The 110327-nt window shown below is 58.7% G+C and carries 98 protein-coding genes, 4 tRNA genes, 3 pseudogenes and 1 riboswitch; of the genes and pseudogenes, 57 read left to right on the forward strand and 48 right to left on the reverse strand.

Annotation, left to right across the window (positions count from 1 at the left end):
* Window positions 1–131: 131 nt before the first annotated feature.
* From ACQKPC_RS15740 to ACQKPC_RS15755, 4 genes are all read right to left on the reverse strand, one after another.
* Complete coding sequence (locus ACQKPC_RS15740) at window positions 132–509, reverse strand: YgaP family membrane protein (protein ID WP_008073137.1); 378 nt, start codon at window positions 507–509, stop codon at window positions 132–134.
* A 92-nt stretch (window positions 510–601) separates the two neighbouring features.
* On the reverse strand, window positions 602–1072 hold the full coding sequence (locus tag ACQKPC_RS15745; RefSeq protein WP_032830521.1) for an RNA methyltransferase: 471 nt from the start codon (window positions 1070–1072) through the stop codon (window positions 602–604).
* 231 nt (window positions 1073–1303) lie between these two features.
* Complete coding sequence (locus ACQKPC_RS15750; RefSeq protein WP_427625450.1) at window positions 1304–1675, reverse strand: YajD family HNH nuclease; 372 nt, start codon at window positions 1673–1675, stop codon at window positions 1304–1306.
* Window positions 1676–1990: 315 nt separating this feature from the next.
* Window positions 1991–2677, reverse strand: a complete 687-nt coding sequence (locus ACQKPC_RS15755) for a spermidine synthase (RefSeq protein WP_007898703.1) — start codon at window positions 2675–2677, stop codon at window positions 1991–1993.
* A gap of 96 nt (window positions 2678–2773) precedes the next feature.
* Here ACQKPC_RS15755 and ACQKPC_RS15760 point away from each other — a divergent pair, with 96 nt between their 5' ends.
* A complete protein-coding gene (locus ACQKPC_RS15760) occupies window positions 2774–3064 on the forward strand; it encodes a hypothetical protein (protein WP_063342779.1) in 291 nt (96 codons plus the stop codon).
* On the opposite strand, the gene ACQKPC_RS15765 is transcribed toward ACQKPC_RS15760, so the two are convergent.
* Window positions 3061–3534, reverse strand: a complete 474-nt coding sequence (locus tag ACQKPC_RS15765) for a cyclic nucleotide-binding domain-containing protein (RefSeq protein ID WP_008067546.1) — start codon at window positions 3532–3534, stop codon at window positions 3061–3063. The two genes, ACQKPC_RS15760 and ACQKPC_RS15765, sit on opposite strands and share 4 nt — an antisense overlap.
* Window positions 3535–3747: 213 nt before the next feature.
* The gene (locus tag ACQKPC_RS15770) at window positions 3748–5802 is read right to left on the reverse strand and encodes a S9 family peptidase (protein ID WP_427625451.1); all 2055 of its coding nucleotides are present in this window, start codon (window positions 5800–5802) and stop codon (window positions 3748–3750) included.
* Between the two features lie 285 nt (window positions 5803–6087).
* Here ACQKPC_RS15770 and ACQKPC_RS15775 point away from each other — a divergent pair, with 285 nt between their 5' ends.
* The 3 genes from ACQKPC_RS15775 to ACQKPC_RS15785 are packed head-to-tail and all read left to right on the forward strand — an operon-like array spanning window position 6088 to window position 7950.
* Window positions 6088–6585: an MFS transporter gene (locus ACQKPC_RS15775; protein ID WP_427625452.1), complete on the forward strand. Its 498-nt coding sequence runs from the start codon at window positions 6088–6090 to the stop codon at window positions 6583–6585.
* A gap of 32 nt (window positions 6586–6617) precedes the next feature.
* Window positions 6618–7394 carry a class II glutamine amidotransferase gene (locus tag ACQKPC_RS15780; protein WP_007898710.1) on the forward strand — a complete coding sequence of 259 codons (777 nt, stop codon included), beginning with the start codon at window positions 6618–6620 and terminating at the stop codon, window positions 7392–7394.
* A gap of 13 nt (window positions 7395–7407) precedes the next feature.
* On the forward strand, window positions 7408–7950 hold the full coding sequence (locus tag ACQKPC_RS15785) for a DUF2937 family protein (RefSeq protein ID WP_008067554.1): 543 nt from the start codon (window positions 7408–7410) through the stop codon (window positions 7948–7950).
* Window positions 7951–8076: 126 nt separating this feature from the next.
* Here ACQKPC_RS15785 and ACQKPC_RS15790 read toward each other — a convergent pair whose 3' ends face one another.
* From ACQKPC_RS15790 to ACQKPC_RS15805, 4 genes are all read right to left on the reverse strand, one after another.
* Window positions 8077–10188 carry a TonB-dependent receptor gene (locus ACQKPC_RS15790; RefSeq protein WP_427625453.1) on the reverse strand — a complete coding sequence of 704 codons (2112 nt, stop codon included), beginning with the start codon at window positions 10186–10188 and terminating at the stop codon, window positions 8077–8079.
* Window positions 10189–10201: 13 nt separating this feature from the next.
* A complete protein-coding gene (locus tag ACQKPC_RS15795; RefSeq protein ID WP_427625454.1) occupies window positions 10202–11413 on the reverse strand; it encodes an MFS transporter in 1212 nt (403 codons plus the stop codon).
* Entirely contained in the window at window positions 11403–13325 is a 1923-nt protein-coding gene (locus ACQKPC_RS15800; RefSeq protein ID WP_427625455.1) for an IucA/IucC family protein, read from the reverse strand. The genes ACQKPC_RS15795 and ACQKPC_RS15800 overlap by 11 nt, the downstream gene beginning before the upstream one ends.
* A 111-nt stretch (window positions 13326–13436) precedes the next feature.
* On the reverse strand, window positions 13437–14366 hold the full coding sequence (locus tag ACQKPC_RS15805; protein WP_427625456.1) for a LysR family transcriptional regulator: 930 nt from the start codon (window positions 14364–14366) through the stop codon (window positions 13437–13439).
* A gap of 147 nt (window positions 14367–14513) precedes the next feature.
* Here ACQKPC_RS15805 and ACQKPC_RS15810 point away from each other — a divergent pair, with 147 nt between their 5' ends.
* The 4 genes from ACQKPC_RS15810 (at window position 14514) to ACQKPC_RS15825 (ending at window position 18252) form a co-directional block, all read left to right on the forward strand.
* Window positions 14514–15797: an MFS transporter gene (locus tag ACQKPC_RS15810; RefSeq protein WP_427625458.1), complete on the forward strand. Its 1284-nt coding sequence runs from the start codon at window positions 14514–14516 to the stop codon at window positions 15795–15797.
* A 78-nt stretch (window positions 15798–15875) separates the two neighbouring features.
* Window positions 15876–16628, forward strand: coding sequence for a 5-oxoprolinase subunit PxpA (locus ACQKPC_RS15815; RefSeq protein WP_427625460.1), 753 nt, complete (start codon window positions 15876–15878; stop codon window positions 16626–16628).
* Complete coding sequence (gene pxpB / locus ACQKPC_RS15820; RefSeq protein ID WP_427625462.1) at window positions 16625–17329, forward strand: 5-oxoprolinase subunit PxpB; 705 nt, start codon at window positions 16625–16627, stop codon at window positions 17327–17329. The genes ACQKPC_RS15815 and pxpB overlap by 4 nt, the downstream gene beginning before the upstream one ends.
* The gene (locus ACQKPC_RS15825) at window positions 17326–18252 is read left to right on the forward strand and encodes a biotin-dependent carboxyltransferase family protein (RefSeq protein WP_427625464.1); all 927 of its coding nucleotides are present in this window, start codon (window positions 17326–17328) and stop codon (window positions 18250–18252) included. Before pxpB ends, ACQKPC_RS15825 begins: the two co-directional genes overlap by 4 nt.
* Window positions 18253–18384: 132 nt before the next feature.
* On the opposite strand, the gene ACQKPC_RS15830 is transcribed toward ACQKPC_RS15825, so the two are convergent.
* Complete coding sequence (locus tag ACQKPC_RS15830; RefSeq protein WP_427625466.1) at window positions 18385–19563, reverse strand: vWA domain-containing protein; 1179 nt, start codon at window positions 19561–19563, stop codon at window positions 18385–18387.
* Window positions 19564–19574: 11 nt separating this feature from the next.
* The gene (locus ACQKPC_RS15835; protein ID WP_008067574.1) at window positions 19575–20420 is read right to left on the reverse strand and encodes an AAA family ATPase; all 846 of its coding nucleotides are present in this window, start codon (window positions 20418–20420) and stop codon (window positions 19575–19577) included.
* 202 nt (window positions 20421–20622) lie between these two features.
* Here ACQKPC_RS15835 and ACQKPC_RS15840 point away from each other — a divergent pair, with 202 nt between their 5' ends.
* Window positions 20623–20853 carry a DUF4160 domain-containing protein gene (locus tag ACQKPC_RS15840; protein ID WP_063342788.1) on the forward strand — a complete coding sequence of 77 codons (231 nt, stop codon included), beginning with the start codon at window positions 20623–20625 and terminating at the stop codon, window positions 20851–20853.
* On the forward strand, window positions 20841–21344 hold the full coding sequence (locus ACQKPC_RS15845) for a DUF2442 domain-containing protein (RefSeq protein WP_427625468.1): 504 nt from the start codon (window positions 20841–20843) through the stop codon (window positions 21342–21344). Before ACQKPC_RS15840 ends, ACQKPC_RS15845 begins: the two co-directional genes overlap by 13 nt.
* On the opposite strand, the gene ACQKPC_RS15850 is transcribed toward ACQKPC_RS15845, so the two are convergent.
* A complete protein-coding gene (locus ACQKPC_RS15850; protein WP_427625469.1) occupies window positions 21341–22417 on the reverse strand; it encodes a DUF748 domain-containing protein in 1077 nt (358 codons plus the stop codon). The two genes, ACQKPC_RS15845 and ACQKPC_RS15850, sit on opposite strands and share 4 nt — an antisense overlap.
* Before the next feature lie 126 nt (window positions 22418–22543).
* Here ACQKPC_RS15850 and cysK point away from each other — a divergent pair, with 126 nt between their 5' ends.
* From cysK to ACQKPC_RS15865, 3 genes are all read left to right on the forward strand, one after another.
* Window positions 22544–23518 (forward strand): cysteine synthase A, encoded by a 975-nt coding sequence (gene cysK / locus ACQKPC_RS15855; RefSeq protein ID WP_008067581.1) that lies wholly within the window; start codon window positions 22544–22546, stop codon window positions 23516–23518.
* A gap of 249 nt (window positions 23519–23767) precedes the next feature.
* The gene (locus ACQKPC_RS15860) at window positions 23768–24706 is read left to right on the forward strand and encodes an aspartyl/asparaginyl beta-hydroxylase domain-containing protein (protein ID WP_427625471.1); all 939 of its coding nucleotides are present in this window, start codon (window positions 23768–23770) and stop codon (window positions 24704–24706) included.
* Between the two features lie 553 nt (window positions 24707–25259).
* On the forward strand, window positions 25260–26123 hold the full coding sequence (locus ACQKPC_RS15865; RefSeq protein ID WP_427625472.1) for a DMT family transporter: 864 nt from the start codon (window positions 25260–25262) through the stop codon (window positions 26121–26123).
* A 211-nt stretch (window positions 26124–26334) separates the two neighbouring features.
* Here the strand turns inward: ACQKPC_RS15865 and ACQKPC_RS15870 are convergent, their stop codons facing one another.
* Window positions 26335–27243 (reverse strand): DMT family transporter, encoded by a 909-nt coding sequence (locus tag ACQKPC_RS15870; protein WP_427625473.1) that lies wholly within the window; start codon window positions 27241–27243, stop codon window positions 26335–26337.
* Between the two features lie 129 nt (window positions 27244–27372).
* Here ACQKPC_RS15870 and aceK point away from each other — a divergent pair, with 129 nt between their 5' ends.
* The 7 genes from aceK (at window position 27373) to ACQKPC_RS15905 (ending at window position 38606) form a co-directional block, all read left to right on the forward strand.
* Window positions 27373–29094, forward strand: coding sequence for a bifunctional isocitrate dehydrogenase kinase/phosphatase (gene aceK / locus ACQKPC_RS15875; protein ID WP_008071935.1), 1722 nt, complete (start codon window positions 27373–27375; stop codon window positions 29092–29094).
* 185 nt (window positions 29095–29279) lie between these two features.
* Complete coding sequence (hrpA, locus tag ACQKPC_RS15880; protein ID WP_427625474.1) at window positions 29280–33191, forward strand: ATP-dependent RNA helicase HrpA; 3912 nt, start codon at window positions 29280–29282, stop codon at window positions 33189–33191.
* 376 nt (window positions 33192–33567) lie between these two features.
* On the forward strand, window positions 33568–34689 hold the full coding sequence (locus ACQKPC_RS15885) for a beta-ketoacyl-ACP synthase III (protein ID WP_427625475.1): 1122 nt from the start codon (window positions 33568–33570) through the stop codon (window positions 34687–34689).
* A 232-nt stretch (window positions 34690–34921) separates the two neighbouring features.
* Window positions 34922–35536, forward strand: a complete 615-nt coding sequence (locus ACQKPC_RS15890) for an RNA polymerase sigma factor (protein ID WP_007898730.1) — start codon at window positions 34922–34924, stop codon at window positions 35534–35536.
* The gene (locus ACQKPC_RS15895; protein ID WP_427625476.1) at window positions 35530–35766 is read left to right on the forward strand and encodes an anti-sigma factor family protein; all 237 of its coding nucleotides are present in this window, start codon (window positions 35530–35532) and stop codon (window positions 35764–35766) included. Before ACQKPC_RS15890 ends, ACQKPC_RS15895 begins: the two co-directional genes overlap by 7 nt.
* A gap of 222 nt (window positions 35767–35988) precedes the next feature.
* Window positions 35989–37332, forward strand: coding sequence for an OprO/OprP family phosphate-selective porin (locus ACQKPC_RS15900; protein WP_427625477.1), 1344 nt, complete (start codon window positions 35989–35991; stop codon window positions 37330–37332).
* A gap of 149 nt (window positions 37333–37481) precedes the next feature.
* On the forward strand, window positions 37482–38606 hold the full coding sequence (locus ACQKPC_RS15905; protein ID WP_427625478.1) for a GNAT family N-acetyltransferase: 1125 nt from the start codon (window positions 37482–37484) through the stop codon (window positions 38604–38606).
* Window positions 38607–38626: 20 nt separating this feature from the next.
* Here the strand turns inward: ACQKPC_RS15905 and aqpZ are convergent, their stop codons facing one another.
* The 3 genes from aqpZ to ACQKPC_RS15920 all read right to left on the reverse strand — a co-directional run bounded on the left by aqpZ (window position 38627) and on the right by ACQKPC_RS15920 (window position 40773).
* Window positions 38627–39325 (reverse strand): aquaporin Z, encoded by a 699-nt coding sequence (gene aqpZ, locus ACQKPC_RS15910; RefSeq protein WP_008071923.1) that lies wholly within the window; start codon window positions 39323–39325, stop codon window positions 38627–38629.
* A gap of 338 nt (window positions 39326–39663) precedes the next feature.
* A complete protein-coding gene (locus ACQKPC_RS15915; protein WP_427625479.1) occupies window positions 39664–40269 on the reverse strand; it encodes a pyridoxamine 5'-phosphate oxidase family protein in 606 nt (201 codons plus the stop codon).
* 18 nt (window positions 40270–40287) lie between these two features.
* Entirely contained in the window at window positions 40288–40773 is a 486-nt protein-coding gene (locus ACQKPC_RS15920; RefSeq protein WP_427625480.1) for a GNAT family N-acetyltransferase, read from the reverse strand.
* A gap of 140 nt (window positions 40774–40913) precedes the next feature.
* On the opposite strand from ACQKPC_RS15920, the gene ACQKPC_RS15925 reads away from it, so the two are divergent.
* From ACQKPC_RS15925 to ACQKPC_RS15935, 3 genes are all read left to right on the forward strand, one after another.
* The gene (locus ACQKPC_RS15925; protein WP_427625481.1) at window positions 40914–41339 is read left to right on the forward strand and encodes a YybH family protein; all 426 of its coding nucleotides are present in this window, start codon (window positions 40914–40916) and stop codon (window positions 41337–41339) included.
* 100 nt (window positions 41340–41439) lie between these two features.
* Entirely contained in the window at window positions 41440–41784 is a 345-nt protein-coding gene (locus ACQKPC_RS15930) for a YciI family protein (RefSeq protein WP_427625482.1), read from the forward strand.
* A gap of 76 nt (window positions 41785–41860) precedes the next feature.
* Entirely contained in the window at window positions 41861–43096 is a 1236-nt protein-coding gene (locus tag ACQKPC_RS15935) for an RNA polymerase sigma factor (RefSeq protein ID WP_427625483.1), read from the forward strand.
* A gap of 121 nt (window positions 43097–43217) precedes the next feature.
* On the opposite strand, the gene ACQKPC_RS15940 is transcribed toward ACQKPC_RS15935, so the two are convergent.
* Window positions 43218–44072 carry a LysR family transcriptional regulator gene (locus ACQKPC_RS15940; protein WP_427625484.1) on the reverse strand — a complete coding sequence of 285 codons (855 nt, stop codon included), beginning with the start codon at window positions 44070–44072 and terminating at the stop codon, window positions 43218–43220.
* 89 nt (window positions 44073–44161) lie between these two features.
* On the opposite strand from ACQKPC_RS15940, the gene ACQKPC_RS15945 reads away from it, so the two are divergent.
* Entirely contained in the window at window positions 44162–44599 is a 438-nt protein-coding gene (locus ACQKPC_RS15945; RefSeq protein ID WP_427625485.1) for a multidrug/biocide efflux PACE transporter, read from the forward strand.
* A gap of 107 nt (window positions 44600–44706) precedes the next feature.
* On the opposite strand, the gene ACQKPC_RS15950 is transcribed toward ACQKPC_RS15945, so the two are convergent.
* Window positions 44707–45729, reverse strand: a complete 1023-nt coding sequence (locus ACQKPC_RS15950; protein WP_427625486.1) for a transporter — start codon at window positions 45727–45729, stop codon at window positions 44707–44709.
* A gap of 272 nt (window positions 45730–46001) precedes the next feature.
* On the opposite strand from ACQKPC_RS15950, the gene ACQKPC_RS15955 reads away from it, so the two are divergent.
* Complete coding sequence (locus tag ACQKPC_RS15955) at window positions 46002–47627, forward strand: methyl-accepting chemotaxis protein (RefSeq protein WP_427625487.1); 1626 nt, start codon at window positions 46002–46004, stop codon at window positions 47625–47627.
* An 86-nt stretch (window positions 47628–47713) separates the two neighbouring features.
* Here the strand turns inward: ACQKPC_RS15955 and ACQKPC_RS15960 are convergent.
* A pseudogene (locus ACQKPC_RS15960) lies at window positions 47714–48891 on the reverse strand (GAF domain-containing sensor histidine kinase).
* 160 nt (window positions 48892–49051) lie between these two features.
* Window positions 49052–49357 carry a PepSY domain-containing protein gene (locus ACQKPC_RS15965; protein ID WP_427625488.1) on the reverse strand — a complete coding sequence of 102 codons (306 nt, stop codon included), beginning with the start codon at window positions 49355–49357 and terminating at the stop codon, window positions 49052–49054.
* 158 nt (window positions 49358–49515) lie between these two features.
* Here ACQKPC_RS15965 and ACQKPC_RS15970 point away from each other — a divergent pair, with 158 nt between their 5' ends.
* On the forward strand, window positions 49516–50403 hold the full coding sequence (locus ACQKPC_RS15970; protein WP_401174247.1) for a sterol desaturase family protein: 888 nt from the start codon (window positions 49516–49518) through the stop codon (window positions 50401–50403).
* A gap of 1 nt (window position 50404) precedes the next feature.
* Here the strand turns inward: ACQKPC_RS15970 and ACQKPC_RS15975 are convergent, their stop codons facing one another.
* Together ACQKPC_RS15975 and ACQKPC_RS15980 are read right to left on the reverse strand one after the other, a co-directional pair.
* Window positions 50405–51088, reverse strand: a complete 684-nt coding sequence (locus ACQKPC_RS15975) for a helix-turn-helix domain-containing protein (protein WP_427625489.1) — start codon at window positions 51086–51088, stop codon at window positions 50405–50407.
* Window positions 51089–52216 (reverse strand): glycerophosphodiester phosphodiesterase, encoded by a 1128-nt coding sequence (locus ACQKPC_RS15980; RefSeq protein WP_427625490.1) that lies wholly within the window; start codon window positions 52214–52216, stop codon window positions 51089–51091.
* A 235-nt stretch (window positions 52217–52451) separates the two neighbouring features.
* Here ACQKPC_RS15980 and ACQKPC_RS15985 point away from each other — a divergent pair, with 235 nt between their 5' ends.
* Entirely contained in the window at window positions 52452–52778 is a 327-nt protein-coding gene (locus ACQKPC_RS15985) for a DUF2025 family protein (RefSeq protein WP_063342812.1), read from the forward strand.
* A 162-nt stretch (window positions 52779–52940) separates the two neighbouring features.
* Here the strand turns inward: ACQKPC_RS15985 and ACQKPC_RS15990 are convergent, their stop codons facing one another.
* A complete protein-coding gene (locus tag ACQKPC_RS15990; RefSeq protein WP_427625491.1) occupies window positions 52941–53639 on the reverse strand; it encodes a CTP synthase C-terminal region-related (seleno)protein in 699 nt (232 codons plus the stop codon).
* 15 nt (window positions 53640–53654) lie between these two features.
* Between ACQKPC_RS15990 and ACQKPC_RS15995 the strand changes: the two genes are divergently transcribed.
* Window positions 53655–54596, forward strand: coding sequence for a LysR family transcriptional regulator (locus ACQKPC_RS15995; RefSeq protein WP_427625492.1), 942 nt, complete (start codon window positions 53655–53657; stop codon window positions 54594–54596).
* Between the two features lie 6 nt (window positions 54597–54602).
* Here ACQKPC_RS15995 and ACQKPC_RS16000 read toward each other — a convergent pair whose 3' ends face one another.
* Together ACQKPC_RS16000 and ACQKPC_RS16005 are read right to left on the reverse strand one after the other, a co-directional pair.
* The gene (locus tag ACQKPC_RS16000) at window positions 54603–55148 is read right to left on the reverse strand and encodes a DUF1003 domain-containing protein (protein WP_008071886.1); all 546 of its coding nucleotides are present in this window, start codon (window positions 55146–55148) and stop codon (window positions 54603–54605) included.
* Between the two features lie 141 nt (window positions 55149–55289).
* Window positions 55290–55898, reverse strand: coding sequence for a TetR/AcrR family transcriptional regulator (locus tag ACQKPC_RS16005; RefSeq protein ID WP_427625493.1), 609 nt, complete (start codon window positions 55896–55898; stop codon window positions 55290–55292).
* Between the two features lie 215 nt (window positions 55899–56113).
* On the opposite strand from ACQKPC_RS16005, the gene ACQKPC_RS16010 reads away from it, so the two are divergent.
* Complete coding sequence (locus tag ACQKPC_RS16010; protein ID WP_427625494.1) at window positions 56114–57172, forward strand: MBL fold metallo-hydrolase; 1059 nt, start codon at window positions 56114–56116, stop codon at window positions 57170–57172.
* A 93-nt stretch (window positions 57173–57265) separates the two neighbouring features.
* Here the strand turns inward: ACQKPC_RS16010 and ACQKPC_RS16015 are convergent, their stop codons facing one another.
* Together ACQKPC_RS16015 and ACQKPC_RS16020 are read right to left on the reverse strand one after the other, a co-directional pair.
* On the reverse strand, window positions 57266–57520 hold the full coding sequence (locus ACQKPC_RS16015) for an XRE family transcriptional regulator (RefSeq protein ID WP_427625495.1): 255 nt from the start codon (window positions 57518–57520) through the stop codon (window positions 57266–57268).
* 11 nt (window positions 57521–57531) lie between these two features.
* Window positions 57532–57849 carry a helix-turn-helix domain-containing protein gene (locus tag ACQKPC_RS16020; RefSeq protein ID WP_008071877.1) on the reverse strand — a complete coding sequence of 106 codons (318 nt, stop codon included), beginning with the start codon at window positions 57847–57849 and terminating at the stop codon, window positions 57532–57534.
* A gap of 275 nt (window positions 57850–58124) precedes the next feature.
* Between ACQKPC_RS16020 and bglX the strand changes: the two genes are divergently transcribed.
* Window positions 58125–60416: a beta-glucosidase BglX gene (bglX, locus tag ACQKPC_RS16025; RefSeq protein ID WP_427625496.1), complete on the forward strand. Its 2292-nt coding sequence runs from the start codon at window positions 58125–58127 to the stop codon at window positions 60414–60416.
* 201 nt (window positions 60417–60617) lie between these two features.
* Here the strand turns inward: bglX and ACQKPC_RS16030 are convergent, their stop codons facing one another.
* Window positions 60618–61385 carry an AraC family transcriptional regulator gene (locus ACQKPC_RS16030; RefSeq protein ID WP_427625497.1) on the reverse strand — a complete coding sequence of 256 codons (768 nt, stop codon included), beginning with the start codon at window positions 61383–61385 and terminating at the stop codon, window positions 60618–60620.
* Between the two features lie 271 nt (window positions 61386–61656).
* On the opposite strand from ACQKPC_RS16030, the gene ACQKPC_RS16035 reads away from it, so the two are divergent.
* The 3 genes from ACQKPC_RS16035 to ACQKPC_RS16045 all read left to right on the forward strand — a co-directional run bounded on the left by ACQKPC_RS16035 (window position 61657) and on the right by ACQKPC_RS16045 (window position 64218).
* On the forward strand, window positions 61657–62475 hold the full coding sequence (locus ACQKPC_RS16035; RefSeq protein WP_427625498.1) for a sulfite exporter TauE/SafE family protein: 819 nt from the start codon (window positions 61657–61659) through the stop codon (window positions 62473–62475).
* A 71-nt stretch (window positions 62476–62546) separates the two neighbouring features.
* Window positions 62547–62915 carry a hypothetical protein gene (locus ACQKPC_RS16040; protein WP_427625499.1) on the forward strand — a complete coding sequence of 123 codons (369 nt, stop codon included), beginning with the start codon at window positions 62547–62549 and terminating at the stop codon, window positions 62913–62915.
* A gap of 115 nt (window positions 62916–63030) precedes the next feature.
* Entirely contained in the window at window positions 63031–64218 is a 1188-nt protein-coding gene (locus ACQKPC_RS16045; RefSeq protein ID WP_427625500.1) for a hypothetical protein, read from the forward strand.
* 3 nt (window positions 64219–64221) lie between these two features.
* Here the strand turns inward: ACQKPC_RS16045 and ACQKPC_RS16050 are convergent, their stop codons facing one another.
* The 12 genes and pseudogenes from ACQKPC_RS16050 to ACQKPC_RS16105 all read right to left on the reverse strand — a co-directional run bounded on the left by ACQKPC_RS16050 (window position 64222) and on the right by ACQKPC_RS16105 (window position 73023).
* Complete coding sequence (locus ACQKPC_RS16050) at window positions 64222–65211, reverse strand: hypothetical protein (RefSeq protein ID WP_427625501.1); 990 nt, start codon at window positions 65209–65211, stop codon at window positions 64222–64224.
* A 524-nt stretch (window positions 65212–65735) separates the two neighbouring features.
* Window positions 65736–65855 (reverse strand): annotated as a pseudogene (locus tag ACQKPC_RS16055) (HNH endonuclease); the annotation flags it as partial.
* Window positions 65856–65861: 6 nt separating this feature from the next.
* Window positions 65862–66182, reverse strand: a complete 321-nt coding sequence (locus ACQKPC_RS16060; RefSeq protein WP_427625502.1) for a helix-turn-helix domain-containing protein — start codon at window positions 66180–66182, stop codon at window positions 65862–65864.
* Window positions 66160–66531, reverse strand: a complete 372-nt coding sequence (locus ACQKPC_RS16065) for a type II toxin-antitoxin system RelE/ParE family toxin (RefSeq protein ID WP_427625503.1) — start codon at window positions 66529–66531, stop codon at window positions 66160–66162. The genes ACQKPC_RS16060 and ACQKPC_RS16065 overlap by 23 nt, the downstream gene beginning before the upstream one ends.
* Before the next feature lie 84 nt (window positions 66532–66615).
* Window positions 66616–67036, reverse strand: a pseudogene (locus ACQKPC_RS16070) (S-type pyocin domain-containing protein); the annotation flags it as partial.
* A 19-nt stretch (window positions 67037–67055) separates the two neighbouring features.
* Complete coding sequence (locus ACQKPC_RS16075) at window positions 67056–67283, reverse strand: hypothetical protein (protein WP_028939376.1); 228 nt, start codon at window positions 67281–67283, stop codon at window positions 67056–67058.
* Window positions 67280–68458 carry a colicin E3/pyocin S6 family cytotoxin gene (locus ACQKPC_RS16080; RefSeq protein ID WP_427625504.1) on the reverse strand — a complete coding sequence of 393 codons (1179 nt, stop codon included), beginning with the start codon at window positions 68456–68458 and terminating at the stop codon, window positions 67280–67282. Before ACQKPC_RS16080 ends, ACQKPC_RS16075 begins: the two co-directional genes overlap by 4 nt.
* Window positions 68459–68648: 190 nt before the next feature.
* Window positions 68649–69362 carry an HNH endonuclease gene (locus tag ACQKPC_RS16085; protein ID WP_427625505.1) on the reverse strand — a complete coding sequence of 238 codons (714 nt, stop codon included), beginning with the start codon at window positions 69360–69362 and terminating at the stop codon, window positions 68649–68651.
* 116 nt (window positions 69363–69478) lie between these two features.
* Entirely contained in the window at window positions 69479–70012 is a 534-nt protein-coding gene (locus ACQKPC_RS16090) for a BRO-N domain-containing protein (protein WP_427625506.1), read from the reverse strand.
* Between the two features lie 389 nt (window positions 70013–70401).
* Window positions 70402–71652 (reverse strand): ribonucleotide-diphosphate reductase subunit beta, encoded by a 1251-nt coding sequence (locus ACQKPC_RS16095; RefSeq protein WP_007905373.1) that lies wholly within the window; start codon window positions 71650–71652, stop codon window positions 70402–70404.
* 646 nt (window positions 71653–72298) lie between these two features.
* Entirely contained in the window at window positions 72299–72571 is a 273-nt protein-coding gene (locus ACQKPC_RS16100; protein WP_123495811.1) for a hypothetical protein, read from the reverse strand.
* Between the two features lie 188 nt (window positions 72572–72759).
* Window positions 72760–73023, reverse strand: coding sequence for a DUF2790 domain-containing protein (locus tag ACQKPC_RS16105; RefSeq protein ID WP_123495813.1), 264 nt, complete (start codon window positions 73021–73023; stop codon window positions 72760–72762).
* A 468-nt stretch (window positions 73024–73491) separates the two neighbouring features.
* Between ACQKPC_RS16105 and acs the strand changes: the two genes are divergently transcribed.
* From acs to argR, 7 genes are all read left to right on the forward strand, one after another.
* Complete coding sequence (gene acs / locus ACQKPC_RS16110; RefSeq protein ID WP_427625507.1) at window positions 73492–75447, forward strand: acetate--CoA ligase; 1956 nt, start codon at window positions 73492–73494, stop codon at window positions 75445–75447.
* 670 nt (window positions 75448–76117) lie between these two features.
* Window positions 76118–76891, forward strand: coding sequence for an ABC transporter substrate-binding protein (locus ACQKPC_RS16115; RefSeq protein WP_401177250.1), 774 nt, complete (start codon window positions 76118–76120; stop codon window positions 76889–76891).
* Between the two features lie 90 nt (window positions 76892–76981).
* Window positions 76982–77671 carry an ABC transporter permease gene (locus ACQKPC_RS16120; protein WP_007904805.1) on the forward strand — a complete coding sequence of 230 codons (690 nt, stop codon included), beginning with the start codon at window positions 76982–76984 and terminating at the stop codon, window positions 77669–77671.
* Complete coding sequence (locus ACQKPC_RS16125) at window positions 77668–78366, forward strand: ABC transporter permease (protein ID WP_427625508.1); 699 nt, start codon at window positions 77668–77670, stop codon at window positions 78364–78366. The genes ACQKPC_RS16120 and ACQKPC_RS16125 overlap by 4 nt, the downstream gene beginning before the upstream one ends.
* 1 nt (window position 78367) lies before the next feature.
* Window positions 78368–79480, forward strand: a complete 1113-nt coding sequence (locus ACQKPC_RS16130) for a M14 family metallopeptidase (RefSeq protein WP_427625509.1) — start codon at window positions 78368–78370, stop codon at window positions 79478–79480.
* Window positions 79481–79507: 27 nt separating this feature from the next.
* On the forward strand, window positions 79508–80272 hold the full coding sequence (locus tag ACQKPC_RS16135; protein ID WP_007904680.1) for an ABC transporter ATP-binding protein: 765 nt from the start codon (window positions 79508–79510) through the stop codon (window positions 80270–80272).
* A gap of 307 nt (window positions 80273–80579) precedes the next feature.
* Entirely contained in the window at window positions 80580–81560 is a 981-nt protein-coding gene (gene argR / locus ACQKPC_RS16140; RefSeq protein ID WP_008071845.1) for a transcriptional regulator ArgR, read from the forward strand.
* 33 nt (window positions 81561–81593) lie between these two features.
* On the opposite strand, the gene ACQKPC_RS16145 is transcribed toward argR, so the two are convergent.
* The gene (locus ACQKPC_RS16145) at window positions 81594–86627 is read right to left on the reverse strand and encodes a dermonecrotic toxin domain-containing protein (RefSeq protein WP_427625510.1); all 5034 of its coding nucleotides are present in this window, start codon (window positions 86625–86627) and stop codon (window positions 81594–81596) included.
* A 306-nt stretch (window positions 86628–86933) separates the two neighbouring features.
* Here ACQKPC_RS16145 and ACQKPC_RS16150 point away from each other — a divergent pair, with 306 nt between their 5' ends.
* The 7 genes from ACQKPC_RS16150 (at window position 86934) to astE (ending at window position 94822) form a co-directional block, all read left to right on the forward strand.
* Window positions 86934–88154, forward strand: a complete 1221-nt coding sequence (locus tag ACQKPC_RS16150) for an aspartate aminotransferase family protein (RefSeq protein ID WP_007904683.1) — start codon at window positions 86934–86936, stop codon at window positions 88152–88154.
* Between the two features lie 228 nt (window positions 88155–88382).
* Complete coding sequence (gene aruF, locus ACQKPC_RS16155) at window positions 88383–89402, forward strand: arginine/ornithine succinyltransferase subunit alpha (protein WP_427625511.1); 1020 nt, start codon at window positions 88383–88385, stop codon at window positions 89400–89402.
* Between the two features lie 86 nt (window positions 89403–89488).
* The gene (astA, locus tag ACQKPC_RS16160; RefSeq protein WP_008071838.1) at window positions 89489–90514 is read left to right on the forward strand and encodes an arginine N-succinyltransferase; all 1026 of its coding nucleotides are present in this window, start codon (window positions 89489–89491) and stop codon (window positions 90512–90514) included.
* On the forward strand, window positions 90511–91980 hold the full coding sequence (gene astD, locus ACQKPC_RS16165) for a succinylglutamate-semialdehyde dehydrogenase (RefSeq protein WP_427625518.1): 1470 nt from the start codon (window positions 90511–90513) through the stop codon (window positions 91978–91980). Before astA ends, astD begins: the two co-directional genes overlap by 4 nt.
* Before the next feature lie 161 nt (window positions 91981–92141).
* On the forward strand, window positions 92142–93488 hold the full coding sequence (astB, locus tag ACQKPC_RS16170; RefSeq protein ID WP_427625512.1) for an N-succinylarginine dihydrolase: 1347 nt from the start codon (window positions 92142–92144) through the stop codon (window positions 93486–93488).
* Between the two features lie 20 nt (window positions 93489–93508).
* Window positions 93509–93799, forward strand: a complete 291-nt coding sequence (locus tag ACQKPC_RS16175; protein WP_007904718.1) for a hypothetical protein — start codon at window positions 93509–93511, stop codon at window positions 93797–93799.
* A 12-nt stretch (window positions 93800–93811) separates the two neighbouring features.
* Entirely contained in the window at window positions 93812–94822 is a 1011-nt protein-coding gene (astE, locus tag ACQKPC_RS16180) for a succinylglutamate desuccinylase (RefSeq protein WP_427625513.1), read from the forward strand.
* Window positions 94823–94946: 124 nt separating this feature from the next.
* Here the strand turns inward: astE and ACQKPC_RS16185 are convergent, their stop codons facing one another.
* A complete protein-coding gene (locus ACQKPC_RS16185; protein ID WP_008071834.1) occupies window positions 94947–95456 on the reverse strand; it encodes a 6,7-dimethyl-8-ribityllumazine synthase in 510 nt (169 codons plus the stop codon).
* Between the two features lie 103 nt (window positions 95457–95559).
* A riboswitch (FMN riboswitch) is annotated at window positions 95560–95729 on the reverse strand.
* A 298-nt stretch (window positions 95730–96027) separates the two neighbouring features.
* Between ACQKPC_RS16185 and ltaE the strand changes: the two genes are divergently transcribed.
* The 7 genes from ltaE (at window position 96028) to ACQKPC_RS16220 (ending at window position 101992) form a co-directional block, all read left to right on the forward strand.
* Window positions 96028–97032 carry a low-specificity L-threonine aldolase gene (gene ltaE / locus ACQKPC_RS16190; RefSeq protein ID WP_427625514.1) on the forward strand — a complete coding sequence of 335 codons (1005 nt, stop codon included), beginning with the start codon at window positions 96028–96030 and terminating at the stop codon, window positions 97030–97032.
* A gap of 146 nt (window positions 97033–97178) precedes the next feature.
* Window positions 97179–99800 (forward strand): alanine--tRNA ligase, encoded by a 2622-nt coding sequence (alaS, locus tag ACQKPC_RS16195; protein ID WP_063342834.1) that lies wholly within the window; start codon window positions 97179–97181, stop codon window positions 99798–99800.
* Window positions 99801–99890: 90 nt separating this feature from the next.
* Complete coding sequence (locus ACQKPC_RS16200; RefSeq protein WP_038979429.1) at window positions 99891–101132, forward strand: aspartate kinase; 1242 nt, start codon at window positions 99891–99893, stop codon at window positions 101130–101132.
* Between the two features lie 186 nt (window positions 101133–101318).
* Window positions 101319–101507 (forward strand): carbon storage regulator CsrA, encoded by a 189-nt coding sequence (gene csrA / locus ACQKPC_RS16205; protein WP_002554426.1) that lies wholly within the window; start codon window positions 101319–101321, stop codon window positions 101505–101507.
* 62 nt (window positions 101508–101569) lie between these two features.
* Window positions 101570–101660, forward strand: a tRNA-Ser gene (locus tag ACQKPC_RS16210).
* Between the two features lie 107 nt (window positions 101661–101767).
* A tRNA-Arg gene (locus tag ACQKPC_RS16215) sits at window positions 101768–101844 on the forward strand.
* Window positions 101845–101915: 71 nt separating this feature from the next.
* Window positions 101916–101992 (forward strand) — tRNA-Arg (locus tag ACQKPC_RS16220).
* Window positions 101993–102011: 19 nt separating this feature from the next.
* On the opposite strand, the gene ACQKPC_RS16225 is transcribed toward ACQKPC_RS16220, so the two are convergent.
* Entirely contained in the window at window positions 102012–102527 is a 516-nt protein-coding gene (locus ACQKPC_RS16225) for a cell envelope protein SmpA (RefSeq protein WP_427625515.1), read from the reverse strand.
* A 321-nt stretch (window positions 102528–102848) separates the two neighbouring features.
* On the opposite strand from ACQKPC_RS16225, the gene mgtE reads away from it, so the two are divergent.
* Window positions 102849–104291: a magnesium transporter gene (gene mgtE, locus ACQKPC_RS16230; RefSeq protein ID WP_008071822.1), complete on the forward strand. Its 1443-nt coding sequence runs from the start codon at window positions 102849–102851 to the stop codon at window positions 104289–104291.
* A 102-nt stretch (window positions 104292–104393) separates the two neighbouring features.
* On the opposite strand, the gene ACQKPC_RS16235 is transcribed toward mgtE, so the two are convergent.
* Window positions 104394–104720, reverse strand: coding sequence for an Arc family DNA-binding protein (locus tag ACQKPC_RS16235; protein ID WP_003178899.1), 327 nt, complete (start codon window positions 104718–104720; stop codon window positions 104394–104396).
* A gap of 386 nt (window positions 104721–105106) precedes the next feature.
* On the opposite strand from ACQKPC_RS16235, the gene phnN reads away from it, so the two are divergent.
* Complete coding sequence (gene phnN, locus ACQKPC_RS16240; RefSeq protein WP_427625519.1) at window positions 105107–105679, forward strand: phosphonate metabolism protein/1,5-bisphosphokinase (PRPP-forming) PhnN; 573 nt, start codon at window positions 105107–105109, stop codon at window positions 105677–105679.
* Here phnN and ACQKPC_RS16245 read toward each other — a convergent pair.
* Complete coding sequence (locus tag ACQKPC_RS16245) at window positions 105654–105833, reverse strand: PA3371 family protein (protein WP_008071818.1); 180 nt, start codon at window positions 105831–105833, stop codon at window positions 105654–105656. The two genes, phnN and ACQKPC_RS16245, sit on opposite strands and share 26 nt — an antisense overlap.
* Before the next feature lie 23 nt (window positions 105834–105856).
* Window positions 105857–106090, reverse strand: a complete 234-nt coding sequence (locus ACQKPC_RS16250) for a hypothetical protein (RefSeq protein ID WP_427625516.1) — start codon at window positions 106088–106090, stop codon at window positions 105857–105859.
* 292 nt (window positions 106091–106382) lie between these two features.
* Here ACQKPC_RS16250 and ACQKPC_RS16255 point away from each other — a divergent pair.
* Window positions 106383–106459 (forward strand) — tRNA-Arg (locus ACQKPC_RS16255).
* Window positions 106460–106542: 83 nt separating this feature from the next.
* Here the strand turns inward: ACQKPC_RS16255 and ACQKPC_RS16260 are convergent.
* Window positions 106543–110327 (reverse strand): beta strand repeat-containing protein (locus ACQKPC_RS16260; RefSeq protein WP_427625517.1); only part of this gene is annotated, 3785 nt, incomplete at its 5' end.

A 110327-nucleotide genomic window follows, 5' to 3' on the forward strand; every position in this document is an offset into this window, starting at 1 on the left:
GTCGTTTGAAAAGCGGTGAAAACCGCCTTTCAAACCCACAAAAACGTAAAGGATGTCCCCGGTCTCGATTGTAAAGGATGTATCCGTTTCTACATCGCGAAGAGGCCCTGAGCCTCTGCATCGATTCCGGATCAGACCCCAGCCTTCGGCGAGTTCAACGAATCATTTCCCGTCACGGTCGCCGTGCTGGTCGCGGCTTCTGCATTGGCTTTCATGCGGGCCAGCTCATCCCCGGCACGTTCGATCCTCGCGCGTGCGTTTTCCATGTCTTGACGGTTCTTTTCCAACAGTCTTTTCGCCGAGCAATGCCCAGTGATTCCCCGGGCCAGGGCCATGCCGCCAATGGCTATTTCAATCAATCCGAATACGCCGCCGCGTCGCAGACCTTTGCTTAGCATGACCACACCACCCGCCAGGGAGCCGGCGCGTTCCCAACCATGAACGTTCTGTTCGGAAGGGCTCTGGAACGGGGTGGTTTCGATACGTTCTACAGGATTGAACTCGCGCATGATCGGTCTCCAGGCAGGGAAGGGTTGCTTTAGCAATAGATATTTAGCTGACTGCCTGGGCGAGCGGCTTGTTCCATCGAATATGCGGCAATTCAGCGGAATTTCGGCCCGGAGCGGGTGTTGTTGCCTTTGGCCATGCGGTCGTACAGCACAACGTTGACGGTGGCCGCCAGATTCATGCAGCCGGTGGTCGGGATGTAGACCACGTCTTCGCACCAGTCGCGGATTTCTTTATCCAGCGAACCGTCTTCGGGGCCGAAGATGTAGAGGGCGCGATCCGGGTGCGTGTATTCCGGCAGCGAGCGGGCACCGTCGACCAGTTCCACGGCGACCGGGACACAGCCCAAGGGCAGGATTTTCTTCAGGTCGTCGATGCCGATCAGCGGGATGTCGTAGTGGACTCGCTTGGTGTCGGTGACGAAATCGGCGGCGCGTTCATAGCGCTTGCCGGTGTAAAAAACCGACGCCACGCCATAGCAGCCGGCGGCACGCATGACCGAACCGACGTTCTCCGGTGATTTGGGGTTATACAAACCAATGCAGCTGTACCGTTTGTCTGCCACGAGCGGGGTGCCTTCGGGGAAAAAACGGCGATTATACGGGGATTGGGGGAGGGGTGTTCAGTGATCGTTCCCACGCTCTGCGTGGGAATGCCGCCAGGGACGCTCCGCGTTCCGCTTCCGAATGTGACGCAGAGCGTCACGGGATGCATTCCCACGCAGAGCGTGGGAATGATCAATCCCTTGTGGGAGCGAGCCTGCTCGCGATGAGGCCAGTCAGGGCACTGAAGATCTTTAATCTTCTTTCTTCATCAACCCGGCCAACGCCGCAAACGGGTTGTGCGTCGCCTTGGCAATCTTCGGCGTACTCAGCGAGCCTTTGTCGAAATACTGCTGATCGGTATACCGTGAGTGCTCGTTATCGTGGCAATACAGGCACAACAGCTCCCAGTTCGAGCCATCCTGAGGGTTGTTGTCGTGGTTGTGGTCGCGGTGATGCACGGTCAGTTCGCTCAGGCGTTTGCCGGAGAATTCACGGGCGCAGCGGCCGCACACGTGCGGGTACATCTTCAGGGCCTTGTCGCGGTAACCCATTTCCTTGTCGCGCTGGTTATCGGCGAGGATGCGGTCCAGCTTCGATGTGTTGGTTGGGGTGGACGAACTCATGGGTTCACCTTTGTAAAAAGACTAATGACGGTTATGACGTGAGTGTAGGGCCTGTCATCACTTATTTACTAGGCCGCGCCGGGTCTGCTGTGGCGCAGGGCAAGGCGCGAGGAGCGTGGTTTGGTCATTCCAAACGAGCTCCGAGCAACGCAGCCCTGCGCCACAGCAGACCGGCCCTTCGGGTTGTGCCTGAAAACGAGCCAGGCTGCGTTGCAGTCCTTGGCAAGGGAGCGACCATTACCAGCGGACTGCGCCTTGCCTGGCTCGTTTTCAGGTGCAACGCGGCCTAGTAAATAAGTGATGACAGGCCCACGCTCAGCCCTTGAGCTTCTCGGCAATCCAGATGGTGTGGCGGGTGCCCTTGTTACCGTGGGCGAAGACTTGCACTTCCTCGGCCTTGAAGCCGGCCTTTTTCAGCTTGTCGGAAAACTGCCGGTCGGCGCTGGCCGACCACACCGCCAGCACGCCTTTTGGCCGCAAGGCCTTGGCACACGCGCTCAGGCCACCGGCAGAGTAGAGCCAGCTGTTGGCTTTCTGGGTCAGACCTTCGGGGCCGTTGTCGACGTCGAGCATGATCGCATCGAAACCTTGTGGCTCGGCTTGCAGCACCTTGGCCACGTCTTCCATACGGATCACCGTGCGCGGGTCGAGCAGCGGGTTGCCGGCTTTTTCGCCCAGTGGCCCGCGATTCCACTCCACCACGCCGGGCACCAATTCGGCGACCACCACTTCAGCCGTTTTGCCCAAATGCTTGAGCGCCGAGGCGAGGGTGAAGCCCATGCCCAGGCCACCGATCAATACTCGCGAATTCGGCCGGCCGGCGACCTTGCGGCAGGGGATTTCGGCCAGGGCATCTTCGGAGCCGTGCATGCGGGTATTCATCAACTGCCCGCCGTCACCACCCTGAATCTTGATAACGAAGTCCTCGCCGTACTCGAACAGGCACAGGGCACCGCCGTTTTCAGGGATGGGGGTGGTGTCGAGCAGAACGAAACGTTTCATGGGGCGCTCTTGAGGAGAAATTGACAGATGGAGGAAGGCAAACACGCGCAGTTGGGAGTAGCCTGCAAAAAGACCACAAGGCCAACGGAGCCATTGATGAAGCGCACCATTCTAACGGTCATTGCCCTGGCCGCGCTCTCGATAACTGCAGTGCAGGCCCAAGAGCTGCAAACCATCCCCACCAGTCCCGCGCCGATACCCGGTTCACCCGGCACCGCCACTCCGACACCGTATCCGCAGATCACCCCGACCAGCGTGCCCAAGGCCGGTACCGGCAGTGGCGGGCCACCGCTGTTGCCGCCGATCGAAATGCCCAATCCACCCAAGGACCAGACCCTGCCGGGCCTTGAACCGAACACGACGAAAATCAAAACACCGGGAGGCTAGACCTGTTGCGAGAGCAGTTGCCCATCGGCCATACGCAAGCGTTTGGAAAGGGAGACGGCGAGGGCGCGGATGATCTTGGCGGCGATTTTCGGCGCGTCGTTGAGCATCTTTTCCAGGGAGTCCTTGCCCAGGTTGAGCAACTGGCAATTGCTCGCGGCCACGCAACTGGCTGAGCGTCGTTCACCGTCGAGCACAGCCATTTCGCCGAACGCCCGACCGCTGCGCAAGGTGGCCATGGTCACTCGTTGCCCGTCGCTGTTGGTCTTCTGCACCGCGACCTGGCCGGTGTGGATGATGCACATGAAACTGCCGGCATCGCCCTCATGGAAAATCTCTTCACCTTCGGCGATGGTGCTGATGCTGAAGTAACCCGAAGCCGCCACGAAGTCTGCCGGCAACAGTTGATCGAACAGGCCGCAGTCCATCAGCCAGTCGCGAATTTCGTTGTTCAGTAAGGTCGGTTCTGACATGTCGTCACGGTCTTTTTTTGTGTCTGTGTCTGTTCCGGGCCTTCAGTCACCCATCATCCCTGTGGGAGCGAGCCTGCTCGCGATGGCGGAGGCACATTCAACATGGATATTGAAGTGATGCCCTCATCGCGAGCAGGCTCGCTCCCACAGGGGATGTGTGTTGTATCGGCATCCGGTGTCTGGTGTTAAGACCGGTACGCCGGGCCAAGTTCCTCAGGCGATGCCCAAAACCTTGAAAACAAATGCGTATTCGAGGGCTACGTCACGTAATCCCTGATAACGACCGCTCATGCCGCCATGCCCGGCGCCCAGTTCAGTCTTGAGCAGCAGGGGATTGGTGTCAGTTTTGGTCGCGCGCAATTTCGCCACCCACTTGGCCGCTTCCCAGTACTGCACGCGACTGTCGTTGTAACCAGCGATCACCAGTGTTGCCGGATAGGCTTGCGCGGTGACGTTTTCGTACGGGGCGTAGGCCTTGATCCGATCATAGACGTCCGGCTCTTGCGGGTTGCCCCACTCGTCGTATTCCGTGACGGTCAGCGGCAGCTCCGGATCGAGCATGGTGTTGAGCACGTCGACGAACGGCACTTCGGCAATTGCTGCACCGAACAGCTCCGGCCGTTGATTGAGTACCGCGCCGATCAGCAAACCACCGGCGCTGCCACCGCTGATCGCCAGTTGCGATGGGGTGGTGAAACCGTTGGCGATCAGGTGTTCGGCGCAAGCGATGAAATCGCTGAAAGTGTTGTGTTTGTGTTCCTGCTTGCCGGCGCGGTACCAGGCTTCGCCCAGCTCACCGCCACCGCGTACATGGGCGATGGCAAACGCCATGCCGCGATCCAGCAGGCTCAGGCGCGCGTGGGAGAACCACGGGTCGAGGCTTTCGCCGTAGGCGCCGTAGCCGTACAGATAAAGCGGCGTCGGCTTACCGAGGAACTCGCGTTTGACCACAAGGCTGATCGGCACTTGCGTACCGTCCGGTGCCGTCGCCCAAAGCCGCTGGCTGACGTACGCATCGGCGTCGAACGGGCCGAGCACCGGGGTTTCCTTGAGGACTTGCTGCTCGCCGGTGGTCAGAATCAGTTGGCGGATCTGCGCCGGACGGTTCAAGGCTTCGTAGCGCAGACGGATCCGGTCGCTGACAAATTCCAGGCTGTTCTGCACATGCAGGCTGTAGGCCGCGTCCGGCAATTGCACGCGATAGGGCACTAAATCCCGTGGGCGGACTTCGATGATCGGCAGGCCACCTTCGCGCAGGCTCAGGGTCATGGCCTCGGCGTTCAGGCTCATGCCGTCGAGCATCACCGTGTCGCTGTGGGGAATCAGGTTCTGCCAGTCGGCTTCGGTCGGCGCGACGCCAGTATCGGCGGCCTGGTACAGGGCGAAGTTGATGCCGTCGCGGTTGGTGCGGATCAGCCACGTCCACTCGCCATCGAGTTTGCCGTGGTCGACATCGTACTCATGATCTTCGACCCTCGGCGCCAGGCAGGTAAAGGCCTGATGCGGCAGCGAGGCGTCGAGTACCCAGACTTCGCTGGTGGTCTTGCTGCCCAGCGACAACAGCAGTTGCCGTTCAGAGCTTGAGCGATAGCAATGCAGGAAGAATCGGCCATCCGGCTCATGGAACACTTCTTCGGCCGCGGTGCCGTCCAGCCGATAGCGCAACAGTTTGTGCGGGCGATGGGTGTCGTCGAGCTCACCGAAGAACAGCGTCAGGCTGTCGTTAGCCCAGGTCATGCTGCCGTCGCAGTTCTGGAACTCCAGCTCGCTGACACGGCCGCTGGATAATTCCTTCACGAACAGCGTGTAAATCTCTTCGCCGCTGGAGTCGATGCTATAGGCCAGACGCTGGTGGTCCGGGCTGATGCTGAACGCACCCAGGGAAAAGAAGCCACCCTTGGCCAGCACGTTCGGATCAAGCAGCAGTAATTCCTGGCTTTCGTCGATCTGCAGGCTACCATCGGCCGGACGCGGGCAGCGGTAGTGGCGGGCGTATTCGTCGCCAGCGGTGGTGCGGGTGTAATACAGGTAGGGGCCCCAGGGCGAGGGCAGCGACAGGTCGGTTTCGAGAATCCGCCCCTTGATCTCTTCGAACAGGGTTTCACGCAGGCCGGTCTGATCGGCGGTTTGTGCCTCTTGATAGCGGTTTTCAGCTTTCAGGTAATCGAGCACCGCGTCGGTGTCGCGCTCCTGCAGCCAGGCATACGGGTCGCAACCGTCGGCCTTGTGGGCAATTGGAGCGCTGGTGACGTTGGCGGATAGGGGCATGAATGGCTCTCGAACAATGTACGGAATAAGGGCTTCGCAACCTGTGGGAGCGGGCCTGTGGTGAGGGGGCTTTTGTGGCGAGGGAGCTTGCTCCCGTTGGGCTGCGCAGCGGCCCCTAAAAAGGAACTGCTGCGCAGTTCAACGGGAGCAAGCTCCCTCGCCACAGATAAGCCCTCTCACCACACAAGCCCGCTCCCACAGGGTCTGTGTCTTGCCCGACTGGTATTGGGACAAGCCTGACGTGCGAAAAGTCGTTACTATAAGCGCCTCTTTGCCTGCCTTGCCATGGACACCATGACCGAGAACGACTATCTGATCGCTTGGGGCCTCTACGCCTTTGCCGCTTTAGGCTGCCTGTTGGTGTGGATGCGCATCACCCGCTGGATGTGGCGTTGGCTGCGTGAGCCGCTGCGGCTGCTGGTGGCGGTGTTGCTGTTCAGCCCGACCATCATCGACCCGGTGAAAGAAAAGGTCGCCCCGGCCATCGCCATTACGGCCCTCGACTTGCTGTTCAAGGTCGGCAACAACGCCTGGCGGGCGGTTTCTGATCTGTTCATGTACGGCATGATTGCCTTCGGCATTTACCTGGTTTTCGTGGCCATCCGTTTTCCCATCGAGCGCGCCTCCAACGCTCGCAAGGAACAGGCGGCTGCCGCCAAGGCAGCGGCGCGGGCCGACGAGCCTGATGACGAACAGCCTTTCGGCGGTGCCGGCGATGATCGTTACGGCCGGCCACCGGTGCCGAGCAACCCTCAGCGTTCGCGGGTCGAACCGCGCCTGTAACCGCGCCCCTGTACTGAATCGAGAGTCCGAGCATGTGTGAGTTATTGGGCATGAGCGCCAATGTCCCGACCGATATCGTGTTCAGCTTCACCGGGCTGATGCAGCGTGGCGGCCGCACCGGGCCGCACCGTGACGGCTGGGGCATCGCTTTTTATGAAGGCCGTGGCCTGCGGCTGTTCCAGGACCCGGCGGCGAGCAGCGAGTCGGAAGTGGCGAACCTGGTACAGCGCTATCCGATCAAAAGCGAAGTGGTGATCGGGCACATCCGCCAGGCCAATGTCGGCAAGGTCTGCCTGTCCAACACCCACCCGTTCGTGCGCGAGTTGTGGGGGCGCAATTGGTGTTTCGCCCACAACGGCCAATTGGCCGATTTCAACCCGACCGCCAGTTTTTACCGCCCCGTTGGCGACACCGACAGCGAAGCGGCGTTTTGTGATTTGCTCAATCGGGTACGCGCTGCGTTCCCCGAGCCGGTAGAGATCGAAGCACTGTTGCCGGACCTGGTGGCCGCCTGCGCCGAGTACCGCAGCAAAGGCGTGTTCAACTGCTTGCTCAGCGATGGCGACTGGCTGTTCTGCTACTGCTCGAGCAAATTGGCGCAGATCACCCGCCGAGCACCGTTCGGCCCGGCGCGGTTGAAGGACGTCGATGTGATCGTCGACTTCCAGGCCGAAACCACGCCCAACGACGTCGTCACGGTGATCGCCACAGAACCCTTGACCGAAAACGAAACCTGGACCCGCTACGAACCGGGCCAATGGAGCCTCTGGCGACGCGGTGAATGCGTCAGCCAAGGCAAGACCGAATAAGGATCTCTCCCCCATGTTGCTCAGTTATCTTCGGCTGGTGTTGTTCGCGGCAGGCCTGTTGATCGGTGTCCAGGTGCCTGGGTTCATCAGTGATTATGCCAAGCGGGTCGAGGCGCATCTGATCGAGGCGCAGACCGGTCTGAGCGGTTTTCAGGGCACCGCCAATCAGTTTTTCAAGGGCGATATGCAAGCGCTGGTGGCCCATTACCGTGCCAGCGAAGACCCGATCTTTCGCAGCGATGCCGACAGCCTGAGCACCTTGCTCACCCGTCAACTGGCCCTGGACAAGCAATTCCAGGCCATGCAGGGTCCGTGGTACATACGCGTCCTGCAAGTTGCACTGGCCGCCGACCCGGATATTCGCAAGGAAACCTGGAACGGCTACAGCTACCAGATCCTGCTGACGCCGGAAGCGATGATTTGGGGCATGAGCGGCGCGTTGCTGCTGTCGTTCGGCATTGAATGCCTGTTCCGGCTGATCGACTGGGTGGTGCTGGGCGGCAAGCGTTTGCGCCAGAGTCGGCCGATTGAAGACCGGGATGTGCGCGGGTTGTAAGAAAAAGATCAAAAGATCGTCCGAACGCGGCCCGAACCTTCGGCAGCTCTTACAGCCAGCTTGCCGGCGATTGCCGCGACACGAATGCCCGGCAGATCGCATCGCTGGCAAGCCGGCTCCTGTCTTTTACCAATCCACCGAGTAGCTCATGCTCAGCGTGCGGCCTTCGGCGTTGGCGTACGGCGCTCTGGCGTTGGCTTGGGTGAACAGGTTCTGGTACGTGCGGTTGGTCAGGTTGTACACGCCGCCTTCAAGACGACCGACCGGCAGTTGCACGGAGCCGAGCAGGTCCACCAGCGTATAACCTTCGATCTCGCGCCCGTTGTTGTCCTTGGCGGCGGCGTCGTAACTGGACAAATGCATGCCTTGCAGGCGCAAGGTGTAGTCGTCTTCGGTGTAGCCGACGAACAGTGTGGTCTTGGCTGGTGAGATGCGCGTAGCCGGCAGATCGATCCATTTGCCGTTCTGCTCTGTCTCGCCTTTGGCCCAGGCATAAGTGCCACCCACCGACCAGTGATCGGTCGCGCGGTAGGTCAGGCTGTTTTCGATGCCACGAACTCGCTCTTTCTGGTTGATCAGGCGCAATACGCGATCATTGGCATCGTAGAACTGGGTCACGTCCGAGGTGTTTTCGTACACGGTGACATCGGCCTGCCACTGATCCCAGTTACCGCGCCAGCCCAGTTCATAACTGTCGACCTTGATGGCTTGGGCGTTGAGAGTCTGAATGTCGAAGGTGCTGCTGACATCACGCATGAAGCGCTGGATATCCGGTAGCGAAAACCCCTGGCTGTAATTGGCGAACACGTCCTGGTTTTCACTCAGGTGGTAGACCGCCCCCAGGTTGTACAGGGTGGCATCGTATTTGAGGGTGTCGCCAGGCAGCGTTGCGCGTATGCCCGTCTGGACGATCTGACCATAAGCGATGCTGTCGGAGACGTCGCTTTCGATCCATTCACGGCGCACACCGCCACGCAAGGTCCAGTCACCGATGTCCCAGGACATCTGCCCGAACAGCGACTTGGTGGTGGTTTCGATGTCCGGGCCCAGCTCGTAGGTGGTGCCGGTCTTGGAGTAGGTCAGGCCATTGAGCCTGTATTGATCACCTCGTTGGCGGGAGCGCTCATTATCATAGTCGGCGCCCCAGACCAGATTACCCGTGGCACTCCCGATCGCCGGCAGCGGCGTGTCGATGGCCGCGCGCAGGCCGTAGACATCTTGCACACTGTTGTTGTCGGAGATCCCGGCCCTGCCTCGCGACAGGTCTGGAAAGAACAATGCATCGGCGCGACGCCAGTAGCTTTCCAGTTGCAGGCCCTGACCGTAGAAGTCCTTGTCGGTGTAGTTGAGGTTGACCGCCTGGTTATGGGTATAGGGCTGGTCGTCGAGTTTCAGCCCTTTGACTGCCACGGCTTCCTGCCGGTTTGTCGGGTCTTTTGTGTAGCCAGTGTCCTGCTTGTCCTTGTAGTCCTGCAGCGACAGGCTGAGTTTTTTGTCGGCATCCAGTTCGTAACCGAAACGACCTTGCAGGTCATAGGTTTCGGTATCCATGTTGCTGCCCTGGGAAGTGTCCTGAGGGATGCGCTTGCCGTTGCCATCGTACTGATCGTTACGCTGAGTCAGGTCGGCGGAGACGTACCAGTCAAGAGCATCCTTGCGCCCCGTCGCACTCTGAAAGGCTTCGTAGGCGAAGCCTTTGCGGTTGAGGTTGTTGCCGCTGGTCAGGCCCAGTTTGCTGCTGTAGGCAATGTCCTGGCCCTGATTACGCTTGGTGATGATGTTGATGATGCCGCCTGAAGCGCCGGCACCGTAGATGCTGCTGGCGCCGGAGATCACTTCGATGCGTTCGATGCTGGCCGGGGCGATGCTGTTGAGCTGGCGGTAGTTGTCGCGCGTGGCGTTCTGCGATACGCCGTCGATCAACACCAGCATGTTGCGCCCGCGCAGGGTCTGACCGAAGTTGCTCATCCCGCCGCTGGACGGCGCAAGACCGGGGACCAATTGTCCGAGAATGTCGGAGACCCGGCGACCCGCGCCGCTCTGCTCACGGACCTGCTGTTCGTCGATAACCTGGACCGAGCCCGGAATCGACGCAATGCTCGCTTCACTGCGAGTAGCGGAGACGACGGTGGGTTGCATGTTCAAGGTGCCGGGTTGCTGTTCAGCATCCTCGGCCCAGGCCTGGGCGCTGAAGGTACCGAGCAGCGGGATCAGCAGAGAGAGTTTGGTTCGGATCATGACGTGGTCTTTTTTAGTTGTGATAAGTGTGGGGCGATAAGGTCGAGCGGTCGGGCGCGGAGTTTAACGAGCGCACCCAGCGGATCCCGATGGCGGCTATGGCGTAGGTCAGCGCCACCAGCCAGAAACTGTGAGCCAGGCCAACCAGGCCCATGCCGATCCCGCCAAGGACGACACCGAGCAGAGCGCCAGCCTTTGCCGCGCTATTGCCGAGGCCGAGCGCGAAGCCCTGCTGGGTGATGGAAATGGAGTTGGCGATCAGGGCATAGGCGACGGGCAGCAGGGCGCCTTGCCAGATGCCCCAGACGAGTCGACTGACGAGAAAACCCAGCCATTCGTTGGCCAATGCCGTGGCCGCCAGCGTCAGCGCACACAGCCAGGCCACGCCTTCGATGACACGCAACGTGTAGGCCGGCTGCCAGCGGTCGAACAGGCGTCCCCACAGTGGTGCTGAAATGGCCAGGGTCGCGGCGCTCGCCGCGTAGGTGGCGCCGATCAGCCAGCTTGGGGCATGCAGAATGTTCGCGACATACAGCGCGTAAAACGACTGCGGCATCATCTTCGCGGCCTGAATCAACACGATCACCAACAGGATTCCACCGAGCCAGCCTTTGGGCAGGGCGACCGCTTCAACGGCTTTTTTCTTCGAAGTCCTGGCCTTGTCGGCCGGCAGGAAAAAACTCCCCAGTGCGCACAGCAGGCAAATCGCCGTCGCGCCATAACAGAGCAGGGCAAACCCCGAGACGTCCATCAGCCAGCCACCCAGCACTGGGCCGATCAATGAGCCGACGGCGGTGGCCGACTGCAGGCGCGCCAAGGTGTGACCACGGCTGGAACTGTCGCAGCAGGCCAGGGCATAGGCTTGCGCGGCAGCGAGAAAACCGGCCAATGCGCCTTGCATCACGCGAATACCCACCAGCAGCCAGGGATCGAGAGTGATGGCCGCCAACCCTTGGCACAGCGCGAGGGCCAGCAACGCCCGGACAATCATCGGTTTGTGTCCGGTGCGATCCCCCAACCGGCCCCACATGGGCGTCAGGAGCATGGCCGCCAGCATCGGACCGGCATAGACCATCGCCGATAACAGCGCGGTGTAGCCGGCGCCCTCCGGCCCGAGCAGATGCTGGATCTGCAAGGGCCAGAACGGGCCGCTCATTTCCATTGCGCCCATGGAGACAAACTGGATGACGATCAGCAGTCGCAAGGCGCGACCGTCAGCGAGCATGGGGGTTGGGTCGCAGCGGGTTACTCAGGCGTCCGACGATGTCGGCATGACTGTCGATCAAGCGCATGCGCATGAACGATTTGGCGGGCCAATCCTGTTCCAGCAAGGCCCGGCGCTCGCTTTCCCAACGTGTCGGTTCAACGCGCTCGCGCAAGGTCTCGAAGCACTGTGCAACGTGCGATGCCAACCGCTCCCAAAGGCTACTTTCCGGCACATTCCAGTGACGGGCACAAAGCAACGTCAGCTCACCGAGGTGGCACATGAAGGTGGTGTGCAGGAGTTTGTCACGGACAAAACCGGAGTCGTCATACAGGGTCATTTTCGGATCGTGCAACTGGATATCCAGGCCCTTGGCGTGCAGGGTTTTGCGATCGATACGAACGTCGCCGAAATCACGCAATAGCAGCCGATTCAACTGCCCGTCAGCGCCCATCACCATGAAACTGTTTTGCTGATGCGCTTCGAACGCCACGCCGTACATCAGGTAAATGCCCAGCAGGCTCGGTACGGCAATCGACAGGTAATCCTCGAAGAACGCCAACATGGCCTCGCTGTCGTCACTGCCCTGAGCCAGCCTTACCCAATCACGCAGCAACGGTTGTTCGAATTCGTTGACGGCGAACAGACTGCCGACCGGCACCGCCAACTCGCCTTCTTGCAGGAGGGTAAGCGGGTTGTCGCGATACAGCACGCCAGCATGCCGGGAGCGCTCGTCATCGGACGGTAGTGGTGCGTAGTGTACGCCGATGCGCTCTGGAACGATGTTCAGCAGACGCTGAATCTGCGGCTCCTGATCGAGAATATCCAATACCAGTTGGCTGATGCGCGGTCCCATCCGGGCGGAGCGCGGCGACACGGTGCGCTGCACGCTGGTCAGTCGCAGAGCCACCGGCAGTTTGACCATCGGCGCCGTGCGACTGGCCTGCGGCAGGACCGTGCGGAAGGACATGGTCGGATGGCCGGTAAAAGCAACAATGTCAGTGACGATCAGCAGGTTGTCGGCGATCTCGTTGGCGAACGAATGTGGCAGTTCTTCATGGGCTTGCCATGGGTGCGACGGGAGCGGGAGGTAGTCCTTTGCGTCCAGGCCCAGCTGCTGCAAGTGGCGTTGCAATTGTTCGGCGGCCTGTGGGAAGTGACCTTGCCACCAGTCCCAGTAATCGGTGGTGCCGGCCAGCGCTTCGACGTGTGCGTACTGGCGGTGCAGGGCGCACAGGACAATCGGAAAGCTCGCTTCGAATTCTGGCGAGAAAGCGATGACCTGAGCGGCGCTCAAGCCCAGTTTGGTCTTGTAGTTCGGGTGCCACGGATGGCCGAGAGTGCCCCACTGTTCGAGCAATGACGTAGGGTTCTGGTGGCTGGAGCCGGCTTTGAGCCACGCGAGCAGATTGTCGTCGTACCCGGTATCGATCTGCTCTCTCAGGCGCTCGGTCCATCCATGATGAAACGCCAGGCAAAGGGTGTCGTTGCTGAAGCTGTCATCCAGCTCCCGGGCCAGACGCTCCAGTACCTGCGGGGAGGCTGGCGGGTTGAGCTGAGTGCTGAGATGAGCGAGCAGTTCGCTGGGCAACTGGATTTTGTGGGGCTGTCTGTCGGGGGTGTGCAGGACGATGCTACCGCGTACGTCCCAGCTGTTCATTCTGCCGCCGGACAAGTGCTCGAAGCAAAGATGCGCGCCATCGCCAAGTGGCAGCCAGCAACGGCTTGAGTCGTCGTATTCGCAGGTGGCGGGGTTGATCAGATCTTCACGAAATAGCGCCTGGATCAGGCGTTGGAAACAGCGTTGAGCGGCGGGCTCCAGCGCATTGCTCAAATGATCGAGAGTGATGCGATGGGACTGGAAAGCCTGAGTGCCAAGCGCTTCGCTCCAGTGAGCGAGCAATTGTTGCTGTTTTTGCGTGTAGCCGCGCATCAGGTCCGACTCCTTCTGGACAATTGATTAGCTGAAAGCGCGCAGAGAATACCGTCTTGAAAAAATAATGCAAATGATAGTGGTTCATATTTAGAGTTTGAGAAATGTCCTTCAGATTCGGGCCTGGGGTTTGCTCAAGACGATGTACTGCTCGCCCACTTTATGCGCATAGCGCTCCACGACTTGCTGACACAACGCCACGATTTCTTCGACCCATTCCACGCCCACCCGCCACGACACCACCACCTGCAAATTTGGCGGTCGTTGATCGATGGCCAGCAAGGTCAATTCCCCCCGCGCCAGTTCCTCGGCGACCAACACCGGTGGTAACGCGCCGATGCCAAATCCATCGCGCAGCAAACGGGTAATCGCCGAGACCGAGTTCACGCAGTTGAGCCGCGGTGCCATGACCCCGTTGGCCTGCATCAGGGCAAGAATCTCTTGGTGTGGCTGGGAATTTTTCGAATAGGTGATGATCCGCTCCCGCGCCAGATCGGCGACACCCGAATACTCGCGGTTGTAGATGGAATTGCTGGCGACGATCCAGCCCATCGGATGACTGGCCAGCTCCAGGCTACGCACGCTTTCCTGACGCAACAGGTCGGTTTGCAGGATCAGGTCGAGAAAGCCTTTTTGCAGCTGATCGCAGAGGTTGAGCGCGGTATCGGCCACCAACTCGATTTCCACCAGCGGGTAGTGATCCATCATCTGCGCCACCAAGGGGCTAAGCCAAGTGTGGATCACGGTGTCCATGACACCGATCCGGACCCGCCCGACCTTGCTCGAACGCGTCTCGATCGAGTGCTTGAGCGCCTGCATCGTGTCCATCATCTGCTCGGCATATTCGAGCACTTTCAAGCCTTCGGGCGTCAGGCTCACGCCGCGAGAATCGCGCAGGAACAGCTTCACCCCGAGCTCGCCTTCGAGCACGGCGATACGGCTGGAAATCGACGCCTGGGTGGTGAAGAGTTTGTCTGCCGTCAGGCGAAAGCTCTTGAGTCGGGCGACCCAGACAAAGGTCTCGAGAAACTTCAGGTTCATGGGATCAACTTTTTCTTATGCCTTGGCCGGGTTTTTATTAGTTGGACGCAGCAGGGCCAAGCGTCCAAAAATCGACGCATCCGGTTCCCACGATAGGCGTCGTCGGGGCTCAGAACAATACCAATAAAATTTGCACGGAGACTTGCCATGAGTGCGCCCGACACCCTCGTTCCTAAAGCTACGGCTCGCCCGGGACCCTTCGATTGGTACCACAACATCAACAAGCAGGAACGTCGTACGTTCTGGAGCTGCAAGATCGGCTATGGCCTGGACGGCATGGACACCCAAATGCTCAGCTTCGTGGTGCCGACCCTGATTGCCATGTGGGGCATTACCACTGGCGAAGCCGGGCTGATTCACACCAGCACCCTGATCGCCTCGGCCATCGGTGGTTGGGTGGCGGGGATTCTCTCTGACCGCATCGGTCGGGTACGCACCCTGCAACTGACGGTGCTCTGGTTCGCCTTTTTCACCTTCCTCTGCGGCTTCGCCCAGAACTACGAGCAGCTGTTGATCAGCCGCACGTTGATGGGCTTCGGTTTCGGCGGTGAATGGACCGCTGGCGCGGTGCTGATGGGTGAGGTGATTCGCGCCAAGGACCGTGGCAAAGCCGTCGGCATGGTGCAATCGGGCTGGGCGCTGGGTTGGGGACTGACGGCGATTCTGTATGCGCTGCTGTTCTCGGTGCTCCCGCCGGAAGACGCCTGGCGTGCTCTGTTCCTCCTTGGCATCGTGCCGGCGATCTTCGTGATTTTCGTCCGTCGCTTGGTCAAGGATCCGGAAATCTATCGCGAAGCCAAAGCTAAACAAGAGCCAAGCAACCCGGCCAAGTTCTACGAGATCTTCGCCCCAGGCATCCTGTTCACTACGATTCGCGCTTCGATCCTGACCACCGGCGCCCTCGGCGGTTACTACGCGATCACTTCCTGGCTGCCGACCTTTCTGAAAAACGAACGGGGCTTGAGCGTACTCGGCACCGGTGGCTATCTGGCGATGGTGATCGTCGGGTCCTACGTCGGGTACGTGATCAGCGCGTATTTGACTGACATCCTCGGTCGTAAAAAGAACTTCATTCTGTTCGCGGTCGGCTCGTTCACCATTGTTCTGCTGTACACCCAATTGCCGGTCAGCAACGGTGTGATGCTCTGGCTGGGTTTCCCTTTGGGCTTCTTCGCTTCGGGGATCTTCAGCGGCATGGGTGCGTTTTTGACTGAGCTGTTTCCGACGAGGATTCGCGGCTCGGGCCAGGGTTTTTGCTACAACATCGGTCGGGCATTGGCGGCGCTGTTCCCGCTGTTGATCGGCTTGCTCAGCCAGAAGGTGCCGCTGAGTGTGGGAATCGGGGCTTTTGCGGCGGTGTCTTACGGGGTAGTGATCCTGGCGGCCCTGAGCCTGCCGGAAACCCGTGGCAAGCAACTCGACGCTCAATAACCGAATATCCGGTAACTGATAATCTGAGGGGCATATGTCCTTCAGCTAAGAAGATAAAAGCCTACAGGAGTGTTCACCGTGAACCGCCTGCTATTGAACTGCGACATCGGCGAAAGTTTTGGCCACTGGACCATGGGTCTGGACGCCGAGGTTATGCCCTTCATCGACTGCGCCAACATTGCTTGTGGCTTCCACGCCGGCGACCCGAGCATCATGCGCAAGACCGTCAGCCTGGCCCTGAGCCACGGGGTGCAGATTGGCGCTCATCCGGCCTATCAGGATCTGGTGGGGTTCGGTCGCCGATCCATGGCTTACACCGCCCAGGAACTGCAGGACCTGTTGCATTACCAGATCGGCGCCCTCGACGGCATCTGCCGGGCACAGGGCGGGCGGGTGAGTTACGTCAAACCCCACGGCGCGATGTACAACGACATGATGGCCAACCCGGCGCAATTGCGCGCGGTGATTCAGGCCGTGGCGGCCTATGACCGGACGCTGCCATTGATGCTGATGGCGACCCGCGACAACAGTGCCGCGCAGCAACTCGGCGATGAATATGGCGTGACGTTGTGGTTCGAAGCCTTCGCCGATCGCGCTTACGACAGCGCAGGTAGGCTGGTCTCGCGGCAACTGCCGGGAGCCGTGCATCACGACCCCGAGAAAATCATTGAACAGGCGCTGATCATTGCCCGCAGTGGCATGCTCACGGCCAGCGATGGCAGCGCCTTGCACTTGCAGGCCAATACCTTGTGCGTACACGGCGACAACGCCAGTTCGGTGGCCGCCGTGCAGCGCATTCGCGAAGCCTTGAATCAGCAGAGTGCATCATGAAGCCACGGGTAGAAGTGGTGGCGCTGGATTGCCTGATGGTGCGTCTGTTCGATGAAATCAGCGAAGCCAACATGCCGTGGATGCTCGCGGCCAGCGAGCGTCTGCGAGAAGCGTTCGCCAGCCATTTGATCGATCTGGTGCCGTCCTACACGACACTGATGGTGCATTACGATTTGATGGCGCTGAACCCGGCCCAAGCGCGGGAATTGATTGCTGAAGCCTTGATCGATCTGTCGCCCAACGCTCGGGCCAGGGGTAAATGCCATGTGTTGCCGGTCTGGTACGACCTGAGTGTTGGTCCGGAACTGACTTTACTGTCTCAGCGCAGCGGATTAGCGGTGGAAGAGGTCATCCGTCGTCACAGCGAGCGCGAGTATCAAGTGTTCGCATTGGGCTTCGCACCGGGGTTTGCCTTTATGGGATTGGTGGAGGAAGTGTTGGCTGCACCGCGTCTGAATACTCCGCGCAAAAAAGTGGCTGCCGGTAGTGTTGGCATCGCCGAACGCCAGACGGCGGCTTATCCGGTGGTGTCCCCTGGCGGCTGGAACCTGATCGGCCGTACCCCGGCCAAATTGTTCGACCGCGAACGCGACGGCTACAGCCTGATGCAACCGGGCGACACCGTGCGGTTCGAAGCGGTCAGCCATGCCGAGTTCATCAACCTGGGCGGTGATGACACGCCGTTGGAGGCCCTGGCATGAGCCGACTGACGATTGAAGCAAGTACACCGCTGTGCCTGTTGCAGGACGCCGGGCGGTTTGGCGTGCGGCATCTGGGCGTGACTCAGGGCGGGGCGGCGGATTGGCGGTCGATGTCGTGGGCCAATTGGCTGCTGGGCAATGGGCTGGATGCGTCGGTGATCGAAATCACCCTCGGCGGGTTTACGGTCGTTGCTCAGGAAGATTGCGTGCTGGCATTGGCCGGGGCGGATCTGGGGGCGCAAGTGGATGGCGAGGCATTGGCGCCGTGGCGCAGTTTCAGGCTGAACAAAGGTCAGCAATTGCAATTCACCCAGCCACTGCTTGGCGCTCGGGCTTATTTGGCGGCCCCGGGCGGATTTGATGCGCCAAAGGTGTTGGGCAGTAGCGCAACGGTGGTCCGTGAGGAGCTCGGTGGGCTGGATGGCATGGGTCGGGCGTTGGCCAAAGAGGCGCAGTTGAGCTACTCGGGGAGCTCGCTGCTACTGCTGCGGGAGTTGGTGCCCGAACAAGTGCCGGATTTCAAACTCAATGCGCCGCTGGACCTGGTGCTCGGCGCACAGATCGGCGAGTTCAGTGGACAGAGTTTGTTCGACGCATTCAACAGCGTCTGGACCCTCGACAGCCGCGCCGACCGCATGGGTATTCGCCTGTTGGGAACGGCGTTGCAGTACCAGGGCAAGCCGATGATCTCGGAGGGCATCCCGCTGGGCGCGGTCCAGGTGCCGCCGGACGGGCAGCCGATTGTGCTGCTCAATGATCGGCAGACCATTGGCGGTTATCCGCGCTTGGGGGCGTTGACGCCGTTGGCAGTGGCGCGATTGGCGCAGTGTTTACCGGGGGCGAAGGTGCGGTTGAGGCCGGTGGTGCAGGATGTCGCTCATCGGGAGCAAGTCGAGTACCTGCGCCGGTTTGCCTCGCACTGATCGTTCCCACGCTCCGCGTGGGAATGCCGCCCGGGACGCTCCGCGTCCCTGTGACGCGGAGCGTCACTTGATGCATTCCCACGCAGAGCGTGGGAACGATCAACGATCAGCAGTGTGGGAACGATCAGCGCTCTATTTGGAAAGAAACCGCATCCCTTCCTCCAACCCCCGCAACGTCAGCGGGAACATCTGGTCATCAATCAAATCCCGCACGATGTTGGTCGATGAGGTATAGCCCCAGGTGTCTTTTGGGTACGGGTTGATCCAGATGAGCTTTTTGTACTTTTCCTTGAAGCGTTGCATCCACACGTAACCGGCTTCTTCGTTCCAGTGTTCGACACTGCCGCCGGCCTGAGTGATTTCATAGGGCGCCATGGCGGCATCGCCGATGAAGATCACTTTGTAGTCGGCGCCGTACTTGTGCAGCAGGTCCTGGGTGGCGGTGCGCTCAGAGGTGCGACGCATGTTGTTCTTCCACACCGATTCATAAATGAAATTGTGGAAGTAGAAGTACTCCAGATGCTTGAACTCGGTCTTGCAGGCCGAGAACAGTTCTTCGCAGATCTTCACATGGGCGTCCATCGAGCCGCCGATGTCGAACAGCAACAGCAACTTGACGGTGTTACGGCGTTCCGGACGCATCTGGATGTTCAGCAGCCCGGCATCGCGAGCGGTGTGGTCGATGGTGCCGTCGATGTCCAGTTCTTCCGCCGCACCCTGACGGGCGAATTTACGCAGGCGCCGCAGGGCGACCTTGATGTTGCGCGTGCCCAGTTCGACCGAATCGTCGAGGTTCTTGTACTCGCGCTGATCCCAGACTTTGACCGCTTTGCCTTGACGCTTGCCGGCATCGCCGACCCGAATGCCTTCCGGGTTGAAGCCACCGGAGCCGAACGGGCTGGTGCCGCCGGTGCCGATCCATTTGTTACCGCCGGCATGGCGTTCTTTCTGTTCTTCCAGGCGCTTCTTGAACTCTTCGATCAGCTTGTCCAGGCCGCCGAGGGACTGGATCGCGGCCCGCTCTTCATCGGTCAGGGAACGCTCGAATTCCTTGCGCAGCCAGTCTTCCGGGATCAATGCCTGAAGGTGATCGTCGAGCTTTTCCAGGCCATTGAAGTAGGCAGCGAACGCCCGGTCGAACTTGTCGAAATGCTTTTCGTCCTTCACCAGGATCGCCCGGGACAGGTAATAGAACTCGTCCATGTCGGCGAAAGTCACGCGCTGTTTCAGCGCGTTGATCAGGTCCAGCAGCTCACGCACCGAGACCGGCACCTTGGCTGCGCGCATTTCATTGAACAGGTTGAGCAACATGGCGTTGACCCTTATCGAGTGCCGCGACGGCTCATGAACGCCAGACGCTCAAGCAATTGCACGTCTTGTTCGTTCTTCACCAAGGCGCCGGCCAGTGGCGGAATGGCCTTGGTCGGATCGCGCTCGCGCAGTACCGCTTCACCGATGTTGTCGGCCATCAGCAGTTTCAGCCAGTCCACCAGTTCGGAGGTCGATGGCTTCTTCTTCAGCCCCGGCACCTTGCGCACGTCGAAGAACACGTCCAGCGCTTCGCTGACCAGGTCTTTCTTGATGTTCGGGTAATGCACGTCGACGATCCGCTGCATCGTGATGCGATCCGGGAAGGCGATGTAATGGAAGAAGCAGCGGCGCAGGAAGGCGTCCGGCAGCTCTTTCTCGTTGTTGGAGGTAATGATGATGATCGGGCGCTTCTTGGCCTTGATGGTCTCGTCGATCTCGTAAACGTAGAACTCCATCTTGTCGAGTTCTTGCAGCAAGTCGTTGGGGAACTCGATGTCGGCCTTGTCGATTTCATCGATCAGCAGAATCACCCGCTCTTCGGACTCGAAAGCCTCCCAGAGCTTGCCCTTCTTCAGGTAGTTGCGAACGTCGTGAACCTTTTCCGTGCCCAGCTGCGAGTCTCGCAGGCGGCTGACCGCGTCGTACTCGTACAGGCCTTGATGCGCCTTGGTGGTGGACTTGATGTGCCAGGTAATCAACTTGGCGCCGAAGGACTCGGCCAGTTGCTCGGCGAGCATGGTCTTGCCGGTGCCTGGCTCGCCCTTGACCAGCAGTGGCCGTTCCAGAGTGATGGCGGCGTTGACCGCCAGCTTCAGGTCATCGGTGGCGACGTAGGCCTGGGTGCCTTCGAACTTCATCTGCTAATCCTCGAACGGTAACGCCGACCTGAACGAGGCAGGGCGGGGCGCAATAATTGTAGTACCCGACTATAACGCGGTGCCCGGTCGACTGTGAACGCAGACGGCTTATTCAGTCTCTGAATGGGGCGTCACATCTTGACTCAGTCTCGGCCGCTAGCCAGTATTGAGCTATCGCCATTTTGGCGATAGCTTGCGGGGCATGTCTACTAAATACCGATTTCGCGATACGTACCGCATTCAGTTGCGCGAGAAGGATCACCCGCCGCCCCATGTCCATCTGACAGGTGGCGGCCTGGACGTGATGCTCAGCCTGCAAACCCTCGAAGTGATGATGGGCAAGGCGCCGCCGCTGATTATCAAGGAAGCGCTGGAGTGGGTCAGGGCCCATCAGGTGCAATTGCTGGAGGATTGGAAACGATGTTACCCATGAAACGACCACGGCTGTCGGCTGTGCAGGTACTGCCGGATTACCGTCTGGCGCTGACCTTTATCGATGGTCAGCAACTGAGCCTGGATTTAAGTCGTGATCTGCGTTCGTACCCAGGATTGCAACCATTGCTGGAGGGGCATGCTTTTGAAGGCGCCGCTTTGGGTGACGATGGCTGGAGCGTGGAGTGGCCCGAACTGGATATCCAGATAGGCGCAGACACGCTGTATCTGGATGCTCTGGCGCAAAATGCGGCAGATGAAAACACCCGTATTTTCATCGATTGGCGTGCTCGCACCGGGCTACCGTTGAATCAGGCGGCAGAGGCGTTGGGGGTTAGTGCCCGCAGTATCAGTCGCTACAGCAGTGGTCGTGAAGCTGTGCCGCGGTCGTTGGCGCTGGCCTGTCTGGGCTGGGACTTTCTGCAACAGCAATCAAACCCGGCGCGGGCGGCGGAGGATACCGGTCGCTACACCGTTACACGTAAATCCTAGTCTGTATCCGGCTTGGGCCGCTCGTACTGGGCATTGAACGCCTCGATAAAACCATTTCGCAAAATCTGCAAAAAAGCCTCGAATGCGCTGATATCTTTCTGATGCACGCTCCCTCTGAGCTGGACGCGAGTGGCGAACTGGTTTTTCGGCTGGTTCTTCAACACATTCTCGGTACCCCCGACGAGTGCTTCCCAGATGGAGCGAAAAATCCCTTTGTCCTTGTTTTCCACGTCTTGTTGCCAGTTGAACACATCGACGTCGTGCAATAGCGGCTTGATGTAGCCGGTGAGTTGGCCCTTGTTGGCTTCGGCTTCGATGACCACGTCGCCATGGCCGGCATTGAAGTCGAACTTGCCGTAGGCCGAGGCGAAGTCGTTCATGCGTTTGAGTTCAAGGTTCCTGGCGCGCAGGCGAAATTCGAAGTCCTGGAAGTCGCTTAGCGGATCGAAGGTTGCCGTTGTTTCCAGTGGCGCATGGCCCAGCAACAGAGCCTTGCCGTCGAATCGGGCGTCGCGTTTGCCTTTGGTGTCGACCACGTTGGTCAGGTTGTAAATGCTGGCATTGACCTGAGTGGCATTCATGTTCACGGGCGGTTTTGAGTTGAAGTTTCGGAAGGTGACCCGCCCGTCGTTGATCCGCACTTCGTTCAGGGTAATCGGCAGCAATTTTTCCAATTGTGCCCGCCAGTCGGTGCCCTCACCGGTCTGGGAGTTTTTCTTGTTGGCACCGCCGTCGACGAAGTTCACCTCGGGTTTGTCGAACTGCGCCTCGGCCACCACCGCGTGGTCATACCAGAGCGAGTGCCAGCTGACGGAGAGATCAATCAATGGCGCGTTGACGAAAGGCACGGGAACCTTGCCATTGACCTTGACGATTTTCAGTCCATTGATTTTGTAGGCGCCGCGCCACAGGGCCAGGTCTACGTCGGTAATCTGCCCGCGGTAGTCACCCATGTTCGCCAATCTTTCGTTGAGGTAATCGCGCACCACGTAGGGCAGGGCAATGTGCAGGGCAACCAGCAGCAGAACGAGGCCGGCGAGGGTCCACAGGGGCCAACTGTATCGACGCTTCATGGCGGCAAATCTCTGGCGGTATAAAGCGATTGACTGCGGGGGTAAGCGGACGTTCGACTGACTGGACGACCACGGGTAACAGGCATACCTTGGACAGCTAATTCAACGCTGTATAAGGACCCAGCCATGAGCCGTATTTATGCTGACAACGCCCATTCCATTGGCAATACGCCGCTGGTTCAGATCAACCGTATCGCCCCGCGCGGTGTCACCATCCTGGCCAAGATCGAAGGGCGTAACCCCGGCTATTCGGTCAAGTGCCGGATCGGCGCGAACATGATCTGGGACGCCGAAAGCACCGGTAAACTCAAGCCTGGCATGACCATCATCGAACCGACTTCGGGCAATACCGGCATCGGCCTGGCGTTTGTTGCCGCTGCCCGCGGTTACCGGTTGGTATTGACCATGCCCGCGTCCATGAGCATCGAACGGCGCAAGGTGCTCAAAGCCCTTGGCGCCGAACTGGTGTTGACGGAACCGGCCAAAGGCATGAAAGGCGCGATCGAGAAAGCCGCCGAAATCCTCGCCAGTGATCCATCGACCTACTTCATGCCGGGGCAGTTCGAAAACCCGGCCAACCCGGCCATTCACGAAAAAACCACCGGGCCGGAAATCTGGAACGACACCGACGGTGCGGTCGACGTACTGGTGGCGGGTGTCGGGACAGGTGGAACCATTACCGGGGTTTCGCGGTATATCAAGAATACCCAGGGCAAACCGATTATCTCGGTGGCGGTGGAGCCGGTGGTGTCTCCAGTGATCACCCAGGCGATGGCGGGTGAAGAGATCAAGCCGAGCCCTCACAAAATTCAGGGCATCGGCGCTGGCTTTGTGCCGAAGAACCTGGACCTGTCGATGGTCGACCGGGTCGAACTGGTCAGCGACGATGAGTCCAAGGCAATGGCCCTGCGCCTGATGCAGGAAGAAGGGATTTTGAGCGGTATCTCGTGCGGCGCCGCCATGGCGGTGGCTGTGCGGCTGGCCGAAACTCCGGAAATGCAGGGCAAGACCATCGTGGTGATTCTGCCCGACTCTGGCGAGCGCTACCTGTCGAGCATGCTGTTCAGTGATCTGTTTACCGAACAGGAGAATCAGCAGTAGGAGCTGCCGAAGGTTCGGGCCGCGTTCGGACGATCTTTTGATCTTGCTTTTGAATCGCGTATGAAAGGGGGGTGATTCAGGTCAGCCCCCGTTCAGGAACTTTGTGTTAATAAGTGTTTGTTGCGTAATCCTTAACACTGAATGTTGAGTGATGCGGGTATTTCCCGAGGCCGGTAGTGTTTATCATGGCCGATTGCCACGTCGGGTAAATGGCGTTGTGCAAAGTTACCTACTATCAAGGAGTTGTAGATGAACTTTTCCTTTGTCGCGAAGGCGTCGGTGTTGTTGCTGTTTCTCGGTAGCACGCTCTATGTGCACTTGCGTGGCAAGGCGCGTTTGCCGGTTCTGCGTCAGTTCGTCAATCATTCGGCCCTGTTCGCACCTTATAACGCCCTGATGTACCTGTTCTCCAGCGTGCCATCCAAACCCTACCTGGACCGCAGCAAGTTCCCCGAACTGGATGTGCTCAGGGACAATTGGGAAGTTATTCGCGACGAAGCCATGCACTTGTTCGACGAGGGCTACATTCGCGCTGCCGAAAAGAACAACGACGCCGGTTTCGGTTCATTCTTCAAGAAGGGCTGGAAGCGTTTCTACCTCAAGTGGTATGACAAACCCCTGCCGTCGGCCGAAACCTTGTGCCCGAAAACCGTGGCGTTGGTCAGCAGTATTCCCAGCGTCAAAGGCGCCATGTTTGCGCTACTGCCCGGTGGCAGTCACCTCAACCCGCATCGCGATCCGTTCGCCGGTTCTTTGCGTTATCACTTGGGGCTGTCGACACCGAACTCCGATCATTGCCGCATCTTCGTCGATGGTCAGGTCTATGCCTGGCGTGATGGGGAAGACGTGATGTTCGATGAAACCTACGTGCACTGGGTCAAGAACGAAACCGAGCAAACCCGGGTCATCCTGTTTTGCGACATCGAGCGACCGATGAGCAACCGCCTCATGACCGGTATCAACCGCTGGATCAGCGGCTTGCTGGGGCGCGCCACGGCACCCCAGAACCTTGACGATGAACGCGTTGGCGGGATCAATCAGGCCTATGCCTGGAGTAAGAACTTCAGCGACAAGTTCAGCGGTGTGGTCAAACAGTGGAAGCGTCGTAATCCCAAGGCTTACCGCGTACTGCGGCCGGTGCTGGCGGTGGTGGTGTTGGCGTTGTTGGGGTATTGGCTGTTTGGGTGAGACCGATTACTGAGCGACCTGTGGCGAGGGGGCTTGCCCCCGTTGGGTCGCGAAGCGGCCCCAAAAAACAACGATCCCATCTCTTTCAGAACCAATGCAATGCCTGGTTCACGACTGCTTCGCAGCCGAACGGGGGCGAGCCCCCTCGCCACAGGGATCGTGTCAGGTTCCTGTTTCTCGGCTCTGACGTTAACTCATTGCAATCCATGTCACACGCTGGTTATAGTCGGCCCTCGGTGGTTTCCCGAACCACCCTTTCACCCATCAAAAAAGATCAGCCCATGCCAGCTTCCCCCATCAACGCGGTAGTCGATTCAGCGGTCAACGCTGGCGTCTTGCCGTGCGGGAATCAGCAGCCTGCGCAGATCAGTCATTACCCCCCACCTGTCAGTAGCACGCCGGTGTGCGCAGTCGTATCACCGCCAGGCGTTGGCTTCTCGGGCTGATCAGCTTTTTTCTGCTGTTCCTGTGCCCATCTGAAAAAGCGCCTGAAAAAACTACTGAATTTCAGCTTCGGCTGAGTTGGCTTTGTGCCTGACTACAGGTGGTATTCATGTTTGTCCTTTCGAAAAAATCCGCGCTCGCGGCGGCGTCCACGAGCCTGTTCGTTTTGCTGTGGAGCAGCGGGGCGATCTTCTCCAAATGGGGGTTGGCGCACGCATCACCCTTCGCCTTTTTGCTGATTCGTTTCGCCATCGCCCTGTGCGGGCTGGTGCTGTTGATGCCGTTGCTCAAGCTGAAACTACCCAAGGGCGGCAAGCCGATGTTGTATGCAATGGCCACAGGCGTGGTGTTGCTGGGGGCTTATCAGATTTTCTATCTGCTGGCCCTGGACCTGAAGGTCACCCCCGGCATGATGGCAACCATCATGGGCGTGCAACCGATTCTCACCGTAGTGATCATGGAGCGGCACCGATCAATAAGCCGGATCTTCGGTCTTGCGCTAGGCCTGGCCGGGTTGATTATGGTGGTTTACCAAGGCATCGGTCTGGCCGGCATGTCATTGGCTGGCATGCTCTTCGGTCTGTTGGCGCTGGCGAGCATGACGTTCGGCTCGATCATGCAGAAACGCATCACCGATAATCCTCTCGGCACACTGCCGGTGCAGTATCTGGCGGGGTTGTTGCTCTGCGGGATCTTCGTACCGTTCCAGCCGTTTCAATTCGAACACAGCACAGGGTTCATCGTGCCGGTGTTGTGGATGGGGTTGGTGGTATCAGTGCTGGCGACGCTGCTGCTGTATCGGCTGATCGCCCGGGGCAATCTGGTGAATGTCACCAGTCTGTTTTACCTGGTGCCGGCGGTGACGGCGGTGATGGATTACCTGATCTTTGGCAACCGACTGGCGGCGTTGAGCCTGCTGGGAATGGGGCTGATCATCGTTGGCCTGGTGTTTGTGTTCCGTAAGAGCGCTTGAAACCGAAAGGCCGCTCCAGGCACAGCTCCTGCACTGGATCTTCGTCGTAACACCGATCCAGTGTAGGAGCTGGCGTAGCCTGCGATCTTTTCGGGGCTGCCGGAGAGCAAGATCAAAAGATCGCAGCCTTCGGCAGCTCCTACAGGGGGAATGCATTTCCGGTGTAGGAGCGAGGCTTGCCCGCGAAGGCGTCATCAGCAACACCACATCACTACCTGGCAACCACCTCAGGCGCCTTCACCACTGCCGGCTTCAACACCAGCCACAACGCCAGCGCAATCAACACCCCGCCATAAAGGTGCGCCATCGACAGCGGCTCATCCAGCAACAGCGCCCCCCACAACACGCCGAACGGCGGGATCATGAAGGTCACGGTCATCGATTTCACCGGGCCAACCGACGTCAGCAAACGGAAATAAATAATGTAGGCAAAGGCTGTGCAGACCAAACCCAACCCCAGCAACGACAGCCAGACACTCCAGCCGCCCCAGCTCACCGGTGGCTGGCTGATCACGCTGTAGCCAAACAACGGCAGCAACAACAACGTCGCGCCGAGCATGCTGCCCAGCGCCGAAAGGCGACTGTCGAGACCCCCGGCATGGTCGAGCCAGCGCCGGGCGAGGAACCCGGCAAAGCCATAGCAGGTGGTGGCCATCAGGCACGCGAGTGCGCCCATCAGCAGTTCCATGTTGAACGCCACCGGCCCGGCGCGGGTGAGGATGCCCACGCCGAACAGGCCGAGAAAGACGCCGCCCAACTTGGCGGCGGTGAGTTTTTCATGGAAGAACAATCCGCCGATCAGCACACCCATCAGCGGCGTGGTGGCGTTGAAAATCGCCGAGTAACCGGCCGGCAGCACCTGGGCGGCCACGGAATAGAGGGTCGCTGGAATCCCGGAGTTAATCATCCCCAGCAGCATCACCGTCTTGAATTTGCCTTTGAAATCCCAGCTGATGCGCATCAGTCCAAGGATCACCAGCAGCCCGACGGCGGCAATCGACACGCGAAAAAAAGCAGTGGGGATTGTGCCAATCACTGGGGCAATAACGCGCATGAACAGAAAACTCGCACCCCAAATGGCGGCAAGCGACAACATACGCAGGATATCGACGGGGTTCACAGCGCTTTCCTTCCTTGATTGGCGCGCAAGTGTCGCGCCAGTCAGGGCGCAAGGCAATGGTTGCGTTGCGTCACACAGGGCCACTAAGCTCAGGCTCCAACGACAAGAACAGCCGCCGAGGTTTTACCTATGCCGCAGCAATGGCCAGCCGCCGACATCGCCCGAATGATCCTCGATGGCTTTGACGATTACCGCGAGCATTTCCGTCAGATCACCGACGGCGCCCGAGCCCGTTTCGAGCAGGCCCAATGGCAGGAGACGCAAGTCGCGTCGGCGGCGCGGATCAACCTCTACGAAGAAAAGGTCGGCGAAACGGTAGGGCGCTTGCATGCTTCGTTCGAGACCGATGTGCTGATGGACGTCAGCAACTGGCCGCTGGTCAAAAGCGCTTACATCAGCCTGATCGACCTGCGCTTCGACGATGAACTGTCCGAGACCTGGTACAACTCGATTTTCTGCGGCCTGTTCAGCCACGACCTGATCAGCGATGGCTGCATGTTCATTCACACCACGCGGCCGAGCCTGCGCCGCGCCCGGGCCGCGCAAACCCGCACCTACAAGCCGCAGGGGCAGTTGTCCGGCATGCTCACGAGCATCTTTGCCGACTACCGCTTCAGCGAAGATTACGCCGATCTGGCCGGCGACCTGCGTCGCCTCGAAGCGCAATTGCGCGAGAACCTGCCGGACTGGGTCTGCAAGGACCCGGAGCTGAGCGTCGAACTGTTTTCCTCGGTGCTTTACCGCAACAAGGGCGCCTATCTGGTGGGGCGCATTTACACCCCCGACGAGCAATGGCCACTGGTGATTCCGCTGCTGCACCGCGAAGGCCGGGGCATCCAGATCGATGCGCTGATCACTGACGAGGCGGAGGTGTCGATCATCTTCTCCTTCACCCGTTCGTACTTCATGGTCGATGTGCCGGTGCCGGCGGAATTCATCGGCTTTCTCAAACGCATCCTGCCGGGCAAGCACATCGCCGAGCTGTACACCTCGATCGGTTTCTACAAGCATGGCAAGTCCGAGTTTTACCGGGCGCTGATCAATCACCTGGCCAACACTGACGACCAGTTCATCATGGCCCCCGGCGTGCGCGGCATGGTCATGAGCGTGTTTACCCTGCCGGGCTTCAACACCGTCTTCAAGATCATCAAGGACCGCTTCTCGCCGTCGAAAAACGTCGACCGCGCCACTGTGATCGAAAAGTATCGCCTGGTGAAAAGCGTCGACCGGGTCGGGCGGATGGCCGACACCCAGGAGTTCGCCGACTTCCGTTTCCCCTTGAGCAAGTTCGAGCCGGCATGCCTGGAAGAGTTGCTCGAAGTGGCCGCGTCCACGGTCTCGGTGGAGGACGATACGGTGCTGATTCGTCACTGCTGGACCGAACGCCGGATGACGCCGTTGAACCTTTATCTGGAACACGCCAACGAGGCGCAGGTTCGCGAGGCGCTGGAGGATTACGGTCTGGCGATCAAGCAACTGGCGGCGGCGAACATTTTCCCCGGCGACATGTTGCTGAAGAATTTTGGCGTCACCCGTCACGGTCGTGTGGTGTTTTATGACTACGACGAGATCTGTTTCCTGACCGAAGCCAACTTCCGCCACATCCCGCAACCGCGTACACCGGAAGACGAAATGGCTTCCGAGCCTTGGTATTCGATCGGGCCGCTGGATGTGTTTCCTGAAGAGTTTCCACCGTTTCTGTTTGCCGATTCGGGGCAACGGCGGTTGTTCGATCAGTTGCACGGTGAGTTGTACAACGCCGATTACTGGAAGAGCCTGCAGGAGGCTATTCGGGCGGGGAAGGTGATTGATGTGTTCCCGTATCGGCGCAAGGGCCTCGATAACGAGTAGCCCGCACCTGACACTGATCATTCCCACGCTCCGCGTGGGAATGCCTCCCCGGACGCTCCGCGTCCGCTCTTGGGACGCAGAGCGTCCCTTGCTGCATTCCCACGCAGAGCGTGGGAACGATCACATGGGGGCGCAAATCTGCGACAATCCGCCCCCTGCGCCACTAGACGACTTTTGCGTACCTGATGACTGACGAATCGCCTTCAATCGACAAATTGCTGAAAAACCTCGATCACGCCATGCTCGCCGACCGCCACCGGCTGCGGCGGCAGTTGCTGGAGCTGCGCAAGAAACCTGACGAGGCCAAACTGGCCCAGTGGGTGACGCGCACGCAGGCGTCTTGCGATCAGGTGTTGGCGCGGCGCGCCAGCCTGCCGGTGATTCGTTACGACGACAGCCTGCCAATCGCCGCCAAGCGCGACGAAATCAAAGAGGCGCTGCTCAAGCATCAGGTGCTGATCATTGCCGGCGAAACCGGGTCGGGTAAAACCACCCAGTTGCCGAAGATCTGCCTGGAAATCGGTCGCGGCCAGCACGGCCTGATCGGCCACACCCAGCCCCGTCGAATCGCCGCCCGCAGCGTGGCGAGCCGGGTCGCCGAAGAACTGGCGACGCCGTTGGGCGCGTTGGTCGGCTATCAGGTGCGGTTCGAGGATCAGAGCGATTCCAACACCCTGATCAAACTGATGACCGACGGCATCCTGCTGGCGGAAACCCAGAACGACCGCTACCTCGAACGCTACGACACGATCATCGTCGACGAAGCCCATGAACGCAGCCTGAACATCGACTTCCTGCTCGGTTACCTGAAAACCCTGTTGCCGCGTCGTCCGGACCTGAAAGTCATCATCACCTCGGCCACCATCGACCTGGAGCGTTTCTCCAAGCACTTCGATGATGCGCCGATCGTCGAGGTCTCCGGTCGTACCTTCCCGGTAGAAACCTGGTACCGCCCGCTGACCCTGGAGCAGGACGAGGAGGGCAACCGCGTCGAGGATGACCTGACCGTGGATCAGGCGATTCTCGCCACCCTCGACGAGATTGCCGCGTTCGAACGCAGCGAGCGCAAGAGCCCCGGCGACGTGCTGGTGTTCCTGCCCGGCGAGCGCGAGATTCGTGATGCCGCCGACATGCTGCGCAAGGCCCAGCTCAAACACACCGAGATTCTGCCGTTGTACGCGCGGCTGTCGCCGGCCGAGCAGCAGCGGATTTTCCAGTCTCACCCTGGACGTCGCGTGGTACTGGCGACCAACGTCGCCGAAACCTCGCTGACGGTGCCGGGCATCCGTTACGTGATCGACAGTGGCACCGCGCGCATCAGTCGTTACAGCTACCGCGCGAAGGTGCAACGCCTGCCCATCGAAGCGATTTCCCAGGCCAGTGCCAACCAGCGTAAAGGCCGTTGCGGGCGGGTCGAACCGGGCATTTGCATCCGCCTCTATAGCGAAGAAGATTTCATCGGCCGCCCGGAATTTACCGACCCGGAAATCCTGCGTACCAACCTCGCGGCGGTGATTTTGCAGATGCTCCATCTGCGCCTCGGCGAGATCACCGATTTCCCGTTTATCGAGCCGCCGGATGGCAAGGCCATCAGCGATGGTTTCAACCTGCTGCAAGAACTCTCGGCGGTGGACCGCAACAGTCAGTTGACGCCGCTTGGTCGCCAGCTGGCACGGCTGCCTGTGGACCCGCGCATGGGCCGCATGCTGCTGGAAGCAGCGAAACTTGGCAGCTTGCAGGAAGTGCTGATCGTCGCCAGTGCCATGTCGATTCAGGACCCCCGCGAACGTCCGCCGGAGCGTCAGCAAGCGGCCGATCAGGCTCACGCGCAATGGAAGGACGTGGATTCGGACTTCGCCGGGCTGGTCAATCTGTGGCGTGGTTTTGAAGAGCAACGCCAGGCCTTGACCGCCAGCCCGCTGCGTAACTGGTGCCGCAAGAATTTTCTGAATTACCTGCGCCTGCGCGAGTGGCGCGACTCCCATCGCCAGTTGAGCCTGATCTGTCGCGACATGCAGCTGAGCCTCAACAAAGAACCGGCGGATTACCCGAAACTGCACAAAGCCGTGTTGTCCGGATTGCTCAGCCAGATCGGCCAGAAAACCGAAGACGGCGATTACCTCGGTGCCCGTCAGCGGCGCTTCTGGATTCACCCGTCGTCCGGCCTTGGCAAGAAGCGTCCGCAATGGCTGATGACCGCCGAACTGGTGGAAACCACCAAACTCTACGCGCGGATGGTCGCCAAGATCGACGCCGACTGGATCGAGCCGCTGGCCGGGCACTTGATCAAGAAAAACCACTTCGAACCCCATTGGGAGAAGAAGCGCGGTCAGGTCGTGGCCTTCGAGCAAATCACCCTGTTCGGGCTGATCGTGGTCGGGCGCCGGCCGGTGCATTACGGGCCGATTGACCCGGTGGTGTCTCGTGAGTTTTTTATTCGCGAAGGTCTGGTGCGCGGCGAGATTCAATCCAAGGCCAAGTGTTTGTCTGCCAATGCACAGTTGCTGGAACAGCTCGACGAACTGGAAGCCAAGGCGCGCCGCCGCGACATCCTCGCCGACGAAGAAACCTTGTTCGCCTTCTACGATGCGCGACTGCCAGCAGAGATTCACCAGACTGCGACCTTCGACAGTTGGTACCGGGTCAACAGTCAGAAAGACCCGCAGCTGCTGATCATGCGCGAAGAAGACGTGCTGGCCCGCGAAGCCAGCGAAGTCACCGCCGCGCATTACCCGGACACCCTGCACATCGGTGATCTGGAACTGGCGCTGAGTTATCACTTTGAACCCAACCATCCTCGCGACGGCGTGACCTTGCGCGTGCCGGCGCCGCTGTTGCCGATGCTGCCGCCGGAACGACTGGAATGGCTGGTGCCGGGCGTGATCGAGGCCAAGTGCATTGCGCTGGTGCGCAACCTGCCTAAAGCGTTGCGCAAGAATTTCGTGCCGGTGCCGGACTTCGTCAAAGCCGCCTTGCAGCGCATCACGTTTGCCGAGGGCTCGTTGCCTCTGGCGCTGGGCCGCGAGTTATTGCGCATGACTGGTGCGCGGGTCAGCGATGAGGCGTGGGCCGAAGCGTCGCAACAGGTCGAAAGTCATTTGCGGATGAACCTGGAAATCGTCGACGGTCAGGGCAAGTTCCTCGGCGAAGGCCGTGACCTGGCCGAGCTGACCGCACGCTTTGCCGAGGCGAGCCAGGCTGCGTTGGCGGTGCCGCAAACGGCGAAGAGCCAACAACCGGTGGAGCCGAAAGTCTTTGCCGCCGTGGCCGAGAAAACCCAGCAGAAAATCGCCGGGCTATCGATGACGGTGTATCCGGCGCTGGTGGAAGAGGGCGGCACAGTCAAGGAAGGTCGATTCTCGACCCCGGCCGAAGCCGAGTTCCAGCATCGCCGGGCCTTGCAGCGCTTGCTGATGCAGCAATTGGCGGAACCGGCGAAGTTCCTGCGCGGCAAGTTGCCGGGGCTGACCGAGTTGGGCCTGATGTACCGCGACATGGGGCGAGTCGACAGCCTGGTGGAAGACATTCTGCTGGCCAGTCTCGACAGCTGCATTCTCGAGGGCGAAGACCCGTTGCCACGCGATGGCGCCGGGCTGGCGTCGCTGGCCGAGCGCAAACGTGGCGGCTGGACCGAGCACGCCGAACGGTTGGCCAAGCTGACGCTGGAGATTCTCAAGCTCTGGCACGGCCTGCAAAAACGCTTCAAGGGCAAGATCGACCTGGCGCAAGCCGTGGCCTTGAACGACATCAAGCAGCAGCTCAGCCATCTGGTGTATCCGGGCTTCGTGCGTGAAACGCCGATGCTGTGGCTCAAGGAGCTGCCGCGTTATCTGAAAGCAGTCGAGCAGCGCTTCGAGAAAATCGGTGCGCAGGTACAGCGGGATCGGGTCTGGAGCGGCGAGTTGTCCGGCCTTTGGGCCCAATACCAGACCCGCGCCAACAAACACGCCCAGGAAGGCAAGCGCGATCCGCAGCTGGAACTCTATCGCTGGTGGCTGGAGGAATACCGGGTCTCGCTGTTCGCGCAGCAATTGGGGACCAAGGTGCCGATCTCCGACAAGCGCCTGAACAAGCAATGGAGCCAGGTCGAACCATAACCCCGGTGGGAGCGAGCTTTTGTGGCGAGGGGGCTTGCCCCCGTTGGGTGGCGAAGCCGCCCCAAACCTGCGGCCCCGGTGTATCAGGTATACCGAGTGCGTTGGTTTTACGACTGCTACGCAGCCGAACGGGGGCAAGCCCCCTCGCCACACCGGCTCCCACACGTATGCTGTGCTTTTGCAAAAGGCGCCAAAAGCCAGCGTTTATGGCAAACTTCGCGCCTATAAACGCCAGCCCCGCGGTTTTGAGCCTTCACGGGCCCGGGCGGATCGGAATAAAGCGATGCCAGGTTTGCGTCCGGACCTGGAATAGACCCTTTGTGTGTTGGTACGTCGGTGCCAGCGCTTTCTGCCTGAACGGATTAGAGAAACGACCATGCATAACGTCGTCATCAGCGGCACCGGCCTGTACACCCCGGCCAACAGCATTTCCAATGAAGAGCTGGTGCAGTCTTTCAACGCTTACGTCGCGCAGTTCAACGCCGACAACGCCGAAGCCATCGCGCGCGGCGAAGTCGAGGCATTGACCGAATCCAACGCGGCGTTTATCGAAAAAGCGTCCGGCATCAAAAGCCGCTTTGTCATGGACAAGGACGGCATTCTCGATCCGCAGCGCATGGCACCACGCCTGCCAGAACGTTCCAACGACGAGTGGTCAGTGCTTTGCCAGATGGCCATCGGCGCGGCCGAACAAGCCTTGCAGCGCGCCGGCAAGACCGCCGCTGACATCGACGGCGTAATCGTCGCCTGCTCCAACCTGCAACGCGCCTATCCGGCCATCGCCATCGAAGTCCAGGAAGCGCTGGGCATTCAGGGTTTCGGTTTCGACATGAACGTCGCCTGTTCCTCGGCGACCTTCGGCATCCAGGCAGCGGCCAACAGCGTGCAACTGGGCCAGGCTCGGGCGATCCTGATGGTCAACCCTGAAGTCTGCACCGGTCACTTGAATTTCCGCGACCGCGACAGCCATTTCATCTTCGGCGACGCCGCCACGGCGGTGATCATCGAGCGTGCGGATCTCGCGACGTCCAAGTACCAGTTCGACGTGGTCAGCACCAAACTGCTGACCAAGTTCTCCAACAACATCCGCAACAACTTCGGCTTCCTCAACCGCGCTGCGGAAGAGGGCATCGGTGCCCCCGACAAGCTGTTCGTCCAGGAAGGCCGCAAGGTGTTCCGCGATGTCTGCCCGATGGTCGCCGAGCTGATCGCCACGCACCTGGAAGAAAACCAGCTCAACGTCAGCGACGTGAAGCGCTTCTGGCTGCACCAGGCCAACCTCAGCATGAACCACTTGATCGTCAAGAAGCTGCTGGGCCGCGAAGCCACCGAAGAAGAAGCCCCGGTGATTCTCGACACCTATGCCAACACCAGTTCTGCCGGTTCGGTGATTTCGTTTCACAAGTATCAGGACGATCTGGTCAGCGGTTCGCTGGCGGTACTCAGCTCGTTCGGCGCCGGCTACTCGATTGGCAGCGTGATTCTGCGCAAGCGCTGATGCTTGTGTGGTGAGTGAGCTTGTGGTGAGTGGGCTGTTGTGGCGAGGGGGCTTGCCCCCGTTCGGCTGCGAAGCAGTCGTAAACCCATTACCGCGATTTGCCTGAATGTCCGCGCTGGCTGATTTTGGGGCGGCTTCGCCACCCAACGGGGGCAAGCCCCCTCGCCACCGAGCCCCCTCGCCACAATGTTGTCTGATGCTGGAACATCGATGGTTCTGAAACGAGGTTTGCATGGCCGCAGCTGACGACACCCTATTGCTCGAACGCCTGCTGGCGGGCGAGCAGAGGGCTTTCAAGGAACTGGTCAGCACTTACCAGAGCGCCATGCGCGCGGTGGCCTATGCCATCGTCGGCAACCGACATGTCGACGAGGTGGTACAGGATGCCTGGCTGTCGGTGGTGCGCAATCTCGGCGGGTTCGAGGGGCGTTCGAGCCTCAAGACCTGGCTGCTGACCATCACCGCCAACTCGGCCAAGAGCCGCTACAAGCAAAACCGCCGGGAAGTGCTGCTCGATGACCTGCCGTCGCCTCACGGCACCCTCGATGACGATCGTTTTTCATCGACTGATGGACATTGGCTGGTGGCGCCGTACGCCTGGCATCAGGACACGCCAGAGGCCCTGTTGACCGAAAACGAGCTGCGCGAATGTCTGGAGCACACGCTGCTCAGCCTGTCGGAACTGCAAAGCAGTGTTTTGCTGTTGCGTGAGCGACAGGGGTTGGAGCTGGAGGAGATCTGTAATCTTCTGGAGATCTCGCTCTCCAATGTTCGTGTGCTGCTGCATCGGGCACGGTTGAAGGTCTTTGCGACCGTGGAGCATTTTGAGGAAACCGGCGAATGTTGACCTGCAAGGAACAAGTGGCGCGCTCCAGTGATTATCTCGATGGCCAGTTGAGTTTTCGAGAGCGACTGATGGTGCGGCATCATTTGATGTTCTGCCCTAATTGCCGGCGGTTCATTCGGCAGATGCGGTTGATGCAGGCCACCCTGAAAGTGATGCCCGAGCCGCCTGTGCCTGACCTGGATGCGCTGGCTGAGCGACTCGCCAAGGAACATTTGAAGAACAAACCGTAGTTTTTCCGCCCGTAACATATCCCTTCAGCCGCTCTGGTTTGCGGCTTGCAGCTCATCCCTTTTCTGTTATTTCGATTCGAAGTAAAAAAGTTCCCCTGTCATAAAATCTTTATCTATCAGCAACCCGGCTGAAATACCCCGCCTCCAAGATTCCCTCCCAACACAAGCGGGCCAGACCCGCGTGTTTCCAAGCTACAGACCACCAATTAGGGGAACTCTTCGATGATCCGTAAGCACTTCGCCGGTTTTGCCGCCAGCGTATTGGCCATGGCAGTAACCGCCCAGGCTTTCGCTGGCACCGTCACCACTGACGGCGCCGATATCGTAGTCAAAACCAAGGGCGGCCTCGAAGTCGCCACCACCGATAAAGAATTCAGCTTCAAACTCGGCGGTCGCTTGCAGGCTGACTACAGCCAGTTCGATGGTGTCTACACCAAAAACGGTGATACCGCTGACGCTGCCTACATCCGTCGTGGCTTCCTGGAGCTGTCTGGTGTGCTGTACACGGATTGGGCTTACACCATCAACTACGACTTCTCCCACAACAGCGGTGATTCCGATAACGGTTACTTCGACGAAGCGTCGTTGGCCTACAACGGCTTCAAACCGGTCTCGATCAAAGTCGGTCGTTTCGACCCGGACTTCGGCCTGGAAAAAGCCACCAGCTCCAAGTGGGTCACTGCGCCAGAACGCAACATGGCGTACGACATGGTCGATTGGGCGAACAGCCACCAGAATGGTCTGGGCCTGCAAGCCTCCAGCACCTTCGCTGATTCGTTCTACGCTTCCGCCGGCGTGTTCAGCAAAGACACCGACGATACCGATGGCAACAGCGTTAAACAGGTCAACGGCCGTTTTGTCTTCGCGCCGATGCATGACGCCGGCAATGTGCTGCACTTCGGTGTGAACGTCGCGTCCCGTGATGTCTCCGACACGGCCTTCGATTCGCGTTATCGCACCCGCATGGGCATGCGTGGCGTTGAAACCCTCGGCGGCAACGATGCCGGCACCAACGGCAACCGTCCGGTGCTGGGTGGCAGTTCCACATCACCTGCCGGCTCTTATGACCGTGACGACGCTGTCGGCCTGGAAGCCGCATTCGCCATGGGCCCGGCCTCGATCCAGGGTGAATACGTCGCCCGCAAAACCAAGGCCGATGCCAGCAACCTTGAAGACATCAAGGGTCACGGTTTCTACGTTCAGGGTGCCTACACCCTCACCGGCGAAGCCCGTGGCTATAAAGTCGGCAAGTTCGACGCGATCAAGCCAGCCAACAAATCCATCGGCGCCTGGGAGCTGTTCTATCGTTACGACAGCCTGACCGTCGAAGACGACAACATCACCACCGCCAGCCTGACCCGCGATGTCGGCGATGCCGAAGCCCAAGTGCATACCCTGGGTGTCAACTGGTACGCCAACGAAGCGGTGAAAATCACTGGCGCCTACCTCAAGGCCAAGACGGACAACGTGACCAACGCCACTGCGGCCAGCGGCACGACGCCTGCCCGTCGCACCGGTGATGACAGCGGTGACGGCTTCGTGGTCCGCGCTCAATACGTGTTCTAAATTGCGGTAAACGCTGTAAGAGCTCTTTCTTCATCCGTTAAAGCTCCTCTCGTTTAACCCCGCTTCGGCGGGGTTTTTTTTGTTTCGGGTTAGGCAATCAGATAAGCGATACTCCTCCCATCTGTAGAAAATGATGGTCGGGGATACTGATGCCGCTGCAACGTCTGGAAAGTCTGTCCGAAATCGCGCCGCACACCTGGGACGCGCTGGTACCGGAAACTCAGCCGTTTCTGCGTCATGCCTTTCTGAGCGCGCTGGAAGACAGCGCCAGCCTCGGCCCGCATTCCGGCTGGCAGCCCGAGCATCTGTTGCATGTTGAAGGCGATCGTCTGATCGCCGCGCTGCCCAGTTACCGCAAATGGCATTCCTACGGCGAGTACGTGTTCGACCATGCCTGGGCCGAAGCCTGTGAGCGTGCCGGCATCGACTACTACCCCAAGTTGTTGACGGCGGTACCGTTCAGCCCGGTCAGCGGGCCGCGATTGCTGGCGGCGACGATCGAGGACGGTTTCGAGCTCCTGCAGAGCCTGCCGGGTTACCTTGAGATCGAAGGACTCTCCAGCGCGCATATCAACTTCACCGATCCATTCACCGACGCGGCATTGGCCGAACAGCCTGGCTGGTTGCAGCGCATTGGCTGTCAGTACCACTGGCAGAATCGCGGCTATCGGGATTTTCAGGACTTCCTCGACGCCCTCAGTTCGCGCAAGCGCAAGCAAATGCGCAAGGAGCGTGAGCAAGTGGCGGGGCAGGGCATCGACTTCGAATGGCTGGAAGGACGGCAACTGGATCAGGCGCAGTGGGACTTTGTGTATGCCTGCTACGCCAATACCTACGCGGTGCGTCGGCAGGCGCCGTACCTGACGCGGGAGTTTTTCAGTCTGTTGGCCGAGCGCATGCCGGAGTCGATCCGTGTAGTGCTAGCCAAGCAAGGTTCACGACCGGTGGCCATGGCCTTCAGTCTGGTCGGTGGCGACAGCTTCTATGGCCGTTACTGGGGCTGCCTGGCGGAGTTCGATCGTTTGCACTTCGAGACCTGTTTCTATCAAGGCATGGATTACGCGATTGCCAACGGCTTTCAGCGTTTTGACGCCGGCGCTCAGGGCGAGCACAAGTTGATTCGAGGCTTTGAACCGGTGATCACCCATTCCTGGCATTACCTGCGACACCCGGGCTTGAAGGCGGCGGTGAAAGACTTCCTTGAGCGTGAGCGGGTCGGGGTCATGGGGTATGCAGAAGAAGCGAAGACTGCCTTGCCTTACCGGCAAGGCTGATCTTCGCGTTATGTCCCTTGTCAGCTGTCTTCTTTGCCCAGCCAGCGATACATCACACCGCCGATGACCGCACCCAGAATCGGCGCCAGCCAGAACAGCCACAGTTGTTGAATCGCCCAACCGCCGACAATCAGCGCCGGGCCCGTACTGCGGGCCGGGTTGACCGAGGTGTTGGTGACCGGAATCGAGATCAAGTGGATCAGGGTCAGCGCCAGGCCGATGGCGATGGGCGCCAGCCCGGCCGGCGCGCGTTTATCGGTGGAGCCGAGAATGATCAGGATGAACATGGCGGTCATCACCAGTTCACTGACAAACCCCGCCGCCATCGAGTAGCCGCCGGGCGAGTGTTCGCCGTAGCCATTGGATGCAAGGCCGCTGGCCAGTTCGAAGCCGGGTTTGCCGCTGGCGATGAAGTACAGCAGGGCCGCTGCGATGATCCCGCCAATCACTTGGGCGATGATGTAGGCGGGCAGTTCTTTGGCAGGAAATCGTCCGCCGACGACCAGCCCGACCGACACTGCAGGGTTGAGATGGCAGCCCGAAATGTGGCCGATAGCGAAGGCCATCGTCAGCACCGTCAAACCGAATGCCAGGGACACCCCCAGTAAACCGATCCCCACGTCTGGAAACGCCGCCGCCAGGACCGCACTGCCGCACCCCCCTAACACCAACCAGAACGTCCCCACCAATTCTGTAGCCGAACGTTTGAACAAAGACATAGCGAGTTTCCCTGTCGAGATAACACTGTCGTTGTGCATCCAGCAGATGGACTACTCCAGAACCTTTGCTGAGTACAGCAGGGTTTGAATGAAATTCCAGTGACCATAAAAACCGCCGGAGCCTGTGTCTAAAGGGTTGTGGCGGTTCGCTGATCTAATGTGTGCGGGCTTATGTGGCGAGGGGGCTCGCCCCCGTTCGGCTGCGAAGCAGTCGCAAATCCGGCGTATGCGGTATGCCTGGCTGAACGAGGGGGGCAGGGTTTAGGACTGCTTCGCAGTCCAACGGGGGCAAGCCCCCTCGCCACATGAGCCCGCTCCCACAGTGGCTAGTCATCGTGTCAGTAGAGACTGTCCCGCACTCTCGCCGGTGCTTCCCGGTCATACGCTTCGGCATCGAACTGCCCATCGTTCAGGCGCTTGTGAAACGCCCCGGCGGTCGGCAGCGCAGAGCGTTCGAGGTGTTTGTGCGGGTTCCACAGATCCGAACGCACAATCGCTTTCGAGCAGTGGAAATACGCTGCTTGCACCGTCACCAGCATCACCGTGCGCGCCGGTTTGCCATTGACTGCAAAACTCTCCAGCAACTCGGGCTCGGCGCTGATCTGCGCCGTGCCGTTGACCCGCAGTGTCTCGCCGATCCCCGGGATGATGAACAGCAGCGATACTCGCGAATCGAGCACGACATTGCGCAGCGTGTCTATACGGTTGTTGCCCGGTCGATCCGGAATCGCCAGCGTGTGTTCATCGACGATCCGCACGAAACCCGGCGTATCGCCACGCGGCGAACCGTCCATGCCGTCGGGGCCGACCGAGCTGATTATCACCAGTGGCGAGGCGCGGACCATCGCCTGATAGTCCTCGTTCAGAAACGGGATCTGCTTGCGCACCGCGCGGTCATGGGGCAGGCCGTAGATCGCTTCCAGCGCTTCGATTGAATTCAACATCGTTCATCCCTCTACGAATCAGAAAACCAACCCCATCCGCCGTTCATAACCGATCCGGCCTTTGTACGCTTCGCCGCTGTCGACAAAGCCATATTTGGCATACAGCGCGATGGCCGACTCATTGTCTGCATCCACCGACAACTCCAGCCCTTTGATTTCCGGCCAGGCCTGGCGCGCAACCTCGGGCAGGGCTTGCAGGCAGGCTTTGCCATAGCCTTTGCCCTGGGCGCGGCGATCGACTTGCAGGGCGTGCAGGGTGGCGCTGTGTTCATTGGCCCAGGCCGGCAGCACTGGCGGGCGCTTGAGCAGCAGGAAGGCCACCGGAACATCCTCCACCAGTAGCGCAAAGCCTTTGACGCCAGGGCCCGGTTTGGACAGCAAAGTGTGCAACGCACCATGAATGTCGCCGGAGAATTTGATTTGTTCGGCGTGGATTTCGATGGCCTCGACCTGTTGGCGCTGCAGGGCGTTCAGGCTTTCGTAAGGCACGAGTCGGGCTGTCACTGGAGTGTCCTTTTTCCAACGGAAATGAGCTTCGGATTCTAGCGAATTTGCTCCCATGGATTATTTTTATTTCGGTTGTCGATTTGGCTTTTCGCCAGACGACTAAGGGTGTCTTCAACAAAAAACCACGGAGAACCATCATGAATGCTCAGACACAAATTCATAACCTGATCGAGAACTATCGCCAGGCGGTCATCGCCAAGGACGTGGAAAAGGTCATGGCCCTGTACGCCGACGACATCGTCTCCTTCGATGCGGTCAAAGCCCTGCAGTTCAAGGGCAAGGCGGCCTACCGTGCGCATTGGCAGGAATGCATGGAGATGTGCCCTGGCCCGCACATTTTCGAGTTCCACGAGATCGACATCGTGCCGTCGCAGGAGATCGCTTTCGCGCACTGGCTGGCACATTGCGGCGGCACCAATGAGAAGGGTGAAACCCAGGCCTGCTGGATGCGCGTCACCGCGTGCTACCGCCAGGAAGCGGGGCTATGGCAAATCGTCCACGAACACTGGTCGGCACCGTTCGACATGACGAGCGGCGCGGTGCTGTTCAACCTGGAACCCTGATCGTCGGGCTGATCGTCTGGAAAGGGCGCCAAAATGCCAATCCGCAGCCATAGTTGATCCGTTCGATCAGGGCAAAGCCCCAAAGAAATGGAGAGCCCCCATGAAGTATTTATGCCTGGTCTACAGTAACGAGCACGAATTGCACTCGCTGCCCGAAAGCCCCCAGGACGCCGAGTGCATGGCCTACGCCGAGTCGATCCAGGGCAGTGGGCGGATGCTCGCCGCCGAAGCGCTGGAGTCGGTGCAGACCGCGACCACCGTGCGCATGCGCAACGGCAAGATGTTGATCACCGATGGCCCGTTCGCTGAAACCAAGGAGCAGTTGGCCGGTTTCTACCTGATTGATGCCAAGGACCTCAATGAAGCCCTCCAGGTCGCCGGCAACATCCCGGCGGCCCGGGTCGGCTGTGTCGAGGTGCGGCCCGTTCGCCAGCTCAATCCCTGAATAACCAGCACAACAGGAGTTCTTTCATGAGTCTGCCACCCCTGCAACGAATGCCCGTCGAAGGCATGCCGCACTGATGTCCGGCGAGTCGGTACAGGCGCGAGTCGAGCAGGTCTACCGCGAAGATTCGCGGCGGATTCTGGCGACTCTGATCCGTCTGCTCGGCGATTTCGACCTCGCCGAAGAAGCGCTGCACGAGGCGTTCTTCGTCGCGGTCGAACGCTGGCAGCGTGACGGTGTGCCGGACAACCCGCGCACCTGGCTGGTGTCCACCGGGCGTTTCAAGGCCATCGATGTGTTGCGTCGGCGCGCGCGTTTTAATGCGTCCCGGCCGATGTTGATCGCTCAACTGGAAGAGCTGGAGCAGGCTGACTGGAGTGATGAAGATGTGGAAGACGATCGCTTGCGGCTGATCTTCACCTGTTGTCACCCGGCACTGGCGGCGGATGCTCAAGTGCCGTTGACCCTGCGTGAAGTCTGCGACCTGACCACCGAAGAAATCGCCCGGGCCTTTCTCTCGGCGCCGGCCACCATCGCCCAACGCATCGTGCGGGCCAAGGCGAAGATTCGTGACGCGAAAATCCCTTATCAGGTGCCCACCCTGACGGAACTGCCTGAACGTCTCGACAGCGTGCTGCGGGTGATTTACCTGGTGTTCAACGAAGGCTACTCGGCGTCTATCGGCAACGAATTGACCCGCGAAGACCTGACGCGTGAAGCGATTCGTCTCGGTCGGTTGTTGATGGAATTGCTACCCGAACCGGAGGTGATGGGGCTGCTGGCGCTGATGCTGTTGCACGAATCCCGGCGCCCGGCCAGGACCTCATCGAGTGGTGAACTGATTGTGCTGGATGAACAGGATCGCTCGTTGTGGGACGCCGAACTGATTGCCGAAGGCTGTGCACTGGTGGAACGGGCGCTGACAACGCGGCGCTTCGGGCCATATTGCCTGCAAGCGGCGATTGCGGCGGTGCACGCCGAAGCACCGACGGCCGCGGAGACGGACTGGCCGCAGATAGTCGGTCTGTATGACGTGCTGCTGCGGGCCGTGCCATCACCGGTGATCGAACTCAACCGCGCGGCGGCGCTGGCCAAGCGCGATGGCCCGCAGGCCGGGTTGATGTTGATCGAAGGGATTCTGGCGCGGGGCGAATTGCTGGATTACCACCTGGCGCATTCGGCGCGGGCAGAGTTTTACCGGCAGTTGGGGAGGGTGGAAGAGGCGCGAGCGGCGTATGAGCGGGCGCTGGAATTGACGCAGCAAGTGCCGGAGCGGCGGTTTATTGAGGGGCGGCTGCGGGCGTTGGAGTGATGTGATTTCACCGGCCCCATCGCGAGCAGGCTCGCTCCCACAGTGGATCGATGATGTATGCAAAGTTTGTGTCCGACACAGAACCCATGTGGGAGCGAGCCTGCTCGCGATGGCAGCACCGCTATTCCAGCATCTTGCCAAGCAACCAACTCCCCGCCGGCCCCGGCGGGTGCAGCCGTGACCACAGCGCATCGACGCACACCGGTTTCGGCCAGCCGCGCACATTCAGCTCCACCAGCGAGCCGGCCCCGAACCGCCCCACCAACCACCGAGGCAACGGTGCCCAGCCGAACCCGCCCTGGGCCATTTCCAGCAGCATCAGGTAACTTGGTGCCGACCAGACGCGCCCCTTCGCCCGGCTTTCATACGGATTGACGATTGTCGCCAGACGCAGCTCACGGTGCTGTTGCAGCACGTCTTGATCGATTGCGTTCAGCTTCGCCAACGGGTGAGCGTGGGACACGAACAGGGCGATTTCCGTGCGCTCGTCCACCGTCGAACTGACCAGATCCGGTGGATAGCTGTCCTGCATCTCTGCGAAGGCGACATGCGCTCGACCGCGTTGCACCAGTGCCACCAGGTCATCGCATTCGGCGATCAGACATTCCAATTCCAGGTCTGGATAGCGCTGCTCAAAAGCACTGAGCGCCGCTTCAAAACGGTCGGACTGGTAAGTGTCGGAAATCGCCACGGTCAGCTTCGGCTCGACACCTTGGGACAGTTGGCTGGCGGTCATTTCCAGGCGGCTGGTGGCGGCCAGAATCTCCTCGGCCCGCTGCAACATGACGTGCCCGGCCGGGGTGAGGCTCGGCTTGCGACTGCTGCGGTCGAAGAGGACAAGGTTCAGGTCGATTTCCAGGCTGGCCACGGCGGCGCTGATGGTTGACTGGCTGCGACCGAGCTTGCGCGCCGCGGCGGAAAACGAACCTTGAGTCGCCGCCTGGACAAACGCCAGCAGCACTTCGTGGGAAGCCATGAACTATCGCCCTGATCGATGGTTATTGGTTATGAAGTATCGGTGTGATCACGGATCATGGCAACCATAGTCACTCAGGGAGTCTGGCCATGAACGCCAACAAATCCATCACTGAACGAATTTTCCAGGCCATCGGTTTCGAACTGCTGGCGATATTGATCTGTACCCCGCTGCTGGCCTGGATCATGGACAAACCCATGCTGGAAATGGGTGCGGTCACCATGGCCATTGCAGCCCTTGCGCTGGCCTGGAACGTGGTCTTCAACGGCCTGTTCGACCGGTTGCTCAAACGCTTTGCGATTGTGCGTAACGCTGGGGTGCGTGTGGTGCATGCGCTGTTGTTCGAAGGCGGTCTGGTCGCGTTCGGCGTGCCGTTGATTGCCTGGTGGCTGAAGGTCAGCCTGTGGCAGGCGTTCCTGCTGGACATCGGCGTGCTGTTGTTTTTCCTGCCCTACACCTACGTGTACCACTGGGGTTACGACGTGGTGCGTGAGCGGTTTTTGGTGCGCAGGGCTTGCGAGGTTTAAAAGCAAAGATCGCAGCCTTCGGCAGCTCCTACATTGATTGAGTACAACCATAATCACGGATGTACCCAATCGGCGTAGGAGCTGCCGAAGGCTGCGATCTTTCGATCTTAATAATCCTGCCGCTTGCGAAACGCCCAGCGCCCGGCAATCAGGGTAAACGTCGCGACCAGCGCCACCAGAATCCAGAACCCCTCCGGATCACCGGAAAGCGGCACGCCGCCGACGTTCATGCCGAAGAAGCCGGCAATGATGTTGATCGGCAGCGCCAGCACCGTGACCACGGTCAGGGTGAACAGCGTGCGGTTGCTCTGTTCGTTGAGGTTGGCGGCGATTTCTTCCTGCAACAGCTTGATCCGTTCACCGAGGGCCGTGAGGTCGTTGATGATCAGCGCAAACTCCTCGGTGGACTTGCGCAGCTCCTTGACGTCCTCCTTCTGCAACCATTGCGGTGGGCGATTGAGCAGGCGCAGCAACGAGCCCGGCTCCAGCGCCAGCAACCGTTGCAAGCGCACCAGCACCCGGCGGTTGGCGCCCAGTTCAGCGCGGTTGGTCGACAGGCGCGAAGACAACAACTCATCTTCGATCTGATCGACGCTGAGGCTGGTTTTGCGCACGATCTGCGTCAGCACTTCGCCCTGATCGCGCAGCAAATGCACCAGCAGCTCCAGCGGTGAGCGAAAGCATTCACCGGCCTTCACCGACGAACGCAGCTTGTCCACCGAGTGCAGCGGTTGCAGGCGTGCGCTGACGATCAGCCGACTGCGAGCGCAGACCCACAGCGTCGAGACATCCGAGGAAACCATGCTGCTGAGGTTGAACACCACGTCGTTGACCACCGCCAGCAACGCCGAATCGACATGCTCGATGCGCGTCGAGCGAGAACCTTCGTGCAGTGCTTCGAAAAATTCATCGGGCAATGCCAGATGACTTTTCATCCAGCGCTCGCAGGCGGCATGGGCCAGATTCAGGTGCAGCCAGAGGAATTCGTCGCTGTCCTCAGGTTGGTGCAGGCGGTGCAGAGCCTTGGCCGAGTCGATCTCCCGGCCGCGTTCACCAGGGCGAAAACTGAAACCGTAAAGCAGGCCGAACAGGTCGGAATCGCGATGGCGCTGGTCGATGCTGTGGTTCATGAGGTCTCGCTGCGAGGAAGCGCCTGTCGCGGGTTTCACAGGTTCACTTGAGCCTCATCATCGCAACGTACCTTGAAGGTTTTGTGACAGTTGGAGGGCGCCGCAAATCCGGCCTCCTACCGATGGTCGGAAGGGCTCAAGAAAGGCTCTGGCCCGCCGATGACGCTGATGTCGATTTTCCGATTCTGGTGGTGAACCAGCGTCGCTGACAGGGATGTCCAGACTTGCGCGCCACTTGGGCGTGCCTTATCCCTGTCATGAGATATCACTCGATGTTTTTGCAAAAATCCCTGAGAGCGCAAATCCTCGCCCTGTTGAGCGGCAGCCTGTTGGCGATGTTGCTGATCGCTTTGGCTTGCTTTCACTTCCTGTCCAATGGCGTTCAGAACTACGCGAACCTGATTGAAGGTCCGTTGCACACGTCGCAATTGATCGATGAAGCCAACCTGCAATTCAAGGTGCAGGTTCAGGAGTGGAAGAACGTTCTGCTGCGCGGCAAGGAACCTGCGAACCTGGACAAATACTGGAAGCAGTTCGAGAACGGTCAGCGCGACGTGCAGGGCATCCTGAGTGAGCTGGCCGGGCAGAAGGGCATCGAGCCGCAACTCAAGACCCGCATCGAACGCCTGCGTGAAGAGCATCGTGCATTAGGCGCGGCCTATCAGAAGGGCCGTGATGCCTACGTGGCGGCCGGTGCCGACCCAGTGGCCGGCGACAATGCGGTCAAAGGCGTGGACCGTGCCGCCAGCGAACAGATGAATGAACTGGTCAGCGAACTGCGCAAGCAGAGCATCGAGCAATCGAAGCTGATCAGTGCCAGCGCCGATCAGACGGTGTTGCTGGGGCTCGTGGTGATGCTGGTGTCGGGTCTGCTGATTGGCTTGTTGAGCCTGTGGCTGGTCAACCGCAACCTGGTGGAGCCGATCCGCAAACTGATCGACTACGTGGCGCAGCTCAGCCAAGGGCGCTTCGCCGAGCGCGTGGCCAGCACCCGTCAGGACGAGTTGGGCAACCTCGCCAAGGCCGCCAACACCTTGCGCGATTTCCTCGCCGAAACCTTCAGCCGTTTGCAGCGCAGTGCGACGGATCTGGACAGCGCCAGCGGCGAGTTGAACTCGATTGCCGGCCTCATGGCCAGCGGCACCAACGAGCAATTCAACCGCACCGATCAGGTGGCCACGGCGATGAACGAAATGTCCGCCACCGCGCAAGAAGTCGCGCGCCACGCAGCCGACGCGGCACGTGCGGCCGATGACGCCGACCAGTCCGCCCAGCAGGGCGAAAAAGTCATGCAGGGCACCATTCACACCATCACCCAAATGCGCGGCGAAATCGCCAACACCGCCACGGTCATCCGTCGTCTGGAAGCCGACAGCGGGCGCATCGGTAAAGTGCTTGAAGTGATTCGCGGCATCGCCGAACAGACCAACCTGCTGGCGCTCAACGCCGCAATCGAAGCGGCCCGTGCCGGTGAAGCCGGGCGTGGTTTTGCGGTGGTCGCCGATGAAGTACGCAGCCTGGCCCAGCGCACGGCGGCGTCGATCATCGAGATCAACCAGATCATTCAAACCGTGCAAACCGGCGCAGTGGACGCGGCCCAGGCTATCGAAAGCGGTCAGTCGCGCAGCGAAGAAAGCGTCGAGCAAGTGACCCAGGCCGGCGCCATGCTCGAGCGCATCACCCATGCCGTGGAGGCCATTCGCGACATGAACCGTCAGATCGCCACCGCCGCTGAAGAGCAGACTTCAGTGGCCGAAGACATTTCGCGCAACCTCACCGAAATCACCTGCATCGCCAGTACCAACCTGGACAACGTGCAGCGCACCGAAGCGGCCAGCCACAATCTGCATGGCTTGTCGGGGCAGTTGAATGAAGTGACGGCGCGGTTGAGCGCCTAGTGAAATGGGCTGTGTATCGGTTCGGTTACCGAGTCGGTACACAGTCACTCTCAAGTTCGTGCCGCGCCCGTCGATGACGGATTTGCTTAAGCCCGTGAGGGCAAGCTGAAGGTGAACGTCGTGCCCTGTTGCTCGGTCGATAGCACCTCCAGTTTCCCGTCATGGGACTGCGCAATCTGACTGGCAATGTACAACCCCAACCCGAGGCCGACCTGCGGTGATCCGCCGGCTGGTTTCGAGTAGGGCAGGAACAGATGCGGCAGCGCATCTTCGGCAATCAGCCCCTGGTTCTTCACGCTCAACACAAAGTGTCCATCTTCGACCTGCGCACTGACCTCGACCGGGTCATCGGGAGTTCCGTGGACAACGGCGTTCGCCACCAGATTGGATAGCAATTGCGCCACCCGTTCGCGATCGCAATGGATGTTGCTCAGGTCGCCAATCGACGATTGAATGATGCGTTTAGGGTGAATGCTCTGGATCTCGGAAATCACATGCCGCAATGCATCCGCCAGATCCGGGCATGGCTCGATATGTACGGGGATGCCTCGGCCCAGTGCCCCCCGGCAAAATCCAGCACATCGTCCACCAGTTTGATTGCCCGTCGGGCGCTGGTGAGGATGTGTCGGGCGCGCTGCTCATTCGCGGGGTCGGAAAGTTTACGCAGGAGCATTTCGGCACCGGCGCTGATGGCGAACAAGGGGTTTCGCAGGTCATGGCCGAGCACGGCGATGAATTGTTCGCGCAGTTCGGCGGTTTGGCGTTCCTTGATCAGCGCCGCTTCGGTCTGTTGCAGGGCTTCTTCGGCCTCGATCTGCAGCGCGAGCATCCGGGCGAACGATTCCATGGTGCTCTGGATCGTGCTGGACTTGAGCGGCGCCGGATTGGGATCAAGGGCACAAATGGTGCCGAAAAAGCGTCCGTCAGTGCGCAAAATCGGGACGGCAATGTAGCTTTCGAATTGATAGGTCTGAGGCGTGTGGTGATCGCGGTAGAGCGGATCTTCGCTGGCCTTGTCGATGATCACCGAGCGGTGGCACTGGCGCACTTCGTTGCACAGGGTGGACACCTGGTCCAGTTTGTCGCCCACCTTCAAACCTAAATCCAATCGATCAAGCACCGCGCAGGCAGACCAGGAGTCTTCGGTAACACGGGCCACCGCGGCGAACCGCAAACCGGTCAACTCACTGATCACCCGGAGAATCGCCGGCACCGCGCTGATTCGGCCAATTGTGGCGATGTCTGCTGCCGCTGTTTGCCCCATATCCTTGGTTCTCTGCTTCAACATGCCGAATGGTTTTGTGGGATTCTAGCGGGCTTGTGTGAATTGTCGCGACTTCGTTCGTCGCTTCAGCGAACGGCCTGGCGCCGGACGCAAAAAAGCCGCACGACCCTAAAGTCGTGCGGCTTTTTTTGCAGTTGAATCATTTGTCTTGTTTGTTGCTCAGAACCTTGCCGGTAGTGGCATCGAAGTCCACATCCCACTCGGTGCCGTCAGCCTTGCGCAGTTCAACTTCATATTCGTAACCGTTGAAGTGGTTATCCAGGTCGGTGTCGGTAATCGTGGCACCCGGGTGCAACTTCAAGGCAGCCTGGTTCAGTTCTTCCAGGGGTTTGATCTTGCCACTCTTGACCAACTCGGGGATCTGGTCGACACGAACGTCAGCCTGGGCCAGGCCAGCGGTGAGGGTCAGGGCAGCAGCGGTGAACAGGGCAGTTAAAGTTTTCATGAAGTTCTTTCCTTGGGTGAACTGTTTAAGTGGGATCAGGTTAGCTCGCGCAACTTAATTCACCCTTAAAAAACGTTTCGGGCTTCGATTGCGCCGTTTGTTCAATTCCGTCATCCCGACAATCTTTCATGCTGCGACCTCGATCAATGGAGGTGGTGATGAAATACATCTTTGCGCGGATCTATGCCCCAGCGTTCTGGGGCGGATTTATTGGGGCCAGCCTTTGGCTAACGGGAGTTGCCGGGTTAAGAGAGGGGTGGCTGTTGCCGCTGTTTCTCGCAGCCCTGGCCCTGTCGTTTCTGGCCGAATGGGCTTTACCCTATGAGGTGTGCTGGAATCGCTCGGTCGGTGATCGTGCTCGTGACATCGTTCACGGGTTGGTCAACGAGGCGTTGAATGCTCTCGGTTTGCTCGCGTTACCGGGCCTGGTGGCGCTGCTGTCGTTCGATGGGGCATGGCCAAGGGGGTGGCCGCTGTGGTTGCAACTGGCGCTGGCGATTTTCATCGCCGACGCCGGTCTCAGCCTGATGCACTACGCCAGCCACCGCGTGCAGTGGTTGTGGCGTCTGCATGCGGTGCATCACAGCGTTCAACGGCTATACGGCTTCAATGGCTTGATGAAACATCCGTTGCATCAACTGCTGGAAGCCTCTGCGGGGCTGTTGCCGTTGTTGCTGCTGGGCATCCCGCTGGACGTGGCGGCACTGCTGGCATTTGCCATCGCCATCCAGTTGCTGCTGCAACATTCCAATGTCGATATGCAGCTGGGGTACTTGCGCTGGATATTCGCCTGGGCGCCGGTGCATCGCTTTCATCACATGAAATATGGACGGGCCGGCGACGTGAATTTCGCCTTGTTCTTCAACCTGTGGGACTGGCTTCTGGGGACCGGGTTTTACACGGCGGATTATGAAATCCGTCAGGGCGACCTGGGCATCGGCAGCCGACCAGACTTCCCTCGGGACTACGTAGCGCAACTGCTGGACCCGTTCGGGCCGGTGTCGTTGAGCAAAGAACCCGCGGTACCTGAGCCGTTGCGGCGCTGAATCAAGCCAGTAGACGCAGATCGATGTGTTGCAACGCTTGGCGAGCGGTCACGCCGAAGAGCTTTTTCAGACTCCGGGAGAAGTGCGCAGAATCGGCAAACCCGGCCTCGTGCGCGGCGTCAGTCACGGCGCTGCCGGCCAGGATCAGCACCATCGACAGCCGCAGTCGCCGCCATAGCACCAGCCTGCGCACAGGCAGGCCGAGGTGGCTGGCGAACAGCCGTTGCAATTGACTTAAGGACAGGTGTGCTTCGGCAGCCAATGCACTTGCCGGCACCTTGGTCGTCAGCAACCCGTCGAGGGTGGACAAGGCGCGCTCGATCCGAGGATCGCCAAGGGATCGGCGTGGACAATGGCGAACGGCGTGGTCGAGGCCTTCAAGGGACAATGCGGCCTTGAAGACGACGTTGTTCAGCGCCTGGTTGTCGAACATGAGTGGCTCTGCATAGACCGTGAACACCGTATCCGGCGCCTCGACAATGGAGTGGCAGATTTGAGAGGGGATGAATAGGCGATGGGCCGTTTGGTTCACGCCGTCGAGATTGACGGTGACCGGTCGATCAGGGGCCAGGATCAGTTGATGGGCGTAATGGGCATGGGGCGCAGTGCGCCCCAGCTTTCCGTGGATCAGACCATAATCACGCCCTAACCACAGGTGGCCTGTCCACTCGGTATTTTGCGTCACTCAGTAACCGTTGTTCTGCAACAACTGCGCAACACTCGCCGCCGCCGGACGCTTATAGAACTTCAGCAGTTCGCTGGCGCGGTTGGTGAAGATGCCATCGACCCCGGCATCCGCCACTTTCTGATAATCCACCGCATCGTCGATGGTGTAGACGTGCACCAACAGGCCCTGATCGTGGGTGTACTGATTCATCCACGGTTTCACCAGATCCGAGTAGCTCTGATCGCCACCCTTGGTCAGTGCGGCCGAAGGGCCGGTACCGATAGCGCCTTGGGCCTTGGCGTACTCGACCCATTGCTGGAATTCGGCTTTGTCTTTTGGCTCCTGTTTGGCGTAGTAACTCGCTTTATCCTTGTCACCGGATTCGGCGAACGTCACTTTGGATTTCGGCTCGATGCTGCCTTCGCCCACCCACAACAGCAGGATTTTCGGCACTTGCGGCATTTCCTTCTCGAGCAGTTCGAGGCTGCTCTTCTCGAAGGTTTGCAGCACCACTTTGCCTTTGCCCTGGCCGACCGCCAGTTCGCTCTTCGCCAGTTTCGAACCGACCGGGCTCAGCCAGCCGCGATCCTGGAGTTTCTCCTTGAGGTCGCGCTCGATACCGGGAAACTGCTTGGGCTCTTTGGTTTCGATGTACAGGCCCGGCTTGTGCAGCGGGTTGCCCTGGGCGATGTCGATGATTTCATCCAGGGTCAGGATCTTCAGACCTGCGTAGCCCGGACGCGCGCGATCCGGGTAAGCGCGGTTGAACCAGCTGCCGGCATCCAGGGTTTTGAGTTCGGCAATAGTGAACTCGTTGGCCAGGCTGTCCTTGCGCTCAGGGAACTTGGTGGCGACATCCGTGGTGCGTTGCAGGTTGTTGTCGTGCAGGGCGAACAGCACGCCATCCTTGCTGCGTTGCAGGTCCAATTCCAGGTAATCGGCACCCAGATCACGGGCCAGTTTGTAGGCCGCAGCGGTGGATTCCGGTGCATCGAAAGACGCGCCGCGGTGGGCGATCACCGCCGGGTGCGGAATGCCCAGACGGGTCGCCAGTGCGGTGGGGCCTGGTTCGTTGGTGGCCTGTGCCTGGCCGAGGCCGAGCATCAGGCTCAGCAGCAAGGCGCTCTTGGTGAAGTTAACAGGCATGCTCGAAGTCCTTTTGCGATGGGTTTTCAAAGACGTATCTTTTAACAACTGAGCGCCGCTTGCGCTATCGCCAGACCGACATAAACGTGTTTAAAGGAGTTTTTTCAGCGCATTTGTGCGCTTCTTTGCAGTACTCTTGGCTCCGGCAATTTCCCCGGCAGAGGGAAACCCGTTCGCTTGCCCTGCGTGTAAACCATCGATCACCGGTCCTTTGCGACCTTTTGTGAGGTTTATCATGCGCATCACATCCCAGCTCATTTGCCAGGCCGCCGACCAACTCAAAGGCTTCGTCGGCCTCAATCGCAAGACCGGCCAGTACATCGTGCGCTTCAGCGAAGACTCGTTCGGCATGGACGTGGCTGATGACGGCATCATCCCCACCAGTGAATTCGTCTGGGCTCCTGGCCCCGAGCAGACCATGACGCTCAAGCGAGAACTGATCCAGTTGCTGCTGGACCAGAACATCGATGACCGGATCAACATCACCGAACCGTTGCGGGTGTATATGAATCGGCGGGAAGTGCCGCAGATTTCGGCGGTGAGGAGTTTGGTGCGGGGGTGAGTATTGCGATGACTTGGCTGGCCCTATCGCGAGCAGGCTCGCTCCCACATTGGTTTTGTGATCGACACCTAATCAATGTGGGAGCGAGCCTGCTCGCGATGGCGGCCTAAAGCACGCCGCAATTATTACTGCTCAAACAGATACGCCCGCTGGACATGATTTCTACCTCGCACAAGCCTCGATCAACGCGCGAACCAACGGCGGCAGATGGCCCTTGAGCGCGGCGCGTTCCGGTTGGAACAGCGTTGCGACAAAGAACGGGTGATCTTTTAGCTCCACCGCCCGCAGCCCTCCCGTTGAATCGTGGCCCACCGCGTGCAACTGTTGTTTCAGTAGCTCCCGTTCAAACTCGGGATTCACTCCATAGCGGCAGCGATATCCCTCGCGAATTTCAGCGTTTTCGTACGCCTTGGCGATCAACGAGCCTTCAACCAAATGAATGCTGTCGACGGCTTCCACCAGCGAACAGGTCAGCGGCGTGAGTAACGCCCGCGTCGCGTCAGGCGAGGTCTCGCCGTGTTCGGCATCGCTCCAGCCCAGAACGTTACGGGCGAATTCGAGTACTGCGTGCTGAAAACCGCCGCAAGTGCCGAGGAAAGGTCGCTGCTGCTCGCGGGCAAAACGGATCGCCCGCAATGCGCCGTCCATGTCGCGATAAGGGCTGGCGGGCACGCACCAGAAACCATCGAACTCCTCCAGTGGCGTATCGGCATCGATTTGGTCAGTGGCCAACCATTGAAACTGTATGTCTTGGCCTGAGTGTTCGGCGGCCATGCCGAGGGCGACGGGAATGGCTTGGTGGGCGGTGACCTGTGGGTCGTAATCGCCGATCAGGGCGATGCGGATGGCGCTGGTTTCCATGAGTGATCTCGACGCTTGTTGATTCCTGGCACCCACTATAAATTGGCGTTCACGCAATCAATATTGGCGTTATCCCAAGTGATCAATGCACCGACGCACTATCGATTGGACTACCCGGACCTGTCCCTGATCCTCGCCCTGGTGCGCGGCGGCTCTCTGGCCCGGGCGTCGGCGCTGTTGAAGGTCGACGTGTCGACGGTGTTTCGCGCCGTCCGCCGACTGGAAGCCGCGTTGGGTCAGCAACTGTTCGAGAAGAGCCGCGCCGGTTACCTGCCGACCACGCTGGCGCAGACCTTGGCCGAGCAGGCTGAACGCGCCGAACAAGCGCTGGAGGCGGCGCGCATTGGCGTGGAGCAGGGCGGTGAAGTCATCAGCGGCACTGTGCGCCTGACGTGCACCGATTCAGTCCTGCAAAGTTTGTTGTTGCCGGCGCTGGCGCGGTTCATGCCGTCCTATCCGGCGCTGACCATTGAACTCTGCACCTCCAACGACTTCGCCAATCTCAGCCGTCGCGACGCCGACATCGCCTTGCGCTTGACCCGCACACCGCCCGAACATTTGGTGGGGCGGCGGTTGGCGGATATTTCCTACCGGGTCTGTGCCAGCGAGGCCTATCTGCAATCAGTCGATTCCCACGACCTGGCTGCATTGACCTGGATCGCCCCGGACGACTTCTTGCCCGATCACCCCACCGTCGCATGGCGGCGTCAGCAGTTGCCTGGCGTGACGCCTGGTTATCGCTGTAACAGCATGTTGTCAGTGACCGAGTTAGTGCGGGTCGGGCTGGGTGTCGCGGCGTTGCCAGACTTCCTCATCGGTGACGGACTGCAACCGTTGACCGAGCCCTTGCACGGTTACGACACGGCCCTGTGGCTGCTGACTCGCCCAGACTGCCGCACATTGCGCTCGGTGGTGACGTTGTTCGATGAATTGGGGCGCGCACTGAAGTTGCCTTGAGTCGGATCACGCCTTCGGTGGCTCTTTGCCTACGAAGTGTTGATGCATTTCCGACGTCAGACTTTCGATACGCTCGGTCAGGGTTTTGGTGATTTCGGTAAGCCGGGTGTTTTGCTCCAGCAGTTCCAACAGTTGCGCGGTGTGTCGCGCGGCCTGGGCCTGACGATCGCTGTTGGCCACGGCCAAGGCTTCACGATGTCGCGCATCGGCGTCTGACTGGGCCTTGTCCCGCGCCGCCTGGCGCGTCTGGGCCAGCAGAATCAGCGGCGCGGCATAGGCCGCTTGCAGGCTGAACGCCAGGTTAAGCAGGATGAACGGGTACACATCGAAATCGGTCACGCCGGACAGGTTCAGACAAATCCAGACCACCACAATCAGGGTTTGGGCGCCGAGAAAAGTCGGCGTGCCGAAGAATCGCGCAAAGGCCTCGGCGCGCAGGGCAAAACGGTCGGTACCGAAAGTAGGTGCCAGATGAGCGTGAGGGCGATGGAAGCGCAGGTGATCGACGGGGCCAGTGGGTTCGGTTTCGATTTCGCGGGTCGGGGTGCTCATGGTGCTCTCTGCATGGCCGCTGGGACTGAGGCTCACTATAGACCCAGCGCCAGTTTCATTCTGAAACACATTTCGGTGTTTCTACTCAGAGCGACCTGTCAGCGATAACGCGGCGGACATTGTCATTTTTTGCAACCCGATTCAGAGCTGATAACAGGCCAGGAACATGTCTAGGGCCGACTCCACAACAGTGTGCTGCATCTCGGGCGACAAGCCTGGCTGGCCCATGGAGATCTGCGGCCAGAACGCAAAGGACTTGAGCAATCCCTGGACCTGTTGTGCGGCGAATTCGGGTGCGACCGGTTTCAATCGGCCATCGGCCTGAGCGGCGCGAATCCATACAGTCACTCCTTCTTCGCGTTCACCCATTCGGGCAACCATGTTCTGCGCGCGCTCGGGAGAATGGATGGTGGCGGCGATCGCCACTCGCGCCAGGTCGAGAAAATTGTCATCGGCCAGCATCTGCAATTTCGCCTGCAACATCCGACGCAGCTGGTCGCGCAGGGGCAGGTCAGGGCGGTAGGCGGTTTCCTGTTCGGCCGTTACCCGCGCCCACAGTTGATTGAGGATTTCGGCGAACAACTCTTCCTTGCTCGGGAAGTGGTTGTACACGGTGCGCTTCGACACGCCAGCGGTGGCGGCGATCTTGTCCATGCTGGTGATGTCGAAACCATTGGCACGGAATTCAGCAATCGCCGCCTGGATGATGGCTTCGCGTTTACGGTCGGTGAGGCGTTGTGGAGCTGTCATAAATACGCTTAGGCAGGAAGAAGTGGAGAACTACACTTGGCAGTTTACTTGTGAACGGCTTTGATGCAACCTTGAAACTACACTGTGCAGTGTAATGTTTCGTTAATCCTGCGCAGCGAAAAATAGAATCTCCGGCTGATGCGTGCATGCCTTGGCCATTTATCGTCCCAAGCGGAAAATCGTCAATCGTGCGGTTTTTCTGGAGTCATTCAGTCATGGCCACTTTAACTTCTCCAGCGGATAACGCCTCAACGCCTGAAGCTTCACGACAGGCGCAAGGGCAGTATCGAAATCATGTACCGGTGAAGCGCGAAGGCTTTCGCAAAACCTTGCGCATCCTGTGGAACATCATCTTCCACAAACCGCGCGACACCCGGCCGTCCGCCCCCGTCCCGGTGCAAACCTTGACCCAGGCTGCGTTGATCGCTGCGCCCAACCACAGCGTCTATCGCCTTGGTCATTCCACTGTACTGCTGAAACTGCGAGACAAATTCTGGATCACCGACCCGGTCTTCGCCGAGCGCGCCTCGCCAGTGCAATGGGCCGGCCCGAAGCGTTTCCATCAGCCCCCGATCAGCCTCGAAGACCTGCCACCGATTGAAGCGGTGATCCTGTCCCATGATCACTATGACCACCTTGATTATCAGGCCGTGCTCAAACTGGCGGACAAAACGCAATACTTCCTCACCCCGCTGGGTGTGGGCGACACCCTGATCAAATGGGGAATCGATGCCAGCAAAGTACGCCAACTGGATTGGTGGCAGAGCACCGAGGTCGATGGCCTTCAATTCGTCGCCACCCCTTCGCAGCACTTTTCCGGTCGTGGCCTGTTCGACGGTAACAGCACCCTTTGGGCGTCGTGGGTAATGATCGACGGCGACACGCGGATCTTCTTCAGTGGCGACAGCGGCTACTTCGACGGCTTCAAACGCATTGGCGAACAGTACGGCCCGTTCGAACTCACGCTCATGGAAACCGGCGCCTACAACGTCGAGTGGCCGCATGTTCACATGCAGCCCGAGCAAACCCTGCAAGCGCACATAGACCTTAAAGGGCGCTGGTTGCTACCAATCCACAACGGCACCTTCGACCTGTCGATGCACGCCTGGTACGAACCCTTCGACCGTATTTTGGCATTGGCCTGGGAGCGGAACGTATCAATCACCACGCCGCAGATGGGCGAAGCATTCAACGTGATGTATCCGCAACGGGGTAGTGCGTGGTGGTTTGGGTTGGAAGGTGAAAGCAATCAGGCGGCGCCTCAGAACGCTTGATGTTGTGCTGCCGGGCCGCTTGCCGTGGGAGCGGCCCCAATTCCGGTAAGTTATGCCGAATGCAATCTACAAAGAGGATGTGTGCGGCCCCATCTATCTGCGTTCGCCCAGGTTTGGATATTCCGAGATTTTTGCCACGGTCAAATCGCGAAATTTTCCGCTCAGTAATTCGTCCAGTTCTTCCTGAGACAGTCCGAGCCTTTGCGCGGCCTCAGTCTTGCTCAGCCGACCGTTTTGGAGGAGCAGGCCAATCTTCATAACGTGTCCGGCTTTGGCTCGCATCTCACCCGCCTCGGGATAGCCCGGCGCCTCATGAACGCAGCGGTTGTTTCCATCGATTTCATTCATTTGCTGACACCTCACTCAACCATTGCATAATCCGCCCGCCCCACCGGATCCGGTGTCGACCCTCTCACATTCATCCCTCTGCCCGGTGCAAATCCCGGGAAGAACACCAGGCCTTGCGACTCAAACCGATACGCCAACGCCAGCCGGGTGACATCGAGCACATCGCGTTCTGCCTCGAAGCGCTGAATGGCGTCAATGGAAACCCCGGATTCCTCGGACAACTCTTCAACACTCCAGCCCAGCATCGCTCGGGCCTGGGCACAGTGGGCGGGGGTGAACTGGAAGAGGGCGATACGTTCCAGGGTGATTTTCATCGCAAGAGTGGCCATGGTGTTCTCCGGGCTCGAGAGTGCTGATTCAAAATGTACTGTGTTTTTGTACAGTTGTTTTGATCCCGGATCAAACTCATTTTTTTGATCGATTCTATTTTTTGCTCCGGCAGGCGCTGGGGAGCGACTACGCTGTTTCTATGCGGGAACCTGAAAGCTCAAGGCTTTCAACTCCCGTGAGCAGCAATGATTGAACGTCAGCTTTCTGATCTTCAATACAGGGAAGGTGGCGTTTATGACGCAGTGCGCCACAGCGTTATGCAGGGAAGGGAATCATGAAAAGACTACGTCTGTTATGTGCCCTGATCGGTTTTACAAGCTTGCCCGTCGCGGCTGATATGGCATCGTTGAGCAAAGAGGCCTTTGTCGGCAACCTGATAAATCAAATGACCCTGGAGGAAAAAATCGGCCAACTGCGGCTGATCGCTATTGATGAAAAGATGACGCCCGAAAAAATACGCGAAGAGATCGTCGCCGGGCGAATCGGGGGTACGTATAACTCTGTGAGCCGTTACGTAAACCGACCCATGCAGGACGCGTCTCAACAAAGCCGCCTGAAAATCCCGATGTTTTTCGGCTGGGACGTGATACACGGCCATCGAACCATTTTTCCCATTGGCCTGGCGTTAGCCTCCAGCTGGGACATTGGCGCTATTGAGCTAAGTGGTCGGATAGCGGCAAAAGAAGCCAGCGCGGACGGTATCGACATGACCTTCGCCCCGATGATAGATATCGCCCGGGATCCTCGCTGGGGACGCACCTCCGAAGGCTTTGGCGAAGACACCTATCTGGTTTCGCGCATTGCCAAAGCGATGGTTCAGGCCTACCAGGGCGCAAGCCCGAATGCACCCGACAGCATCATGGCCAGCGCCAAACATTTTGCGTTGTATGGGGCTGTCGAGGGTGGGCGCGACTACAACAGCGTCGACATGGGCCTGGCCAGGATGTACCAGGATTACCTGCCACCTTATCGTTCGGCGATTGAAGGTGGTGCGGGGGCGATGATGGTGGCGCTTAACTCGATAAATGGCGTGCCAGCCGCTTCCAACGCCTGGTTGATGCAAGACCTGCTGCGCAAGGCATGGGGCTTCAAGGGTCTGGTCATCAGCGACCATAACGGGATAAACGATCTGGTTCAGCATGGCGTGGCGAAGAATCACCGAGAAGCGGCCAGGCTCGCGATCAAGGCCGGCGTTGATATGAGCATGAACGACTTCTCCTATGGTCCAGAGCTATCGGGGCTGCTTGAGTCGGGCGCTATTTCCCAGAGCAATATTGATAACGCGGTGCGGGAAGTGCTGGGGGCCAAGTACGACATGGGGCTGTTCGAAGACCCTTACCGGCGCATCGGCATTGCCAGTGAAGACCCCGCTGACAACAATGCCGAATACCGTCTGCACAGAGCCCAGGCCCGTGAGGTGGCACGCAAGACATTGGTGCTGCTGAAGAATGAAAACGGCCTCTTGCCGCTGAAAAAAGAGGGCGTGATCGCGCTCATAGGCCCATTGGCAAAAAGTACCGTCGATATCATGGGCAGTTGGTCCGCAAGCGGCGTGCCCGCGCAATCGGTGACGATCTACGAAGGCCTGAAAAACGCAATGACCCAGGGTTCGCTGATCTATGCCCGAGGCGCCAATCTCGAGGAGGATCAGGAAGTCGTTAAATACCTGGAATACCAGGGCGTGTCCAAAATCGAGAATGACACGCGTCCGGCAGCAGAAATGATTGATGAAGCGGTCAAGGCTGCACAGCAAGCCGATGTCGTGATCGCAGTGGTAGGCGAGCCCCGCAGCATGTCTCACGAAGCGGCCAGTCGAACCAGCCTCGACCTGCCTGGGCGCCAGAGTGAATTGATCACCGCCCTGAAAGCCACCGGCAAGCCGTTGGTACTGGTGTTGATGAACGGCCGGCCACTGTCCATCGGCAAGGAGCAGAAACAGGCTGATGCAATTCTGGAAACCTGGTACAGCGGCTCCGAGGGAGGCAACGCCGTTGCCGATGTGTTGTTCGGCGACTACAACCCGTCTGGCAAATTACCCATCACCTTTCCACGCTCCGTGGGGCAGATCCCCAATTACTACAGCCACTTGAACACCGGTCGCCCCTACATAGCGGGTGCGCTTCGCAACTACACGTCTCAATATTTCGATCAATCCCACGGTCCGCTTTACCCCTTCGGCTTTGGGCTGAGCTATACCGACTTCAGCCTGACCGACATGGCCCTGTCGTCGACCACCCTGAGCAAGACCGACAACCTCGTCGCCAGTGTCATGGTGAAGAACACCGGCCAGCGCGATGGTGAAACGGTGGTTCAGTTGTACATTCGCGATGTCGTTGGCTCTGTCAGCCGTCCGGTCAAAGAACTGAAGAACTTTCAAAAAATCATGCTCAAGGCCGGAGAAGAGAAAGCGGTCCACTTCAGCATTAATGAGAACGACTTGAAGTTCTTCAACTCCCAATTGGAATACGCCGCCGAGCCGGGTGAGTTCCGGGTGCAAATCGGTCTGGATTCCCAGGATGTGAAGGAGCAGAGCTTTGAGTTGCTGTCAGAACAAGGCAGTGGCTAAGGCCAGGAATTTTTAAAGACCAACACCACACCCGTGGCGAGGGGCTTGCCCCCGTTCGGCTGCGCAGCAGTCGCAAGCCCGGTGCATGCGGTGTGTGCCTGACAGAACGGGGTTGCAGGTTTCAGGTCTGCTTCGCAGCCCAACGTGGGCAAGCCCTCTCGCCACAGGTTCTGCACTTGGCAGGTGCTTTTTTTGGCCTCGCTATTTCGCCCCCTCCAACCAAACGGACGGTGCTTGCCCCAGCACGCGACGAAACATCGTCGAGAACGCCGCCGGGCTGTCATAGCCAAAATCCAGGGCAATCCGCGTCACCGGCGTGCCCACCGCCAGCCGCGCCAAAGCCAGCACTACGCAGGCCCGCTGCCGCCATTGGCTGAAACTCAGCCCGGTCTGTTGGCGGAACAACCGATTAAAAGTACGCAAACTGATATGCAACTGATCAGCCCAGTGTTGCGGCGATTGGTGAGCGTTCGGTTGCTGGAGAAACATCTGACACAACCCAAGCAGCCGCGCATCCACGGGCAGCGGAATGTGCAACGGCAAGTGAGCACTACGGGCCAACTCGTGCAGCAGCAAGTCGATCAGCGCACCGTCGCGCCCGGCCTCGTCGTACTCCAGCGCAACCTCCACCGCCTCCATCAGCAAATGCCGCATCAACGGCGAAACACTGATCACCTGACAGCGATTGCCCAAATCAACCGCCCCCGGTTCGATGTACAAGCTGCGAGTGCTCACCCCCAGCATCAACACCTCATGCGCCACCCCCGGCGGAATCCACACCGCCCGCTGCGGCGGCACCACCCAATTGCCGTCGTGCGTACTCACCTGCATCACCCCGGTGGCGCCGTACAACAACTGCGCCCGCCGATGGGTATGGCGCGGCAACCGATGACCGTCGGGGTAATCCGTGCCGAGGGCCACCACCGGCCGTGGCGTATGGTCCAGCAGATCAATCGAAACATTGCGCATCGAGCGGTACCCAGCGGTTGGCGTAAACGCAAACATTATTGGCTGACTTGCTGAAGCAGGCCAAGCCCCAATACCAGTAAGTTAAGAGCACTCCATGTGGGAGCGGGCTTGCTCGCGAAGATGGCGGCACAGCCAACATTAATGTCGCCTGACACACCGCTTTCGCGAGCAAGCCCGCTCCCACAATGGAGTGCTCTTACTTAACTTACCGGCGATAGGCCAAACCCCATCGCTCTATCGTCGATCACTCTCAACCAACGGACGATGCGCGATGTTCTTCTACCTCTTGCTGGCACTCTTCGGCTGCATGACCGGCGTCACCGCCGTGCTGTTCGGCTTCGGCGGCGGCTTCGTCGTCGTGCCCCTGCTGTACCGCATGCTCACGGCCAGCCACGGCGCCGACGACCCCATCAGCCAATCTGCGATGCACATCGCCGTAGCCACCTCGACCTGCGTGATGATCGTCAACGCCCTGATCGCTACCGGAAAACATCACCGCGCCGGTAATCTCATTCGCCATTACCTGTGGCCGTTGGGCGGGTTCATCGGTTTGGGCGCGATCATCGGCGCCGTTGCAGCGATGTGGGCGAGTGGCGAGTTGATTCGTTTTGCCTTCATCGCCTACCTCGGCGTGACGATGCTGGACTGCCTGTTCCGACGCGGTTTTCTCACACAGTCCGACGCCATAATCCCACGGCGATTGGGCAGGGCAGAAGTGTCGGGCGGCGGTGTAGGCATCGGCACCATCGCCACGTTTCTCGGCGTGGGCGGCAGCGTCATGACCGTGCCGTTGTTGCGGCGTTGTGGGCTGAGCATGTCTAAGGCGACGTCGATGGCCAATCCGTTGAGTCTGCCGGTTGCGCTGGCCGGGACGCTGACTTACATGGTGATGGCGGGGTTTACCGAGTTTGATTTGGGGCGGTGGTTTGTCGGTTATGTGGATGTGCTGGCGTTTGCGGTGTTGACTGCCGGTTCGGTGCTAGGCATTCGGCTGGCCACGCCGTGGATCGGGCGGATACCGGATCGGGTGCATGCGCTGGTTTATATTGGTTTGCTGGTTTTGGTGATGCTCAGTATGTGCGCCAAGTGAGGTTGGAATCAGTCGGCTTATTCGCAAGAATAGGCCTTCGCACTGTTCAAGATTTCACGCAGGAGAATGTCATGCCGATCCTCGAAAGTGACTGGAAGAAGTTCAAGGAACTGCGCAAGATTGCGCTCGATAGATTTTGCCAAGGTGTTCTTGCCGATGCCAAGACGATCGCCCAACACGGGGCGCTGTCAGCTCACGCTCGATACGGAATGCTCTATGGATTGATCCAGGATCGGAACAAGGACATGGCCCGAGCCTTTGACTACAACAGTCAATCTCGCTCCAGCGCGCTTACAGGTTTGAGCTTGATGGTCATGCATGACTTGCTGACCGAAGCAGAGTTATCAATTCTTAGTGAAGATGCGTTGAATTATATTGCCGGCGTTGTTCGCCAACCCTATGAGCTTGAATGGGTTGACGAGATCGTGAGACAGGACTGATCTTCAACTGCAAGCTGCCAGCACCTTCTTAAGCCGCGGATTCTCGGACGTTGATTCACCATAATTCGCGGCAATATTTCGTGAGCAGACGCTCACTTCTTTCAAGGATGATTTGATGTTCAAAGGATTGCGCTTCGCACCCTGCGCCACGTTATTACTCGCGTTCTGTTCGACAGCCGATGCCGAAGGCAACAATCGCGTCTTCACCGGCACGCTGGGCAAAATGCCGATCGTGCTGGAACTCAACACCAACCAGCCGGACGAAGTCACCGGCCGCTACTTCTATGAAAAGTACCATCGCGACCTCGAGCTGAGCGGCTCGCTGCAAGAAGAGACCCTGACGCTAACCGAAGGCAACAACCGTTACGGCGACGACAAACCCCTGCCAACCCTGAAGCTGCAAGAAACGGCCAACGGCTGGCAAGGCGAATGGAAAAGCCCCAAGGGCAAAGTCCTTCAAATGCAGTTGACCGAGGCCAAGCTCCCGGCACCGACGGCAGACACATTGCCCTTCATCGCCGCGCTGCCGAAAAGCGACCCCTACGAATATCTCCGCCTGCAAGGCTTGAAGCTCAAGCCGGGCAAGAAAGAGTCCTTCATGGGCTATGACCTGCAATGGTGGACGCAGCCCGAGTCCAGTCTCTCCATGTTCAGCGTCGAGTCCGGCTATCCGAAAGCCGATCAGCAGCGAATCAATCAGCAATTGTTGGGGCGGCTCTGGAGCGAAGTTATCAGCTACCACGGTTGTGTGCTGCAGGGGTCAGATAATGCCGAGTTCGATCAAGGTGTCAGTCCCCAATTCCTGTCGCCCGATGTGGTCAGCCTGAACATCTCCACCAGCTATTACTGCGGCGGCGCTCACCCGGATTTTGGCAATTCGCCGATCAACCTCGACGTTCACACCGGTCATAACCTGTCGCTGGAGGACGTATTGTGGGTTGGCAAAGGCAAGCCGCTGCTGCACGCCGATCGCGACGGCATGGGCGACACAGCCTTGACCGAGGAAGAGGACAACGCGCGATCCACCTATCAGCGCGAAGTATTCATACCGTGGGTGATCAAGCAATTCACCGCGCTGTACCCCAACGACATGCAGAAGCCGGTGGACGAGGACAGCTGCGACTACACCGACGAAAGCGTTTGGGGTTATTCCAACTGGTACTTCACTGCAAAAGGCCTGTACCTGGGACCGTACTTCGCCCGCGTGCAACGCAGTTGCGATGACCCGGGCTGGTCAGTGCTGCCGTACGCCGTGGTCAAACAACATCCTGGAGCGGTCAAACTTGAGCTGCCCCAGAACTAAGCCTTACCCCGACGCCAACCCCGGCGCTTCACGAATAATGAAGTGATCCAGGTTCTCAATATTGGCACTGAACACCCCGAACGTCTGTTCGGGGTTTTTCTTGCTCGGCACCTGCTTCAACTCCGGCGTCACGCCATAGAAGAAGCAATACAACTCGGCGTCACTGTCGACCGCGTGCTTGATCTCTTCCAGAAACGCCTTGCGCTTGCGGTAGTTGTCGATCAGCTTCTTGCTCAAATAAACATTCACCGAGTAAGGCTTCTTCTTCGCCTCGTCCGGTTGCTTGAACCAGACCTTCTGCTCGAAATCGATGCGAAAGCTCTGGGTGTAATCCTTGATCTCCTTGATCTTGCCCCAGTAAATCAGCCCCTTGTTGTCCTGCAGGTATTCGATCTTCTTGAAGAAAGACCCATAAGGCGTCGAGTGCTCGCCAATCTTCAGCGGCATGCGCTTGAGCAGCTCCTTGTCCTCGAAGTTCGACACAAAACACTCCACCGGATGGGCGAAGACACTGGTCTTGTCCGGCGCCGACTCCCGGCTCGGGTGCTCGACGTTACTGGCCGTTGAAGCTGGTTTTGGGTCATCCCGCATGACATCCGCCGCCACCGCCGGGCTCGCAGGCTTGCGCACATACTCACGCCGAGTCAGCAACAACTCCGACGGAAAATGCTCCTCGCGACTGTCATCCGATTCCGCACCATCCGCCTCCAGGCCCGACGCCGGCGTCTTCAGGCTGACATAAGGACAACCCTCGACATGCCGCGTGCTGGGGATGTTTTTGAAATGCGGCGTGCGCTCGTAATTCACATTCTTGGCGTTGAACGTCCCCAACACGTTGGCCGCATCGAACGCCAAACGGCAGGCATCATTGGGGCACTGGAAATGCTCCTTGGCGGAATCGAAATCCATCGTCTCGTCGAAATTCAAATCGCGCACGTCATAAATCGACAGCTTGTCGTCGAGGCTGAGGCAGTAGGCGAGGTCGAATTTCATGGTGGGCTCGGGTCCTTGAGTGGGGAAGGGTATTAATAGCGGGTAGCATGAGATGGCGCACCTGTTGATTCAAGCGGTGGGCCACGTTGATCGTTGGACAGGGCTTGAAACGCCATTTTTGACAGACGGTCAGCTCGATACCTTGCCTGTCGGAAATCTCAGGCTTCAGCTAGCTTGGCTAACTCTGTGGAGGTGCCATATGACTGAACGGGCAAGCCTTATCTGGATCTGCTGCCTCATGTCGAGACATCTCGGCGCGTAAACCTGGACGATTGAAGGGGAAGATTCGGATGTCTGCGGATTTTGACAAAACCCCTGACGACATCATTGATGGATTTGAGGGCTGCCGATGAGACGCTTGTTGTTGGAGCCTATGCGTTTCTTTGGTGGCTGTCCGATGATCCTGCCCTGGGCGCGGATGCTCGACAAGTGATAGGGGAGCCGCGTAATCAGGTCTTGGTAAGCGCCGCGTCGATTTGGGAAATATCGATCAAGCAGGCTAAGGGAATGCTGGAGGTATTGATGTTTCCAACACTATCCGACCCTTTCTGAGCCAAATGTTTCACATGATGGACTTCAAGAAACGGCAACCCGTCCACCTCCAACGATGCGTTCTGACCGCAATCTTCGCAGACGCCTTTAGCCAACAGTTAAGCCAGTATTTCGATGCCGTGTTTTTCCACGATGCTGAGCAGTTTAAGGGCCATCCCTCCAGGGCGCTTGTCGCCGGCTTCCCACTGCTTAACTGTCGATGCGCTTGTGTTCAGGTAGCGGGCAAAAACCGGCTGACTGACGTGACTACGCAGACGAATCTTCTTGATCTGAGCTGGCGGGATTTCAGCGGGCACATCAGCAATGCAGGTCTCGTCGAATTCCCGCATAGTGGCCTTGTCGATAGCGCCGATTTTCAGCAGTGCTTCAGCCGAGCTGTGAATCGACTCGAAAGCCTCACTTTTGAATTTTTTCGCCATTGCATATCTCCACAAATTCTTTTCCGTCCAATAGAAGCTGGACTTGCTCCTTGCTCAAACCTTTATAGGCATCAGCAAGCTTCTTAAACGCGGCCAATTCCTTTTTAGTGATGTTGTCCTGATCTTTCTTGGCAAACAGGAACTGATACACCCAATAGCCACGGCCTTTGGCAAGAATGATCGAGCGATGACGGTTTTCATTGAGGCGTTTTTTCCAAACTCCTCCGCCCAAATCATCGGCTTGTCCGTTCACGACTTCCTGCACCGCTTCACAGAGATCAGCATCTGTGATCGCTGCTTTCTTTGCTGCAACAGCAAAGGTCTTTGTTTTGAATACCCTCATTGGCATAAGCTTTTCCCTTTGATGCATAAACCTACCACTCAGTGGTATAGGTGTCAAAGGCGTGAGTCTCCCGAATAGCGCCGTTTATGTCAAAATCCCTGAATCAGCCGGAAACACCAGAATGAAGTCCTTGTACTCCGGCGGATATACCGGGTTCACGATGATGCTGTCAGCCGCTTTCGTCGGCGGGTAAACCCAGATATGCGGCGCTTGCGGGGCAGCCTCCAGCGCAGGAATGCCCAAGATGTCGGAACCATCTACGGCCGGGGTCCAGATCAGTTCAATGCCGTCAGCCAGGTCAGCCACCTGCTGGCTGTCACGCAATGTGAACTGCACGACATCATCCATTTCCCAATCGCGGTTTTTGCCGGTGTAGAAACCGTATCCCTTGAGGCTGCCGTCAGTTTGTTGCTCGACTCGCAGGCGAACGCGGGTACGGGCTTGTTTGAGCGCACGGAGTTGGACTTCTAAGCGAGCTGTCGCCCAGACTCGATTGTGTGACTTTCAAAACACCGTAAACCCATCACACGTCAATTTTGACTGGTGGTTAAAAAAAGAATGAGATCGGATGGAAACGAAACCGAGCAGGCCTGTTCAATGGCTGTAATTTGATCCTTCGTCAATTGGTAGTCATACACATAGTCCTCTTGATCCTTCCAGCCCATCAATACCGCGAGCTCCTCGCTTTTGATCGGAAGCACGTTCTCATAAGAAGCAAAGTCGTCTCCCTCATAGATACCCATCACCGTGTGCTTCATGGCTCTACCGTCCTCGTTGGGTCTGCAGGTTTTGTCTGATTGCCTGATGCGTGATCAAACTCGCCCAAGTGTTTTCCGCGTTTGTTGTATTTCTCCACTGCGCCGTGCTGGAAGTCCCATTCGTAAATCGTGCCTTTTTTATCCTTCCAACGAGGACGTAGGCCCCCGCCCTTCATGCGGGTTTTGCCTGGGGCCCATTTTGCATCCGGGAAGGCCGGCAAGGTATGTGGCTTCGGGTAGTAATGATGAGAAATACTGACAACGACATAGACCGGCCTTACCCCCGACTCCACGGGAAACACCAGAATGAAGTCCTTGTACTCCGGCGGATGTACCGGGTTCACGATGATGCTGTCAGCCGCTTTCGTCGGCGGGTAAACCCAGATATGCGGCGCTTGCGGGGCAGCCTCCAGCGTCGGAATGCCTAGGATGTCGGAACCATCCACGGCCGGCGTCCAGATCAGTTCAACGCCGTCACCGAGGTCAGCCACCTGCTGGCTGCCACGCAATGTGAACTGCACGACATCAACCATTTCCCAATCGCGATTTTTGCCGGTGTAGAAACCGTATCCCTTGAGGCTGCCATCAGTCTGTTGCTCGACCCGCAGGCGAACGCGGGTACGGGCCTGTTTCAGCGAACGGAGTTGGTCTTCGGTGTAAAGCGAGCTGTCGCCCAGACTCGATGGTGTGACCAGCGCAACAAGGCCAATCAGCGTTGCTGTTACGGCGCTCGCCGCGGCCACGGGAGCAGCGGTGAATGCCGAGCCGGCCAGGGCGAGGGAGCCCAGACCGCCGGGAATCGCAGTGCCACTGATCTTCTTCAGTGGCACTGCGCCCGATACATCCGCTTCGCGAGCACCCAGCAGAATCAGGTCGCCGTAGTCTTTCAGGCTATCGGTCGGCACCATCCCTGAGGGATTCGAGTAATCGATGATTGCGTCAGGCAGCTTGCAGGACTTGGCGAAGACACATCCGGCTTGAGTGGACCTTTGCTTTTCCGCTATGACCTGACGGCTGCGTTCGAAGGCGTCTTGCCTGGCGAGCATGGCCTCGTAGGCTTTTTGTCTGGCGTCCCGTTCGGCCACTTCGGTGGCAGTCATGTAGCGGTAGGTGACGTGATGCCCATCACCGGAGGGTGGATTCTTAATCCGCGGAATGTCCTTGTTGCCAGCCACTGATCATCCTTTCGTTCATCCATCGGCAGCCCCGGAAAAGGGGCTGCGCGACGTTAACGAACGTGGCTAATCGTGGCTGTAGGACGAGTCCTGAATGACTCTAGGTGTTTTCTTTTTTTCAGGACGGCAGCGCAATCCTTACGACTCGCCGCCTTCGTGTACATGCGCCGATGAAGTTTTCCAGGCCCAATCACTCAAACTTCAACCGCTCCACCTTCTGGAATAGTGAAGCTGTGAACTCATCCCGGTCGCTCGAATGGTGACAACGTCGATGACAGTTCGGGCACAGAGCCACAGCATTGCTAGGACGATCCGATCCAAACTGGGCCAAATGCTTAACGTGATGAACCTCAAGAAACGGCCTGCCGTCCTTTTCAAACGGAGCCGGTTTTCCGCAACCCTCGCAGATACCCTTGGCCTCTTTCCGCACCCAGGCCCTAACCTCAGGATCGCGTACAAAAGAGTTGCTCGAGCTCGGCACTTGTTGTGGTTTCAAAATCCCTTTCGGCTCGCCTTTGAACGGTCGTTTCTCAAGTTTGGCAGCACGTTGTTCTAGCGTTGCTTCATCGGCGGTCGGGGCAAAGTCTTCTGGCGTTACAGTATTCGGCGCGCTCAGCGCTTCACGAATGCTACGCGCAACATTCGCACCGACATTCTTGGCGGGTTTGTATCCCTCAATGCGATCTCGTCCGAGTTCGACCAGCACGGTAGAGATGTTCTGCATCCGAAACTCAACCGAACCTTTGGTGCGGTCCGCTAAGGCACCTTCGCGCAGGACGCGATTCTCGTGAGCCTTATTGACCTTCTGACCGCTTTGCTCGCGTGACAACATGCTGAGATAGGCATCGACCGCAGCCTGAATCTCCGCGTCACTCCAATCGCTGTTGCTCTTTCCAGTGTCCATACAATCGCCGAGGGTTGAAAACCCTCGGACGATACTGAGTGGCCATTACAGCTGTCTACGAAAATTCCTACAAAAAATAGCGATGGATCTCGCAAGAGATCCTACAAACACGTCTTCTAACCCATCGAATGCTTCGACGACTGAAATACCTGCGCAACCTTCCGCCACCAAGGCCTAACCACCGTCACGTGCCGCTGCGATTGATCGCTCAACAGGTACGGCATGTCCCGAAGCCGAATCCAACTTTCATCCTGCCAATGAAGCAAACTCAACGACATCTCCGGCCAATCCAACACACTCAACATCGGACGATCCGAATTTTTCGAGGGTTTTGCATCGCGTAAGGCTGGCACCACCTGATGGGTCAACCACTCTCGCAGCAACCGATTCCCTGGAACATAGTGATACACCAAAAGCGCATACACGCCGGACTCGCTGAGCATCAGCTGTTTTTCTGGTTGCCGGAAATACTCAATCCACAAAACGCGACGCTGATCTTTATCCAGTTTGCTGACCATACGATTACTCAGATGGACACCCATTAAACGGCCAATATCGCGGGCGCAGAACCATGGTTGATTTTCAAGAAGAAGGGCGTGGAGGTGGAGGTTGTGGCGGGTGAAGATCGTCGGCCTAAAGGGATCACGCATGACCGATCGGTGGGGAGTTTCTGCAGGCATATCCATTACCTCTACGTATGAGTGGAAGAGGGCCAGAACCCGACGTAGAGGATCTAAGAAATCCCAACAGGCTGTTTCTCCCACTCACAGGATTGCGCGTATATCACTGATATCAGCGCGCGTACTGTGGAAAGGAAGTTAGCTTCTACGTTGGGCGTTTCTTAGGCACCTGCTATAGAGCTTAGAGATGCTCTGAAACGACATCAACGCGGACGGTGCTGGAATTGTTGTAGGAGTTTTAGTAGCGAAGGCCGAAATTAGTGGGAATTTTCTTACCCAATAAAAGGCCCCGATCAGATCGGGGCCTCTTGCAATTCGATTTTCCGATTTACATCGTCAAATCACGGCTAGCTCAGGAATCAATCCCAGCTAAGCGCACCACCGGTTTGGTATTCAATAACCCGAGTCTCAAAGAAATTCTTCTCTTTCTTCAAGTCCATAATCTCGCTCATCCAAGGGAACGGGTTAGTCGTCCCTGGATACTCTTCCTTCAACCCAATCTGCGACAAACGACGGTTAGCAATAAACTTCAGGTAATCCTCCATCATCGCCGCATTCATGCCCAACACCCCACGAGGCATGGTATCCCGTGCGTATTCGATCTCCAGCTGAGTCCCTTGCAGAATCATCTGGCTCGCTTCTTCCTTCATTTCAGCATCCCACAAATGCGGGTTTTCGATTTTGATCTGGTTGATCACGTCGATGCCGAAGTTCAGGTGCATGGATTCGTCGCGCAGGATGTACTGGAACTGCTCGGCGACGCCGGTCATTTTGTTGCGGCGGCCCATGGAGAGGATTTGGGTGAAGCCGCAGTAGAAGAAGATGCCTTCCAGAACGCAGTAGTAGGCGATCAGGTTGCGCAGCAGTTCTTTGTCGGTTTCGACGGTGCCGGTTTCGAACTTCGGATCTGAGATCGAACGGGTGTATTTCAGGCCCCAGGTGGCTTTTTTCGCGACCGATGGGATCTCGTGGTACATGTTGAAGATTTCGCCTTCATCCATGGCCAACGATTCGATGCAGTACTGGTAGGCGTGGGTGTGGATCGCCTCTTCGAAGGCCTGGCGCAGGATGTACTGGCGGCATTCCGGGTTGGTGATCAGGCGGTACACAGCCAGGACCAGGTTGTTGGCAACCAGGGAGTCGGCGGTGGAGAAGAAGCCGAGGTTGCGCATCACGATGCGGCGCTCGTCGTCGGTCAGGCCTTCCGGGTCTTTCCAGAGGGCGATGTCGGCGGTCATGTTGACTTCTTGCGGCATCCAGTGGTTTGCGCAACCGTCCAGATACTTCTGCCAGGCCCAGTCGTACTTGAACGGTACGAGTTGGTTGAGGTCGGCACGGCAGTTGATCATGCGCTTTTCGTCGACAGCAACGCGGGCGGAGGCGCCTTCGAGTTCGGCGAGGCCTTCGGCGACGTCGAGGGTGTCCAGGGCAGCTTTGGCACGGGCGATTGCGGCAGAGTCGGTCGCGGTAACAGCGCGAGCTTCTTGAGCGGCGACACCACCAGCGGTGTCGAGTCGGTCCATGTTGGCTTCAGTCGCGTGGCCGGCGTTGGCGCCTTTTACCACGGTCTCGCCGCTGTCTTCTTTGTCGAATTCGTCCCAGCTCAGCATGACGTGTCGTCTCCTGCGTGAGGGCCAGATTGCCCGTGTGAAAACTGATAGGTTGGTTTTTCACACAGCCGTTTCTGGCCGCGTTGGATCTAAAGGAAATCGTTTTTTGCAGCAGTACAACGCAGGCAATAAACAGAATTTTGTACGGGTGTTCCGAAGCCGCCGATGGGCGCAGAAAACGTGAACCGCTCTGCGTGGGCTTCAGACTGGCTTTTCACCCCTGTAAGGGAATATTGCAGGCCCGTTTAAGTCCGCATTATAAGGAAATTTTCGGCCCCGTGGTGCGGCGAAATGGCACTCGCAGCGGTCGGCGAGGGGCGTTTTCAGGTTGGAGCGAGGGTTTACAGGGCTTTGGCGGAGGAAGTTTTTTTTTCGTCTGTTTTGGCTTGTTTTTGACGGTGAGGGCTGGGTGTTCGCGTGGTTATGGTCTGTTGTTGTGTTGCAAGCCCGGTGGGGCGGGGCTTTCGGGGGAGGGGAGCCGTTTTTGTGGGGGTAGTTTTTGGCTGAAAATGTTCTTGAAATGGATTGCTCAAAAAACAACCAAAAACAGCATTTTTTACTACATGTAGTGGTTTTGGTCGATTTTTGACCACTCCAGACACAACTAAGCCCGACCGAAGTCGGGCTTTAATGTCGCTTTCGGTTTTCAGCTGAGGCGACCAGCACCTACGTGATCAGAACCATCGGCAGCGACCTTGGCAGCGCCGGTGTGATCAAAGCCGTCAGCAGCGACTTTGGCAGCGCCGGTGTGATCAAAACCATCGGAAGCGAAAGAGGCCGAACCAGTGTGGTCGTAACCGTCAGAAGCGACAGCCGCTTCAGTGAAAGCAGCCGAACCAGTGTGGTCGTAACCATCGGCGGCGAAGGTATTGGCGGCCAGGACGGAAAGGGTCAGGGCGAGGATCAGTTTGGTTTTCATGGTGGTATCTCCAGGTTCGTTGGCGTTGTGTGCCTTGGGTGTGGAATTCATCCTACGCCAACTATTTTGATTAAAAAGCGCAAATAAACGCTGAAAACAATCGTATTTATCGATGTAGTGCTCGGCGCTTCATCTGCCTTTAAAGCGGGCGGATGGGTCGAGCCTTGATAAATAAGAGGGGGGGCGGATCAGCCGTTAGAGCAGCCGTTGCCCATGACGCTGTAGCGCAGAATGTGCCGCTGACCTTTGGAGTCGTCGTATTCCATTTTGGCTGGAACCACTTCGCAGACATTCGGGATTTCGCTCATCGATATGACTTTGGCGATGTCCAGGTGGGTGGAGTAGGTGTATTCCTCAATAGCGGGTTGTTGCTGTGCGACATCAGTCGGGACCTCATCCGCCATGGCGGTTACGCACAGACTGCTGAGGACCAGAACCCATAAAGCTTTCATTTCAAATTTACCTTTCTGAGGTCGAATGGGGTCGCGCAATCGTTTTTTGGATTGCGTGTGGAGCTTTAATAAAGAGTCTTGGATTAACTGCCTTCGTGGGGGCTGCAACTGGGTTAATCACGCTGCCTTGTTGGCGAGGCTGATTTTAGGCCTGGCGGTGGCGTGCATATAGCCGTGCTTTTGATAAACACTTTTGGCAGATTTGGTAACAATCCCCGAGAGCCCGCCCGAATCCACTGCGCAGAATCTGCCGAAGATTGCGATCTTTCGACTTAAAAAGCCGAAGATCAAAAGATCACAGGCTTCGCCTGCTTCTACGCAGGCCCTAATAGCCGGGTTTGAGCGCCTTGTCGCGGTATAGCCACATTTTGTAGGGGCTTGTTACTACCATCGTCGAATGGTTCTATAGGCCCGGCCCGGCTACAACTGGAGCCATACAAAAACAACTATTCCACCGAGGTAAGAAAGATGAGTGCGGCTTCTTTGTATCCCGTTCGTCCCGAGGTTCTAGCCAACACGCTGACTGACGAGGCCACCTATAAGGCCATGTACCAGCAGTCGGTCGTCAACCCGGACGGCTTCTGGCGTGAACAAGCCAAGCGCCTCGACTGGATCAAGCCTTTCACCACGGTGAAGCAGACGTCCTTCGACGATCACCATGTCGACATCAAATGGTTCGCCGACGGCACGCTGAACGTTTCCTACAACTGCCTCGACCGTCATCTGGCCGAGCGCGGCGATCAAATCGCGATTATTTGGGAAGGGGATGACCCTGCCGAAAGCCGCAACATCACTTACCGCGAGCTGCACGAACAAGTCTGCAAGTTCGCCAACGCCTTGCGCGGCCAGGATGTGCATCGCGGCGACGTGGTGACGATCTATATGCCGATGATCCCCGAAGCCGTGGTCGCCATGCTGGCCTGCACCCGGATCGGCGCGATTCACTCGGTGGTGTTTGGTGGTTTCTCGCCGGAAGCCCTGGCCGGTCGCATCATCGACTGCCGTTCGAAAGTGGTGATTACCGCCGACGAAGGCATTCGTGCCGGCAAGAAGATTTCGCTCAAGTCCAACGTCGACGACGCACTGACCAACCCGGAAACCAGCAGCATTCAGAAAGTCATCGTGTGCAAGCGCACCGGTGGCAACATCAAGTGGAACCAGCATCGCGACATCTGGTACGAAGACCTGATGAAAGTGGCGGGCAGTGTGTGCGCGCCGAAAGAGATGGGCGCCGAAGAAGCGCTGTTCATCCTTTATACCTCCGGCTCCACCGGTAAGCCAAAGGGCGTGCAGCACACCACTGGCGGTTACCTGCTGTATGCGGCGATGACCCACGAGCGCGTGTTCGATTACCGTCCGGGGGAAATCTACTGGTGCACCGCCGACGTCGGCTGGGTCACTGGCCACTCTTATATCGTCTACGGCCCGCTGGCCAATGGCGCGACCACGCTGCTGTTCGAAGGCGTGCCGAACTATCCGGACATCACCCGGGTGGCGAAGATTGTCGACAAGCACAAGGTCAACATCCTCTACACCGCGCCCACTGCGATCCGCGCGATGATGGCGTCGGGCACTGCAGCTGTTGAAGGTGCCGATGGCAGCAGCCTGCGTCTGTTGGGTTCGGTCGGTGAGCCGATTAACCCGGAAGCGTGGGATTGGTACTACAAGAACGTCGGCCAATCCCGTTGCCCGATCGTCGATACCTGGTGGCAGACCGAAACCGGCGGCAACATGATGAGCCCGCTGCCGGGCGCTCATGCTCTGAAACCTGGCTCTGCGGCACGGCCGTTCTTCGGCGTGGTGCCGGCGCTGGTGGACAACCTGGGCAACATCATCGAAGGCGTTGCCGAGGGTAACCTGGTGATTCTCGACTCGTGGCCAGGCCAGGCGCGCACGCTGTTTGGCGACCATGACCGCTTCGTCGATACCTACTTCAAGACGTTCCGTGGCATGTATTTCACCGGTGACGGTGCACGTCGTGATGCGGACGGTTACTACTGGATCACCGGTCGCGTGGATGACGTGCTTAACGTTTCCGGGCACCGCATGGGCACCGCCGAAATCGAAAGCGCGATGGTTGCACACCCGAAAGTCGCCGAAGCGGCGGTGGTCGGTGTGCCACACGACATCAAGGGGCAGGGCATTTATGTCTATGTCACGTTGAATGCTGGCGAAGAGCCGAGCGAACAACTGCGCCTGGAACTGAAAAACTGGGTGCGTAAGGAAATCGGTCCGATTGCTTCGCCGGATGTGATTCAGTGGGCGCCGGGGCTGCCGAAAACCCGTTCTGGCAAGATCATGCGCCGGATTCTGCGCAAGATTGCGACGGCCGAATACGATGGGTTGGGGGATATTTCGACCTTGGCTGATCCGGGTGTGGTGCAGCACTTGATTGATACGCACAAGACCATGAACGTCGCGTAAGCGCTGATTTTTGAGTCATCGAAACCCCACCAGGTGTTGAGCCTGGTGGGGTTTTTTCGTATTGATCGTTCCCATGCTCTGCGTGGGAATGCCGCAATGGACGCTCCGCGTCCGCCGTTGACGCTGTGACGCAGAGCGTCACGGGATGCATTCCCACGCGGAGCGTGGGAACGATCAGCGGGAGTGCCAATAATTATCGATGTCCGCCGTAGGCCCATTCCCACTGTTACCCATCACCCTTCAAGTAACTGAATGTGTAACCGCGCGCTCCGCTACGGGGCGATGGGAAACGCAAAGCCCCGTCACAGGGCCTCTAAACCCGCCATGAAAAATAAGACACCACGCTGCGCTTGCCGGATTAGAAGGGTTTGCCAATAATAGGCCCGCAATTTGCAATATAGATCGGTTCACTGTCTTTTGCTCTTGCATGAAATTGCAAGGCTGTCAACGCGCTCAGGCGGCTTTCTCGGTGCATCTGTAATTTGTTGTCGCATTGAAGAAATATCGGCTTCGGGCCTGTCGTTAGAATGCCGATCACTCGCTCGTCGTTGCCTGTGTTGAAATCAGCGCACGGTTCCTAGGACGCAGCACCGCTTTGCGGTTTAACCCATTCGCATATTGGGCTGTTGCTCACTCTGCCGTTTTTGCCCTTTACCGATGGAGTCCCAAGATGAAGAAACTTGTGCTGCTTGGCGCCCTGGCGCTGTCCGTGCTGTCCCTGCCGACCTTCGCCGATGACAAGCCCGTAAAAATCGGTATCGAAGCAGCTTACCCTCCGTTCGCCTCCAAAGCGCCGGACGGCAGCATCGTGGGTTTTGACTACGACATCGGCAACGCCCTGTGCGAAGAGATGAAGGTCAAGTGCGTGTGGGTCGAGCAAGAGTTCGACGGCCTGATCCCGGCACTCAAGGTGCGCAAGATCGACGCAATCCTGTCGTCCATGTCGATCACCGAAGACCGCAAGAAGTCCGTGGACTTCACCAACAAGTACTACAACACCCCGGCTCGCCTGGTCATGAAGGCCGGCACTGCAGTCAGCGAAAGCCTGGCTGAGTTGAAGGGCAAGAACATCGGCGTGCAACGTGGTTCGATCCACGAGCGTTTCGCCCGCGAAGTCCTGGCCCCGCTGGGTGCCGAGATCAAGCCTTACGGTTCGCAGAACGAAATCTACCTCGACGTGGCCGCCGGTCGCCTCGACGGCACCGTGGCAGACGCTACCCTGCTGGATGACGGTTTCCTGAAAACCGACGCCGGCAAAGGTTTCGCCTTCGTTGGCCCGGCCTTCACCGACGTCAAATACTTCGGCGACGGCGTGGGTATCGCAGTTCGCAAGGGCGACGCGCTGAAAGACAAGATCAACACCGCGATCGCGGCCATTCGCGAGAACGGCAAGTACAAGCAAATCCAGGACAAGTACTTCGCCTTCGATATCTACGGCAAGTAATCGTCCCCGCAACAAGTCCGAAATGGCGCAAGCAACAGGATCTCTGAGGTTTGCGCCATTTTTTCATCCCAACTTTCGAGGACCTGAATCATGTTGAAAGGCTACGGGGCTGTCATCCTCGATGGCGCATGGCTGACGCTTCAGCTCGCCTTGTCGTCCATGGTCTTGGCCATTGTTCTGGGTCTGATCGGCGTTGCGCTGCGTCTGTCCCCAATACGCTGGCTGGCCTGGCTGGGCGATCTGTATTCCACGGTGATCCGCGGTATTCCCGATCTGGTGCTGATCCTGCTGATTTTCTACGGCGGCCAGGACCTGCTCAACCGTGTCGCGCCGATGCTCGGCTATGACGACTACATCGACCTGAACCCGCTGGCCGCCGGCATCGGCACCCTGGGCTTCATCTTCGGTGCGTACCTGTCGGAAACCTTCCGTGGTGCCTTCATGGCAATCCCGAAGGGGCAGGCAGAAGCCGGCATGGCGTACGGCATGAGCAGTTTTCAGGTGTTCTTCCGGGTGTTGGTGCCGCAGATGATTCGTCTGGCAATTCCGGGTTTCACCAATAACTGGCTGGTACTGACCAAGGCGACCGCGCTGATTTCGGTGGTCGGTCTGCAAGACATGATGTTCAAGGCCAAGCAGGCGGCAGATGCTACCCGCGAGCCTTTCACCTTCTTCCTCGCAGTGGCGGCGATGTACCTGGTGATCACCAGCGTCTCGTTGCTGGCATTGCGTCACCTTGAGAAGCGCTACTCGGTAGGCGTAAGGGCGGCTGATCTATGATCTTCGACTACAACGTCATTTGGGAGGCCTTGCCGCTGTACCTCGGCGGCCTGGTGACCACCCTCAAACTGCTCGCGCTGTCGCTGTTCTTCGGTTTGCTGGCGGCACTGCCGCTGGGGCTGATGCGCGTCTCCAAGCAGCCGGTCGTCAACATGAGTGCCTGGCTGTTCACCTACGTGATTCGCGGCACGCCGATGCTGGTGCAGCTGTTTTTGATCTACTACGGTCTGGCGCAGTTCGAAGCGGTGCGTGAAAGCTTCCTCTGGCCATGGCTGTCGAGCGCCACGTTCTGTGCGTGCCTGGCCTTCGCCATCAACACCAGCGCCTACACCGCTGAAATCATCGCCGGTAGCCTGCGTGCCACGCCCAATGGCGAGATCGAAGCGGCCAAGGCCATGGGCATGTCACGGGTCAAAATGTATAAGCGGATTCTGCTGCCATCGGCCCTGCGCCGGGCACTGCCGCAGTACAGCAACGAAGTGATCATGATGCTGCAGACCACCAGTCTGGCGTCCATCGTGACCCTGATCGACATCACCGGTGCCGCGCGTACGGTCAACGCTCAGTTCTACTTGCCGTTCGAAGCCTACATCACCGCCGGCGTGTTCTACCTGTGCCTGACCTTTATTCTGGTGCGCCTGTTCAAAATGGCCGAGCTGCGTTGGCTGGGCTATCTGGCCCCGCGGAAGCACTGATATGGAACGCATCGATCATGCATTGCCGTGGAGCCACCTGGGCAGCGAACGCCGGATTTCGGTGTTCCGCTTCGGTGCTGGCGAGCGCAAGGCTTACATCCAGGCCAGCCTGCACGCCGATGAACTGCCGGGGATGCGCACGGCCTGGGAGCTGAAAAAGCGCCTGACCGAACTCGAAGCCCAAGGCTTGCTCAACGGTGTGATCGAACTGGTGCCGGTGGCCAATCCACTGGGCCTGGGTCAACTGCTTCAGGGTAATCATCAGGGGCGATTCGAGGCGGGTAGCGGCAAGAATTTCAACCGCGATTTCGTCGAGCTGAGCGAGCCTGTGGCCGCTGAGCTGCAAGGGCATCTGGGTGACGATCCTCACGCCAATGTCCGTTTGATCCGAGAAACCATGAGCGATGTGCTGGCTGCCTTGCCGCCTGCCGCGAGTCAGTTGCAAGGCATGCAGCGCATCCTGCTCAGCCATGCCTGCAATGCCGACGTGGTGCTGGATTTGCACTGCGATTGCGAAGCGGCGCTGCACATGTACGCCTTGCCGCAACACTGGCCGCATTGGCGTTCGCTGGCCGCACACTTGAACGTCAAGGTCGGGCTGTTGGCGGAAGATTCCGGCGGCAGCTCCTTTGATGAAGCGTGTTCGCTGCCATGGCTGCGTCTGTCGCGTCTGTTTCCGGATGCCCAGATTCCACTGGCCTGCCTGGCGACGACCATCGAGTTGGGCGGCCAATCCGATACCGGTCGCCCAGAGGCGGAGGCTTACGCCGAAGGCATTCTGGCGTTCCTCGCCGAACAAGGCTTGATCAGCGGTGAGTGGCCAAAACCTGCGCAAGACGCTTGCGAAGGCCTGCCGTTCGAAGGCACCGAATTGCTGTTCGCGCCGCATCCGGGCGTGGTGAGTTTTCTGCGTAAACCCGGTGAGTGGGTTGAGGCGGGTGACGAGATTTTTGAAGTGATCGATCCGTTATCGGATCGGGTCAGCACGGTGTGTGCTGGTACGTCCGGGGTGCTGTTTGCCATTGAACGGCTGCGTTATGCCCAACCCGGTTTCTGGCTGGCCAAGGTGGCGGGGCGCGAAGCGCTGCGTCACGGGCGCTTGCTCAACGACTGACTGACTGTTTTTGTGAGAACCGACCGCATGTACAAACTTGAAGTCCAAGACCTGCATAAACGCTATGGCAGTCACGAAGTGCTCAAGGGCGTGTCCCTGAAAGCGGCGGCTGGCGATGTGATCAGCATCATCGGCTCCAGTGGCTCCGGCAAAAGTACTTTCCTGCGCTGCATCAACCTGCTCGAGCAGCCGCACGCGGGCAAGATTCTGCTCAACAACGAAGAGCTGAAACTGGTTGCCAACAAGGACGGCGCGCTGAAAGCCGCCGACCCGAAACAGCTGCAACGCATGCGTTCGCGCCTGTCGATGGTGTTCCAGCATTTCAATCTGTGGTCGCACATGACCGCGATGGAAAACATCATGGAAGCGCCGGTCCACGTGCTCGGCATGTCCAAGACAGAAGCTCGCGAGAAGGCCGAGCATTACCTGAACAAGGTCGGTGTTGCTCATCGCAAAGATGCTTACCCTGGGCACATGTCCGGCGGCGAGCAGCAGCGTGTAGCGATTGCCCGCGCGCTGGCGATGGAGCCTGAGGTGATGCTGTTCGACGAACCGACCTCGGCCCTCGACCCTGAGTTGGTTGGTGACGTGCTGAAAGTCATGCAGGCCCTGGCGCAGGAAGGCCGGACCATGGTGGTGGTGACGCACGAAATGGGCTTTGCCCGTGAAGTGTCCAACCAGTTGGTGTTCCTGCACAAAGGCGTCGTCGAAGAAAGCGGCAACCCGCGCGAAGTGCTGGTCAATCCGCAGTCCGAGCGTTTGCAACAATTTTTGTCCGGCAGCTTGAAATAATCAGGACTGCCGTTGTGCACCGCGATAGTGCATGCTTCGCAGCCTAAAGGCTGGCCCGGATCTCCTGTAGGAGCTGGTTTGCCAACCCCTGTAGGAGCTGTCGAGTGAAACGAGGCTGCGATCTTTTGATCTTTTAAAAAGCCAGGATCAAAAGATCGCAGCCTCGTTTCACTCGACAGCTCCTACATTAGGGGGGGCTACAAGCCAGCTCCCATATTTGATCTTTGCCGGTTTCAAGATTTGTGTTCATTTACGGGCTAGCCTTGGCCCATGCCTTCATTCTGTTCTTTGCTTCGGATTGCCCGCCATGACTGCCCATCGAATTGGTTTCCTGATTTGGCCCAGCACTAAAGCTCTGACGCTTGCGCTGGCTGAGGAGGCCTTGCGTGTTGCCCAGCGTGTGCATCCGGACGTTGTTTACGAACTGTCGTTTTTGCAGGCCGAACCACCGACCGAAGGCGCCTGGCAATTGCCGGGTGAGCCCTGGGCCGGCAAGCTCGAAAACTTCCAGAAACTGTTCCTGCTCGCCGACGAGCCGCCGACCTCGCTCGCGCCAGCGCTCAGCAGTGGGTTGAAACAACTGGTGCGCGCCGGGTGTGTCATCGGCGGGTTGTCGGCCGGTGTTTACCCGTTGGCGCAATTGGGTTTGCTCGACGGTTATCGCGCTGCCGTGCACTGGCGCTGGCAGGACGATTTCGCCGAGCGTTTCCCGAAGGTGATTGCCACCAGTCACCTGTTCGACTGGGATCGCGATCGCTTGACCGCGTGCGGCGGCATGTCGGTACTCGACCTGTTGTTGGCGGTGCTGGCCCGCGATCACGGCGCCGAACTGGCCGGTGCGGTGTCGGAAGAGCTGGTGGTCGAGCGCATCCGCGAGGGCGGCGAACGCCAACGCATTCCGCTGCAGAACCGCCTCGGTTCCAGTCATCCGAAGCTCACCCAGGCGGTGTTGCTGATGGAAGCCAATATCGAAGAGCCGCTGACCACCGACGAAATTGCCCAGCACGTGTGCGTATCGCGTCGGCAGCTGGAGCGGATCTTCAAGCAATACCTCAACCGTGTGCCGAGCCAGTATTACCTGGAATTGCGCCTGAACAAGGCCCGGCAAATGTTGATGCAAACCAGCAAGTCGATCATCCAGATCGGCCTGTCGTGTGGCTTTTCTTCGGGGCCGCATTTCTCCAGCGCCTACCGCAACTTCTTCGGTGCCACGCCGCGGGAAGATCGCAACCAGCGGCGCAGCAGCAGCCCGTTCGAGTTGTCATCGGTGCCGTCCGAGCGCGGTTGAATCTGCGCAAGGCTAACTCGAACCAGGCGTTGATTATTCGTCAACCTCTGAGTTTCCAGAGGACGACACCTCCAGTTGCGCGTTATCGATGATTTCATCAAGCCCGAAGTCAACGTTGTTCAACCTGAAATAATCAAAGAGTCGTCGAAGGCTGTCTTCGGACAACGGATTCCCTCTCAGGTTGAGGCTTTCGCCAATTTCCATCGGCAGCTCCAGAATGTCGCTGGGTATCTCAATGATCGCGTTTGCGCTCAGATCAACCACGTCCAGAAACTCGAGTTGCAGCAGCCCAGGGGGAAACTCGGTGATGCCGGTGCTGTTTAACAGCAGTACGGCAAGCTCGGGCATCTGACTGACGTCGGGTGTCAGCCCCAATGGGTTGTTGCTCAGCTCCAGATAATCCAGGCGTTCCATTTGTGCCAGTTCGAGTACGGTTTGCGCGGTCAGGGTGAGTTGACACCGGGTCAGGGCCAATGCTGTCAGATCGCCCATTCTGAAAACGGCGTCGGGGATTTCGTTCAGTGTGTATTCGCGGATGGTCAGGCTTTTGAGGCGGGGGAAGCATTCCAGAAAACGCCCGGCCCCTGAGGTCATGCCGGCGCTACTGTGCAAATAGAGCAGTGTGACGTGGCTGAAGTCGGCACTCAGCACCGGCAGGTTGCCAGTGATGTTGATGGTCAGCGTTAAATCATAGGTGGGTGTCAGTGTCGCGTTGAACCCATCCACATTGGTTTCATGGCGCCAGCAACGCTCTAGAATCCGTTTGGTTTCAATACGGTTCAACTCTTCGAGTACCCGCTCCGCGTCCGTCAGGGCTTGGCCAGAAACCGGGTGGTGGGTGGGAATGTCCTGGGTCCAGATTTCCAGGGTGGTCCTCAGCGTTTCGAACTCGCCTTCCAGGCGTGTCAGCTCTGTTTGGCCCTCTTGCAGTGTGCCAGGCAGGCGATAGATGAAATCGCTGGCTCGCTCTTGATCCAGTCGCGGATAGAGTCGTTGTAATCGTTGGATATCCTCCTGTTCAGCAAAGACACCGAAGTCAAGGCCGGTCTTGACGAAGTAGCGCTTGATGCGTTCGCGGTCTGCTGCGCAAATCGGGTTGCCGCCCAGGTCAAAGCCATTCTGTATGTCCGGTGGCAATTCGAAGAGGGCGGCAGGCAGTTCCGGGATTCGATTGTCATTGAGCAGGGCGGTTCGAAGATGGGGACGCGTCAGCAAACCGGTGGGGATGCTGGAGATGCCGGTCCCTGCCACATCGATGTAATCCAGATCGGGCATGTTTTCGACGTTGGGGAGTAACCCCAGCGGATTGTGATACAGCTCCAGTGTTGTCAGCTCGCTCAGTGCCGCGAGTGTCGCCTGGCTCTGCGGGGTGAGGGTGAGCGCACAGTCGCTGATAATCAGTTCGTTGAGGTGCGGCCATTGGGTGATGGCGTCCGGGATATTGCCAAGGTTGAAATTGCGCAGGGCCAAACGATGCAGCCCGGAGAAGCGCTTCAAGAATCCATTCACGCCCCGAGTGGCTCGATGGCCGGTCAATGAGAGGTTGCTCACGTGAGTGAAATCGGCGCTCAGCACCGGGAGCTCGCCCAAAATCGGCCGGGAAAAAATAAAATCGACCTGCCAGGTGTCGGTCAGGGGGTGGGAAGCCTGCCGACGCCAGCAGTCGAGCAGCTGGTTCATGAACTGCCTGCGATTGCGTTGTTGTGTGGAGAACTGGTTGGCGACGATTCTGACATCGGTATCCGGGATATATAGCGGGATATCGCCGGTCCAGAGTTGCAGTTCATCGACGAGCCTTTCGTGTTCGCCGATCAGTCGCGTCAATTCTGCTCGCGGCCCGCTCGGATGCAGCTGTAGCCGTTCGACGTACGCCTGCAGTTCCTCGGCCGAAAGATGGGGGAACAGATTATGGGCTCTGGCTTGTAACGTCGGTGGCTGGCTCGGCATACGCCGATAGCCTTCGGAGCCACCCAGCAGACGCATCACTGATGGGTCGTAAGTGGGTTTGAAGATGGGGTGATGCGATAGCAGTGCGCGCAACTCGTCGCGACTCAAGGCATGTTCGCGGATCGATTGTTTGAGTTTTTCACCTTCGCCGATATGGATCTTCAGCGCGCTACGCTCGATGTCGGGGAATGCCTGCAGCAGGCTGGTATACAAGTCGCTGACGGAGTTGAGTGCCTGGCCTGTCTCGTCATAAGCCTGAAACGGGCCCTCTTCAGTCATGACCAGGACCTTGTGCAGCGGCGCATCCGTTTTGCCGACGCTATCGATCAGTTGTCCCTCATAGCTGTACTGCCGCAGTTCGATGCGCAGTTGCCCCGACCAGCCCGGTAAACGTTCTAGCGAGTGCAGGGCCAGTCGCTGTGTGTCGAGGTTATCGGCGGTCGACTTAAGCTCAAGGCCTTCGTAGGCGCGTGTCACCCGTGTTTGCAAAGCGGCCTCACGGCTCAGTTCCACCAGTCGTCCGGGCAATGTTCCCTGTTTGAGCTGTTGCAGTTCCTGATCGCTCGCCGTGTCGAGCACCGCTTCTGCGAGGCTCGTCGGCAGGCCGGGTTCGGCGTTGATGATGGTGTGTGCCAGGGCGCGAGCGCCGCGTTCGAGTTTGCGATAGCGATAGTCGAACAAGATGGCTCTTTTGCGTTCGACAATCTCAGCCAGCGTGCGACGCAGTGTGCGAGTGCGGGTGTCGAGACGGGCGACGGAGGCTCCGAATTCTTCGCCCATCAGCGTTTTTATTTCGGCTTCATCCAGTGTCAGAAGAAACGTTTTGAGCAAGTCGTCGTCGTTCATTTGAGTGACATCGATTTGCAGGTCCGGCACCGCGGAGCCGGGGCTTTGCCAAAGGGTTTGAGCCTTTTCATCAATCAGGCGCAGGCCTTTTCGCTCGGGCCAGTAGCCGTTTTCGTGGAGTAATTCCAGCTGTGTCACGGGATCGGCCTTGAGGAAGTCTTCAGGCCGGTCGCTGTTCATCTGTTCGATAAAGGTTTGAATGTCCTGTTCGATCCTGAACCGTTTGAGGGTGTCGGCCAGCATCGGTGGCAGCCGTTCGACATCCGTGTGCATCTTGCACAGCGTGTTTTCATCGTCGCCGCTGATCTTGAGCATGCGCTCACGCTCGATGGCGGAAAAACGTTCCATGTCGGGACCGATACGGCGCAACAACTTGGCCTGATCCCATTCCAGCGGTTGCTCCAGCTCAGTCTGCCAGGCGCCCTCGCCATTGTGTTTAAGCACTGGTTTATAGGCGTCGGGGCGTGTCGGGTGGTCGATGCGGTGCTGGCCGGTTTGCGGGTCCTCGATCACGGCATAGAGTTTGTCTTCCAGCCTCAACAGGGTTTTGCCCTGATGGTTGTGCAGCCCGCGTTCGTCGGTTGGCGAACCCTTGGGCAGTTCTGCGCGTTGTTCGAACGGCGCCAGATCGGGCTTCCAGTAGCGGGTTTCGCCATTCGGTGTCTTGACCGGTTTGAAACGGTCAATGAACTCAACGACTTCTCGAGGCAGGACTGAACGAAACTCCCCCACGACGAGGGTGCCTCCTACCGCAAAGGTGCCCAGCTGTACCGCGGACTGAACCGTCTCCATGAAATGTTCGAGCGCTTCATCTGTCAGGCTTTCTGCCCAGTCGACGATGCCTTCGAAGGTCTCGTCGAGCAATTGGTACGCCACGTAGGCCAGCATCAGTTCGCCAAGGAACGGCACGAACGGCAGGGCGACAAAGGCTGCGATGTTCAACAGCGCCGAGGCAATTTCTGTGAAGGAGTCCCATAACACCCATCGGGCTTTTTGGTCGACCAGGGCAGTGGATACTGCGATGACCCGTGCATCGTTGAGGATCTTGTCCAGTTTGCGCTGGTAGAGATGAGTCCACAGATCGCCCTGGATTGGCACTGCCGCCATTTGCAGGTTGACGCGCTGGTCTGGATTTTCTCTCCACGTGGGGCGCGAATCGCCAGGTTGAAGCGGTTGCCAGATGATGGGGGTGAGGCGGTTGTTCAACTGAGCGAAAAAGTGCCCGCGATCCTCATGGTCGATAAAGCGACTGAAGAATTGTTGATAGTCATGATTGCGCAAGCGCTGGATCAGTTCCTGGGCGAATGCGCCGGTGGAGGAATACTCCTTGATCGGGTGTTCGGGGTCGTCGGGAATATAGGCCACTACCCGAACCGTTTCGTGCGAACGCTCCAGATCCGGGGCAAACAGCACGATACCGGTCAGGTTGGCGTTCATGATTGTCAGTTCATGGCAGCCCCATTCCTGGCCGCGCAGGCGCAAGTGTTGCAGGCCATCCAATAAGCCAAGGATCAGTTGATGAACAGCACCGCCAAGCTTGTTTTGCATGTACGCCATTTGCAGGGCGGCGGTGAGTGCCGCTTTCTGGCTGTTGCGAACTTTGGATTGCATGACCGCTGTCGCCACCGGATTGCGCAGGCCCAGGTTTTCTTCAAGGTGCTCTTTGTAGCGCTCGCCAATGTCCAGTTCCCGGCACAATCGGGTAAATGCAGCGATGGGCATTTTTTGCAGGATATGCGGCAGTTGTTTGAATTGCCCGGTGGAAGAAGGCGGGGTGATATAGGTGGAAGCGGACTCAAAGGCCTGGTCTGTCGTCTCGCTGCTTTCAAAATTGTGCAGGGCGGCATCCAGCAGCGACACGGTCCAGATGCGTGCTGCCCCGGATTTCAATCGCAGCCAGGGAATGCGGGCAGGAATATAAAGACGCAAAAAGGTATGGCTGACATCCAGTTCCAGCCCAAAGCGTTTCTTGATCTCGGCTGCAAGTATTGGCTCGGCAAAGGTGCTGGCGTTTTGTAGGCGCGCCAAGGCCCGATCGACACGGTTTTGCGCCTCCCAATGCCGTGCATTGAGTTTGCCCAGTTCGACGTGCTGTGCCCTGGAGGCTGCCTTGAGTTCAGCGGGTAGCTGCGGTTTGATCTTCAGCAAGGCTTCGCGCTTTTGTGCGTTCGCCTGCATCAACCAGGAAGGAATGACGCTCATCAGGTGCTGATAGTGCGCATCCGGCCTGAAAGGTAGCATCGAAGCTTCTGGGTGTTCGGTGTTCATGTTCATGGAAGAGGTCGTCTGGGTTCGAAAGACCCCTAGCAAAACCCATCAGCCTGAACGACGTGCGGTACATATTTACCGCCATCGGCAACACCGCATCAGATAGAACTGAGCACGCCTGCCGCAAACCCCGCCAGCAGTTTAAACTGCGCCTTTGCGACGCTATTTGTCGCATTGCCGTAAACCCGGGCAAAACCTGTGTTTGCGCTATAAGAAGTTGTCGCTTGGCGGCAAGGCCGGGCTGAAAACTGTCCTTACAATCCCCTCATCGCTCGCCAGTTTCAGGCGAGTGTTCCTTTTCAGGAGACTCCGATGTCCGTTGAGCACGCTGCGGTAGAACGCGCCGATTTCGACCAGGTAATGGTTCCCAACTACGCGCCAGCCGCTTTCATTCCTGTGCGTGGTGCCGGTTCCCGTGTTTGGGACCAGTCTGGCCGCGAGCTGATCGACTTCGCCGGCGGGATTGCCGTTAACGTATTGGGCCATGCGCACCCGGCGCTGGTCGCTGCATTGACCGAGCAAGCGAACAAGCTGTGGCACGTGTCCAACGTGTTCACCAATGAGCCGGCCTTGCGCCTGGCCCATAAGCTGGTCGACGCCACTTTTGCCGAGCGCGTGTTCTTCTGCAACTCTGGCGCTGAAGCCAACGAGGCCGCCTTCAAGCTGGCCCGTCGCGTGGCCCATGACCGTTTCGGTACCGAGAAGTACGAAATCGTTGCCGCGCTCAACAGCTTCCACGGCCGTACCCTGTTCACTGTGAACGTCGGTGGCCAGTCGAAGTACTCCGACGGCTTCGGTCCGAAGATCACCGGCATCACCCACGTGCCTTACAACGACCTGGCCGCGCTCAAAGCCGCTGTTTCCGACAAGACCTGCGCGGTGGTTCTGGAGCCGATCCAGGGTGAAGGCGGCGTACTGCCGGCCGAGCTGTCTTACCTGCAAGGCGCCCGTGAGCTGTGTGATGCGCACAACGCACTGCTGGTGTTCGACGAAGTTCAGACCGGCATGGGCCGCAGCGGCAAGCTGTTCGCCTACCAGCATTACGGCGTGACCCCGGACATCCTGACCAGCGCCAAGAGCCTGGGCGGCGGTTTCCCGATCGCAGCGATGCTGACCACCGAAGACCTGGCCAAACACCTGGTCGTCGGCACCCACGGCACCACGTATGGCGGCAACCCGCTGGCGTGCGCTGTCGCTGAAGCGGTGATCGATGTGATCAACACGCCCGAAGTGCTGAATGGCGTCAATGCCAAGCACGACAAGTTCAAGACCCGTCTTGAGCAGATCGGCGAGAAGTATGGCCTGTTCACTGAAGTCCGCGGTCTGGGCCTGCTGCTCGGTTGCGTGCTGAGCGATGCCTGGAAAGGCAAGGCCAAAGACATCTTCAACGCCGCCGAGCGTGAAGGCCTGATGATTCTGCAAGCCGGCCCGGACGTGATTCGTTTCGCCCCAAGCCTGGTGGTTGAAGACGCCGATATCGATGCCGGTCTGGACCGTTTCGAGCGCGCCGCGGCGAAGCTGACGCAAGCCTGATAGACCTTTCGACGCCTGACTGTTCAGGCGTCGATCCAAATATTTGTTTCGGGCTGGATCAAAAGTGTGGGAGCTAGCCTGCTAGCGATGAGGGCCTGATAGCCAACATCATTGTTGCCTGACAGGACGATATCGCTAGCAGGCTAGCTCCCACAGTTGACTCTGAGTTGTTTCAGGGATGGCCCGGGTTTTTTTCTTCTGTAAGTTCTGAGATTAAGGAGTGACACCATGCTGGTGATGCGCCCCGCGCAAATGGCTGATCTGGGCGAGGTACAGCGTCTGGCTGCGGACAGCCCGATTGGTGTCACTTCCTTGCCGGATGACGTTGAACGCCTGAGCGACAAGATCGCCGCAAGCGAAGCCTCGTTCGCCGCTGAAGTCAGCTTCAACGGCGAAGAGAGCTATTTCTTCGTCCTCGAAGACACGGCCACCGGCAAGCTGGTCGGCTGTTCGGCCATCGTTGCCTCGGCCGGTTATTCCGAGCCGTTCTACAGCTTTCGTAACGAAACGTTTGTGCACGCCTCCCGCGAGCTGAAGATTCACAACAAGATCCACGTGCTCTCCCAGTGCCACGACCTGACTGGCAACAGCTTGCTGACCAGTTTCTACGTGAAGCCGGAACTGGTGGGTTCGCCTTGGGCTGAGCTCAATTCCCGTGGTCGCCTGTTGTTCGTGGCCAGCCATCCGGAGCGCTTTGCCGATTCGGTGGTGACCGAGATCGTCGGTTACAGCGATGAAAATGGCGACTCGCCGTTCTGGGATGCCATCGGTCGCAACTTCTTCGACCTCAACTACGCCGAAGCCGAGCGTCTGTGTGGCCTGAAAAGCCGCACGTTCCTGGCCGAGCTGATGCCGCATTACCCGATCTACGTGCCGTTGCTGCCGGATTCCGCTCAAGAGGCGATGGGCCAGGTGCACCCGCGGGCGCAGATCACTTTCGACATTCTGATGCGCGAAGGCTTCGAGACCGATCACTACATCGACATTTTCGACGGTGGCCCGACGCTGCATGCCCGCGTCTCGGGGATCCGTTCGATCGCCCAGAGCCGTGTAGTGCCGGTGAAAATCGGCGAGCCGGTCAAAGGCGTTGGTCGTCAGTATCTGGTGGCCAATGCCCAGTTGCAGGATTACCGCGCCGTTTTGCTTGAGCTCGATTACGCGCCGGGCAAACCCGTAACCCTGGATCTTGAAGCGGCCGAAGCCTTGGGCGTCGGTGAAGGTGCCAGCGTGCGCCTGGTGGCGGTTTAACGCCTGCTGCTATGCCTAAAAGAGTGAATGCTTAGTAAAGCAGCGAGTTTCACGGGTGGCTCAAGCGGCCCGTTTGAGGAGATAGCATGATTGTTCGTCCCGTACGCAGCAGCGATTTACCCGCTCTGATCGACTTGGCCCGCAGCACCGGTACTGGCCTGACCACCTTGCCGGCCAACGAAGAACGTCTGGCTCATCGGGTCGGCTGGGCCGAGAAGACCTTCCGCGGCGAAGCCGGGCGCGGTGATGCGGACTACCTGTTCGTACTCGAAGACGACAATGGCCGTGTGGTGGGTATTTCCGCCATTGCCGGCGCCGTCGGCCTGCGCGAGCCCTGGTACAACTTCCGGGTCGGCCTGACGGTCAGCGCCTCCCAAGAGCTGAACATCTATCGCGAAATTCCGACGCTGTTCCTGGCCAACGACCTGACCGGCAACTCTGAACTGTGCTCGCTGTTCCTGCATGCCGATTATCGCAGTGGCCTCAATGGCCGCATGCTGGCCAAGGCGCGTCTGCTGTTCATCGCCGAGTTCCCTCAACTGTTCGGCAACAAGATCATTGCCGAGATGCGCGGCATGTCCGACGCGGCGGGCCGATCGCCGTTCTGGGAAAGCCTGGGCCGTCACTTCTTCAAGATGGAATTCAGCCAGGCCGATTACCTGACGGGTGTGGGCAACAAGGCATTCATCGCCGAACTGATGCCGAAATTCCCGCTGTACACCTGCTTCCTGTCCGAAGATGCGCGCAACGTGATTGGCCAGGTTCATCCAGACACCGAGCCGGCGCTGTCGATGCTCAAGAGTGAAGGTTTCAGCTATCAAGGCTACGTCGACATCTTTGATGCCGGCCCTGCGGTGGAATGCGAAACCACCAAGATCCGTGCGGTGCGCGACAGCCAGGCGCTGGTGCTGGCCATCGGCACCCCGGGTGACGACGCCACGCCGTTCCTGATTCATAACCGCAAGCGCGAAGACTGCCGGATCACTGCCGCGCCAGCACGCTTCGCCGCCGGCACTTTGGTGGTCGATCCGCTGACCGCCAAACGTCTTCAACTCAACGCCGGCGATCAAGTGCGCGCCGTTCCGTTGTCCGCTGCTCGGGAGTCGAAATAATGAATTCGCTATACATCGCCGGTGAATGGCTGGCTGGTCAGGGTGAAAGCTTTCAATCGGTAAACCCGGTGACCCAGCAAGTGCTGTGGGCCGGCGAAGGCGCCACGACCGGTCAGGTCGAGTCGGCTGTGCAAGCCGCGCGTCAGGCGTTCCCGGGTTGGGCTCGCCGTACCCTGGAAGAGCGCATCAGCGTGTTGGAAGCCTTTGCCGCTGCGTTGAAGAATCACGCTGACGAGCTGGCTCGCACCATCGGTGAAGAAACCGGTAAACCCCTGTGGGAAGCGGCGACTGAAGTCACCAGCATGGTCAACAAGATTGCCATCTCGGTGCAGAGCTATCGCGAACGTACCGGCGAGAAGAGCGGCCCGCTGGGCGACGCCACTGCGGTATTGCGCCACAAACCGCACGGTGTGGTGGCGGTGTTTGGCCCTTACAACTTCCCCGGTCACTTGCCGAACGGTCACATCGTGCCGGCGCTGCTGGCCGGGAACAGCGTGCTGTTCAAGCCGAGTGAGCTGACCCCGAAAGTGGCCGAGCTGACGGTCAAGTGCTGGATCGAAGCCGGTCTGCCGGCTGGTGTGCTGAACCTGCTGCAAGGCGCTCGCGAAACCGGTATTGCCCTGGCGGCGAACCCGGGCATCGACGGTCTGTTCTTCACCGGTTCCAGCCGTACCGGCAATCACCTGCATAAGCAGTTTTCCGGTCGTCCAGACAAGATCCTTGCACTGGAAATGGGCGGTAACAACCCGCTGGTGGTGGATCAGGTCGCGGACCTCGATGCCGCCGTTTACACCATCATTCAGTCGGCCTTCATTTCTGCCGGTCAGCGTTGCACCTGTGCCCGTCGCTTGCTGGTGCCGCAAGGCGCCTGGGGCGATACGCTGCTGGCGCGTCTGGTGGCGGTCAGCTCGACGATTGAAGTCGGTGCGTTCGATCAGCAACCGGCGCCGTTCATGGGCTCGGTGATTTCCCTCGGCGCTGCAAAAGCGCTGATGGATGCGCAAGAACATCTGCTGGCCAACGGCGCCGTGGCGCTGTTGGAAATGACTCAGCCCCAGGCTCAGGCAGCCTTGCTGACCCCGGGCATTCTGGACGTAACGGCGGTTGCCGATCGCCCGGACGAAGAGCTGTTCGGTCCGCTGCTGCAAGTGATCCGCTACGCTGATTTTGAAGCGGCGATCGCTGAAGCCAACGACACCGACTATGGCCTGGCGGCTGGTTTGCTGTCGGATTCCGAAGCGCGTTATCAGCAGTTCTGGCTGGAAAGCCGGGCCGGTATCGTCAACTGGAACAAGCAGCTGACCGGTGCGGCGAGCAGTGCGCCATTCGGCGGTGTCGGCGCATCGGGCAACCATCGCGCCAGTGCCTACTACGCCGCAGATTACTGCGCGTACCCGGTGGCCTCGCTGGAAACCCCGAGCCTGACCATGCCAGCGGCTCTCACGCCTGGCGTGAAAATGGCGTGATGCCCATCGCCAGCAGGCTGGCTCCCACAGGTTCGGTGGTGTACACAAATTTTGTGTGCGACCCAATCACTGTGGGAGCCAGCCTGCTGGCGATGGCCGCGCCGCGGTCTTACTGAATAGTTACTGAAGCCATAACAACAGATTCTCGTGGAGCCTCGCTGATGAAATCCTATGAAGTCAATTTTGACGGTCTAGTGGGGCCGACCCATAACTACGGCGGCCTGTCCTACGGCAACGTCGCGTCCCAGAGCAACAGCCAGCAGTCTTCGAACCCGAAGGAAGCCGCGCTGCAAGGCCTGGCGAAGATGAAAGCGCTGATGGAAATGGGCTTTCAGCAAGGCGTTTTGGCGCCACAAGAACGTCCGGACGTAGCCGCATTGCGCCGACTGGGTTTCAGCGGTACCGATGCTCAGGTGATCGAGCGCGCCGCCAAAGAAGCCATGCCGCTGCTGGTTGCCAGTTGCTCGGCGTCGAGCATGTGGGTGGCGAATGCCGCCACGGTCAGCCCGAGCGCCGACACCGCGGATGGCCGCGTGCATTTCACCGCCGCCAACCTGAACTGCAAATACCACCGCAGCATCGAACACCCAACCACCAGCCGCGTACTGGGGGCGATGTTCGCCGATCAGAAGCACTTTGCTCACCACGCCGCTTTGCCAGCCGTGGCGCAGTTCGGTGACGAAGGCGCGGCCAACCACACCCGTTTCTGCCGTGACTATGGTGAAGCTGGCGTCGAGTTTTTCGTGTTCGGTCGCAGCGCGTTCGACACCCGTTACCCGAATCCGCAGAAGTACCCGGCACGCCAGACGCTCGAAGCGTCCCAGGCCGTCGCGCGTCTGCACGGCCTGAGTGATGACGGCGTGGTCTATGCCCAGCAGAACCCTTCGGTGATCGATCAGGGCGTGTTCCACAACGACGTGATCGCGGTGGGTAACGGCGAGGTGCTGTTCTATCACGAGGACGCCTTCCTCGACACCGAGCAGATGCTGGCTGAACTGCAAGGCAAACTCGCAAAAGCCGGTGGCAAATTTCAGTCGATCTGCGTACCGCGTTCCGCGGTCACCGTGGAAGACGCGGTACGTTCCTACCTGTTCAATAGCCAGCTGCTGTCGCGTCCTGACGGCACCATGCTATTGATCGTGCCGGAAGAATGCCGTGGCAACGAGCGTGTCTGGCAGTACCTGCAAGGCCTGACCAGCTCTGGCGGCCTGATCCGCGAGGTGAAAGTTTTCGATCTCAAGCAGAGCATGCAGAACGGCGGTGGCCCGGCTTGCCTGCGGTTGCGCGTCGCACTTAACGAAACCGAACTGGCGGCCGTCAACCAAGGGGTTATCATGACGGCACCGTTGTACGGCACATTGACCGAATGGGTCGACAAGCACTACCGCGACCGCATGACCGAAAACGATCTGGCGGACCCGCAATTGCTGCTTGAGTGCCGGACGGCACTGGATGAACTGACGCAAATCCTTAAACTGGGCGCGGTTTATCCATTCCAGATCAATTGAACGTCGAGAGCGTAAAACACATGAGCGATACCCTGCAGCTGATCCTTGAAGACACCGACGGCACGCAACTGGAAACTTCCTGCACCCGCGTCGCGGTCATGTGGCAAGGCAAAGAGCTGTGGATCCAGCAGGACGGCCGCGGCCAGTTGCTGATCGGCGTGGACGTTGAAGAAGGTGACGCTGAATACGCCAACCTGCTGCTGCGCCCATTGGCGACTAATCTGGTAAGTTTGCAACTGGAGATGGAACCGGCGGACGTCGGTGATGATGAGGACCACGTACACGGCCCGGATTGCAATCACGACCACTAAGGAAACCGCTCTATGCTCGCCCTCGGCAAACTGCTTGAACTGACCCTCGCCGGCCGCGAACCGGCGGAGAAGACTCAACTGACTGTCGAAGGCGTGCGGATGCGCTGGTTGAGCGAAGGTGCGCTGGAAGTCCGGCCACCTGAAGCCCGCGACAATGGCCTGGACCTGCTGCTTTCGGCCGGCATCCATGGCAACGAAACAGCGCCGATCGAGCTGCTCGATCGCCTGTTGCATGACATCGCCCGCGGTGACTTGAAGCCGTGCGCACGTATTCTGTTCCTGTTCGGGAACCCGGAAGCAATTCGCAAAGGCGAGCGTTTCATCGAGCAGGATGTCAATCGGCTGTTCAACGGCCGGCACGAACAAACCAGTGGTTCCGAGGCGTTGCGCGCTTGTGAGCTGGAGCGGCTGGCGGCGACTTTCTTCAGCCTGCCGGACCGCAATCGCCTGCACTACGACCTGCACACGGCGATCCGTGGCTCGAAAATCGAGCAGTTCGCCCTGTACCCCTGGAAAGAAGGTCGTCAGCATTCACGCCTGGAACTGGCTCGCCTGCGCGCCGCCGGCATGGAAGCGGTGCTGTTGCAGAACAAACCCTCCATCGTCTTCAGCTCCTATACCTACGACAAGCTCGATGCCGAGTCCTTCACCCTGGAGTTGGGCAAGGCCCGGCCGTTCGGGCAGAACGATGGGGTCAACGTCAGCCTTCTTGAAACCCGCCTGAAGCAGATCATCGAAGGCACCGAGCCGCCAATGACCGACGACGGACTGGATGGCTTGCAATTGTTCAGCGTCGCGCGGGAAGTCATCAAGCACAGCGATAGCTTCCGCCTGAACCTGCCGACGGATATCGAGAACTTTTCAGAGTTGAAGGTGGGGTATGTACTGGCCGAGGATATCGCCAATACCCGCTGGGTCATCGAAGAGCAGGGCGCCCGGATCATCTTCCCGAACCCCAAGGTCAAGAACGGCCTGCGCGCCGGCATCCTGATCGTGCCGACCACCGACGAAAACCTCGCGTAGGCACAACACATGATCGTTCCCACGCTCCGCGTGGGAATGCAGCCCGGGACGCTCCGCGTCCCAATAGCGGACGCAGAGCGTCCATTGAGGCATTCCCACGCAGAGCGTGGGAACGATCATTCGACTAGACGGCTACTGCGCGGGGCTCGCTGCGACGCAACGCACGCATCTTGTGTAGCGTATCCGCACAAGTCTTTGCCGCTTCCTGACCTTTATGCACGAAATGCTCGAAGAAGAACTTCTGATGTTCTTCGCCGGCATGGAAGTGATGCGGGGTCAAAACCACCGAGAACACCGGCACTTCGGTTTCCAGCTGCACCTGCATCAGGCCGCTGATCACTGACTGGGCGACGAATTCGTGGCGATAGATGCCGCCGTCGACCACCAGGCCCGCCGCGACGATGCCAGCATAACGACCCGACTTGGCCAGCAGTTTGGCGTGCAGCGGAATTTCAAAGGCGCCGCCGACCTCGAAGAAATCGATGTCCGACTCCTGATAACCCTGAGCAATCATTTCGGCGACGAAGCCTTTACGGCTCTGATCGACGATTTCCTTGTGCCAGCAGGCCTGAATGAACGCGACGCGCTCGCCCTGATGGTTTTTGCTTTTGCTATCGATTGCGGTGGGTTGCATGTTCTGACTCCTGTTTGTGTGAAAAACAGGGCGTTATGAATCGAATGGGATTTAAGGGTATGCACGCTCGCACGAGTGCCTGCGGACAGCCCTTTGGCGCCAATCCCGCTCTCTCTTCATCCGGACTATGACCGTCGGCCCCGGGATCACACCGGGTCTGCTGACCTTGCCGCCATCACAGCCATTGCCGTGCTGCCGCCAAGCGCTCGCGGGCTATGCGCATTGCGCGCAATTACCGCCGGTGGGGAGTTACACCCCGCCCTGAGAACGTTTTGCCGCCAGATTGTTTGGCGGCGAGCGTTTTTAACACATATTTCCGGGACGTGCATGGCCAATACCGGTCAATCAAAATGCAGAACCTGTGGGAGCGGGCTTGCCCGCGATAGCGTTGTGTCAGTCACCTTAGTTATCGACTGACAGTTCGCTATCGCGGGCAAGCCCGCTCCCACAGGGATGTGCTTTCTCGAGGAGTAACGTGCCTTTTCCTTGTTCAAGGCTTGATTATTCGGCGACTTGACCGCAGTAATTCCAATCCAAAAGGGATTTTCCCCTGCTTACCGAGGCCAGATTCATGAGCGTTATCGATCTTCGCAGCGACACCGTCACCCAACCGACCGAAGGAATGCTCGACGCGATGGCCAATGCAGCCACCGGTGACGACGTTTATGGCGAAGATCCGACGGTCAACCGTCTGGAGGCCGAACTGGCAAAACGATTGGGTTTTGCCCAGGCACTGTTTGTCCCGACGGGCACCATGAGCAACTTGCTCGGTCTGATGGCCCACTGCGATCGCGGTGACGAATACATTGTCGGACAACAGGCTCACACCTATAAGTACGAAGGTGGTGGCGCGGCAGTGCTTGGTTCGATCCAGCCGCAGCCGCTGGAAGTGCAGGCCGATGGTTCGCTGGACCTGGCGCAGGTCGCCGCCGCGATTAAACCGGATGACTTCCACTTCGCCCGCACTCGTTTGCTGGCGCTGGAAAACACCATGCAGGGCAAGGTTTTGCCGCTGGAATATCTGGTCCGGGCACGCCGTTTCACTGGTGAAAACGGCTTGGCGCTGCATCTGGATGGCGCACGACTTTACAACGCGGCAGTCAAGCTTGGGGTCGATGCGCGGGAGATCACTCAGTATTTCGATTCGGTTTCGGTTTGCCTGTCCAAAGGTCTGGGGGCGCCGATCGGTTCGGTGCTGTGCGGCTCGGTCGAGTTGATCGCCAAGGCGCGACGTCTGCGCAAAATGGTCGGCGGCGGCATGCGCCAGGCCGGGATTCTCGCCGCAGCGGGGCTTTATGCGCTGGACAACAACGTTCAGCGCCTGGCAGATGACCATACCAATGCGCACTATTTGGCCGACGGCCTGCGAGCAGCGGGCTATGAGGTCGAGCCGGTGCAGACCAACATGGTTTACGTGCAAGTGGGCGACAAGGCCGAAGCGATCAAGGCTTTTGCCGCGACACGCGGGATCAAGCTCAGCGCTGCCGGTCGTCTGCGAATGGTCACGCACATGGACGTCAGTCGTGCGCAAATCGAGCAAGTCGTCGCCACATTTGCCGACTTTTCTCACAACTGACCGTGTTAGCCGTCCAATTGACTGTTTGTATCGTACAAACACACTGTACCTAGTCACTAACGCCGATATAATGCGGCCCTTTGCCGTCGCTTCGTCTGTTGACGTTTCGCACAGGCCTTTGGCCGCAGCCTCCGTGGAAGAACCTAATGAAAAGCGCAGAAATCCGTGAAGCCTTCCTTCGCTTCTTCGAAGAGCAAGGCCACACCCGTGTAGCCTCCAGCTCTTTGATTCCGGGCAACGACCCAACCCTGCTGTTCACTAACGCGGGGATGAACCAGTTCAAGGACTGCTTTCTGGGCCAGGAAAAGCGCGCGTACACCCGCGCTGTAAGCAGCCAGAAATGCGTGCGCGCCGGCGGCAAGCACAACGATCTGGAAAACGTCGGTTACACCGCCCGTCACCACACCTTCTTCGAAATGCTGGGTAACTTCAGCTTCGGTGATTATTTCAAGCGTGACGCCATCACCTACGCCTGGAACTTCCTGACCTCCGAAAAGTGGCTGAACCTGCCCAAAGAAAAGCTCTGGGTCACCGTCTACGCCAGCGATGACGAGGCGTACGACATCTGGACCAAGGACATCGGCGTGCCGGCCGAGCGCATGGTTCGCATCGGCGACAACAAGGGCGCGCCGTACGCGTCCGACAACTTCTGGACCATGGGCGATACCGGCCCATGCGGTCCTTGCACCGAGATTTTCTACGATCACGGCGCCGACATCTGGGGTGGCCCACCGGGTTCGCCGGAAGAAGACGGCGACCGTTACATCGAAATCTGGAACAACGTGTTCATGCAGTTCAACCGCACCGCCGATGGCGTGTTGCACCCGTTGCCAGCGCCGTCGGTGGACACCGGCATGGGCCTGGAGCGGATCAGTGCCGTGCTGCAGCACGTTCACTCGAACTATGAAATCGACCTGTTCCAGAGCCTGCTGATTGCATCGGCCAAGGCGATCGGTTGCACCAACGATGCTCAGGCGTCGCTGAAAGTCGTGGCTGACCACATCCGTTCCTGCGGCTTCCTGATTGCCGACGGCGTGCTGCCGTCCAACGAAGGTCGCGGCTATGTGCTGCGCCGGATCATTCGTCGCGCTTGCCGTCACGGCAACAAACTGGGCGCCAAGGGCAGCTTCTTCTATCAGATCGTTGCGGCCCTGGTCGCCGAGATGGGCGAAGCGTTCCCTGAGCTGAAATCCCAACAGGCGCACATCGAGCGCGTCCTGAAAGCCGAAGAAGAGCAATTCGCCAAGACCCTGGAACAGGGCCTGAAGATCCTCGAGCAGGATCTGGCCGAACTCAAAGGCGACGTGGTGCCGGGCGATGTAGTGTTCAAACTTTACGACACTTACGGCTTCCCGATGGACCTGACCGGCGACATCGCTCGCGAACGCAGCCTGACCATCGACGAAGAAGGCTTCGAGCGCGAAATGGAAGCCCAACGCGTCCGTGCCCGCTCCGCCAGCTCCTTTGGCATGGACTACAACAGCCTGGTCAAGGTTGATGTGGCCACCGAGTTCACCGGTTACACCGCTCACAGCGGTTCCGCCAAAATCGTAGCTCTCTATAAAGACGGGCAATCGGTTGACGTGCTGAGCGAAGGCGAAGAGGGCGTGGTCGTTCTCAATCAGACCCCGTTCTATGCCGAATCCGGTGGTCAGATTGGTGATTGCGGCTTCCTCCAGGCTGGCGCTGCGCGTTTCGACGTGCGCGACACCACCAAGACCGGCGGCGCGTTCCTGCACCACGGTGTGCTGGATTCGGGCAGCCTGATCGTGGGGGCTCCGGTCGAGACTCATGTCGATGCCGACGTGCGTCACGCGACTTCGCTGAACCACTCCGCCACTCACTTGCTGCACGCCGCATTGCGCCAGGTACTGGGCGAGCACGTTCAGCAGAAAGGCTCGTTGGTCGACAGTCAGCGTCTACGCTTTGACTTCAGCCACTTCGAGGCGATCAAGCCTGAACAGTTGAAGGCGCTGGAAGACATCGTCAACGCCGAGATTCGCAAGAATTCCGAAGTTGAAACCGAAGAAACCGACATCGAAACCGCCAAGCAAAAAGGCGCCATGGCGTTGTTCGGCGAGAAGTACGGCGACAGCGTGCGCGTGCTGAGCATGGGTGATTTCTCTGTCGAGTTGTGCGGCGGTATTCACGCCACCCGTACCGGCGACATCGGCCTGCTGAAAATCATCAGCGAAGGCGGTGTGGCCTCCGGTGTGCGTCGTATCGAGGCAGTGACCGGTGCAGCTGCTCTGGCCTACTTGAACGCGGCAGAAGAACAACTCAAGGAAGCGGCCAACCTGGTCAAGGGCAGCCGCGATAACCTGATCGACAAGCTGTCGGCTGTGCTGGAGCGCAACCGTCTGCTGGAGAAGCAACTCGAGCAGTTGCAGGCCAAGGCGGCTAGCGCGGCGGGCGACGATCTGTCGGCTTCTGCCCTGGACGTCAAAGGCGTGAAAGTGCTGGCCGTGCGTCTGGACGGTCAGGACGGCAAGGCGCTGTTGGCGCTGGTCGATCAACTGAAAAACAAACTCGGCCGCGCAGTGATCCTGCTCGGCAGTGTCCATGAGGAAAAGGTCGTTCTGGTTGCAGGCGTGACCAAAGACCTGACTGGCCAACTCAAAGCCGGTGATTTGATGAAACAGGCTGCTGCGGCAGTGGGCGGGAAGGGCGGTGGTCGTCCAGACATGGCGCAGGGCGGTGGTATTGACGCTGGCGCACTGGATGCCGCATTGGCCCTGACTGTTCCATTTGTAGAGCAGGGTTTATAAGGCAGTGTGTCTGGCCCGCGGTCTAGTGGCGGGCCAGAACGCTGTTTGAGTGATTATTGGGCGCCCTTCATGGGCAGAGGCGGCTTTGAAATGGCTTTGATCGTACAGAAATTTGGAGGCACCTCAGTCGGCACTGTCGAGAGAATCGAGCAGGTCGCCGACAAGGTTAAGAAATTCCGCGAGGCGGGCGATGACCTGGTGGTTGTGCTGTCTGCAATGAGCGGCGAAACCAACCGTCTGATCGATCTGGCCAAGCAAATCAGTGGCGACGGTCAGCCGGTTCCTCGTGAGCTGGATGTGATCGTATCCACCGGTGAGCAGGTGACGATTGCACTGTTGGCCATGGCGCTGATCAAGCGTGGCGTGCCAGCGGTGTCGTACACCGGCAATCAGGTACGGATTCTGACGGATAGCGCGCACAATAAAGCGCGTATCTTGCAGATTGATGACCAGAAGATTCGCGGTGACCTGAAGGCTGGTCGTGTGGTGGTTGTCGCCGGTTTCCAGGGCGTCGACGAGCACGGCAATATCACCACCCTCGGTCGTGGCGGTTCCGATACCACCGGCGTGGCGCTGGCGGCAGCCCTGAAGGCTGACGAATGCCAGATCTACACCGACGTCGACGGTGTCTACACCACCGATCCGCGTGTGGTGTCCGTGGCTCAGCGCCTGGACAAGATCACCTTCGAAGAGATGCTGGAAATGGCCAGCCTCGGTTCCAAGGTATTGCAGATCCGTGCGGTGGAATTCGCCGGTAAGTACAACGTTCCGCTGCGCGTACTGCACAGCTTCAAGGAGGGTCCGGGCACCCTCATTACTATTGATGAAGAGGAAACCATGGAACAGCCGATCATTTCCGGCATCGCTTTCAACCGCGATGAAGCCAAGCTGACCATCCGTGGCGTGCCAGACACCCCGGGCGTGGCGTTCAAGATTCTCGGCCCGATCAGTGCCGCGAACATCGAAGTCGACATGATCGTGCAGAACGTTGCGCACGATAACACCACCGACTTCACCTTCACCGTGCACCGCAATGACTTCCAGGCGGCGCAAACCGTTCTGGAAAACACTGCTCGCGAGATCGGTGCCCGTGAAGTCATTGGCGACACCAAGATCGCCAAGGTCTCGATCGTCGGCGTCGGCATGCGCTCCCACGCAGGTGTGGCCAGCCGTATGTTCGAATCCCTGGCGAAAGAGAGCATCAACATCCAGATGATCTCGACCTCGGAAATCAAGGTGTCCGTGGTGATCGAAGAGAAGTACCTGGAGCTGGCTGTGCGCGCTCTGCACACGGCTTTCGAACTGGATGCGCCGGCCCGACAGGGCGAGTAATACGTTCCCCCAAGGGCGCGGTCTGACCGCGCCCTTCGTTTTTTTGAATGGCGCGTACCAAAACTGTTCTTTTGCTCGCGCTAGTCAATACTCAGGCATGTAGGGCTGCGATCGTTCCGGTTGTAGGTCGAATGCCTTTTTTTTGCAGACTGTTGTCCCTGAAATGAAATGCGTGAGGAGAAAGGTATGCTGATTCTGACTCGTCGGTGCGCAGAAAGCCTGATTATTGGTGATGGCGAAATCACTGTGACCGTGCTCGGCGTAAAAGGAAATCAAGTGCGTATCGGTGTCAACGCCCCGAAAGAGGTTGCTGTGCATCGTGAAGAAATTTACCTGCGTATAAAGAAAGAGAAGGACGAAGAACCAAGCCATTAATTTTTATCGTTTTTTATGTTTGCAAACGGGGAAAAGGTTGGTTAAGATACGCCCCGTGTTGCGGAGAGCTGGCCGAGTGGCCGAAGGCGCTCCCCTGCTAAGGGAGTACACCTCAAAAGGGTGTCGGGGGTTCGAATCCCCCGTTCTCCGCCATTATTTGCGTAGTACGTTGTAATCTGGCTTCTTCGGTAAGTTGTTGAAATTACTAGAAAAAGTGCTTTACAAAAAGATTCAACGGCCTATAATGCGCGGCAACAAATGCACTCGTAGCTCAGCTGGATAGAGTACTCGGCTACGAACCGAGCGGTCACAGGTTCGAATCCTGTCGAGTGCACCATTTAAGAGTTGTTTGCAGTAATGTGAATAACTTGGCTTCAACCAGTTGTGATCTGGTATAAAAACACAAATGCACTCGTAGCTCAGCTGGATAGAGTACTCGGCTACGAACCGAGCGGTCACAGGTTCGAATCCTGTCGAGTGCACCAAACAACAAAAAGCCCGCGTTTAACGCGGGCTTTTTGCCGTCTGCGATTTGGCTTTTCCTTTGGTACAACCTTTCTCGTCAAACTCGATATGAGCACTGCGCCCTCGCTTGTTGTCGTAGCGATAGCTTGTGGCTGAATTGCGGGTGGTGATTTTGTCGGGTTTGCCGAGCGCACTTTCGACGTCCTGCTGGCTCATGCCGGCAACGACCCGCTGATTGATGATCGCTATGCGGCGTTCCTTCGCGCTGAGCAGATCTCCACATATGCCTTCGGATTGACCAACCACCGTCGGCTCTCTCCTTTGCAATTTCGTACCTGATGTTTCGCGAGACTCGGCCTCAGGCATCAGGGGCGTCACGCTGCCTGGCAGGAACGTGCGTACGTCGTGTGCTGAGAGGCTTTCTCCTGTCGTACAGCTCAAGGTTGTGAAGGTGATGTGCCCATTGGCCGCTTCGCACCGGTGAACGGTCGTGGCGAGCACTTGGGGCGGCAGGCAGAGCAGGGTGGCAAGCAAATAATGAGCAATCGATGGCATTCGACGTCCTCCATGACGGTCTTCATCAAGGGTAGTCATTACATTTTCAGGCGGCGGTGTGTTTTCTTTTCAGGATGAGTCGTCGCAGTTTCATGGATCAGGATGGCGCTCAGGTTTATCTCGCAAGCACTTGTTTCAGCCGCGATTTTTTAACGTTTAAAACCGTCAGGCGGTGTTATCATTGCGCCCGTCAGCCCCGCCGGGGCTTGTGGAATACCTCCATGGACTTACCCAGTAGTTACTCGTTACCCCGTTTTTACAATCATGAATTGACTGATTGATCCTTCCGGCGTGCCCCGCTGCTGGGAGTGGAGTTCGCCTATGTCTGAAGCTGAAGTAAAGAAAACGCAGGAAAGCTTGCAGGACCGCCTCGCTCAAGTCGTTGAGCTGCTGCAGCGCCAGCGAGTGGTCGAAGACCTGACTCATCGCCAGGAAGGTCCGCATCACGACCGGGTCGAGAACCTGGTTCACCGGCAAAACCTTGTCGAGTTGCAACGCAAGCTCGATGATCTGCATTCCGCCGACGTTGCCTACATCCTTGAAGCCTTGCCGCTGGACGATCGCCTGACAGTCTGGCAATTGGTCAAGGCTGATCGCGACGGCGACATTCTGCTCGAAGTATCCGATTCGGTTCGTGAAACCCTGATCGCCGACATGGACGATCACGAGCTCTTGGCGGCGGCCAAGGACATGGATGCCGACGAACTCGCTGACCTGGCCTCCGAGCTGCCGCGAGACGTCGTCCACGAGCTGATGGAAACCCTCGATAATCAACAGCGTGAGCGCGTCCGCTCCGCGTTGTCCTATGACGAGGAGCAGGTCGGTGCGCTGATGGACTTCGAGATGGTGACTATCCGTGAGGATGTCAGTCTCGAAGTGGTTTTGCGTTACCTGCGTCGTCTCAAAGAACTGCCAAGCCACACCGACAAACTGTTCGTGGTCGATTACGACGGCGTGCTCAAGGGTGTGTTACCGATCAAGCGTCTGCTGGTCAACGACCCGGAAAAGCAGGTGTCGGAAGTCATGGCCAGCGACCCGGTGAGTTTTCATCCGGATGAAGATGCTTACGAGGCAGCGCAAGCATTCGAACGTTATGACTTGATCTCGGCGCCGGTAGTCGACAAGAACGGCAAGCTGATCGGTCGTCTGACCATCGATGAAATGGTCGACCTGATCCGTGAAGAGAGCGAAAACGAAGTTCTCAACATGGCGGGTCTGCGTGAAGAAGAAGATATTTTCGCATCAGTCTGGAAGTCCCTGCGCAACCGTTGGGCCTGGCTGGCGATAAACCTGATCACCGCGTTCATTGCATCCCGGGTGATCGGCCTGTTCGAAGGATCCATCGAGAAACTGGTAGCACTCGCGGCATTGATGCCGATCGTTGCCGGTATCGGTGGCAACTCGGGTAACCAGACAATCACCATGATCGTTCGGGCCATGGCGCTGGACCAGGTCAGTACCGGCAATACGTCGCGGCTGATGCGCAAGGAGTTGGCGGTCGGCTTGATCAATGGTCTGGTCTGGGGCGGCGTGATTGGTGTGGTGGCCTATTTGCTTTATGGCAGTTGGTCCCTGGGCGTGGTGATGACCGCCGCCATGACGCTTAACCTGTTGCTTGCGGCGTTGATGGGGGTTTTGATTCCGATGACCCTGGCGCGGCTTGGGCGCGACCCGGCAATGGGTGCCAGTGTGATGATCACGGCCATGACTGACAGTGGCGGCTTTTTCATCTTCCTCGGGCTGGCGACGATTTTCCTGCTTTGATGTCCTGTTTTAAAAGAGCCCGCCAATCGGCGGGTTTTTTTTAGCCAAATTTCAGGCAAAAAAAAAGCCAGCAATTACGCTGGCTTGAGCTTTCGGGATGAATCAGGAAGCGTCTGCGGCCATTTCGGCGTCATGGGCGATCAGCGAAACCAGAGCGTTTTGCTGGCGGTGGGAGAGCTGGCGGAAGCGCTGCAGCAGTTCGCGTTCATGCAAAGACAGTTCGGGGCTGTCCAGGCGCATGCTCAACTCTTCACCCAACGCGCCTTCCTGAATAAGGCTTTGCTCAAGGCGCGCGATGATTTCGGAGTTCATGCTGCGATGATGATTGCGAGCCACCTCGGCAATGCGTTCACGCATTCCGTCTGGCAGACGTACGACGAACTTGTCAGCCGTACGGCTGGAATAAATTGCCTGTTTCAATGGGCGCATATATTTAACCGGTTAGTTCAGGGGAGCGGTTCTCGGGATAGGCCGCAGGATGTCAGATAGGACAAGCACTCCGGCCAAATGTTCAACCTGAATTGATAGAGGCGCGTATCATGCCTCAAATTAGCCAGATCATTGGCGTCAATTCTGTGACAAATATTGATCTGGGTAAAGGCTTAATGCCAGCACCTATTACCAGAAATGCGGACTGGTTTGAAAATAATCCATGAGTCCGAATGACTGACCGCGTCCTCTTGCCCGACAGGTGATGCCCGAAGACGCCTGAAGGTGCATGCTATGCGGATTCGATCCTTGTTCCTTACCTTATACAGGATAGTGGCAAATGGCCGATTTACTAGTCTGGGCGTATGGCGCGGGATGATTTCAGGATGGGTGGCAGGCTAATTTATTTAATAGGGCCTTCGGGATCCGGCAAGGACAGCCTTATCGAAACCGCTCGCGAGCCGCTGCGCGCACGCAATTGTGAAGTCGTGCGTCGCGTTATCACACGCTCGGCGGAATCGGTGGGTGAAGACGCCATCGAGGTGTCCCGCGAAGAGTTCGAACAACGCAGGGCCGAAGGAGATTTTGCGCTGTCGTGGCAGGCCAATGGGCTCAATTACGGTATTCCTGTGCGCGTAGACCAATGGCTCGCGGATGGTCGCGATGTGTTGATCAACGGTTCGCGCGGGCACCTGGCAGAAGCGCAACAGCGCTATCCCACGCTATTGCCGGTGCTATTGACGGTCAAGGATGAAGCCCTGCGCGAGCGCCTTTTACGGCGGGGGCGTGAGAGCCCGGCAGAAATTGAAGCAAGACTGCGCCGTAATGCGCTGTTTACGGCTGATGAGCCAATCGATGGTATGCAGATCTGTCAACTCGATAACTCCGGCGACCTTACTGTAACTGTCGCCAATCTTCTGGAGCTGCTGAACCTCAGCGCAAAACCGGATCGAACTTGATCTTGCGCCCGGCGATCAGCGCCAGCACGAACAGCGTACCGAACACGGCGCAAGCAATCAGGGGCAGGGTGACGACCGTGTCCCCGACCAATGACAAATGAAGGATGCCACTCAGTAAGGCGAGGACGAAAAATCCTGCGGCTGATTTAGACATGCTGTGCTCCTGATGGGGTGATTTCAAAATACCAAGCGTTCGAAAGACTGTGTGCGCAACTGAATAGTCTCTTGGCTCACCTCTTGGCTGACAAAACCGCGTTGATCGCTCAGGACTGCCAACTGCGGTGTTTTTTGCAGTTGCAGGTAATGGGGGATGCGTTGAGCAATCGTCGCAACATCGTTTTCGGGGAAGAAATGAAAACCCACCAGAACCGCCAAAGCGACCGCGTTTGCGACTAACAGAGCGCTGTTCATGGGGCTGACCTCCTGTGTTCTGTGAGAACAGCCGAAGCAGCCTGCATGCCAAAAGTTTAACGGCTATTAAATCCTTTAAAAACAATGAATTAAGATATTTTTGCAAAATCCCCGCATTGCATTTTGCAATGATGGCATTTTGCGGTTATGCAATTTGCACGGTAAACAAAGCCACGCTCTCGTGAGGCGTCTGCCTACACTTAAAAAGCCCTACGGACGACATGACAAAAGCGGGCCTGCCCGTTAACATGCACGCCGTCCATCGCTGCGCATTTCTTTGCGGGCGACTTGTGTCTCAGTAGCTCAATTGGATAGAGCATCCCCCTCCTAAGGGGAAGGTTGGCAGTTCGAACCTGCCCTGGGACACCACCTATTTGAAAGCCCCACGCAGAGTGATCTGGTGGGGCTTTTTTGTGGTTGTCTGCAGCGGTGGATTCGTCTCCAGCCCAACATCAAGCCGTCAGCGTATGGTCAGCCTCCCCAAACCAGGTGCGCACCAGATCGGTACCGCTTGTGCCCGTGTTGGCAAGGACCGCCACATCGGCGAAGTTCGTACCATTGGCTGCACCATCGGCATCCACCTTCACGGTGATGTCGCTGCCTGATTGCGCCAGTTGGACGAAGTCGGACGCCTGGCTGATACCGCTAACGAAGTTGGCGCTGAGCAGGGCAGAGAGGTCGAGTGCGTCGCCTTCGGCGAAGTTGTAGTCGAGGATGGTGTCCCCGCCTTCCGCCGCGTTGAGATAGGCGAACATATCGGCTCCCGCGCCACCGCTGAGCGTGTCCTCCCCACCACGACCCGCCAGGATGTCGTTGCCGTCGCCGCCACTGAGTACGTCTGCCGCCATGCTGCCTACGAGTGTGCCACTGGATGCTCCGTTGTAACTGACCTGGGTACCGGCCTCGCCGTCGGAGACCTGGAAGTCCTCCACTGTGTAGTGCCCTAGCAGGTTCACCTCGGCCCGGTGCATGCCGTCGTCCACCGTCAGCAGGCCGCCGCTGCCAGAGGCGTTGGCGCTGTAGCTGAGCTGGGTGTTGGCGCCGAAGGCGAGATCGCCGAAGGTCAGCATGTCATCGCTTTCCAGACCGAGGATGCCGACCAAGGAACCCGCCGCTTCGGCCTGTGCGATTACCAGCGTGCCCGCACCGTCGCCGTGGAAGGCGACGGACCCGTGTGCTGCGCCGGAAAAGGTCAGGGTCGCGTCGCCGTCGATGGTGGCGCTGCCGTTGCCCATCACGTCGGCCAGCAGGCGCATGTCGCCACCGTTGGCCCATAAGTGACCGGAGTTTTCGACCGCACTGGCCACCGTCATGCCGCCTTCACCCGTGGATTCCAGCACGCCGCTGTTGGTGATGGTGTGGGTGCCGGTGTCGAGCACCAGGCTGTTCAGCCCACTGGCCAGGATCAGGCCTGCATTGACCAATACCAACTGCCCGGCGCCCAACTGGCCGGCGCCGGAAATGCGGTTGTCGACGTTGGTCAGCACGGTGTCGGCGCTGCCACCGAAAATCACGTTCTGCGCGCTGTCGGATAGCAGTACCTGGCCGCCACCGGTCAAGGTTGCACCGCGGAACAGAATCTCAAGATTGGTCTCGCTGCCGGTGGAGCCGAGTTCGATGGTGCCGCTGTTATGAATGCTGCCACCGAACGGCATGATCGCGCCGTCGGCAATGGTGAGGGTACCGGTATTGGTCATGACCGGGTCCACATCGAACTGGAAGTTCGCTTCGCTCAAGTCCGCCGCATCGACACCTTTAAGGGTGACCGACTGGCCGGAGCTGATGCTGACCAGCGCATTGCCATTGGCGTCGTTAGCGATACTCAAGTCAGCAAAACCGGTGACACCCGCGAAGCCGATCAGGTCGATCTTGTCTACCGTGACATCGAAACTGTAGATCTGGTTGTTGCCGATCGGCTGAGCGAAGACGAAAGTGTCGGCACCGGACGAGCCAGTCAGGTTGTCGTCAGCGGACAAGGCGAAGATTGGTGCGTCGGGGGCAAAGGCCTCGACGTTATTGAACACATAGGAACTGCCCACACTGCCGTCGGCGTTAGTCCAGGTCATGTTGATATGGAGCACCGCGGCGCCCGCGAAGCCTTCTGGTGTTGTCACGGTCAATGCGCCGGGATCACTGGTCTGCACGGTCCAGCTGCCGTCGCCGTTGTTGGTTCCGGTGTTTAGAGTCCAATTCGACGGAACGTCGGTAACTGTGACAACAAAGCTGTCAATCAGGCCTGCTGATGGATCTGCAATCGCAAGGTTTATCGCTTCTCCGGACACTCCCGCAGGGTAAGTCAGGCTAATGCTTGTTGCAGCACTAACGTTGCCCGCCGCGTCCGTAGCCGTGACAAATAGCGTCTTGGTACCCGTAAACTTGCCATCCAGATCAATATTGGCGAATTGACCGCCGGTATTGGTCGTACCGGTCCCAATTTCTGTGTCGCCGGCGCCAAATACACCGTTGCCATTGTCCAGGTAAACCTTAATGGATGAATTTGCCTCGGCGTTCCCTGAAAGCTTATGGTTTGGGCCACCGCTCTTGTTGTAAGTCAGCCCAGTCGGTGATTCTGGCGGTGTCATATCAACCGGAGTCTCAACTACGTTCTGCACGTTTACCGTAATTGTCTGCGTGTCGGTTCCGCCATTGCCGTCGGCCACCAGAACGTCCACAACATAGGCATTGTCACCGTCAGCATCACCGACATCCTGGGCATTCTCGTAATCCGGCGCCGAATTGAACGTCAGCACCCCGCTTGAACTGATCGAGAACTTGCTGAAGTCCGTCCCGGCCGTATTCAGGATCGAGTAGCTCAGGGTTTGCGCCGGAAGATCAGCATCGGTCGCCGTTACTGTCGTGACCGCCGTGGTGTTCTCCGCCACATTGACCGAAGCCGTCGCACCACCACCGTTGGAGGTGATCACCGGGGAGTTATCGTTGACCCCCGTCACGGTCACCGCGATCGCCTGGTCGTCAAACAGCGTGCCGTCCGACGCCCGCACAATCACGTCATAGACGTTGTTGATTCCCGAGTCAGTCGGCGCTTCAAAGTTGGGTGCAGAGATAAAGCTCAGCGCGCCCGTGCCTGAAACGATCGAGAACTTCGCGGCATCCGCTCCGCCGACGATGCTGTAGCTCAGGGTTTGCGCCGGCAGATCGGCGTCGATCGCTGCCACCGTCGTGACCACCGTGCTGTTCTCCGCCACATTGACCGAAGCCGTTGCACCACCACCGTTGGAGGTGATCACCGGGCTGTTGTCGTTGACCCCCGTCACGGTCACCGCGATCGCCTGGTCGTCAAACAACGTGCCGTCCGACGCCCGCACAATCACGTCATAGACGTTGTTGGTTCCCGAATCAGTCGGCGCTTCAAAGTTGGGCGCAGAGACAAAGCTCAGCGCACCCGTGCCTGAAACGATCGAGAACTTCGCGGCATCCGCTCCGCCGACGATGCTGTAGCTCAGTGTTTGTGCCGGAAGATCAACGTCGGTTGCTACCACCGTTGTAACTGCCGTGGTGTTCTCCGCCACGCTGACCGAAGCCGTCGTACCACCGCCGTTGGAGGTGATTGTTGGCGAGTCGTTGCTGCCGTTGATGGTCACCGTCACCGCAGTCGCGGTGCCGTCGGCACTGAGTACCGTGAAGGTGTCGGTCAGGCTGTCGCCGACATTGAGTGCGTCGAAGGCCGAGTTGGCGGTATAGCTCCAGTTGCCCGCGGCATCGATGGCGAAGGTTCCGTTGGCGCCGGCGGTAGCGGATTGGGCCTGGAAGGTTTCCGGGCTGTCGATGTCGCTGATGGTGAGGGTGCCAGCTGTGGTCAGCGGGGCATTGGTTTCGGTCAGCGTGACGCTGGCCGAGGACAGCACGGCGGTGTCGTTACTGCCTTTGATGGTGACGGCCACCGAGGTCGCCGTGCCGTCGGCACTGAGTACCGTGAAGGTGTCGGTCAGGTTGTCGCCGACATTGAGTGCGTCGAAGGCCGAGTTGGCGGTATAGCTCCAGTTACCCGCGGCATCGATGGTGAAGGTTCCGTTGGCACCGGCGGTACCGGACTGGGCCTGGAAGGTTTCCGGGCTGTCGACGTCGCTGATAGTCAGGGTGCCGTTGGTGGTCAGCGGGGCATTGGTTTCGGTCAGGTTGACGATGTCGGCGGACAACACCGCGGCGTCGTTGGTCCCGAGGATATTGACGGTGACCGAAGTGACGGTGCCATCGGCACTGCTCATGACGAAGGTGT

Origin of the sequence: Pseudomonas sp. NPDC089918, from assembly GCF_050280605.1 — a bacterium.
GTDB lineage: Bacteria > Pseudomonadota > Gammaproteobacteria > Pseudomonadales > Pseudomonadaceae > Aquipseudomonas.

Excerpts from the sequence above, each read along its gene's own strand:
- ACQKPC_RS15980 (WP_427625490.1), bottom strand. The coding sequence starts at position 52,216 with ATGCCTGTTAACTTCACCAAGAGCGCCTTGCTGCTGAGCCTGATGCTC.
- mgtE (WP_008071822.1), top strand. The coding sequence starts at position 102,849 with ATGTCTGAAGCTGAAGTAAAGAAAACGCAGGAAAGCTTGCAGGACCGC.
- ACQKPC_RS16120 (WP_007904805.1), top strand. The coding sequence starts at position 76,982 with ATGTTGAAAGGCTACGGGGCTGTCATCCTCGATGGCGCATGGCTGACG.
- ACQKPC_RS15760 (WP_063342779.1), top strand. The coding sequence starts at position 2,774 with ATGAAGCGCACCATTCTAACGGTCATTGCCCTGGCCGCGCTCTCGATA.
- phnN (WP_427625519.1), top strand. The coding sequence starts at position 105,107 with ATGGGTGGCAGGCTAATTTATTTAATAGGGCCTTCGGGATCCGGCAAG.
- ACQKPC_RS15930 (WP_427625482.1), top strand. The coding sequence starts at position 41,440 with ATGAAGTATTTATGCCTGGTCTACAGTAACGAGCACGAATTGCACTCG.
- ACQKPC_RS15790 (WP_427625453.1), bottom strand. The coding sequence starts at position 10,188 with ATGATCCGAACCAAACTCTCTCTGCTGATCCCGCTGCTCGGTACCTTC.
- ACQKPC_RS16045 (WP_427625500.1), top strand. The coding sequence starts at position 63,031 with ATGTTCAAAGGATTGCGCTTCGCACCCTGCGCCACGTTATTACTCGCG.
- astA (WP_008071838.1), top strand. The coding sequence starts at position 89,489 with ATGATTGTTCGTCCCGTACGCAGCAGCGATTTACCCGCTCTGATCGAC.
- ACQKPC_RS15750 (WP_427625450.1), bottom strand. The coding sequence starts at position 1,675 with ATGAGTTCGTCCACCCCAACCAACACATCGAAGCTGGACCGCATCCTC.
- ACQKPC_RS16235 (WP_003178899.1), bottom strand. The coding sequence starts at position 104,720 with ATGCGCCCATTGAAACAGGCAATTTATTCCAGCCGTACGGCTGACAAG.
- ACQKPC_RS15835 (WP_008067574.1), bottom strand. The coding sequence starts at position 20,420 with ATGAAGTTCGAAGGCACCCAGGCCTACGTCGCCACCGATGACCTGAAG.
- aqpZ (WP_008071923.1), bottom strand. The coding sequence starts at position 39,325 with ATGTCTTTGTTCAAACGTTCGGCTACAGAATTGGTGGGGACGTTCTGG.
- ACQKPC_RS15950 (WP_427625486.1), bottom strand. The coding sequence starts at position 45,729 with ATGAACCACAGCATCGACCAGCGCCATCGCGATTCCGACCTGTTCGGC.
- ACQKPC_RS16105 (WP_123495813.1), bottom strand. The coding sequence starts at position 73,023 with ATGAAAGCTTTATGGGTTCTGGTCCTCAGCAGTCTGTGCGTAACCGCC.
- ACQKPC_RS15985 (WP_063342812.1), top strand. The coding sequence starts at position 52,452 with ATGCGCATCACATCCCAGCTCATTTGCCAGGCCGCCGACCAACTCAAA.
- ACQKPC_RS15840 (WP_063342788.1), top strand. The coding sequence starts at position 20,623 with ATGTCTACTAAATACCGATTTCGCGATACGTACCGCATTCAGTTGCGC.
- ACQKPC_RS15970 (WP_401174247.1), top strand. The coding sequence starts at position 49,516 with ATGAAATACATCTTTGCGCGGATCTATGCCCCAGCGTTCTGGGGCGGA.
- ACQKPC_RS15955 (WP_427625487.1), top strand. The coding sequence starts at position 46,002 with ATGTTTTTGCAAAAATCCCTGAGAGCGCAAATCCTCGCCCTGTTGAGC.
- ACQKPC_RS16060 (WP_427625502.1), bottom strand. The coding sequence starts at position 66,182 with ATGGCGAAAAAATTCAAAAGTGAGGCTTTCGAGTCGATTCACAGCTCG.
- ACQKPC_RS15845 (WP_427625468.1), top strand. The coding sequence starts at position 20,841 with ATGTTACCCATGAAACGACCACGGCTGTCGGCTGTGCAGGTACTGCCG.
- ACQKPC_RS15895 (WP_427625476.1), top strand. The coding sequence starts at position 35,530 with ATGTTGACCTGCAAGGAACAAGTGGCGCGCTCCAGTGATTATCTCGAT.
- ACQKPC_RS16015 (WP_427625495.1), bottom strand. The coding sequence starts at position 57,520 with ATGAATGAAATCGATGGAAACAACCGCTGCGTTCATGAGGCGCCGGGC.
- ltaE (WP_427625514.1), top strand. The coding sequence starts at position 96,028 with ATGAGCGTTATCGATCTTCGCAGCGACACCGTCACCCAACCGACCGAA.
- aceK (WP_008071935.1), top strand. The coding sequence starts at position 27,373 with ATGCCGCAGCAATGGCCAGCCGCCGACATCGCCCGAATGATCCTCGAT.
- ACQKPC_RS16145 (WP_427625510.1), bottom strand. The coding sequence starts at position 86,627 with ATGAACATGAACACCGAACACCCAGAAGCTTCGATGCTACCTTTCAGG.
- ACQKPC_RS15940 (WP_427625484.1), bottom strand. The coding sequence starts at position 44,072 with ATGGCTTCCCACGAAGTGCTGCTGGCGTTTGTCCAGGCGGCGACTCAA.
- ACQKPC_RS15755 (WP_007898703.1), bottom strand. The coding sequence starts at position 2,677 with ATGAAACGTTTCGTTCTGCTCGACACCACCCCCATCCCTGAAAACGGC.
- astE (WP_427625513.1), top strand. The coding sequence starts at position 93,812 with ATGCTCGCCCTCGGCAAACTGCTTGAACTGACCCTCGCCGGCCGCGAA.
- ACQKPC_RS16130 (WP_427625509.1), top strand. The coding sequence starts at position 78,368 with ATGGAACGCATCGATCATGCATTGCCGTGGAGCCACCTGGGCAGCGAA.
- ACQKPC_RS16010 (WP_427625494.1), top strand. The coding sequence starts at position 56,114 with ATGGCCACTTTAACTTCTCCAGCGGATAACGCCTCAACGCCTGAAGCT.
- ACQKPC_RS15865 (WP_427625472.1), top strand. The coding sequence starts at position 25,260 with ATGTTTGTCCTTTCGAAAAAATCCGCGCTCGCGGCGGCGTCCACGAGC.
- ACQKPC_RS15885 (WP_427625475.1), top strand. The coding sequence starts at position 33,568 with ATGCATAACGTCGTCATCAGCGGCACCGGCCTGTACACCCCGGCCAAC.
- bglX (WP_427625496.1), top strand. The coding sequence starts at position 58,125 with ATGAAAAGACTACGTCTGTTATGTGCCCTGATCGGTTTTACAAGCTTG.
- ACQKPC_RS15740 (WP_008073137.1), bottom strand. The coding sequence starts at position 509 with ATGCGCGAGTTCAATCCTGTAGAACGTATCGAAACCACCCCGTTCCAG.
- ACQKPC_RS16065 (WP_427625503.1), bottom strand. The coding sequence starts at position 66,531 with ATGCCAATGAGGGTATTCAAAACAAAGACCTTTGCTGTTGCAGCAAAG.
- ACQKPC_RS15900 (WP_427625477.1), top strand. The coding sequence starts at position 35,989 with ATGATCCGTAAGCACTTCGCCGGTTTTGCCGCCAGCGTATTGGCCATG.
- ACQKPC_RS15800 (WP_427625455.1), bottom strand. The coding sequence starts at position 13,325 with ATGCGCGGCTACACGCAAAAACAGCAACAATTGCTCGCTCACTGGAGC.
- ACQKPC_RS15775 (WP_427625452.1), top strand. The coding sequence starts at position 6,088 with ATGGACACCATGACCGAGAACGACTATCTGATCGCTTGGGGCCTCTAC.
- ACQKPC_RS15780 (WP_007898710.1), top strand. The coding sequence starts at position 6,618 with ATGTGTGAGTTATTGGGCATGAGCGCCAATGTCCCGACCGATATCGTG.
- ACQKPC_RS16200 (WP_038979429.1), top strand. The coding sequence starts at position 99,891 with ATGGCTTTGATCGTACAGAAATTTGGAGGCACCTCAGTCGGCACTGTC.
- astB (WP_427625512.1), top strand. The coding sequence starts at position 92,142 with ATGAAATCCTATGAAGTCAATTTTGACGGTCTAGTGGGGCCGACCCAT.
- ACQKPC_RS16125 (WP_427625508.1), top strand. The coding sequence starts at position 77,668 with ATGATCTTCGACTACAACGTCATTTGGGAGGCCTTGCCGCTGTACCTC.
- ACQKPC_RS15810 (WP_427625458.1), top strand. The coding sequence starts at position 14,514 with ATGAGTGCGCCCGACACCCTCGTTCCTAAAGCTACGGCTCGCCCGGGA.
- ACQKPC_RS15770 (WP_427625451.1), bottom strand. The coding sequence starts at position 5,802 with ATGCCCCTATCCGCCAACGTCACCAGCGCTCCAATTGCCCACAAGGCC.
- ACQKPC_RS16095 (WP_007905373.1), bottom strand. The coding sequence starts at position 71,652 with ATGCTGAGCTGGGACGAATTCGACAAAGAAGACAGCGGCGAGACCGTG.
- ACQKPC_RS15785 (WP_008067554.1), top strand. The coding sequence starts at position 7,408 with ATGTTGCTCAGTTATCTTCGGCTGGTGTTGTTCGCGGCAGGCCTGTTG.
- ACQKPC_RS16000 (WP_008071886.1), bottom strand. The coding sequence starts at position 55,148 with ATGAGCACCCCGACCCGCGAAATCGAAACCGAACCCACTGGCCCCGTC.
- ACQKPC_RS15830 (WP_427625466.1), bottom strand. The coding sequence starts at position 19,563 with ATGTTGCTCAACCTGTTCAATGAAATGCGCGCAGCCAAGGTGCCGGTC.
- ACQKPC_RS15905 (WP_427625478.1), top strand. The coding sequence starts at position 37,482 with ATGCCGCTGCAACGTCTGGAAAGTCTGTCCGAAATCGCGCCGCACACC.
- ACQKPC_RS16245 (WP_008071818.1), bottom strand. The coding sequence starts at position 105,833 with ATGTCTAAATCAGCCGCAGGATTTTTCGTCCTCGCCTTACTGAGTGGC.
- ACQKPC_RS16075 (WP_028939376.1), bottom strand. The coding sequence starts at position 67,283 with ATGAAGCACACGGTGATGGGTATCTATGAGGGAGACGACTTTGCTTCT.
- ACQKPC_RS16185 (WP_008071834.1), bottom strand. The coding sequence starts at position 95,456 with ATGCAACCCACCGCAATCGATAGCAAAAGCAAAAACCATCAGGGCGAG.
- alaS (WP_063342834.1), top strand. The coding sequence starts at position 97,179 with ATGAAAAGCGCAGAAATCCGTGAAGCCTTCCTTCGCTTCTTCGAAGAG.
- argR (WP_008071845.1), top strand. The coding sequence starts at position 80,580 with ATGACTGCCCATCGAATTGGTTTCCTGATTTGGCCCAGCACTAAAGCT.
- ACQKPC_RS15945 (WP_427625485.1), top strand. The coding sequence starts at position 44,162 with ATGAACGCCAACAAATCCATCACTGAACGAATTTTCCAGGCCATCGGT.
- ACQKPC_RS15765 (WP_008067546.1), bottom strand. The coding sequence starts at position 3,534 with ATGTCAGAACCGACCTTACTGAACAACGAAATTCGCGACTGGCTGATG.
- cysK (WP_008067581.1), top strand. The coding sequence starts at position 22,544 with ATGAGCCGTATTTATGCTGACAACGCCCATTCCATTGGCAATACGCCG.
- acs (WP_427625507.1), top strand. The coding sequence starts at position 73,492 with ATGAGTGCGGCTTCTTTGTATCCCGTTCGTCCCGAGGTTCTAGCCAAC.
- ACQKPC_RS15795 (WP_427625454.1), bottom strand. The coding sequence starts at position 11,413 with ATGCTCGCTGACGGTCGCGCCTTGCGACTGCTGATCGTCATCCAGTTT.
- ACQKPC_RS15860 (WP_427625471.1), top strand. The coding sequence starts at position 23,768 with ATGAACTTTTCCTTTGTCGCGAAGGCGTCGGTGTTGTTGCTGTTTCTC.
- csrA (WP_002554426.1), top strand. The coding sequence starts at position 101,319 with ATGCTGATTCTGACTCGTCGGTGCGCAGAAAGCCTGATTATTGGTGAT.
- ACQKPC_RS16225 (WP_427625515.1), bottom strand. The coding sequence starts at position 102,527 with ATGCCATCGATTGCTCATTATTTGCTTGCCACCCTGCTCTGCCTGCCG.
- pxpB (WP_427625462.1), top strand. The coding sequence starts at position 16,625 with ATGAAGCCACGGGTAGAAGTGGTGGCGCTGGATTGCCTGATGGTGCGT.
- ACQKPC_RS16150 (WP_007904683.1), top strand. The coding sequence starts at position 86,934 with ATGTCCGTTGAGCACGCTGCGGTAGAACGCGCCGATTTCGACCAGGTA.
- ACQKPC_RS15990 (WP_427625491.1), bottom strand. The coding sequence starts at position 53,639 with ATGGAAACCAGCGCCATCCGCATCGCCCTGATCGGCGATTACGACCCA.
- ACQKPC_RS15915 (WP_427625479.1), bottom strand. The coding sequence starts at position 40,269 with ATGTTGAATTCAATCGAAGCGCTGGAAGCGATCTACGGCCTGCCCCAT.
- ACQKPC_RS15935 (WP_427625483.1), top strand. The coding sequence starts at position 41,861 with ATGTCCGGCGAGTCGGTACAGGCGCGAGTCGAGCAGGTCTACCGCGAA.
- ACQKPC_RS15925 (WP_427625481.1), top strand. The coding sequence starts at position 40,914 with ATGAATGCTCAGACACAAATTCATAACCTGATCGAGAACTATCGCCAG.
- ACQKPC_RS16030 (WP_427625497.1), bottom strand. The coding sequence starts at position 61,385 with ATGCGCAATGTTTCGATTGATCTGCTGGACCATACGCCACGGCCGGTG.
- ACQKPC_RS16135 (WP_007904680.1), top strand. The coding sequence starts at position 79,508 with ATGTACAAACTTGAAGTCCAAGACCTGCATAAACGCTATGGCAGTCAC.
- ACQKPC_RS15805 (WP_427625456.1), bottom strand. The coding sequence starts at position 14,366 with ATGAACCTGAAGTTTCTCGAGACCTTTGTCTGGGTCGCCCGACTCAAG.
- ACQKPC_RS16035 (WP_427625498.1), top strand. The coding sequence starts at position 61,657 with ATGTTCTTCTACCTCTTGCTGGCACTCTTCGGCTGCATGACCGGCGTC.
- ACQKPC_RS16005 (WP_427625493.1), bottom strand. The coding sequence starts at position 55,898 with ATGACAGCTCCACAACGCCTCACCGACCGTAAACGCGAAGCCATCATC.
- aruF (WP_427625511.1), top strand. The coding sequence starts at position 88,383 with ATGCTGGTGATGCGCCCCGCGCAAATGGCTGATCTGGGCGAGGTACAG.
- ACQKPC_RS15965 (WP_427625488.1), bottom strand. The coding sequence starts at position 49,357 with ATGAAAACTTTAACTGCCCTGTTCACCGCTGCTGCCCTGACCCTCACC.
- ACQKPC_RS16040 (WP_427625499.1), top strand. The coding sequence starts at position 62,547 with ATGCCGATCCTCGAAAGTGACTGGAAGAAGTTCAAGGAACTGCGCAAG.
- hrpA (WP_427625474.1), top strand. The coding sequence starts at position 29,280 with ATGACTGACGAATCGCCTTCAATCGACAAATTGCTGAAAAACCTCGAT.
- ACQKPC_RS16115 (WP_401177250.1), top strand. The coding sequence starts at position 76,118 with ATGAAGAAACTTGTGCTGCTTGGCGCCCTGGCGCTGTCCGTGCTGTCC.
- ACQKPC_RS15850 (WP_427625469.1), bottom strand. The coding sequence starts at position 22,417 with ATGAAGCGTCGATACAGTTGGCCCCTGTGGACCCTCGCCGGCCTCGTT.
- ACQKPC_RS16050 (WP_427625501.1), bottom strand. The coding sequence starts at position 65,211 with ATGAAATTCGACCTCGCCTACTGCCTCAGCCTCGACGACAAGCTGTCG.
- ACQKPC_RS16250 (WP_427625516.1), bottom strand. The coding sequence starts at position 106,090 with ATGAACAGCGCTCTGTTAGTCGCAAACGCGGTCGCTTTGGCGGTTCTG.
- ACQKPC_RS15825 (WP_427625464.1), top strand. The coding sequence starts at position 17,326 with ATGAGCCGACTGACGATTGAAGCAAGTACACCGCTGTGCCTGTTGCAG.
- ACQKPC_RS16020 (WP_008071877.1), bottom strand. The coding sequence starts at position 57,849 with ATGGCCACTCTTGCGATGAAAATCACCCTGGAACGTATCGCCCTCTTC.
- ACQKPC_RS16090 (WP_427625506.1), bottom strand. The coding sequence starts at position 70,012 with ATGCGTGATCCCTTTAGGCCGACGATCTTCACCCGCCACAACCTCCAC.
- ACQKPC_RS16100 (WP_123495811.1), bottom strand. The coding sequence starts at position 72,571 with ATGAAAACCAAACTGATCCTCGCCCTGACCCTTTCCGTCCTGGCCGCC.
- ACQKPC_RS15890 (WP_007898730.1), top strand. The coding sequence starts at position 34,922 with ATGGCCGCAGCTGACGACACCCTATTGCTCGAACGCCTGCTGGCGGGC.
- ACQKPC_RS16175 (WP_007904718.1), top strand. The coding sequence starts at position 93,509 with ATGAGCGATACCCTGCAGCTGATCCTTGAAGACACCGACGGCACGCAA.
- ACQKPC_RS16085 (WP_427625505.1), bottom strand. The coding sequence starts at position 69,362 with ATGGACACTGGAAAGAGCAACAGCGATTGGAGTGACGCGGAGATTCAG.